Annotated in this window: 79 protein-coding genes and 4 pseudogenes (1 of these 83 running past the window's edge); 40 read left to right on the plus strand and 43 right to left on the minus strand. The window is 54.0% G+C overall.

From position 1 onward, the window contains the following. Nucleotides 1-474: 474 nt before the first annotated feature. From JN414_RS12235 to JN414_RS12260, 6 genes are read right to left on the minus strand one after another with little or no spacing between them, the layout of a single operon-like run. A complete protein-coding gene (locus JN414_RS12235; protein WP_202208129.1) occupies nt 475-1143 on the minus strand; it encodes a phosphoribosyltransferase in 669 nt (222 codons plus the stop codon). Next, nucleotides 1140-2399: an amidohydrolase gene (locus JN414_RS12240; protein WP_202208130.1), complete on the minus strand. Its 1260-nt coding sequence runs from the start codon at nt 2397-2399 to the stop codon at nt 1140-1142. The genes JN414_RS12235 and JN414_RS12240 overlap by 4 nt, the downstream gene beginning before the upstream one ends. After that, complete coding sequence (locus JN414_RS12245) at nt 2400-4175, minus strand: adenine deaminase (protein WP_202208131.1); 1776 nt, start codon at nt 4173-4175, stop codon at nt 2400-2402. Further along, the gene (locus JN414_RS12250; protein WP_237390032.1) at nt 4168-5277 is read right to left on the minus strand and encodes a nucleoside hydrolase; all 1110 of its coding nucleotides are present in this window, start codon (nt 5275-5277) and stop codon (nt 4168-4170) included. The genes JN414_RS12245 and JN414_RS12250 overlap by 8 nt, the downstream gene beginning before the upstream one ends. Then, nucleotides 5270-6622, minus strand: coding sequence for an NCS2 family permease (locus JN414_RS12255; protein ID WP_202208198.1), 1353 nt, complete (start codon nt 6620-6622; stop codon nt 5270-5272). Before JN414_RS12255 ends, JN414_RS12250 begins: the two co-directional genes overlap by 8 nt. A gap of 4 nt (nt 6623-6626) precedes the next feature. Further along, complete coding sequence (locus JN414_RS12260) at nt 6627-8978, minus strand: TonB-dependent receptor (protein ID WP_202208132.1); 2352 nt, start codon at nt 8976-8978, stop codon at nt 6627-6629. A gap of 181 nt (nt 8979-9159) precedes the next feature. Between JN414_RS12260 and JN414_RS12265 the strand changes: the two genes are divergently transcribed. Next, nucleotides 9160-9918: a GntR family transcriptional regulator gene (locus JN414_RS12265; protein WP_202208133.1), complete on the plus strand. Its 759-nt coding sequence runs from the start codon at nt 9160-9162 to the stop codon at nt 9916-9918. A 771-nt stretch (nt 9919-10689) separates the two neighbouring features. Here the strand turns inward: JN414_RS12265 and JN414_RS12270 are convergent. Then, nucleotides 10690-11586 (minus strand): oxidoreductase, encoded by an 897-nt coding sequence (locus JN414_RS12270; protein WP_202208134.1) that lies wholly within the window; start codon nt 11584-11586, stop codon nt 10690-10692. Nucleotides 11587-11682: 96 nt separating this feature from the next. Between JN414_RS12270 and JN414_RS12275 the strand changes: the two genes are divergently transcribed. From JN414_RS12275 to JN414_RS17210, 6 genes and pseudogenes are all read left to right on the plus strand, one after another. After that, nucleotides 11683-12567: a MurR/RpiR family transcriptional regulator gene (locus JN414_RS12275; RefSeq protein ID WP_202208135.1), complete on the plus strand. Its 885-nt coding sequence runs from the start codon at nt 11683-11685 to the stop codon at nt 12565-12567. Next, entirely contained in the window at nt 12567-13427 is an 861-nt protein-coding gene (locus JN414_RS12280) for a DMT family transporter (protein ID WP_202208136.1), read from the plus strand. The genes JN414_RS12275 and JN414_RS12280 overlap by 1 nt, the downstream gene beginning before the upstream one ends. Nucleotides 13428-13436: 9 nt before the next feature. Then, nucleotides 13437-13816, plus strand: a pseudogene (locus tag JN414_RS12285) (IS5/IS1182 family transposase); the annotation flags it as partial. Nucleotides 13817-14157: 341 nt separating this feature from the next. Beyond that, nucleotides 14158-14931, plus strand: a complete 774-nt coding sequence (locus tag JN414_RS12290; protein WP_202208137.1) for an AraC family transcriptional regulator — start codon at nt 14158-14160, stop codon at nt 14929-14931. An 83-nt stretch (nt 14932-15014) separates the two neighbouring features. Beyond that, on the plus strand, nt 15015-15656 hold the full coding sequence (locus tag JN414_RS12295; RefSeq protein ID WP_202208138.1) for a LysE family translocator: 642 nt from the start codon (nt 15015-15017) through the stop codon (nt 15654-15656). 272 nt (nt 15657-15928) lie between these two features. After that, a pseudogene (locus JN414_RS17210) lies at nt 15929-16120 on the plus strand (VapC toxin family PIN domain ribonuclease); the annotation flags it as partial. Between the two features lie 108 nt (nt 16121-16228). Here the strand turns inward: JN414_RS17210 and JN414_RS12300 are convergent. Then, the gene (locus tag JN414_RS12300; RefSeq protein WP_202208139.1) at nt 16229-17176 is read right to left on the minus strand and encodes an AraC family transcriptional regulator; all 948 of its coding nucleotides are present in this window, start codon (nt 17174-17176) and stop codon (nt 16229-16231) included. A 108-nt stretch (nt 17177-17284) separates the two neighbouring features. Here JN414_RS12300 and JN414_RS12305 point away from each other — a divergent pair, with 108 nt between their 5' ends. The 7 genes from JN414_RS12305 (at nt 17285) to JN414_RS12335 (ending at nt 27180) form a co-directional block, all read left to right on the plus strand. Then, nucleotides 17285-18517, plus strand: coding sequence for an MFS transporter (locus tag JN414_RS12305; protein ID WP_202208140.1), 1233 nt, complete (start codon nt 17285-17287; stop codon nt 18515-18517). A gap of 1164 nt (nt 18518-19681) precedes the next feature. Continuing rightward, nucleotides 19682-21373 carry an aspartate-alanine antiporter gene (gene aspT / locus JN414_RS12310; RefSeq protein ID WP_202208141.1) on the plus strand — a complete coding sequence of 564 codons (1692 nt, stop codon included), beginning with the start codon at nt 19682-19684 and terminating at the stop codon, nt 21371-21373. A 25-nt stretch (nt 21374-21398) separates the two neighbouring features. Continuing rightward, the gene (locus JN414_RS12315) at nt 21399-22988 is read left to right on the plus strand and encodes a bifunctional aspartate transaminase/aspartate 4-decarboxylase (protein WP_202208142.1); all 1590 of its coding nucleotides are present in this window, start codon (nt 21399-21401) and stop codon (nt 22986-22988) included. A gap of 98 nt (nt 22989-23086) precedes the next feature. After that, a complete protein-coding gene (locus JN414_RS12320; RefSeq protein ID WP_202208199.1) occupies nt 23087-24190 on the plus strand; it encodes an asparaginase in 1104 nt (367 codons plus the stop codon). A 30-nt stretch (nt 24191-24220) separates the two neighbouring features. Continuing rightward, nucleotides 24221-25210 (plus strand): transporter, encoded by a 990-nt coding sequence (locus JN414_RS12325; RefSeq protein WP_237390034.1) that lies wholly within the window; start codon nt 24221-24223, stop codon nt 25208-25210. Between the two features lie 370 nt (nt 25211-25580). After that, nucleotides 25581-25781 (plus strand): hypothetical protein, encoded by a 201-nt coding sequence (locus JN414_RS12330; RefSeq protein ID WP_237390035.1) that lies wholly within the window; start codon nt 25581-25583, stop codon nt 25779-25781. Nucleotides 25782-26022: 241 nt separating this feature from the next. Then, nucleotides 26023-27180, plus strand: a complete 1158-nt coding sequence (locus tag JN414_RS12335) for an aldo/keto reductase (RefSeq protein ID WP_202208143.1) — start codon at nt 26023-26025, stop codon at nt 27178-27180. A gap of 529 nt (nt 27181-27709) precedes the next feature. Here JN414_RS12335 and JN414_RS12340 read toward each other — a convergent pair. The 8 genes from JN414_RS12340 to JN414_RS12375 all read right to left on the minus strand — a co-directional run bounded on the left by JN414_RS12340 (nt 27710) and on the right by JN414_RS12375 (nt 39539). Beyond that, a complete protein-coding gene (locus tag JN414_RS12340) occupies nt 27710-29995 on the minus strand; it encodes a TonB-dependent receptor domain-containing protein (RefSeq protein ID WP_237390036.1) in 2286 nt (761 codons plus the stop codon). A 489-nt stretch (nt 29996-30484) separates the two neighbouring features. After that, entirely contained in the window at nt 30485-31426 is a 942-nt protein-coding gene (locus JN414_RS12345; protein WP_202208145.1) for an aliphatic sulfonate ABC transporter substrate-binding protein, read from the minus strand. After that, nucleotides 31423-32736, minus strand: a complete 1314-nt coding sequence (locus JN414_RS12350) for an LLM class flavin-dependent oxidoreductase (RefSeq protein ID WP_202208201.1) — start codon at nt 32734-32736, stop codon at nt 31423-31425. The genes JN414_RS12345 and JN414_RS12350 overlap by 4 nt, the downstream gene beginning before the upstream one ends. 99 nt (nt 32737-32835) lie before the next feature. Then, nucleotides 32836-34329, minus strand: a complete 1494-nt coding sequence (locus JN414_RS12355; RefSeq protein ID WP_202208146.1) for an MFS transporter — start codon at nt 34327-34329, stop codon at nt 32836-32838. Next, nucleotides 34326-35759, minus strand: coding sequence for an FAD/NAD(P)-binding protein (locus tag JN414_RS12360; protein WP_202208147.1), 1434 nt, complete (start codon nt 35757-35759; stop codon nt 34326-34328). Before JN414_RS12360 ends, JN414_RS12355 begins: the two co-directional genes overlap by 4 nt. Continuing rightward, nucleotides 35756-36937 (minus strand): FMNH2-dependent alkanesulfonate monooxygenase, encoded by a 1182-nt coding sequence (gene ssuD / locus JN414_RS12365; protein ID WP_202208148.1) that lies wholly within the window; start codon nt 36935-36937, stop codon nt 35756-35758. The genes JN414_RS12360 and ssuD overlap by 4 nt, the downstream gene beginning before the upstream one ends. Next, on the minus strand, nt 36934-38328 hold the full coding sequence (locus JN414_RS12370; RefSeq protein ID WP_237390038.1) for an NtaA/DmoA family FMN-dependent monooxygenase: 1395 nt from the start codon (nt 38326-38328) through the stop codon (nt 36934-36936). Before JN414_RS12370 ends, ssuD begins: the two co-directional genes overlap by 4 nt. Then, nucleotides 38325-39539, minus strand: a complete 1215-nt coding sequence (locus JN414_RS12375; protein ID WP_202208149.1) for an acyl-CoA dehydrogenase family protein — start codon at nt 39537-39539, stop codon at nt 38325-38327. The genes JN414_RS12370 and JN414_RS12375 overlap by 4 nt, the downstream gene beginning before the upstream one ends. A 311-nt stretch (nt 39540-39850) precedes the next feature. On the opposite strand from JN414_RS12375, the gene JN414_RS12380 reads away from it, so the two are divergent. The 5 genes from JN414_RS12380 to JN414_RS12400 all read left to right on the plus strand — a co-directional run bounded on the left by JN414_RS12380 (nt 39851) and on the right by JN414_RS12400 (nt 47263). Further along, a complete protein-coding gene (locus JN414_RS12380) occupies nt 39851-42112 on the plus strand; it encodes a TonB-dependent receptor domain-containing protein (protein ID WP_202208150.1) in 2262 nt (753 codons plus the stop codon). 127 nt (nt 42113-42239) lie between these two features. After that, nucleotides 42240-43847, plus strand: coding sequence for an ABC transporter substrate-binding protein (locus JN414_RS12385; RefSeq protein ID WP_237390039.1), 1608 nt, complete (start codon nt 42240-42242; stop codon nt 43845-43847). After that, on the plus strand, nt 43844-44806 hold the full coding sequence (locus JN414_RS12390) for an ABC transporter permease (protein WP_202208151.1): 963 nt from the start codon (nt 43844-43846) through the stop codon (nt 44804-44806). Before JN414_RS12385 ends, JN414_RS12390 begins: the two co-directional genes overlap by 4 nt. Continuing rightward, entirely contained in the window at nt 44803-45642 is an 840-nt protein-coding gene (locus JN414_RS12395) for an ABC transporter permease (protein WP_202208152.1), read from the plus strand. The genes JN414_RS12390 and JN414_RS12395 overlap by 4 nt, the downstream gene beginning before the upstream one ends. Before the next feature lie 10 nt (nt 45643-45652). Further along, nucleotides 45653-47263 (plus strand): ABC transporter ATP-binding protein, encoded by a 1611-nt coding sequence (locus JN414_RS12400; protein ID WP_202208153.1) that lies wholly within the window; start codon nt 45653-45655, stop codon nt 47261-47263. 189 nt (nt 47264-47452) lie between these two features. On the opposite strand, the gene JN414_RS12405 is transcribed toward JN414_RS12400, so the two are convergent. The 7 genes and pseudogenes from JN414_RS12405 to JN414_RS17245 form a co-directional block, all read right to left on the minus strand. Continuing rightward, nucleotides 47453-48874 (minus strand): carbohydrate porin, encoded by a 1422-nt coding sequence (locus JN414_RS12405; protein WP_237390041.1) that lies wholly within the window; start codon nt 48872-48874, stop codon nt 47453-47455. A 58-nt stretch (nt 48875-48932) separates the two neighbouring features. Then, nucleotides 48933-49865: a 2-hydroxyacid dehydrogenase gene (locus JN414_RS12410; protein ID WP_202208154.1), complete on the minus strand. Its 933-nt coding sequence runs from the start codon at nt 49863-49865 to the stop codon at nt 48933-48935. Between the two features lie 26 nt (nt 49866-49891). Continuing rightward, nucleotides 49892-50683, minus strand: coding sequence for a 2-keto-4-pentenoate hydratase (locus JN414_RS12415; protein WP_202208155.1), 792 nt, complete (start codon nt 50681-50683; stop codon nt 49892-49894). Nucleotides 50684-50793: 110 nt separating this feature from the next. Next, nucleotides 50794-52209, minus strand: a complete 1416-nt coding sequence (locus JN414_RS12420; protein WP_202208156.1) for an MFS transporter — start codon at nt 52207-52209, stop codon at nt 50794-50796. Continuing rightward, nucleotides 52206-53210, minus strand: a complete 1005-nt coding sequence (locus JN414_RS12425; RefSeq protein WP_202208157.1) for a Gfo/Idh/MocA family protein — start codon at nt 53208-53210, stop codon at nt 52206-52208. The genes JN414_RS12420 and JN414_RS12425 overlap by 4 nt, the downstream gene beginning before the upstream one ends. Nucleotides 53211-53410: 200 nt before the next feature. Beyond that, a complete protein-coding gene (locus JN414_RS12430; RefSeq protein ID WP_202208158.1) occupies nt 53411-54442 on the minus strand; it encodes a LacI family DNA-binding transcriptional regulator in 1032 nt (343 codons plus the stop codon). Between the two features lie 47 nt (nt 54443-54489). Beyond that, nucleotides 54490-54702: pseudogene (locus JN414_RS17245) on the minus strand (transposase); the annotation flags it as partial. A 521-nt stretch (nt 54703-55223) separates the two neighbouring features. On the opposite strand from JN414_RS17245, the pseudogene JN414_RS12440 reads away from it, so the two are divergent. Beyond that, nucleotides 55224-56033 (plus strand): annotated as a pseudogene (locus tag JN414_RS12440) (DDE-type integrase/transposase/recombinase); the annotation flags it as partial. Nucleotides 56034-56445: 412 nt separating this feature from the next. On the opposite strand, the gene JN414_RS12445 reads toward JN414_RS12440, so the two are convergent. Further along, nucleotides 56446-57138: a recombinase family protein gene (locus tag JN414_RS12445; RefSeq protein WP_237390042.1), complete on the minus strand. Its 693-nt coding sequence runs from the start codon at nt 57136-57138 to the stop codon at nt 56446-56448. Nucleotides 57139-57315: 177 nt separating this feature from the next. Between JN414_RS12445 and JN414_RS12450 the strand changes: the two genes are divergently transcribed. The 15 genes from JN414_RS12450 to JN414_RS12520 all read left to right on the plus strand — a co-directional run bounded on the left by JN414_RS12450 (nt 57316) and on the right by JN414_RS12520 (nt 77432). Next, entirely contained in the window at nt 57316-57558 is a 243-nt protein-coding gene (locus JN414_RS12450) for a hypothetical protein (RefSeq protein WP_237390043.1), read from the plus strand. Nucleotides 57559-57568: 10 nt separating this feature from the next. Then, a complete protein-coding gene (locus JN414_RS12455; protein WP_237390044.1) occupies nt 57569-57853 on the plus strand; it encodes a hypothetical protein in 285 nt (94 codons plus the stop codon). Between the two features lie 200 nt (nt 57854-58053). Next, nucleotides 58054-62616 (plus strand): UDP-forming cellulose synthase catalytic subunit, encoded by a 4563-nt coding sequence (gene bcsA, locus JN414_RS12460; protein WP_202208160.1) that lies wholly within the window; start codon nt 58054-58056, stop codon nt 62614-62616. After that, nucleotides 62613-66458, plus strand: coding sequence for a cellulose synthase subunit BcsC-related outer membrane protein (locus tag JN414_RS12465; RefSeq protein WP_202208161.1), 3846 nt, complete (start codon nt 62613-62615; stop codon nt 66456-66458). The genes bcsA and JN414_RS12465 overlap by 4 nt, the downstream gene beginning before the upstream one ends. Further along, entirely contained in the window at nt 66459-66890 is a 432-nt protein-coding gene (gene bcsD, locus JN414_RS12470) for a cellulose biosynthesis protein BcsD (protein ID WP_202208162.1), read from the plus strand. Between the two features lie 43 nt (nt 66891-66933). Beyond that, nucleotides 66934-67272 carry a hypothetical protein gene (locus JN414_RS12475; RefSeq protein ID WP_202208163.1) on the plus strand — a complete coding sequence of 113 codons (339 nt, stop codon included), beginning with the start codon at nt 66934-66936 and terminating at the stop codon, nt 67270-67272. Between the two features lie 49 nt (nt 67273-67321). After that, the gene (locus JN414_RS12480) at nt 67322-68380 is read left to right on the plus strand and encodes a glycosyl hydrolase family 8 (protein WP_237390051.1); all 1059 of its coding nucleotides are present in this window, start codon (nt 67322-67324) and stop codon (nt 68378-68380) included. Between the two features lie 107 nt (nt 68381-68487). Further along, the gene (locus JN414_RS12485) at nt 68488-69891 is read left to right on the plus strand and encodes a diguanylate cyclase (RefSeq protein ID WP_202208165.1); all 1404 of its coding nucleotides are present in this window, start codon (nt 68488-68490) and stop codon (nt 69889-69891) included. Between the two features lie 379 nt (nt 69892-70270). Next, nucleotides 70271-71308: an NAD(P)-dependent alcohol dehydrogenase gene (locus tag JN414_RS12490; protein WP_202208166.1), complete on the plus strand. Its 1038-nt coding sequence runs from the start codon at nt 70271-70273 to the stop codon at nt 71306-71308. Nucleotides 71309-71323: 15 nt separating this feature from the next. Beyond that, a complete protein-coding gene (locus tag JN414_RS12495; protein WP_202208167.1) occupies nt 71324-72337 on the plus strand; it encodes an AraC family transcriptional regulator in 1014 nt (337 codons plus the stop codon). A 20-nt stretch (nt 72338-72357) separates the two neighbouring features. Then, nucleotides 72358-73128: an SDR family NAD(P)-dependent oxidoreductase gene (locus JN414_RS12500; RefSeq protein WP_202208168.1), complete on the plus strand. Its 771-nt coding sequence runs from the start codon at nt 72358-72360 to the stop codon at nt 73126-73128. Between the two features lie 99 nt (nt 73129-73227). After that, nucleotides 73228-74148, plus strand: a complete 921-nt coding sequence (locus JN414_RS12505; protein ID WP_237390045.1) for a substrate-binding domain-containing protein — start codon at nt 73228-73230, stop codon at nt 74146-74148. Nucleotides 74149-74183: 35 nt separating this feature from the next. After that, nucleotides 74184-75731, plus strand: a complete 1548-nt coding sequence (locus JN414_RS12510) for a sugar ABC transporter ATP-binding protein (RefSeq protein ID WP_202208170.1) — start codon at nt 74184-74186, stop codon at nt 75729-75731. Then, nucleotides 75715-76680 (plus strand): ABC transporter permease, encoded by a 966-nt coding sequence (locus JN414_RS12515; protein ID WP_202208171.1) that lies wholly within the window; start codon nt 75715-75717, stop codon nt 76678-76680. The genes JN414_RS12510 and JN414_RS12515 overlap by 17 nt, the downstream gene beginning before the upstream one ends. Before the next feature lie 23 nt (nt 76681-76703). Further along, on the plus strand, nt 76704-77432 hold the full coding sequence (locus JN414_RS12520) for an SDR family oxidoreductase (RefSeq protein ID WP_202208172.1): 729 nt from the start codon (nt 76704-76706) through the stop codon (nt 77430-77432). Nucleotides 77433-77789: 357 nt separating this feature from the next. Here JN414_RS12520 and JN414_RS12525 read toward each other — a convergent pair whose 3' ends face one another. Together JN414_RS12525 and JN414_RS12530 are read right to left on the minus strand one after the other, a co-directional pair. After that, nucleotides 77790-79385: a cisplatin damage response ATP-dependent DNA ligase gene (locus tag JN414_RS12525; protein ID WP_202208173.1), complete on the minus strand. Its 1596-nt coding sequence runs from the start codon at nt 79383-79385 to the stop codon at nt 77790-77792. Continuing rightward, complete coding sequence (locus JN414_RS12530) at nt 79382-80404, minus strand: ligase-associated DNA damage response exonuclease (RefSeq protein ID WP_202208174.1); 1023 nt, start codon at nt 80402-80404, stop codon at nt 79382-79384. Before JN414_RS12530 ends, JN414_RS12525 begins: the two co-directional genes overlap by 4 nt. A gap of 70 nt (nt 80405-80474) precedes the next feature. Here JN414_RS12530 and JN414_RS12535 point away from each other — a divergent pair, with 70 nt between their 5' ends. Further along, nucleotides 80475-82892: a ligase-associated DNA damage response DEXH box helicase gene (locus tag JN414_RS12535; protein WP_202208175.1), complete on the plus strand. Its 2418-nt coding sequence runs from the start codon at nt 80475-80477 to the stop codon at nt 82890-82892. Beyond that, entirely contained in the window at nt 82889-83554 is a 666-nt protein-coding gene (pdeM, locus tag JN414_RS12540; RefSeq protein WP_202208176.1) for a ligase-associated DNA damage response endonuclease PdeM, read from the plus strand. The genes JN414_RS12535 and pdeM overlap by 4 nt, the downstream gene beginning before the upstream one ends. A 238-nt stretch (nt 83555-83792) precedes the next feature. Here the strand turns inward: pdeM and JN414_RS12545 are convergent, their stop codons facing one another. The 15 genes from JN414_RS12545 to JN414_RS12615 all read right to left on the minus strand — a co-directional run bounded on the left by JN414_RS12545 (nt 83793) and on the right by JN414_RS12615 (nt 107188). Further along, nucleotides 83793-84689 (minus strand): LysR family transcriptional regulator, encoded by an 897-nt coding sequence (locus JN414_RS12545; protein WP_202208177.1) that lies wholly within the window; start codon nt 84687-84689, stop codon nt 83793-83795. A 268-nt stretch (nt 84690-84957) separates the two neighbouring features. Continuing rightward, a complete protein-coding gene (locus JN414_RS12550) occupies nt 84958-85986 on the minus strand; it encodes a methionine synthase (RefSeq protein ID WP_202208178.1) in 1029 nt (342 codons plus the stop codon). Between the two features lie 27 nt (nt 85987-86013). Next, nucleotides 86014-86997, minus strand: coding sequence for a DUF1852 domain-containing protein (locus tag JN414_RS12555; protein ID WP_202208179.1), 984 nt, complete (start codon nt 86995-86997; stop codon nt 86014-86016). 883 nt (nt 86998-87880) lie between these two features. Continuing rightward, nucleotides 87881-88504, minus strand: coding sequence for a DUF3313 family protein (locus JN414_RS12560; RefSeq protein WP_237390046.1), 624 nt, complete (start codon nt 88502-88504; stop codon nt 87881-87883). A 306-nt stretch (nt 88505-88810) separates the two neighbouring features. Continuing rightward, nucleotides 88811-90190, minus strand: a complete 1380-nt coding sequence (locus JN414_RS12565) for an ATP-binding protein (protein WP_202208180.1) — start codon at nt 90188-90190, stop codon at nt 88811-88813. After that, nucleotides 90187-90909 (minus strand): response regulator, encoded by a 723-nt coding sequence (locus tag JN414_RS12570; protein ID WP_202208181.1) that lies wholly within the window; start codon nt 90907-90909, stop codon nt 90187-90189. Before JN414_RS12570 ends, JN414_RS12565 begins: the two co-directional genes overlap by 4 nt. A gap of 334 nt (nt 90910-91243) precedes the next feature. Beyond that, nucleotides 91244-92539, minus strand: coding sequence for an exo-beta-N-acetylmuramidase NamZ domain-containing protein (locus JN414_RS12575; protein WP_202208182.1), 1296 nt, complete (start codon nt 92537-92539; stop codon nt 91244-91246). A gap of 40 nt (nt 92540-92579) precedes the next feature. After that, complete coding sequence (gene dacB / locus JN414_RS12580) at nt 92580-94085, minus strand: D-alanyl-D-alanine carboxypeptidase/D-alanyl-D-alanine-endopeptidase (protein ID WP_202208183.1); 1506 nt, start codon at nt 94083-94085, stop codon at nt 92580-92582. 120 nt (nt 94086-94205) lie between these two features. After that, entirely contained in the window at nt 94206-97094 is a 2889-nt protein-coding gene (locus tag JN414_RS12585; RefSeq protein WP_202208184.1) for a TonB-dependent siderophore receptor, read from the minus strand. Between the two features lie 243 nt (nt 97095-97337). Then, nucleotides 97338-99410 (minus strand): prolyl oligopeptidase family serine peptidase, encoded by a 2073-nt coding sequence (locus tag JN414_RS12590; protein WP_202208185.1) that lies wholly within the window; start codon nt 99408-99410, stop codon nt 97338-97340. After that, complete coding sequence (locus JN414_RS12595) at nt 99407-100702, minus strand: serine hydrolase (protein WP_202208186.1); 1296 nt, start codon at nt 100700-100702, stop codon at nt 99407-99409. The genes JN414_RS12590 and JN414_RS12595 overlap by 4 nt, the downstream gene beginning before the upstream one ends. After that, nucleotides 100699-103086, minus strand: a complete 2388-nt coding sequence (locus JN414_RS12600; protein ID WP_237390047.1) for a penicillin acylase family protein — start codon at nt 103084-103086, stop codon at nt 100699-100701. The genes JN414_RS12595 and JN414_RS12600 overlap by 4 nt, the downstream gene beginning before the upstream one ends. Nucleotides 103087-103103: 17 nt before the next feature. Beyond that, the gene (locus JN414_RS12605; protein WP_202208187.1) at nt 103104-104324 is read right to left on the minus strand and encodes an FAD-dependent oxidoreductase; all 1221 of its coding nucleotides are present in this window, start codon (nt 104322-104324) and stop codon (nt 103104-103106) included. Nucleotides 104325-104558: 234 nt separating this feature from the next. Continuing rightward, nucleotides 104559-106157: a serine hydrolase gene (locus JN414_RS12610; RefSeq protein WP_202208188.1), complete on the minus strand. Its 1599-nt coding sequence runs from the start codon at nt 106155-106157 to the stop codon at nt 104559-104561. A gap of 140 nt (nt 106158-106297) precedes the next feature. After that, complete coding sequence (locus JN414_RS12615) at nt 106298-107188, minus strand: LysR family transcriptional regulator (protein WP_202208189.1); 891 nt, start codon at nt 107186-107188, stop codon at nt 106298-106300. A 512-nt stretch (nt 107189-107700) separates the two neighbouring features. Here JN414_RS12615 and JN414_RS12620 point away from each other — a divergent pair. From JN414_RS12620 to JN414_RS12630, 3 genes are all read left to right on the plus strand, one after another. Further along, nucleotides 107701-108873, plus strand: a complete 1173-nt coding sequence (locus JN414_RS12620) for an FAD-dependent oxidoreductase (protein ID WP_202208190.1) — start codon at nt 107701-107703, stop codon at nt 108871-108873. A gap of 708 nt (nt 108874-109581) precedes the next feature. Further along, nucleotides 109582-110706 (plus strand): major royal jelly family protein, encoded by a 1125-nt coding sequence (locus tag JN414_RS12625; RefSeq protein ID WP_237390048.1) that lies wholly within the window; start codon nt 109582-109584, stop codon nt 110704-110706. Nucleotides 110707-111034: 328 nt separating this feature from the next. Next, nucleotides 111035-112000, plus strand: a complete 966-nt coding sequence (locus JN414_RS12630) for a DMT family transporter (RefSeq protein ID WP_237390049.1) — start codon at nt 111035-111037, stop codon at nt 111998-112000. Nucleotides 112001-112838: 838 nt separating this feature from the next. Here the strand turns inward: JN414_RS12630 and JN414_RS12635 are convergent. Then, nucleotides 112839-114206, minus strand: coding sequence for a cytochrome c (locus JN414_RS12635; RefSeq protein ID WP_202208191.1), 1368 nt, complete (start codon nt 114204-114206; stop codon nt 112839-112841). Then, on the minus strand, nt 114199-115343 hold the 3' portion of the coding sequence (locus tag JN414_RS12640) for a GMC family oxidoreductase (protein ID WP_202208192.1). 493 nt of this gene lie beyond the right edge of the window; the window shows 1145 of its 1638 coding nt (coding positions 494-1638); the start codon falls outside the window, past its right edge; the stop codon is at nt 114199-114201. Before JN414_RS12640 ends, JN414_RS12635 begins: the two co-directional genes overlap by 8 nt.

The following is a 115343-nucleotide window of genomic DNA, read 5'->3' on the forward strand; positions in this document are numbered from 1 at the left end:
TTCCACATACCGCTGGACAGATGGCGATGCGACGTTGCCGCTGCAAAGCGGAAATAGCAGCAGGGAACCGGGTATTCTTTCCATTCAGGTCGTGTCCAGTGGACCCTATCTGATGGAGGATCGCTCTGCTCTGTCCGAACTCCGTCAGGTCGGATAACAGCCTCTGGGTACTGATGGGGAAGCTTCGGCTTCCCCACTGTGTCACAAATCACGATACAAATATTTCCAAATTGCTCTGTATCTGCCGTATTAAAACGCGTCATGCCAGATCCCCGAATGACTTCTTCTCGGCCATCTGTCTCGTTGCAACCGTCTTCTCTTGGTTATGAAGCCTGCGCTTAGAAGAAATGGTCTCCGGCAATCCCGGAGCGCTTTAGGTATAAAATTTTTCAGACTCAATAATACTGATAAACGCAGCGTATGTAGAATGCACTTCCATGTCGTCAGACCATTCCTGAATTTCTGAAGTGACTCTTACATACGACCATTAAGCCTATCCACAATCCAGGTTTTATCCTTCTTTATAAATAAAGGAGATGAAAAGCAGCTTTTAATAGGAAACGAGAACCGACTTCTCCAGCGCTCACTCTGAGTCATAACGCACAAAGCAGCGAAAGGAGAGTGGCCAATACTCTCCAGTATTTTAACTGCGGCAAAGAGCGATTGACCAGTGCTGACTACGTCGTCAACAAGCAAAATTCTTTTTGCGCTTCCCAGTAAAGGTAGAAGATTAGGATCAAAATAGAGGCGCTTCTTACTGTCCGGCGTGGTGATTGACGACAGTGGTAATGACAGTTGATCGTCATACCAGAATTTACGGGACGTACTCAGCGGAATAAAGCGTTCATGATTACACCCTTTGGCCACGGCTGCTGCTAGGCCAAGACCTAGCGTAGGCATTCCAACAATAAGATCGGGTGCAAGAAGCAGTGCCTGTCGGACAAGGTCCTGGCAGAGTACATCGAAAACTCTGAAAGACGTTTGATTGACGAGCAGGGAAGCAACTGCTGTTTTTCCATCAGGGAGGGGACGCAAGGGAAGATCCAGATGCTTCCCCTCGAAGCAGACACGATACCGGTCAGTATAAGGCGGAACCAAAAGCTCGTCAGGCGCGAAATCCTGCCAGAAGGAGAGTGTACTCATTGGGTCTTCTCCACAAAGGAGACCAGGATATCGACAGCTTTTTCCAGCGCGCTTTCATCGAAATCAAAGGCACTGGCATGATGTGGGGCAGTGAGATCCGCTCCAATCAGACAATACCCAGCCTGGCCACCGCGCTCCTGCACGCGCTGCATCATAAATGTGGCGTCATCGCCTCCGCCAATTGGCCAGGTTTGAATAACTTCTCCACCCTTGGCGGCCAGCACAGCATGATGAAGACGTTCCGTGATACTGGTGTCTGATATGGCGCTGATGGCCGTGCCGTATACGTCGATATTTACAGTTGCTCCTTGTGTGAGGGCCGCGCCTTCCAGAGTTCTTCTGGCTCCTGATGTCAGACGCTTCAAACCGTCATTGGTCGAAGCGCGCAGTTCCATTTCTAAGGTCGCTTCATCAGCGATCACGTTCCGGGTGCGGCCGGCATGTAGCAAGCCTACATTGATCCGTGTATCTGCCTGACCATCGCGGGGGAGGGCATACAGTGCAGGAATAGAAATTGCGGCCGCGAGGAGAGCGTTGCGACCTTCCTCGGGGCACATTGCTGCGTGGGCTGCGACACCTTTGAACGTCACATTCCATTTTTCTGCCCATAGGAAGCCGTCTGCGGCCAAGGCAATCGACCCACTGGGCAACTGACATCCGAGATGTGCAGCCAGAAAAATATCGACGTCATCCAGAAGCCCGTGATTGACGATGGGCTGTGCACCTCGGCCACCTTCTTCAGCGGGCTGAAAAATCAGGCGGAGCGTTCCCCTCCAGATCGTTTCAGGAGATGCCAGGCGGGCAGCAACAGCGAGGCCAATGGCTGTATGTCCGTCATGCCCGCATGCATGCATCCTTCCTTCACAAGATGAGGAAAAGCCCTTTAGGGAAGGCAGGTGCGTGTCGTCTTTGATCTCCTGAACAGGCAGCGCGTCCATATCAAATCGCAAAGCGATTACAGGCCCGTCACAGCGCTTGAGATCGCCGCACACAGCTGTCTGGCCGTTTGGCATGCGGGAAATCCATAGAGGACTTGCGCCAGCGGCACGTGCTGCCTCTTGTGCCTGTTGATGGCTTTCTTTCGATGGTAACCCACGCACACCGTCCATGGACATGACTTCCGGACCGACACGGACCGCATATCCGAGCTCAGCAAGGCGTTCTGCAACCAGAGCAGCTGTGCGATATTCGAGAAAGGCCGTTTCTGGAAAACTGTGAAAACTCCGGCGCATGCCAATGACGTCATGGGGGAGCATTCAGCAGGTCTCCAGCACCATGTCTGTCACAATTTCCCCAGTCATACCGTCCGTAATGCCCAGATCTGTCACATGTGGACCTGGATTGCAGGCCAGTGACGCTCCGGTGACCAGCTTGATCATGGACGTAGGCCCATCCCAGGTCGTGGCAGTCGCAGCGGCATCCCGAACGGAGGCAAACTGGCGGGCCACATTCTCCGGGGTCTCGGTTGAAAGAAGGCCACAGACGGGAAGAGGCAAGAGCGCGACAATACGGCCATCACGCGCCACAGCCATGCCGCCGCCGCTTTCAATCAACGTATTGGCAACAAGCGCCATATCTTCAGGGTTCCGCCCGAAGACAGCCAGATTGTGGCTGTCATGCAGAATGGTTGTGCCAATCGTCGCCGACCAGTCTCCCCATCCTTCCAGAATACCCAGACCGGGCGGGGTATTCTCACCATAACGGTTAAACACAGCCATCAGGGCTGTTTCATCAGGAAGCACGAGTGAACCGTTAAGAACATCCATTTCCCGTTCTGCCCACTGGGTGGTGCGAGGTGTGCGAACTGTACGGATAAGAGCCTTACGCGCATGCGGAACCGAGATGCGGAAATCATTTGGGGTAACTGGTGAGCGCCGAACGGTGTTCAACGGAAGTCCAGGCAGTTCTGCTGGCAGTGCCGCCAGCAGTGTTCCATTGGAGGCTACATGAATACCTGACGCAAAAACTTCCTGAGGCGTGAAGTCTGTCAGATTATTGAAGACGACCAGGTCTGCACGTCGTCCGGCTGCGACAAGGCCAAGATCCCTTCTTTCGATCCGCATGGCAGCGTTCAAAGTGGCACAACGGAGAGCATCCATGGGACACATCCCCAAAGACACCAACAACCGAAGATGATGGATCATGCCGCCCCGGCGCAGGAGATCGTCAGGGAAGATATCATCCGTGCAGAGTGTTACGGTCTGCGGAACGCAGGCAAGCTCTTTGAAGGCCTCAATGGCGTCCGGCAAAATATTTTCGTGGGAGACCCGCAATTCCAATGTCATGCCGGCGCGGAGCTTTTCCAGAATGTCTGCTTTACTGGTTAACTCATGGTCAGATTCAATACCCGCCGCCATGAAGGCTTGCAGGTGAGAGCCGCACAGATTGCGGGCATGACCACAAACGAGCTTCCCACTTGCGAGACCGGCGTTGACGATGCCTTCCATACGGTCAGACCCGGCCACGACGCCGCGCATGTCCATTACTTCGGCCACTCCAATAACTTCAGGCCAAGACAGCATTTCTTCCATCGCACCAGCATCGAAGACGGCTCCAGAGCGTTCGAGGCCGGGTGCTGACGGAACGCAGGAAGGTGCTTCGACCAGAATACGGAGCGGCAGACCCTTGGTTGCATTGATGGCCCATCGGACACCGTCCAGCCCGCTGACATTCCCGATTTCATGGGGGTCCCAGCACACGGTTGTTGTTCCTTGAGGAACAACAGTCTGTGCATAAATGCGGGGTGTCACCATGGAGCTCTCGATGTGCATATGCGCATCGATCAGTCCGGGGGTAATGATCTTGCCAGAAAGGTCTAGTATTGTCCCGGCATCTGCGCGTGTTCCGGGCGGATGCACGCTGGCAATGAATGCCCCAACAAGTCCTACGTCGGCCGGCCTGATTTCACCCGTGGCGACATCAGCAACTGAGCCATTGATTAACAGGATGTCAAACGGCAGGCGGCCGGCCGCTGCACTGACGGCGCGGCGGCGTAATTCAGGGTCGTTCAGGGGGCTGTTTACATCAATCATGGCTGTTCATCCTGTTCGCAGCCTCAATAAAGCCTTTGACAAACCGGTCTTTGTCCACGCCCGTTACGACAATGACGGGACGTTCACCAATATGGGGGCGGGTCGCTTCAGGCCACGCGTGAGCATAGCCGTAATTGGGCCCATGGGTCAGATCGACGTCCATATAGGCTGTCACGCTGGAGGTAATGAGGGAAGGGTCCAGAGCAATGGCGGCAGCAAGTTCGTCCCACATCGGCTGGGGACGGAAATAATGCTTCAGATAATCCGAGATGGCCCCCGGATTACGAGCTGCCTGATCCCGAATGTCTGGTGTCATACGGATCGGGTTAGCGACGGCCCCGATTGAGATGATTTCGGGGAAAGGTGCTTCGAGTGTAATACTCGCTGCCTCAGGATCGAACATGAGATTAAAGTCGGTATAATAGTCTGCACTATCCGTAACCTGACGCAGGTTACCGTCTACGATGGCTCCCATGAAAACCAGCTTTTTGCAAAGCGCGGCAAAGTCGGGATCCAGTTTGATGGCAAGTGCAATATTGGTCAGTGGCCCAGCCGCCAGAACAGTCACTTGATGTGGATGAGCATGGACCTGACGGATCAGGAAGAGAGCAGCTGTTTCCGTTGATATGGCCCGTAAGGAAGCACCTTCTTTAAGCGGTCCGACCGGAGGTTGCAGATCAGGGGCATTACCACGCCATGCGCCTTTCCATGGCATTTTCCCGTTAGACTGCTCCCATGCCAGCAGACGAGGGCGCGAGTTGACGAGGGGCTGTGTTGCACCGGGAACAACCGGTAGCGTGGCAGCAATGTCGGCAATATCCAGAAAGCGCGAAAGATGAGCGACAGCTTCGTTTTCCCATCCATCCCCAATCACCACAGTGAAGCCCAGGAAATCTGAAGTATCCTTGCGTCCGAGGATGGGAATAACAGACTGGATGTTCGTGCCGCCGGGGCCTGCAAAGTCATTGTCGAAGATCAGATAGCCTTTTGTGGGGGCAGCACCAGCGGGGAATATGGGCGTGATGCAAGATAGCGCTGCAAGGCCAAGGAGAAGGGCAGAAAAGCAGTTTTTCAAAAACATAAGATAGATCTTCTCACGCATGATGGCCGTGCAGGTTGGCCGATACGACAAAAAACAGAACAAAAATAACGCAAAGCCCCCAGACCACTGGCGTGATACTGCGCCTGCGGCCTGTGGCGAGCGCCATGATCACGTAAGAAAAAGTTCCGATTGCCATGCCGTTGATCAGATTGCCCGTCAGGAGGGCGAAAATAAATGTCAGGATCGCAGGAGCGCTTTCTTTGAGGTTGGACAAATCAAGATGACGCACGCCCTGAAACATCATCATGCCGACCATGAGCAGGGAAGGGGCTGTGGCCTGAGGGGGAATGATCATGAACAGCGGCCAGAAAAACAGTGCGGTCAAAAAGCCTCCGGCAATGACCAGAGCTGTCAGACCTGTCCGACCACCTGCGTGGACGCCAGTGATCGACTCTGAATAGACGGCGGCAATAGATGTTCCGAGCAACGGGCCTACGATGCTGGCAAGGGCATCGGTAATGAAAGCTTCTTTTGCTCGAGGGATACGTCCGCTTTCGGAGACCATCCCTGCAGCCGTGGTGACACCAAGCAGATTTGCCAAAGTCCCGAACAATTCCGTGCACAGGAAGAAGAACAACATGGGCAGCACATAGAAAAAATGGTGCACCAGATACATTGGATCGAGATGAAATGCGGTTTCGTGAGGCCATTGCGGCCAGGCAACAACCTGTTCTGGCCATCGTGTGATTGTGTGCCCTGTCCCGTCCGGTAAGAACAACCCAACAAAGGTGAGAGCGATGATGGACAGGATCAACGATCCGGGGACACGTCGGGCAATGAGAACTGGCGTTAAAATGAAACCTGCCAGTGTCAAAAGAACCTTTGGGCTGCCAACCGGACCCATCGTGACAAATGTTGAAGGATTAGCGACCACAAATCCTGAATTGCGCATGCCAATGAACATGATCACCAGACCAACGGCCACCTGAATACCGATGCGCAGCGTATCTGGAATATCGTGGGCGATCCGCTCCCGGATGCGTGTCAGACTCATCAACAGAAAAATAACGCCTGTCACGCAAGCAAGCGCTAGGGCGGCAGGCCAAGGGACATTCATCTGCTTTACGAGAATGATCGCAAAGACGACATTCGAGCCCATCGCTGCACCGACACCCAACGGCAGATTGGCCAACAGACCCATGACCGTCGTGCCAAAAATGGCCACGAGGCAAGTGGCTGTCAGCACACTTGCCCGGTCCAGGCCAGCTTCCTGCATAATCATGGGATTGACGGCCACGCAGTAAACCATGGCTGCAAATGTTGTGAGGCCAGCAATAACCTCACGTCCGATCGTTGTACCACTGGCGGTCAGGCCAAAAAAACGGTCCAGACGGGTCATCAGCATCCGATCAGAAATCGAGTTTGACTGTGGCAAGGGCTGCAAAGCTGCCCGCAACATAGTACGTCGGTGTTCCCTGAGATGCGATTGTGGTCCCATAAAGGCCTTTGCTGACCCGGGAGGACGCTGCAATACCAGAGACACCCGACAGGTATTTGTTGTTGCCCACGTTCATGAGATTGAGCCGGACTTCTGGATGTGTATTGAGAACCTTTGGCATACGGTAGCCAAAGTTCATATCAGCATTCACATAGCCCGGCATGGCCTGATCGTTCATGAAAGTAGAAAACTGGCGACCCACATATTTGACCGAGAAACCGGCGAAATACGTGCCGTCGTCATAGTCCAGCCCGACAGAGGCTTGAACACTGGGGCTGCGGACTGCCGTCTTTCCAGCTGTTTTCAGATAATCAGAGCCGACCTTGTAATTATTGTCGATCGTGGCGTGCAGATATTCAGCCGAGACATACGGGTGCAGGTGGTGCCACGGATGCAGCCCGATTTCGACATCCACACCGCGCGATGTCTGACCACCCGCGTTGATGTTCTGTGTGATCTGGGCGTTATTGATCGTGACCTGCGTTGCGACCTGACGGTTGGTAAAGTTGTAATTGAAAAATGTGATTGAGCCGTTCAGAATATTATCTTGATAACGGTATCCGATTTCTTCCGAGATAGAATACTCGGTTTTCTGCGTGGGATTTGCGAGCGTCGCAACCTTGCCTGTGGTTGCACTATAGGTGTTGTAGAGCGCGTTAAGCGTCGGTGTCCGAAAGTTCGTGGCCACGTCCGCAAAGATCTGGCTGTGATTATCTATTTTATAGCGCGCGCCCAGATTGGGTGTGGTCACGGCAGCGTTCATGCTGGTGCGATACTGGGCGCCGGGCAGATAGTTGTAACCAATACGTGTCACCATCGATTCTTTGACGCCTGCTTCAATGCGCAGTCTGTTGTGCAGCGCATTGAAGGTATCGCCAAAGAACAGGGAATTGACCCGTGTAATGGTCAGGTTGTCGTAGCTCGCCAGTCGCGTGCCATCTGAGAGCTTCACATTACCTAGGTAGCCCCAGACATTTGCCGGACCACCATTCGCGCCCACTTCGCTGTATGGGTTGAGCATTCGCTGACGCGACCAATCAAACCAGTAACCAAACACAAATGTATGATGGCCGATCGTATAGTGGACCTTTGAGACCATTCCCGGGCGATAGACGTATGGTGTCCCGAAAGGCGTGTACATCATGACCTTGTCATTGGTCGTGCCATTGCCATTCAGATCAACGCTGTATCGCTGGTTCCCTGAGTACACGGCATTTTCTGACATTAAAGATGCTGACGCGATCGTTCCGGAGTTCCAGTAGAAGTACGGCGTGAAATCAAAGCCGAGGTGGCTATTGACCACGATATTCTGCGGCGCACTGAGAATAAGAACTCGATAGGGGCTCTGGTGCAGTTTCCAGTACCGTGTGTCTGTGGGCGAGAAGTCCACGGAATAGTTGGCGTGTCGACCATACTGTTGCCAGGCAGAAAGGCTTGGATTGAGATAGGATACTTTCATGGAATCGTCGAAGGTCAAGGCAACTGAGCTTCTGCTTCCGTTCTCCCAGTCCTTTACCAGTTTGGCGTCGATGTGCTGTTTGTGATCATTACCCGCACCACGGAAATGAGGCTCTTCCAGATGCGACCACGCGACAAATGCGCGCATTCCGGTATTGCCAATGTCTCCCGTCTGAAGGCGCACATATTCCCGATGGGTGTTATAGGAACCGAAAGACCCGGCAACGGTTCCTCCCATCTTATGGGACGGATCGATCAGGTTCATTGTTACCAGACCACCGGAGGCACCAATCGTCGGGGAGTCCAGATTGGCTGACCCTTGTTGCATTGTCACTTCATTGAGGTTTTCTGAATCCACCCATTCCGTCGGGAATGCCATGTAGGACCCAATATCATTGAGTGGGGCACCTTCAACCGTAAATCCGATCTGATCGCTGTTCATGCCGCGGATCGTCATGTTTCCGCTGACCATGCCAAAGGGGTCTGCACTTGCAACATTGGCGCCGGGCATGTTTCCCAGAAGTTTGAACACGTTCGGCGTCGGGGCCTGTTTGGCAATATAGGCTTGAGTGATTTCGCTTCTTGATTTTGCCCCATTCTGGGCGACCATCCTGCCGCCGCCAGCCGCTGCACCAGCTACGCGGATAACTTCCGAGCGCTCCGCTGAGAGAGACGTTGCCTTGCGATGAGGGGCCGAATGGTGTTTGTCGATGCTGGATGGGTGGTCCGACAGGGTTGCCGCATGCGCGGGCAGACAGACTAGGCTGCCGAGAAACGTGGTACCTAGAAGGATTGAAGTACGCATGACTGATGAAGCTCCCGGCCAAACACGGAGACACGACGAAAACGGGCTCGTTCTGCCTCTCACCCGGGACTGTCAGGGAGTGAATCGGCAAAGACGTCTTAAGTTGTTATAAGACGTCCTGTTACTGATTTCCTCTAAGATTTCAATCCATAAATGCAACAATATAGGAAAAATCTTGCTTATGCCTGACGCTGTGTTTGTGGCTGCGCTGGATATGAATGGCGCAGAGCCGCTTTATCTTCAGGTGGCCCGACATATTTCCAGCCTCATTGGTAAAGACAGCCGCTTTGTGGATCGTCTGCCGTCTGAAGCTGAGCTATGCCGATTGTATGCCGTGAGCAGGATTACGATCAGACAGGCCCTTGCCTCCCTGGCAGAGCGGGACATTGTTGTGCGGCAACATGGGCGAGGGACCTTTGTGGGATCTCTCCATCGACCCGGTCGGCAGAAAACAATCCATTCCTTCTTCGATATCCTGTCGAGCAAGGGGCTAAGGCCGGAAATGATCATGCTGGATTACCAGATGCGTCTTCCCCCTCAGGAGGTAGCCAAGGCCTTTGAATCGGTGGAACAGGCTCTGTTTATCCGGCGTGGATATAGGAGCGAGCACACTCCTCTTGGCGTCACGGAAGTCTTTTATCCGGGGCATCTGGCGTCCGCCATTACGCGCGAGATGGCCTCTGCCCGGACCTCAACGGCCATTCTGCGAGAAGAGCTTGGACTTCGGGTCACGCATGCAGATATCTCGATCGGCCTTTCCCGAGCGTCGGAAGATGTTGCCCAGTGGATGAAGCTTCCTGAGCAGACTACCCTGATGCGGATTGAACGTATTACAACATGTGCAGAATTAGGAGTGTGCGAATACAGTAGGCTTCTTGTTAGTGAAGCAACGGCAGATTTTAGAATTGGATTAAATGGAGATATTATAAATAATTATTAAATAAAAATTATTTATTTTATAGATTCTATATTTATGCGCGTCTCAATCATGCTCCAGAACAGCGGCAGTACCCTACCTATCCCACAGCGTCATGAGATGATTGCCGCGAAGTTCATCAGGGTCAGAAGTCATTTAATATAGCTGGGGAGCCGTCGCGGGTGACCGGAACAAAGTAGGAGCTTGCTGTCCGAACAGGCACGCCATCAGCAACTAGATGCCATCGCGACATATTGGAAGTGGCCATTGAAGAAAGATCCGTATGGTGCTTGGTGCCGGGCATTCCACGAGCTTATAGCTCTTATTTAGTGTCCGCTATTGGGAAGACCTTCAATGGACCGGCATGTAGGCCTATGCCGCCTGTCTGTTCAACAGGGATAGAGCACCCAGACAGATCAGGAGGCGACTGGAAGATCCGGCTCTTGAATAAAGACTGGGAAACCCGGCATCAGGGCGAGCGCGTGGTTCCTGAGCGAGCCTGCTGACTGAACTAAAACTCGCTGGAGAAATACCCATATCGCTGGCACCCAAAAGACAGACGCACTTACTTATCCCCAAAATGTCTGTGGGATGAATGATTGTCGTCTAATTGTGCCATCCTCTTTCTTGCTCAAGAGGGTCCGCGTCGTCGAATAACCGTTTAAGGCAGAGCAACTCCCGCTCGATTTTAACGTAAGGCGAAAGTCATCACGCAGACCCAGTCGTCATCATCCATTGCCTTCAAAATTGGGTCGCAGGGATTTCAAAAATAATTTTGATCGTTTCAGCCGTGAATTAGCCTGGACCATCGCTTGCGGCCGCGAGGAGTGGCACAATGACATCGCTGATCGGCGTCGGGATGCCGTGGGCGCGACCTCGACGCCGGATGACGCCGTTGCGGATATCCCATTCAAGGGGGCGACGGGCTTCACGGTCCGTAAGAATGGACGTGCCCATGTCAGCAGGAAATGCCAGGAATTTGTCGAGGATGCTCTGAGGAACCTCATCACCAAGTTCAGCGCCCTCGGCGCGAGCCACGGCCAGGCATTCCCGCAGATAAGTGAGCGTCAGTTCGGCGATGTCCGACCGGCCAAACATGCCTGAGCGGCGCCGCGTGAGCACCATGAGGCCGGCTGCCGCGTTCTGCAGCAGTTTGCGCCAGGCCTGGGAAAGGAAGTCCTCCGCCAATTCTACGGAACAGCGGGAGCCCTGCAACGCCTCGACAACGATGTGTGAAGCCGACATGTCTGGCAGGGTAAGACGCACAGCCCCACGCAAGCGCACCGAGCCATCGGACTGCGCCTGAACAGGAAACCACACAACAGCAGGTATGACCTGCGCATGCGGACAGTGTGGCCCAACACGCTCCACCTGTTCTACCCCGTTTTGGAGCACGCACACGACGGTCCTCGGGCGACACAGTACTGACAGCCATTCCGCCGCCGCCTCGATTTGCGTGTCCTTGACCGCCAGGAAGACGAGGTCAGCCTTCCGATCTATTTGTCTGGGATCAGTCTTTACGGGTCCGGGAACGGTGATGAGACGACCATTATCCTGAAGAGTCAGATGCTCGCGTGGTGTGCGACCACATAGCACCGGAGTATGACCAGCTTCATACAGCGCCGTCGCGATCACGGTGCCGATTGCCCCGGGGCCTATGACAGCGACAGCGGTCCTCATATCCGTATTCATAAAAATGGCCTCCCTCGCGAAATCTTTGGCTCACATACAGCGCATATACGCACATGACGCTTGTGCGTTCGATGCGTGCTTTGTAATGTATTACATATGATGATAGATAAATGTAATGAAATTACAGATTCTGCAGGGCGACTGGGTCAATGGCTCGGCGGCATTCAGGCACGCACCGGCGACCTCGCTGCCAGCGAGGAGAAGGTGGTCGCACTCCTGCTCACCGATCCCTTGTTCGTCGGCACCAGCACGACTGCGCAGGTAGCCGCCCGCGCTGGCGTCTCAGCACCAAGCGTGATCCGCGCCGCACGTGCGGTCGGGTTCAGCGGCTTTACTGAACTCAAGATTGAGATCGCCCGTGCCCGCGGCACGGCCGAATTCTTCGCGCCTTCTGAAACACTCACGGCGGATGCGACGACCGCCACCGTGCTCGAAACATCTATTCGTGCCGGCACCGACGCTCTGACGGCGCTCGGCGGCGCCGTGGACACGACTGCGCTCGACAAGGCCGTTGCCTCTATCCAGAGTGCCCGCCAGGTGATCGCCTTCGGTGCAGGGCCGTCAGCAACGGTTGCTGCTGACGCCGTGTTCCGCCTGCGTGCACTTGGCGTGACGACCATCGGCATCCCGGATTATTTGTCGGCGATGATTGCCACGCGCCTGCTCGGGCCGGGCGACGTCGTTATCGCTGTCAGTTCGACGGGTCGCACGCCAACGACGCTCGGTGTCGCCGATGCAGCTGCCGCCGCAGGAGCATTGCTTATTGCGGTCACCAATCAGTACGGCACACCGTTGGCCACCCTTGCGGACATTGCACTGGTCGTTGGTGGAGCACCACTGCCAGCACAGATGGCCGCTGCTGGCAGCCGATTGGCCCAGCTCGTCGTCATCGACGCACTGGCCGCAGCACTTGCCTTACGCGACCCGGAGCGTAGCCGACGGGCAGAACGAGCCGGCATTGACCTGCCCGATCTTGCCTGATGAAGCCGGGCACGGTTGAAATAATTCTCGTTGCGGCGGTCGCCCATGCGATGTGGAACCTGGCTTCGAAATACAAGCGCGGTGATACCCTGCTGTTCGTCTGGGCCTATACCGGCATCTCGGCGTTGCTCTGTGTGCCAATCTGGGCCGCACTTGTAACCCCGGGGCAACAGGTGCTCGACTGGCGGCTTGCCTTGGGCGCGGCCGTCTCGGCGGTGCTCCATATCGCATACTCCCTGATCTTGCAGGTCGGATATGATCGCGCAGAGCTAGGCGTAGTCTATCCGGTAGCACGCGGCACGGGGCCATTGCTGACGATGCTTTTCGCGGTTCTCCTGCTGGGAGAACACCTTACGGCAGTCGCGATGCTTGGCGCTTTCCTGATCATAGCAGGAATCCTCGTTGTCACAGGAAATCCGTTTAGGCGCGCAACTTACCACCCGCTTCAGGGTGTGTTATGGGGCGCTGCGACAGGCGCCACCATTGCAGGCTACACTCTCTGGGACAGTTATTCAGTCACTTCACTGCATCTCGCACCAGTAAGTTACTATACTGGCACGCTGCTGCTACAGGGCATATTGCTAACCCCAAGCGCACTGCGTCGGCGTCATCGGATCCCGGCTGCTATCCGCGCAAACATCACGCCAATCCTTATTGTCGCCGTGCTTTCTCCTCTGGCCTATATCCTCGTACTCAGCGCCATGCAGACGGCACCAGTGGCGCTCGTTGCGCCTCTGCGTGAATCATCTATCGTTATAGGCTCTCTTCTCGCATGCATGCTCTTTCACGAGGGCCATCTCACGCGCCGGATCACGGGGGCTATCGTTGTACTGATCGGGATCATGGCAGTCAGTTTTTGATACCCCTTCACCGATGCCTCTGCCTGTGACGATGTCAGACTGGGGGAGGGATTGCTCGACCGCCGTAATACAGCATCGGATGTCTGGGCGGACACGGCCTATCGGTCAAAAGCCAATGAAGCTTACATGGAAAAGCGAGGTTTTGCCTCAGAGGTTCACAGGAAAAAGTCGCATCTCAAACCCATGCCCGTCATATCCAGCGGTCCAATCTTGGCAAATCCATCATTCGATCCCGTGTCGGGCATCTTTCGGCTGATCAGAAATTGCAGACATGACTGTCTGTCCGCACTGTGGGCATCGCCTGTGCCGCGATGAGGATCGGGCTGACCAAAATTGTCTACAATCTGCGCGACTTTCTATTTCTGGAACGGAGCAGCCTCGTCGCGTAGAAAACTAGGCTATAACGCTCTCCGCTCTGCTCCAGACGTAGGCAGAAAGTCTTCACTCCGAACCATCAATCCCTGCGCGTTGATCCGAAAATCAGGGCATGATGACTTCAATCAATGGCTCTTCGATCCCTCCAAATGCGAGTGGTAAGATTGCGTTGATTTCCGGTTCTTGTTCGGCAAGGTGCAGGCGGTTATGTCCTGCTTGGCGAGAGGCTAGCTGACCCGGTCTCAGAACAACAATATGCAAGGACTGTATGGGCGCTAATCTCGAAAAAATAACTAGCTGCCCGCCATGCGCAGACCCGCATAGCGATACCCAAGCATTCTGGCGGGATCCGGCCTTGCCTTTCGTCGAGAGCCGCCGCGCCTGCCAGAGCTGGGCCTGTTACAAGCCCCATCATCACCCGACCTTTTCAATTGGTGCCGTGGACGGCGGCACCAGTGTCTTCACAGGTGCTCCGAGTGGCCCAGTTCTCCTGTCTCCTGGCACGCTCGTCTTCATACCTGCATCGCGTGTTCATGCGTGCAACCCGGCTCCCAACACCGCTTGGAGCTATCAGATGCTGCATCTGGACGCCCCATGGCTCCAGGCTGTTCGGCGAGAGTACCTTCGCACTGAATTGATGGAAGATGAGCCGGTGCGTATTGTGACCGATCCGATGATCTATGCGCGCTTCTGTTTTCTCAATGCGTTGCTGTTCGGAGAAGCCGATCCTCTCGAAAAGGAGGCCGCTTTGATCGAGTTTGTCGTGGATTACGACAGCGAACAGGGGCTTTTTATTGAAAGACCACTCGTCCCTTTGAACCTGGCCGAGCAGATTCAACCAGCCCTAGACTATCTGTATACGTGGCCCACCGTCAGTACGACCTTGGACAAATTGGCTGTCCTGGCAGGCATGAGCCGCTATCAAGTCATTCGGGCGTTCCGCGCTGTCACAGGCATGACACCACACGCCTGGCAGCTCAATCAGCGCGTCAATCTTGCCAGGGAGTGGATTCAAAGCGAGGACAGCCTTGCAGACGTGGCCCACAACCTTGGCTTTGCGGATCAGGCCCACTTTCAGCGAGTGTTTAAGGCGCATGCTGGTGTGACGCCTGGAAGTTTCCGAGGCTGACGACGGCACGGCTGCAATTTTCTTCAATACAGTAGGTGCTTTGGTGAGCACACTGTGTGGAAAAAACGACGAGTGTATCCTGAATGCAGCCATTCCTGATGATCGCCGCAGCGCATTTCCTGGCGCTGCTTTCTCCCGGCCCCGATTTCTTCCTGATCGCCCGAAATTCGCTGTCTTCCGGTTGGCGGGTCGCCAGCGGTGCCTGTCTGGGTATTGCTGCCGCCAACGGCGTGTTCATCGTCGCCGCATTTGCGGGGCTTGCCGTGCTGAGCCGAGAAAGCACGTGGTTCGTGATCCTTCAGCTGACCGGTTGCGCTTATCTGCTCTATCTGGGCGTGCTGTTCATTCGCCATGCTGGTACCAGCGGCTTGGGAAGTGTACTGACACAGGGTAGTCATGTCGCACGATCCAGTCTTTGGTTCGGGGCATGGCGCCGCGCCGCCAGCATGGGCTTCCTGTCAGGGATACTTAATCCCAAGAATGCGCTATTTTATGCTAGTCTGGCGACAATGCTGACTGGGCCTTATGCCAGCACGGGCTGGAAAGCGTTCTATGGCATCTGGATGTTCAGCGTCGTGCTGCTATGGGACCTGCTGGTGGCGGTCATGATTGGCAATCAGGCCATCCTGCAGCGTTTCGCACGGGTGCTGCCGTGGCTAGAGCGCGTTTCCGGTGCCATGCTGATTCTGCTGGCTGTAGGTGTCATCATTTTCCTGATGCATTGAGACACATCGAAGTCTGTGCGGTAAGAAACCGTCTTCTACCGGCGTTGTTATCGATTGCAATGGCTCGACCACGCTAGTGTTCTATCCCGCAAATAGCTTCGCTGTGGTGATGCAAATCTGGACGAAAGCATCGATTTTCTCAATGAGATCCCAAGCACTGACGAAAGAAGCGTAGCGGATGTAGTGGGAACGCCCTACGGCTTTTGATGGGTTCTCTAGATTTCTTTTCTCATCTTGTAATGAGAGGGGATGGAGTGAAGCCGCCAGGTTTCTTTGATGATGATGTCGCTGCGTACACGGCAGAAATCAGGGCTGACCTGGAAGCTCGTGGTTGTGTCATCCGCCCTTACGATTTGATGATTTCTGACCATGCCCAGAGCAGGGGGCTTGTTGTTGTAACTGGGAATCTACAAGGATTTACCCGAGTAAACGGGCTGCGGTCCGAGGATTGGATGGCAGACTAACTCAGGCAGTAGAATGCGCGCGTTGAAATATCCAGCAGGCAATAAACGAACTACCGTTCAAGATCTTCAATTTCTTTGACAAATGCCGAGAAAACACTGGCTCCGAGACTATTTTCCCTGCACCCTACGGCTGTAGCCTGGTGATGTCCCTGTGATCCGCTTGTAAGCACGGCTGAAGGCGGCCTGAGATGTATAGCCGAGGCGATCGGCAACTCTCTCAATGGACATTCTGTCGTAAGCGAGCCAGGTCCGGGCGATGCGCATCCGCAGATCTCCTGCGTAGCGCAAAGGCGAAACGCCAATTGTTTCCTGAAATCGCTTTGCAAACACTGAGCGCGAAAGACCGCTTTCCGCCGCCAAATCCGCGACGGTCCAGTCGCGTCCGGGGTGACGATGCAGGGCAAGAATAGCGCGCGATAGTTTTGGCTCTCGCAGAGCGGTTACAAAGGCGGAACTGTTTCCACACCCACATTCAACCCAGCCTCTGACAATGACCGCCATCACAACATCGGCGAGACGGGCAAGAATACCGGCATCTCCCACGCGCCCGGTGCAGGCTTCCTGTTCCATGGCTGTCAAAATCGGCATGAGTTCAAGATAACGCTGGCTCGTAGCGTCAATCATCATGATCTCTGGCATCAGGGGGACAAGTCCCTGCAGGCCCCCGAGATCAAACTCCATGCAGCCACTAAAGAAAATCGTATGGGGTGTGCCGATGGAGCAAGCCTCGACCGCACACATGGTCTCGCTGAGGGGAACGACATCGCAATGGTCGATATCCTGAACTGGAGCCGTCGGGTCGGAGAGAATTTGATGTGCACTCCCTTGCGGAAGGAACACCGCATTTCCCGCCGAGAGCGTCTGAAGCGCGGCATCTTCAGTAAGTAGCTTTGCTGTTCCGGTCGCCAGAAAATGGAAATAGGCGCAACCGGGTTTTGCCTTGAAAGCAAAGCCAAAAGAGGACCCAGCATGAATGCGACGGTATTGAATGCCACGCAAACGCATCCCGAGAAGCAGTTCGCTCATGAGGTCAGAGGACGGAGCAATCTGGTCCAATGGCGGAATATCCCGGCGTTATAGTCAAAGAATACAGATGCACAGTCATAGATCGTCCTGAGTATGCCGCATAGCCTGTGTTGCAACAGCAACTCTAAGGACGTTTTCATGAGTGATATATTTTTGGAGCCAACCACCTCGGACATCGGCAGCATAGACGACACCGAGCCTACATCCCCTGCATGGATGGCGGTTTTCTCACTGGCCATGGGGGTTTTCGGACTTCTGACAGCGGAATATCTGCCTGCAAGCCTTCTGACACCCATGGCCGCCGGATTGGGCGTCTCAGAAGCCTTGGCGGGACAGGCGGTCACGGTAACGGCGGTAATTGCCATGTTTTCCGGCCTGCTGACGGCAAGCCTGACGCAACGGGTCGATCGCCGGATTGTGCTCCTTGCGTTCAGTCTACTGATGATCACGTCCAACCTGTTGGCTGCTCTGTCATCCAGCCTCATCGTACTTCTTGCTATGCGGGTCCTGCTGGGTATTGCTCTAGGAGGGTTCTGGAGCATGGCAGCTGCTGTGGCGATGCGCCTTGTTCCAGCGGCGCTCCTGCCACGTGCTTTGTCGATTATTTTTAGCGGCATTTCGGTAGCAACCGTCGTAGCCGTTCCGCTCGGCAGTTATCTGGGCGGCCTGTATGGGTGGAGAGCTGCCTTTTTTGCAGCGGCGGCGCTCGGCGTTCTCACTCTGGCCTTCCAGTTTTTCACACTTCCAGCTCTGAAGCCCCATAGTCCTGCCCGTTTGGGAACTATTCTGGATGTTTTGCGCAGGCCCGGGGTTGGCGTAGGGATGCTCTGCTGTACTCTTGTTCATACAGGTCAATATGCCTTGTTCACCTATATCCGCCCGGTACTGGAAAACGTGATGGTGATCAATGTCAGCGGTCTGGCGCTGGTATTACTGGCTTTCGGCGTCGCAAATTTCATTGGAACACTAGCTGCCGGATGGATACTTGAACGTAGCCTACGCGCTACGCTTGTCGTTATGCCGGTTTTGATTGGGATCGCAAGCTTGGGTCTGATCCTGTTACCTATGGGAATAACTGGTCAGGTGCTGCTGGTGATCCTATGGGGAATGGCTTTTGGTGGCGTTCCGGTGGCGTGGTCGAACTGGGTCGCGCATGCGGTTCCAGATCAGGCTGAAAGCGCGGGTGGAATGGTCGTGGTCTCCGTGCAGTCTGCCATCGCCGCAGGGGCAGCTGTAGGTGGTCTGATGTTCAGTATCGGCGGTGTGGTCGGTGTGTTTGGTGTCGCCAGCGCGATCATGCTTTTTTCCGCTCTGCTGATCGCGCTCCGAGTACGGACCAGCGCCCGTGAGATGAATGAACAAGCAGCCTAGGGACGCGAGCATGGGGTGATTTAAGCGTCTCAACGGCCGCCTACGATCGCATGTCAATAATACGGGTATCTGGAGAGTCCGCCTCTTAAGCTGAATGGCTTATACGAAGGAATTACTGACTGTCCGCTCATTTTCCGTGCTGGCAACAGGCGGCATGCAGAATTTCCGCTTCACGGTACGCGCGGCAAGAACCTCCCATCTCCGGCAGTCTCACAGCAACTCACCCTGAACCGCCGCGGGATTGACGAAGACCGGTATGGATAAATTACCCCACGTGTTGTCCCGGATCATGCCCCGTAAGCCAAGATTGCGTATCAGCCTGGCTACGGTAAAGTGAGCGGCCGTGAAATTTTCCCAACGAAGTTGACGCTAGACCTTGCGCACGATGTGACACCGAAATGTTCGATGAAGACCCGCACGCAGTATCTTCGGGCTTCAAATCTCTATCACGTTGCTATCGAGCTGATCTGCGGCTTGGTTCGCGTCGCTTTCGTAGCCGTTCATAGTAGGCTGACTGGGTAATCTGTAGCATCTTGCAAATCGGCTCGATCCCGTATGCTTTGCGATATCGACGAACCCCGTTATTTCCGAGAGGGGCGGTCAAGGTGCGCTTGGGAGAAATACACTGGTGCCCTGCGCAGAACTTCATTCATCTGATGCACTTCGCGGTTCTCGCGTACCAGCCTCTTGAGCCGACCGGCGGTTTCGGCTGGAACGTTTGCCTGTTTCGACCTTGGCCTTCTTGCCCATTCGTTCAGGGTGTGGGCTGAGCAGCTAATGATTGCCAGCAATCGGCATTATCGCTGTCTAGCTCGAGGGTGCTTGCTTTAGGGTGGTCTTCCTCGATCAAAGTCTCCTAGACAGATCCGGCGCTATCAGAAAAGACTGATTGCATCATGCTTCTCACAAGCAGCGATACAGTCTGTTCTGATATCCAAGCCTATAATGTTCTATAATATTTTAATTACTATGGTAAATAATAATCATATAAAATAAATGTCTTCACGGAGCCGCAATATAAATTATTTAATAATAAATTGCTACAATAACACAATGAGTGCGAATCAGATTAATTATTATTTATTGATTTCTATCAATTGGAATTATACAAATTTGTGTATATCGCAACTTATTGTGTCTGAATAAATACTGAGGAATATCTTTGTGTATGCATTGACGGCACTATTATCTGGCCTATTTGTTGCGTGCCCAGAGATAGCTTTGTTTCTCGCCCTGATTGTCGGTTGCTGGATTGGACGCTTTCGTTTTGGTTCGTTCCAACTCGGTAGTGTCGCGGGCTCTCTGCTGGCAGCTGTCCTGATTAGTCAGGTAGGTGTTCATATTGATTCGGGCATCAAGAGTGTTCTGTTTGCTCTTTTTATCTATGCCGTTGGTTACCAAAGTGGACCGCAGTTCTTTCGCTCCTTGGGGCGGCAATCTTTTAAAGAAATTTTGATGGCTGCTGTGCTTGCTATTACGGGGTTGCTCACCGTTGTAGCTGTCGCGCGTATTTTTCATCTCGATAAAGGGCTTGCTGCAGGACTTGCAGCAGGGGGCCTAACGCAATCAGCTATTATTGGAACAGCCGGTTCTTCGTTGGAAAAGATTGGTCTGCCTCTTGCGCAGGTGCAGCAGCTTCAGGGCAATGTCGCAGTTGGGTATGCTGTGACGTATATCTTCGGTTCCATCGGCCCAATTCTTTTATGCGTAAACCTGCTGCCGTGGTTCATGAAACGCGGCATCCGAGAAGATGCCATCCGTGCGGAAGCCGAACAGGCATGTGGCGTACATGTTATGGGGGAGGGAGAGGTTTCTGCTTTTCCCAATCTTGTTGGACGGGCCTATCGTTTAACGCATTCTGATCTTACTGTTGCGCGTGTTGAAAGCATGGCCGCAGCTATCACAGTAGAGCAGGTACTGCGTAATGGTAAGGCGGTGGGCGTAGCGTCTGACATGGCTTTAATGCCGGGTGACCAAGTTCTGCTGGTTGGGCAGCGCCAGGATGTTCTGGCTATAGGGCAGAACATCGGTCAGGAAATTGGAGAAATTCCTGGTTTGGATTTTTCCCTTATTCGCCGTGATGTCGTTTTGTCCCGTAAGGATTTTGCGGGAAAAACGGTTGGACAGTGTGCCGAGCTACTTTCGGCTGCTGTGCGTCATGGTGTTTATCTTGTTGCTCTTTCGCGCGCAGGTAAAGCTATTCCCGTTACCAGCACTGCGCTTGTGCAGAACGGGGATATTGTGACTTTGCTCGGTACATCAGTAGATGTGCAGCGAACTGCATCCCAAATTGGCTCTATTCTTCTTCCTAATATTAAAGCTGATCTTGTTTTTCATTCACTAGGTATAGCCTCCGGTTTATTGATCGGTCTGGGCGTGATGCACATTGGATCTGTTCCTCTCACTCTTGGAAGTGGTGGTGGGGCTCTCCTGTCTGGCCTGCTGTTTGGTTGGTATCAAAGCCGCCATCCCGTTGTGGGGAATATGCCTCAGGGCGCTTCAACCTTTCTGGTGGATTTCGGGCTGGCTGGTTTTGTGGCAGTCACAGGGTTGCAGACGGGTCAGCAGGCCATTGCGACCATCATGCAACATGGCATTACGCTCTTCCTCTTGGGCGTTATTGTAACATTGGTCCCGCTTATCCTTACCATGCTCTTCGGGCGCTATGTGTTGCGGTACAACAATACAGCTATTTTTGCAGGCGCTTTGGCTGGAGCGCGCAGTGCCAACCCAGCCTTTGGTGAAGTGCTGAACCAAGCGGGTAACGCCGTTCCCACTCCCGCTTTTGCCATTACTTACGCCGTTGCAAACGTTCTTCTGACATTGCTGGGGCCGCTTGTGGTCGCATTTTCCTAAATACTGAAAATAAGGAAACTTAATAATGACGATCGATTATTCGAAATTTCGTGATCTCAGTCCATTTGAACTTAAAGATACACTTATAAGCTTGGCTTCGTCGAAGGCAGACCGCGTTATGCTTAATGCAGGTCGTGGCAATCCCAACTTTCTAGCTACACTCCCGCGCGCGGCCTTTTTCCTGCTTGGGCAATATGCATTGTCGGAAGCACGTCTTTCTCTGTCCTATCTGTCACCAGGGCTTGGAGGCACAGTGCGGATCGAAGGAATAGAAGGGCGTTTTGACCGCTTTATTGAAAGCAACGCAGATAAAGAAGAAGCAGCTCTTTTAGGACATGCCCTCAGCTACGTGAGGGATCAGATGGGGCTCCCTCCTGCTACATTCCTTGTCGAAATGGTGGAAGGTATTCTGGGGTGTTACTACCCGACCCCGCCACGCATGCTGACCCTGAGCGAAAAAATTGTTGCGCAATACGTGCTGCGTGAAATGGTGGGTGGAAGTGTCGCACTGGATTCCACAGATTTTTTTGCGACCGAGGGGGGCACGGCGGCCATGGCCTACGTGTTCAATTCCCTCAAGCAGAACAGTCTCATCAAAAAGGGAGACAAGGTGGCTATCGGCATGCCCATCTTTTCTCCCTATATCGAAATTCCACAGCTTAAAGAATATGGCCTTGAAGTTGTCCCAGTGCAGGCCGATCCAGCTCTGAATTGGCAATATCCGGAAAGTGAACTGGAAAAGCTGCGCGATCCGGCGGTAAAAATCTTCTTCTGCGTGAACCCCAGCAATCCCCCATCTGTCAAGATGAACGATGCGTCGCTGGAGAAGATTGCATCCATTGTTAAAGAGCGTCCGGATCTAATGATCTTGACCGATGACGTTTATGGCACGTTTGCTGATGGCTTCCGGTCGCTTTACGCAATTTGTCCGCGGAATACGATCCTAGTTTACTCTTTCTCGAAATACTTCGGAGCAACAGGTTGGCGTCTGGGGGTAATCGGCATGCATAAGGAGAATGCTATTGATGCGCGATTGGCACAGCTTCCGGAAGAGGCAAAAAATGCACTGGTAAAACGCTATTCCAGCCTAACAACAGATACCGCAAGCTTGAAGTTTATTGATCGACTAGTGGCGGATAGCCGTGCTGTGGCACTAAACCATACGGCTGGCCTTTCGACCCCGCAGCAAGTTCAGATGGTACTTTTCTCATTGTTTGCGCTGATGGATCATGAAGGTCGTTATAAAGCGACGCTCAAGAGCGTCATCCGCCGTCGGGAAGCCGCGCTTTATCAGGAATTGGGGGTAGCGCCAGCAGAGGACGCGAATGCAGTAGATTACTATACCCTGATTGATCTGGAAGACGTCTGTCGCACCCTGTACGGCGACAACTTTGCCCAGTGGATGCTCAAACGTTCCAGCACAGGTGAGATCCTGTTCCGGATTGCGGATGAGACAGGCATTGTTCTGCTGCCAGGCACCGGGTTTGGCGCTACACGTCCATCGGCACGCGCCTCTCTCGCAAATCTCAATGAATTCCAGTACGCGGCGATTGGTCGTTCATTGCGACAGATGGTTGAGGAATATCACGGCGAATTCGTGAAAACTCAGGAATAATCAAAACTACAGGGCTCCCTTCAAGGATGCTGATGCTGTTTTTAATCACGGGAAGAGAGGGCAGCCCTTTCTCTTCCCGTGCCGGAAAAGTATTCCCTGTGTTTTCTAGGCGTGCCCTGCCTCTTTTTGCTGCAACTCTGGGAGTAGCTTCGATTATGCCTGCTTTTTCTCACACAGAAGCCTCAAGCGCTCCTCATGAGATGATTCATCAACAGATAGCGTTGCCGCGCGTGCTCGTATTGGCGACTGGTGGCACGATATCCGGAAAGGCTGTCCCTCGGTCCGCCATTGGATACGACGCAGGCGCCGTAACGGGAGAGCAGTTGATTGCTGGTGTGCCGGGGGTCGAAAAACTAGCGCACTTGCAGGTAGAGCAGATCTCCAACATTGCATCCCAGAACATGAACAGCCAAGTCTGGTTCAAAATTGCCGAGCGTATTCAGAAGGCGTTCTCTAATAACGAAGCCGATGCTGTTGTGATCACTCATGGTACTGACACAATGGAAGAGACTGCTTTTTTTCTGGGGACCGTGATTGGAGATGCGCGGCCCGTTATTTTGACCGGGGCTATGAGGCCCAGCACAGCTATTAGTGCTGATGGCCCTGCAAATATGTATGAAGCTGTGAAAGTAGCGGTCGATCCGCAGGCCCGCGGGCGGGGTGTGATAGTCGTTTTGAATGACGAAGTGCAGTCGGCACGTGGTGTGAGCAAAATGCATACGACGTCTCTTCAGACATTTCGTTCGCCTAATCTTGGTCTTGTTGGATATGTTGATCCGGCAAGCGTGCGTTTTATTGCTCCGGTAAAGCCTGAGCATCATCTTGCTCTTCCGAGAGATCACAAATTGCCTCCCGTACAGATTGTATATGCCCATGCAGATATGGATGCGCAGCAGATCGACGATGCCGTCAGGCATGGCGCACGCGGTATCGTGATTGCAGGGATGGGGGACGGCAATGCTTCGAGTGATGCCCTGGCTGGCATGGAACGAGCTACGAAGGCCGGCGTAGTTGTCGTGCGCTCTACCCGTGTTGGCAGTGGTTTTGTAAACCGTAATGTAGAAGTTGACGATGACCGCTACGGTTTTGTGGCTTCTATGGATCTGAACCCACAAAAGGCGCGAATACTTCTTCAGCTGCTTCTGGCGAATGGAAAAAACACATCAGAAGATATTCAACCCATCTTCAACGCCGGGCTTTGAGTACGGAAATTTTGTATAACGAGTAATTAAATGAGGGCACGCCTTAAGAATTTATTGCGTGTGGATAAAGAATTGTCTGTTAAAAAAGCAGTTTTTTGCTTTCTGGTATTTGCAGGTGGTTTTTCATCTGCACATGCCGGTCAATGGTATACAGGTTCACTTGTTTCCCCGTCTGGCACAACACGCGAAGGAGTTTTGAATGTCGAACCTTACTTTTCTTACAGTCAGCCTCTAGGCAGCTTTGGTCCACACGGACGAACGCTACCAGCATCTCACCCCTTACAGCGCATGTTTTCAAACTCCACTCTCTGGAAATACGGAATCTCTCAAGACTTCAGTATTCAGATTCATACAATCGTTGATTACGGGTGGAAACATGCTGACGGCCATTCTCATGGCCCCAAAACAGGTGATGTCCCTGTTGATCTGATCTATCGTTTGGTAAGGCCCGACCCAAGACGTTACATTCCTGCCCTTAACCTCTTTGCAGGAATGATTTTTCCTACAGGTGACTACAAAAAACTACACGATATTCAGGATGGGGTAGGGAGTGGCGCTTATGTTTTTCGCTTCGCCTTAACTGCGCAGTCTACTTATACGCTGCCGGGTCATCATGAATTACGTGTACGAGCATGGAACTGGTTTCGGCGGGCAGTTACTTCGGCCACACTGACCGATGAAACAAGTTATGGCACGGCCTATGGTTTCCGGGGGCGTGGCAGGCCGGGAATGAGTGGACAAAGCGGGTTTTCGTTGGAGTATGGCTTGACCCAGAAGTGGGTCTTGGTCATGGATCTTGCGCGAGATTGGTCGAATGGTTCAGTCTTGCGTGGGCACGATAGTAACGGAACTTATGTCAGTAAAATGGGATCTGCTAACACAGATTGGCAAATTGCTCCGGCTTTTGAATACAACTGGAATGCAAACTGGGGCATAATTGCGGGGGCAGTGTCTTATTTTTCTGGTCACAATAAAAATATCCAAGTCTCCCCGCAATTTGCACTTAACGCCATGTTCTAGCTCAAGTTGACAAAAGATCTATACAATATTCCGATACCTGATTCACTTTCTGCTTGTGTTATATAAGGACAAAGAGAGCAGGTATGACACGAGGTAATCTGATAGATCTGGAATGGTTGATGATTGAGCCTTTTCTGCCTCCGGGCGCCAAGGTAGGGGGCGTCCAAGCGGAGATAACTGCCTGTTTTCAACGGTATGCTGCGTGTCGTGCACACAAACTGTCTGGGAGGAGGCGTGCATGAGTCCCACGGCAAGTGGAATTCGGTTTATGTTCGGTTTCCGGTGGGTTGAGCAGAGCGTCTGGGATGCCCTCTCGGCTTTACCCTCACAGGGGCGGTAGGTCTCAGACTACAAAGGCATATGTGCCCGGATGGAACTGCCGGTTTCAAATTCCGGGGCCATGCTGGCTGATTGGGTGTATGATAGCGACAGTTTCCGTCAGGATCTGCCGCAGCATGGTATCGTGCCGGACATTCCATCACGCAAAGGCCAAAGTGCGCCGCAGAAAATAGACTGGCGGCGTTACCGAGATCGCAACGGCATCGAACGGATATTCAATTATCGCTGCTAGGCTTTTTGGGGATCAGGTCTTTTGTCAACGTGAACTAAGGAGCGGGGCGCAGACCGTAGAACTCTCCGTACAAAGTGGATAGGGAAATGCTCTCTTTGGCACGGCGGGATTGCGGTTTCTTGAGAAGTAAGTTGAAGGGGGATGACACAATGACGTGACCTTCCTTCAGTAGCTCCGGAAAGTTTCGAACTTCAACGGATTACAGGCATTAAAAGCCACATCCATCTCATGTGAGGACGCGATGACAGCCACCCGCCGCAATCTTCTCGCCCTTTCGGCTTTGGGAGGCGCAGCCGCGCTGATGCCCCGAAGCGGACAGACCCAGGACGCACAGCATGCTGGAGATGTTACCCCGACTATCGGTGACATTGTGCGTGATACGCTCCCAGTGAATGTAATGCAGACGGGCCAGCGGTTTCGTCCTCCGACGCGCATTGGACTTGGTGGGGTCCCGATTGGAAATGGCTTTGCCGCTGGTACGGATGAAGATGCTGAAGCCACGTTGGAAGCAGCCTGGGCTTTAGGGATACGCTATTTTGATACGTCGCCTTGGTATGGTCTGGGCTTGAGTGAGCGTCGGTTTGGCCATTTTTTGCACACGCGGCCACGGGATGAATTTGTTCTGTCCACCAAGGTTGGCCGATTGCTAACCGCCGCTCCACAGCCGTCTAGTGGCACAATGTGGCATGATCCGTCTCCTTTCGCCTACCGCTATGACTACACGGCAGATGGCGTTCGACGGTCAATCGAGGACAGCCTTCAGAGACTGGGAATTTCCCGGCTTGATATCGTCTACATTCATGACCTTTCTCCAGAAAACAAGGATATGGGACAGCGTTGGACGGCTTATTTCGATCAAGCCGCTAAAGGCGCCATTCCGGCGCTGACCAGGATGCGGGAGGAAGGTCTCATCAAGGGGTGGGGGCTCGGGGTTAATACGCCTCAGGCTGTCCTGCGAACCCTTGAGATCGGGGACCCGGATATTGTCCTTCTGGCAACGCAATATTCCATTCTACGGCATGACGAAGCTCTGACGCATACTTTGCCTGCGCTTGCCCCTCGTGGCATTTCGGCCGTTATCGGCGCGCCTTTGAATGCAGGTTATGCTGCCGGACGCAATCGCTATGATTATGGCGGCACTATTCCATCCGGGATGGGGCGTAAGCGGGCGGCAATGGAAGTTATAGCCAAGAAGCACGGAATTGACCTTCGTACGACAGCACTTCAGTTCGCAGCCGCTCATCCGACAGTCGCAGCCGTCATTCCGGGTGCGCGTAATGCTGCCCAGATGCAGGCTAATGCGAAATCCATGGAAGTCTCGATTCCGACGGCATTTTGGGATGAACTCAGGAAGAACAATCTAATTGCGCAGACTGCACCTGTTCCTGCTCCAGTGTAACTACAAACTGGGCAGGTAGAGCGTTTGGTATCGCTTTTTTCTAAGGCATGGAAAGAGGTTTAGATCTTTTCCTGAGGAGAATATCATTTATTTTGGAAATGGTCGGAAGAGTAGGCACCAAGAGCGACTTGGAATTTGTTGAAACTCTTTATTGCTCACGCTATGGTTATTTTTTTTGATAATAGTATATAGTTTCCCATGCTAGTGTGGAATAACACACAATAAATACGAATAATCGGTCAGAGAAACATTATCTATAATACTTCAAGGTCTGCGTACTACTTGAAGAGACAATGCATTTCCTGTTTGCTGGGGCGCAGGTTGTCATCTTAGAAAAGCAATATCTGAAATACTTCTAGTATCCCTCCCTGCAAGACAGATTTGCGCTGGATGCAACCGAGGGGCGATTATGCTTTTTTTTATCAACAACCGCTGGATCCTGTTTGCCCCATGTTTGGAATGTAGGAGCAAAAAGGGGCCAGCGGTATGTCTCACTTGTGGTTATTGAGATGGGCTCTGAGAAGCATCTTTAGTCGTTTAGTCCGATCGAAATTCCCGCGAATATACCAAACCCGTCTCCCGGCTGCATGACTGAGAGCTGTCGGCCTCCTGCGATATATCCAGGTACCACAATGGAGGCATAATGTTTGTTGGTCAGATTGTTAAAAGACAGGAAGACTTGCCGGTGTTTCCCGGGCCATTCATAGCCAATGTTGGCATTATAGATATGATAAGAAGGCGCGAAATAAGTGTCGTCGTAAGACCCTGAAACCTTTGACGAAACCTGCGTATTGAACCCGGCATAAAAGCCATTTTTCAGGTCAAAACGGACTTCTCCCTGATAGAAATGAGCAGGAATTCCCGGAAGCTTGTTCCGCCCGAAAACGGCATCATTTTTGAAGTGAAAATCCTGGTAGGTATAGGATTGACGTAAGCCTAGTGTTCCGCCGGACCATTTATACAGATCTGTCTCCAGAGACGCTTCCACACCCTGATGCACGGTTGGGGACGCGTTTGAATAGGTCGCATTCCCATAAAGTTGTGACAATGGGGTCATGACAGACAGAAGTTCATTCCTCACAGAGGAATAGTAGTATGTGAGGCTCCATTTATTGTGTAGCCAGTTGCCCGTCGTACCAATTTCATACGTTGTTGCTGTCTGGTTTTCGAGGCTGGCTCCCGTTGCAGTCAAGCCTGCTGCAGGACCGGTTGTGTAGTTTGCGCCAGACAGAAGTTGCCAGTCATTAGGTGGCTGAAAACTGCGACTGACGTTTCCATAAACCGAGACATGCGGACTGATGACATACCGAAATCCCCCACGCGGGGTAAAGCCCACGGCCGAGGTGCCGAGAGAGCTTTGCGTAGGGTACGTCACAGCGGTAGAGCGCTGCACAAAGTCCAGTGCTCCAGCGGCGGTCAGCCAGAAATTATGAAAGAGTTCAAAGTTGTCTCTGATGTGGAAATAGTTGTCTGTTCCGCCGTAAGTAGCGTGTCGAAGCTTTGTTCCAAGCGGAATACCAGCATAAGTGCCGGTATACGTTCTGGTCCGCGTAGTTTGCCAGGCGTCCAGATCGCTATAGGTGTCAATGCCGAACAGCATATCATTGCTACGGCCCCACAGCTTGTCTTTCCGGCTGTATCGGATTACGCCCGCAATCGTCTTGTATCCCCAGATGCCCGCAGTTGTGCCATTCTCAATATCAATCGGAGCATCCTGATAATCAATTCCCAGCTCCAGTTTGGAATGATCGTCAATCCGGATGGTTGTCATGTTGCCATACCATTTTGAGCCCGGCTGAATGCGCTTGGAATGAAGCGCAACATAAGTCGATTGTGCCTGTTTCGGATTATCAATGATCTGATCTCGCGTCAGAAATCCTGGATATCCGTTTTGCGTCTGTCGATACCGGAAGAAGAACCGCGTAGAGACTTTATCATTGAAGCGGTATCCGTAGTTTGCGTTAACACCAAAACTGCTGGCCGCTGTCTGCTGCTGGTAGCCGCCTCGATAGGACTTGGTGATACTGACATAGTAGTCAGACTTCCCAATGACTTTTCCGGAACTGATCTGCTGCTTGTTATAGTTGAAGCTGCCTGCTTCTGCCCGAACCTGGAATAAGTCCGCATCATAACCCGTCGGGGTGACGTAGTTGATAGCGCCACCAAGTTGTACGCCGCCATAGTCAAACGCATTGGCGCCACGAAGTACTTCTGTATAACGCACGCCGAGTGTTTCAAATAATTCGTAAGGCGTGCCTGCCGGCGTCGTTACGGGGAGGCCGTCAAACATCATCAGAATGCCTGAACGAAAATAGTTTGTACCTGTTTGAATTCCGGAACCACGGATAGACAGACGCAAGCCATCACCTCCACCCGAACTCTGGGCAAAAACACCTGGCTGGAACGCAAGAACGTCAGCGTTAGTAAAGTTTCGGCCTTTCAAAACCTCGTGCGCGTCAATCACACTGACGCCACCGGGAATAGTGCTTAATGCTGCCTTCGATTGATCGACCACAGAGCGTCGACGGGTGGAAACCTTGATTGTTTCACTTGTCGGGGCGACGAAAGGTTTGGGCGCAGCAGAGCGATGAACCGCCTCAGAAGACTGTGTCCCACTAACGGCAGAGGGGGGTGTTACGAGTTTTTTACTCGAAGTGCCTGTACGGTGATGAGTTGGATGAGTTTTGTATTCTGCCGCTTCGCTCATGAGTGGCGTCATTGCGACCGCGCTTAACAAGAGGGAAGACAGGCGGCCGTGGGACACACCAAGGCGAAAACCTGTATGGGAATGCACCTGATTTTTCTTGCTCTTCATTTTCAAGCTCATTCTGAGGCGCAATTTTGCCCCATGTTTATTGATGCTCTGGCTCACATTTGGAGCTCTGAATTTTTAGGTGTGAATTCTGTAGCCGCACCTGCAACGGAGACTAATGCGGTATCTCTGGTCTCTTTCGTTTAATCGAAAGATAGAGAACACAGCATTGTTGCTTTGAGTGGGCGTGACGCAACTTCACAACAAGGCTTCTTGCCTTTTAGGCATCACCGCGCTTACATCGCATCCAAGTATTCCTTACCTAAAGACATATCACCAAATACGATGGTTAAAAAACTATATTACTTTTTTAGTTAGATTTATACAGGCGCATATATGATTATTAATCAGGTCTTATATGAAAATCTCTGAGTGATAAGGGCGGTGAGGGAATTCCGTCTTAAAAAGCGAAACGGCTAACGCAGCCTGAACCGTTCCTTTCAATGGCTCTTTTGGCGCGATCATTAGTGAAATTTTTTACGCTTCTGATGATCATTTCCAGACTGCTGAAGCGATATCGATGCGTGAAGGTAAAAGTCCTTCTTTTAAAAAACCGTCAGCAACCTGTTGCTGCTCCTGAATAATATCCGCGCTCATAGGCGCATAACCAAAATCACGTGTCTTGATTGCAGAATATACCGTATCGTACGGCAGTCCTGTTTGTGTTGCGAGAAGATGGGAAACTTCGGGCTTATGGATTTGTGCCCAGACATCCGTTTGAGCGATCTGATGAAGTGCTTCCCGAAGAAGATCAGGCTGACTTTCTGAAAATCCACGGCGAGCCAGGAAAAACTCTCGATTGGCGACCATATCCTGTGCGGTTGTCAGAATGCGTGGCCCACTGGACAGCGCTCCGGACAGATAGGGGTCCCATATTGCCCATGCATCGATCTGGCCGCTTTCAAAGGCTGAGCGAGCAGAGGGGGGCGTGAGATAGGCGGGTTTGATATCATGAAAAGATAGCCCGGCTTTATGCAGGGCCTGAAGAAGAAACCAGTGGACGTTGGACGCGCGATTGAGAGCGATCCGCTTGCCCTTTAGATCCGCGACGGTGCGGATCGAACTGTCTTTGGGGACAAGAATGGCTTCGGCTAGTGGGGCAGGAGGCTCATGTCCGACATAGACAAGTGCACCGGGGCTTGCGGCGGCTGCAAACACTGGCGGAGCATCGCCGGTCTGTCCCAAATCAAGTGCTCCCGTGACAAGTGCCTGCAGGAGTTGGGGGCCAGCCACGAATTCTGACCACACAACATTCGCGCGGCCAGCCAATGCCTTTTCCAAGGCGCCAGATGCTTTGAGTATAACCAGGGTGCTGTAGCGCTGATAGCCGATGCGGATAACCGGTGTTGCTGCGCGAGCTGGCGAGGCAAGGGTGAGTGCAAGAGTGCCAAAAAGTAAGTGGCGACGCTTGATAATGGCGCGTGTATCAGTCATGGAGCCGCCGTGTTGTATTGTGGTTCAGATGTTCCGAAGAGCTTTTCCCGTAGAGTTCCGGGTTGATATTCTGTCTTGTAACGGCCACGCTTTTGAAGCTCTGGCACGATATAAGTCACGAAGTCCTCGAAGCTTCCTGGGGTGATGGCGTAAGCGAGATTGAGACCGTCAATACCTGTGTCTTCAATCCATTTTTCAATCTGATCCGCGACTTTCTGCGGACCACCAACGAACGTTACGCCCATCCCCCCGATTGCCGCATGTTCTGCGAGTTCCCTTACGGTCCACACCCGTTTGGGATCTACAACGGTCAAGGCATCGATGGCGGAGTGAATGGCGTCATTACGAATATGACGGACAGGATCATCGAGATCGAAGGTCGAAAAATCGATCCCGGTCCATCCTGACATGAGCGTCAGAGCACCTTCGTGACTGACATACTTTCTGTATTCCGCCCATTTTTCTAAAGCGGCCTCATCGTTTTCGGCCGTTACGATGGTTACGAGAGAGAAAATCTTGAGTGATTTTCGTGACCGTCCTGTGCGCTGGAGCTCTGCTTCCAGCCCTGAAACGGCATGTTTCGCCACTTCTTTGGATGGGCCAGCAATAAAGACGCATTCAGCGTAATCTCCGGCAAAAGCCCGCCCTTTACTGGAAGTTCCGGCTTGATAGAGGACGGGTGTTCGCTGAGGTGAGGGTTCACAGAGATGAATTGCATCTACCTCAAAGTATTTTCCTTTATGCTGAAGGCGATGAACCTTTGTGGGATCCGTAAAGATCCCACTTTTTCTGTCCCGACGGACGGCGCCGTCCTCCCAGCTTTTTTCCCACAGACCTCGAAGAACCTGCATATAATCACGCGTGACATCGTAACGCTCATCATGAGATGTCTGTTGTTGCTGACCAACGCCTTTTGCGGCGCTGTTCAGATAACCCGTTACAATGTTCCACCCCATCCGCCCGTTGGTAAGGTGATCCAAGGTGCTGATGCGACGAGCAAAGGGGTAGGGATGTTCGAAAGAGAGAGTTGCCGTCAGCCCAAAGCCCAGATTTTCAGTGACCGCGGCCATGGCGGAAATCAGCATGGCCGGATCATTGACGGGAACCTGAGACGCATTGCGCAATGCCGCTTCCGGGCCGCCTCCATATACATCGTAGATGCCAAGAACATCTGCGATGAAAAGGCCGTCGAACAGTCCATGTTCAAGCGTTTTCGCCAGGTTCGTCCAGTATCCGATGGTGTTGTAATGCCATGACTGATCGTCCGGATGCCGCCATAGGCCGCTTGCCTGATGAGAGACGCAATTCATATCAAATGCGTTTACGGGGATAAAAGACACATGCGCTCCTTAACAACGATCACGGTAGGACGGCGGGGTGTTGCGACGTGAAAATGCGGCTCAGTTCACTCAGCCCTGATTGAAGAGGGCTGAATGCTGAAGAGATGTGTCTTGTCGGGCGGCTGGCCTTAGGACGCCCTTCAATGTGTCGTCGCCATCCGGGTCATAATTGAAGACATCCCAACGGATCACCTGATGCAATGTCAGACCGATCAGAGGGGCGCTCAAAATGAACCAGAAAAGGTTCGTTCCGAAATTTGCGTAGAGGCTGGGTAGAGCCCACATGGCCATCGTAGCGCCCAGGCCAGAAATCAGCCTGTTCATGCCAATGCCCACGCCCCGGATTTCGGTCGGGTAGGTGAGAGTGGCGTAGATCATCTGTTGGCAGCCGGGTCCGAAGCCTTGACCGAAGAGATACCCAGCGAAGCCACCGAGAACCGCTATGACACCTGCCGTGGAGTGTGGTGTGCCGACAATCGCCAGCGTTCCTATGGAAACAGCCTGAAGAATATATCCAACGATATTGACCTTGCGCGACGACACGTACCGCGCCAGACGAACCCCGATCAAACCGCCCGTAAATGCAAAGACAAGGTTCAGGATGATTGATGTAATCAGAACCTGCTTACGGTCGAGGTGCAGCATTCCTGCGAGCAAACTCGGCGCCCCAAACGCGATTGCCGCGTACGAATAAGCACTGACAATGGAAATGGTACTGACAAGAATTCCACGTTTGAGCAGGGGCTGACGGAAGAGCGGGGCAATCCCATGAGGTTGTGGCCGGATAGGCGGAGCTTCAATCTGAAGAACGGGATCAATGCCATGAGACGCCCGTAAAATCTCCGCTGCTTTCTCCAGATCGCCGTTCCGGGCGATCCAGATAGGGGATTCACTCATGTATCGGTTACGGACGAGGATGATCAGAAGCGCAGGAAGCGCCCCGAAGGCCAGTGAAGCGCGCCATAGCCAATCCGGGTGGGCGGTAGGAACGACCGCGTCTAGGGCAAAAACGAGGAAAAAGCACAGTGAAGAGGCGGCATACCACGTTGGGCACCATGCTGCAGCTCGGCTCGCTTTGCTTCCTTTTCCACTCAGCTTTGAAAACTCTGACAGGAACGCCATGGCCACAGGCAGGTCCATTCCGACACCAAAACCCATAGCGAAACGGGCAAGGATCAGGATGGTGGCAGTGGGGGCCATGCCTGCCACGAGGGCCGCGATGACAAAGCAGATCATATCCGCCATGAAAACGGCGTATCGCCCAATCCGGTCAGTCAGCCATCCGCCTGCAATGCTCCCGACAATCGTCCCGGCACTCATCGCTGCTGCAACCATGCCGGTGGCAGATGTCGTGAGACCAAAGTGCTTTTGTACGTCACCAATGCCGTAGGACAGCGTCGTCAGGTCATAGGCGTCAAGAAAGACACCGCCGAGAGCAAGGGCAACAATGATGTTTGCGTGACCGCCGCCCTGAGGTCCTGCGTTGACGATGGCAGAAACATCATCTGCATGACGGATTACGGGGCGGGGCGTTCCGGATGCGGCAGTTTGAGCAGACGTCATAAGTGCACCTGTTCAGAGTATATCGAGATCTGAAGAATATCGGCCAGCCTGGAGGCTACAGACTGGGAGTTGGCCGTTACCTCCGGGAAGCCCATCAGCTCACCGAAAGTCCCGCGGGAAAGCGGGCCAGCGACAAGGAGGCCCGACACTGGCAGGCCGTCGACAAGTGCTGAGTGATCTTTGTCGGTCCAAAGCCCGAGACCAACAGGATCTCTCTGCACAAAGCCATCCTGAGCCAGACGGGAAAGAAAACCAGGCTTGGTTAGAATGCCTGCATGGTCAGGGCCGGTGGTATTGATCAGGATGTCTGCATGGACCGTGCGGCTTCGTTCCCCACGCTCCCGAAGGTGTAGAGTAAGGCCATCAGGGGCGGCTTCTGCGCTCTCAACCCGAGCAGCAAGCACTGTGAGTAACCCTGTTTCTGATCTCAGGTTTAAAGCGCGTTCGACCTGTGGCGCGATCCGAAAACGATGGACATCCCAGAATGGTCGAAGATGGCGGACAAGACGACGCTGTTCCACGACCGGCAGAGCCGTCCAGATGGTCTTCCCTTGGCGACGTACAGCATCAAGCGTGTCTTGCCATGGCCTTTCAGAGGCAGAAGCAAGGGTCTTGCGAATACGTCTGAGCAGACCCCGCGCCGTCTGTTCGGGGTTGGTGGAAAAATCCCCAAATAGACTGGCAGGCCCATGTGAATGCCCTCGGGAGCGCAGACCACGGCGAGAGACCGCAGTGATAGGGCCAAGATGCCCCTGTGCTGCGAGAGTTGCCACAACATCTGCCATCGTGAGCCCGGTACCTATAATGGCAATCCGTGCCCGAGGGTCTATGGTCTTGAAGACATCTTTTGCCCACGGATCAGAGATTACTCGCGGATCGTGCGCGATCCCTTTGAGTGGGGTCGGCAGCGCTGGGGCAGGATGCGAAGTCGCAATGACAACATAGGCAGCAGTATAAATCGCGCCGTGGGCGGTCCGGATCTGCCAGTACTTGCCGGTATGATGTACAGACACCACAGTGTCCTGAACATGCTGAAGTGTCTCATTGACGAGAAATGGCGTTATTCTCTCAAAAAGATAACGACCAAACTCTGCACGCGTCGGATAAACGTCTCCAGAGGGCAAGAATGCTTCCGGATCACAGGTTTTATGACTGTGCCATTTGAACCAGTCCGCAAAGTCGTCAGGTCTTTCTGTATCGATGCTCATCCGCGAAGCGGGCACATTGATTCGATGTTGCGGGTCCTTGCTGCCATAGGCGACGCCTGCGCCCAACCGGGGGCGAGGCTCGAAGATCACAACGCTACCAGCACCCAGATCTCGGCGTTTACGAAGAAGATGGTACGCAATCATCGTGCCGGTCGCTCCGCCACCGATAATTGCTACAGGGGCAGAAACAGGCAGACGGCTGAGCTGGACTTCCGCGTTCATGAAGAGGCTTGGGCCGGGCGATAGGAGTTGGCAATCGTCTCGCCAAACGGCCCCATATTGTTCAGACCGCCGGCTGCCCGTGTCGGATGGGCCGTCGGAAGTAGCGGAAGGACCAGTTCGCCAAAGCTGTAAGCTTCTTCCAGATGAGGGTATCCAGAGAGAATGAAGCTGTCGCAACCAGCGCGTCTGTATTCATCAATCCGCTCGGCAATGGTGGCCGGATCACCGACAAGAGCCGTGCCAGCTCCACCTCTGACCAGCCCGACGCCAGCCCAGAGGTTGGGACTGACTTCCAGCTTGTCCCGTCGTCCGCCATGCAGGGCGCTCATGCGGGACTGCCCTACAGAGTCTAGCCTTGAGAATACAGACTGGGCCTGCGCGATGGTCGCATCATCAAGGCGGGAGATCAGACGGTTTGCCGCAGCCCAGGCCTCTTCAGTTGTCTCACGAGCGATGACATGAAACCTGATCCCGAAACTGACTTCGCGTCCTTCACGAGCTGCGGCCTCGCGAACACGGGAAATTTTTTCCTTAACAAGTTCCGGTGGCTCTCCCCACGTCAAATACTTGTCGATCCGCTTGGCCGCGACCTGAATTCCTGCCTCAGAAGAACCGCCGAAATACAGAGGTGGGCCGCCAGCCTGATGTGGCGGATAAAGGATCTGGCCGCCCGCAATATGAAAGTGCTTACCCTCGTGATTGACGGTGTCACCCTTGAGAAGGCGAGAGTAGATCGACAGGAATTCGTCAGTAATTTCGTAGCGGGTGGCATGGTCGAAAAAGAGACCATCTCCCTCGTTCTCTTTCGGATCTCCGCCGGTCACAACGTTGATTAGCAAGCGCCCTCCGGATAACCGATCAAGGGTTGCCGTCATACGTGCCGCGAAGGTTGGAGACTGTAACCCAGGGCGCACGGCCACCAGAAATTTCAGCCGTTCAGTGGACGTAATAAGGGAGGACGCAACGATCCAGGAGTCTTCGCAACTCCGACCTGTGGGGAGGAGGACGCCGTAATATCCCAAACTGTCCGCAGCCCGTGCGACCTGTTGGAGGTAAGGCAGGTCAACGCTGCGGCCACCTTCCTGCGTTCCCAGATATCGGCTGTCTCCATGAGTTGGAAGGAACCAAAGAACGTTGATTTTCTCGGGGACACCCCCGATGGCGGCATTTGTGATCATGAGAAACTCGCTGTCTGGGCGTGAACGGGTAGGGGGAGCTGATGGGCCGGATGACTTGTCGGAAGGCGATCAAAACCGAACAGGCGATGACGCAGTGTCTCTGGATGGGTATTGCGCTCTGGCAGGCGACCACGCTTGCGAAGCTCAGGAGCGATCAATTCTCCAAAGTCTCTGGCCGTCTCGAACGTGTGGTATTGGCGGAGATTAATTCCGTCGATGCCATCTTCGTCGAGCCAGTCTTCGACGGCATCCGCGATCTGGGACGGTGTGCCGGCGACGAAAAAACGGCCCTGTTCAAAGCTGGCAATCTGGTCCAGCGCGCTGCCAACTGTCTGATCAGAGCCAAATCGGCGTCCCATGTTTCCAAACGGACGCCCCGATTGCTCAAGCGCCTCACCAATGGTCAGGGAGCGGTCAAAATTCCGCAAATCAATCTCGGCCTGCGCGTGGACATGAGCAGCCTCAACGCTATAGCGCTCACGGTAGCGGTTCAGCTTCTCCTGAGCCTCGACTTCTGTATTCCCAGCGATGAGCCCAGCCATGACGTAGAATTTCAGGTCGTTGGGGTCTCGTCCGTTCAGGGCCGCCTGCTCGCGTGTCTGTGCAATGTTGTGGCGAATTTCCTCGCGCGTACGGCCACCAATGAAAACGGCCTCCGCGTGGCGAGCTGCAAATTCCAAGCCACGCTTGGAGCCGGTCGCTTGGAATAAAACGGGCGTGCGCTGGCGTGTGGGCTGCACAAGATGTGGACCCTCCACCTGATGATGCCGACCCTTGTGATTGATGTAATGAACACGATCCGGGTGTGTGAAAACGTCCTTCTCACGATCAATGACCAGGGCGTCTTCGTCCCAGCTCTGTTCCCAGAGCTTGTAGAGAACCTCAAGATATTCCTCAGCCCGCTCGTAGCGCTCGTCGTGCTCGATTTCGTCTGCAAGGCCAAAGTTTCTGGCGGCGTTTGGAAGGTAGGAAGTCACGATGTTCCAGCCAACTCGCCCTTCTGTCAGAAGATCGAGTGTGCTCATGCGTCGGGCAAAGGCAAACGGCGGCTCATAAGTCGTTGAAAATGTTGCGGCAAACCCTAGACGCGTGGTGACAGCGGCCATAGCCGGGATCAGGGAGAGCGGATCGAGGTTCGGGATTTGCACGCCGAGCCGAAGGGCAGGGTCAAGTCCGTTAAAACGGTCATAAACCCCGATGACATCGGCAAGAAAAATTGCGTCGAAGCCTGCGTCTTCCGCGAGGCGCGCCTGTTCCAGCCAGAATGCCATTTCTCCAAAACGGTGGCGATTGTTGTCAGGCGCCGTCCACATTCCGTGGACGATGTGACTTACGCAAGCCATCTCAAACAGATTGACTCTTAACTGCTTAAGGGCCGATGCCTTACTCATGCCGGCTCCTTGGAGAGACTTTTCTTCAGACCTTCACGGTACGGCGTCCAAAGAGGGGTATCATTTAAGGCCAGATCCCCGAGTTCCCGACGGCGCTGGGCCGCAGGGTTATGTGAGGACAGAACGCGAGCATTGCGCCAATGGCGATCCAGATTTCTGGTCTGACTGGTGGCCGATGCGCCGCCAACTTCAAAAAGTAAATTTGCGGCTTCAAGCGTCTGGTCAATCACGATCTGCTGCGCTTTGAAGGCGGCTTCTTCTGCCTCACTAAACGTAACGCTTTCGGTATCGCCCCTTAGCCACGCGGGCTCAGCCTCCGTCAAAGCGTCCGAAACGCGATCGACCAGAGCAGACGTTGAGAAGGCAAGAGCAGACAGTCGCCCAACGACGCTCTGAACAACGGAATCTTCCCGTTGGATAACTTTGCCGGGAACACCGAAGGTTCGCGTTCGGGGCCGCACAAAGTCAATCGCATCGCGCAGTACGGCGGCTGAAATTCCTGCCAGAGCTGCAAGATGAAATTGCTGATAGTAAGCGGCGAGATAAGAATGCGCAGGAATATTTCCGGGCTCGGAGCGGTCCAGAATTTGTGTCGGAGCAATTAAAACGTTGTCGAAAACAGTTGTCCCGCTGCCGGTCAGGCGCTGACCAAAACCATCCCAGTCGTCAATTCGTGTGACACCTGAGGCCTCTGAAGGGACCAGAACATGCGCGCGCTGTTCTCCCTCTGCGGCCCAGACAATGATCCAGTCAGCATAGAGGGTGCCAGTCGAATAGTACTTTATACCATTCAGGCGATACTCCTGTCCGTCGGAACTCAGTTGCGTCGATACGCCCGTTTCGTCTGAGCGTTCCGCCATCGCCGCGCCAAAAAGAGCGCCATCACGGATGCGGTCAAACCATTCGGCAGATTTGTGTGAATGGCGGAGCCTGCCTTCAATAAAGGCAAAATGAGCACGGAAAATCTGTGGAAGGTTAGAGTCTGCTGTCGCTAGCTCTTTCAGTAGGGTGAAGCTCTGTTTCAAAGAAGCTCCATACCCGCCCAATTTACTTGGAAGGCGGACGCGTCCCAGTCCCGCAGTTTTCAGATCCTGCACAATGCTTCTCACAAGCGCGGGGTCGTGCTCGAACTCCCGTGATGCACGCGTTATCGTTTCTATGATCGGCTGAAAGCGTTCTCTGGCAGAGACGAAATTGGCGGAAGAGGACATATAACGACACCTAACGAATATAAGGCGGAATTAACTAGTTTTCGTAGTTTATGATGCGCACCAAACCGGGATAAGCGTAATTTTTAATTCGTCATCTCTCCCATTAATTATTTCAATAGGAACTCAGAGAACGGCTCTTTCCCTAGGTTTTATGGGGAAAATTGTGCCTTTTAAATACAACATTAAAAATACGTTGTTATTAACGTTCATACATTTGGATATGTGAATAAAGGAATCGTCGGTAGGAAATGCGCCTCCGGACGGTCGATTTTTATGTTCCGAGATATCACCCAAATGTTGAGAAACGAGTCATGAAAGCCTTCTACGAGCGGCACACACGCATTCTCCTCCTTGGCATGACCGTCCTTTCAACATGCACCATGATTCCCACGGCTATTGCCCAAGATGCTGAAAGGAACAAACGCTCTGGTCCGCGAGCCCTTCATGTCGGACCGGCGGTCAGTCGTCCCAACACTCCGGTTGCTCCGAAGCGCTTAAAAGGCGACGCAATTTCTCCTCATTCAAAGAGCGAGGATATCAGTGTCACTGGGTCGAATAGCGTCCGCACAGCCGCAAAGCGCATGAGAAAGGTGCCGGGAAATTTCACGGTTATCAGCAGCAAGGAAGTTGAGAAAGGGAGGTCAGCCACGCTTGAGGACACTTTGGCGTTTCAGCCTGGTATTTTCGCGCAAGCAACCAGTGGAAGCACCGGAAACAAGATCTCCATAAGAGGATCGGGCGCAGGGGTATTCTATGGAGGTTACAGCCTCGGAATGAAATACCTGATTGATGGATTGACTGTCAGCGGTGTGGGAGGATTTCAGGAAGATCGCCTCAACAATACCGGATATCAGCGCACAGAAGTCCTTTATGGTGCCAACGCGTTCGACTACGCTGCGACCGCTCTTGGTGGCGGCATCAATTTCGTAACACATACCGGGGTCTCTGCGCCCGGGTTCATGGCCCGTTTCGAAGCTGGCAGCTACGGCACACTGAAAGAACAGGTCAGTCAGGGGGGGACGTTCAGCAATAAGAAAGGCGATTATTACGTCACTGTAGCGCGAACCAACCGACAGGGCTTCCAAAGCTATACGGCGATGCATCGTACCGATGTTGTCGCAAATCTAGGCTACCGCTTCACCGACAAACTGTCTGCACGACTTATTTTTAAATGGGACGAGGGGTTCGGCCATTATGGTGGCCTGCTGACACTGGCCCAACTTCGCAAAAGCCCCAGCATTAATCCAAACGACTGGGGAGGGCGCCCGACCAGAAGCACTATGCTGGGATTTAAAACCAATTACATTTTCGATGATGATTCCAGGTTGGAATACGGCATAACGTGGAACGATTATCCGCTCTTTAACGGGACAAATACGCAGCAGTTTAACCTGTGGCGTTCCACGGACATTAACAATTCTGTCAAATATAACCGGAGTGATCGTCTTCTCGGGCGGAAGATTGAAAGCAATTTTATTCTGAGTGATGTGCATATGGTGTCGGGAGACTCTCGATATTATACATCGTCCGTCCCATCCACGACTTATAATAGAGAAGACTGGACGCTGCACCAGCGGGTCAAATACGGCGGATCACATGATCTGGTTTTTGCGGCCGGGAATAATTTCAATATTTTCAATCGGCTTTGGCTGACTAGCGGCTTTTCAGTCATCTGGGTTGATCGCAATATTCGCGTTGTTGACCGCTTGATACCGAACTCAGCGCTTCAGAGCCGTGAGCACTATAATAATGTCTTCATTACGCCGCGCGTCGGTTTACGGTATGAAATTAATCCGGACATTGACGTCTTCGCCAACTTCAGTCGCTTGATCGACCCTCCGGTGACCTGGAACTACCATGATGTCAAAGGGGGCAGCCCGTATAATGACACGGGAACTGTAGGGCCATTGAAAGCCCAGCGGGCTAACTCGGCGGAAATTGGTATCCGAGGTCATGTCGGCATATTCGACGGAAATCTAACCCTTTATCGGAGTTGGGTTAAAGACGAACTGCTGTCCGTCGTCGTTACACGCGCGACAAATACAACAGCCGAGATTACCAGAACGTCTAACGCAAGTCCGACAATTCATCAGGGCATTGAAGCCGGACTCTCAACGAAACTCTTTAATCTGCATCAATATGGCGCCTTGTCCTTCCGTCAGGCTCTTACGGTCAATGACTTTTATTACAGGCATGACTCCCTTCTTGGGCAAAACAAGCTGCCGTCGATCCCGACATGGCAATATCAAGCCGAACTCCAGTATAATAATCCTCTGGGGTTCTATGCGAACTTCGATTTCAGGTCGTCCTCAAGCTATTATGTCGATTACGCCAATACACTGAAGGCACCCAGATATGGGATATTCGGCCTGAAGCTTGGTTATGAGGCAAAAAGCAAAATCTGGAGCACTTTTCTTGATTTCCGCAATCTCGGAAACAAGCATTACGCCACGGCAGCTTATACTGCCTACAATCTGAACCATACTGATTCCGCAATGTTTTACCCGGGTGACGGATTCAGTGTGTTTGGCGGCGTGACTGTACACCTCACTGACTTGGGAAGGCACTTCTGATGAGGCATTGGTTTTTTCCCAAGACAGTTCATTGGTCAGATATTCGCTCATACGTGCCGATTCTAAGAGTATGACCAGATTTCATAATCGTAGGCCGGTTCTGATACTTATTCCGGTGGTAGCGTGCGTGGCTGTCCTGTTCTATCGGCATGATACCGACAGTAAAACGCGGCATCCGAACACGCATCAGGGATCAGCACCCCACAAAGGCGGTATTCTCGTCTTAGCGACGGAGCGCGAGCCTCTGTGCCTGGATCCCCATGTGTATGGAGATATGCCGCAGGTCTATATCGCCGAGCAGTATCTTGACCGGCTCGTATCGATGGACGAGCAGGGCACCATTCATCCCTGGCTTGCAACGTCATGGGAAATAGCGGACGGCGGACTAACGTATGTCTTTCATCTCCGGCATGACGTGACCTTCACCGATGGGACAAAGTTCGATGCAGCGGCTGTAAAACGCAATCTGGACCATATGGTGGATCCCGCCACACAGTCAGGTACTGCGGGCGGTTATATCCGCCAATATACCCGGACCGACATTCTCGATCCTTATACGGCAGCGGTTCACCTGTCCTCGCCGTATTCAGCTTTTTTGAATGTTCTGGCTCAAGGCTTTCTGGGTATTGAGTCTCCCGCAGCTTTAGGCCGCCCTCGCGATGTGAACTGTCAGAGCCCCGTGGGGTCTGGCCCGTTCATTATTGCCCACTGGGATCATCAGAGTGAGGTCGTCCTCAGGAGAAACCCAGCTTATGCATGGGCGCCTCCCACAGCGCAGCACCAAGGGCCTGCCTGGCTTGACGGAATTATCTGGCGCTTCGTTGCTGAGCCGTCAGTCCGTTTTGCCATGCTTCAGGCGGGCGAGGTGGGCGTCATTGATAGTGTGCCGCCTGAGGGCGAAACTCCGGCAAAGTCCAACCCGGATGTGTCATTGCTGATGGCCGATCGACCGGGAAATCCTACGAACGGGACCCTGAACACGCTTCGGCCGCCGTTTAATGACATCCGTGTCCGTGAAGCGTTCATTCGATCCGCAGATATTGATGGTGCGTTAGGAAGCATATTTTTCCACCATTATGCGCGCGCTGGAGGCCCTTTGAGCCCCTCCACACCAGATTACAGCCCGGATTTTGAGCATACCAAGGATTATGATCCGAAGTGTGCCAACGAACTTTTGGAGAAAGCTGGCTGGAAAGACCGGGATTCTAAGGGATATCGCCTCCGTGACGGCAAAAGATTAACTGTGCACATCCCGATCTCCACGGTTCTGGCACCCGCCGATCGTACCCTTTGGGAGCAGGTACAAGCCACTGCGCGTCAAACCGGCTTTGATGTCCGGCTGGAGCCCCTAAGCGAGACTGCCAACATCGCGCGGAGTGATGCCTGGGATTACGATGTGCGGATTGGATATTGGAACACGAATACTCCAGATGTCCTTCGCATCGTATTCGGTTCTGCATTCACCAACCATTTTCAGCACGGTATTCACCAGAACGCTTCCGGCTATAGCAGCCCGATCTTCGACGAGGTGGTGGAACAGGCATTGGCCACGCAGGACCCGCAGCAGCGAAAGGCGCTTTACCAGCGAGCGCAAGAGATCATCGCTAAGGCACATCTTCAAATCACGACGTATTCGCAGACCACGCGTCTGGGAGTGTTCAGCAATGTTCATGGTGTACGCATTGAGCCCTCGTTACGCGTCATCAATTTTCATGATGCCTGGATGACACCATGACGAAACGCTTGGCTTCCCAGCGCTTGATCAGCCGGATTGGCTTGAGTCTCGGCATGCTCTTCGCATCTGCAACACTAACATTTCTCGCTGTGCGCATGATGCCCGGTGATCCGGCAACGATCATCCTCGGTGGGGCCATGGCCAACCCTACACCCGGTGCTGTCGCGGCGATCACCAGGGAGTACGGCCTCGATCGTCCTCTTATCGTGCAATATGGTTTCTATATATGGCGGCTCCTCCATGGAGATTTAGGGGCTTCCTTCAGTCAGCACCTGCGTGTTGCGGAGGTTTTGCGCCAGCAGATGCTGCCTACGCTGGCACTCGCATCGTTCTCGCTCTTCCTTGCCTGGGCTCTCGCACTGATTTCAGTATTCTGCACAGTCCGCCGCGGGAGAGTACTCTCGAGCCTTGGAGCCTCTCTCGACATCTCTGCCGCAGCGCTCCCGCCGTTCTGGCTTGGAATTGTGCTGCTCTGGATATTTGCGTTCAGATTGCACCTGCTGCCGCCTGCGGGGAGTTCTTCGCTGGCCTCCCTCATTATGCCAGCACTTTCCCTTGCCATTCCTCTGGGAGGATTTCTGGCTCAGGTCACGCGTGAGTCTTTGGAGATTGCCCTCGATCAACCGTTCATCCTGAGTGCGAGAATGCGAGGTCTAAGCATGGGGCAGGTCTTGCGGCGCCATGCCCTGCGTCACGCGCTTCTTCCCGGTATTGCGCTCTCAGCGTGGGCTCTTGGCGCGCTTCTCGGTGAAACAGCAGTCATTGAAGCCATTTTTTCGCGAAAAGGACTTGGACGCACGCTCGTTTATGCCGTTTCCGCACAGGACATGCCCCTAACAACCGGCATCGTTCTGTTCGTCACAGTTGCATACATACTTGCCAGCCTGATGATCGAACTCATCCACGAACTGGTTGATCCGCGTCTTGCGACATCTCGGGAGCAAAGAGCATCCTTATGATTATAGCCCCGAAAAAGCTCATCGCGTGGAGGCAGCTTCCCATTGCAATCCTTCCCGCATCCGGCTTTCTGGTTTTTCTTCTGGTCTCAGCCATCATTCCAAACGCGATCAGCGCAAATGATCCCTATGCTATTGCACCACGGCACGCTTTCTTATCCCCAGACTGGAACCACCCCTTCGGAACAGACCAGTCTGGTCGCGACATTCTGACGCGCGTTATTCATGGCGCACGGCAGTCACTTCTGGTTGGGGCAGGGGCCGTCGCAATCAGTTTTTCTGGTGGGATCATCCTTGGACTGGCAGGCGGGCTGGGTCCTCAGTGGCTTCAGAAAGGCATCGGCGCCGTTATAGATGTGCTGTTTTCGTTTCCGGCATTGATACTGGCGCTTCTTTTTTCCGCCAGTCTTGGGACAGGGGCAGGACCACTGGCCTTGGCGATCGGGATCGCCGCTACGCCGGGCTACGGCAAGATGGTCTTCAGTCAGGTGCTGTCGGTAAGGCACTCAGGATATGTGGAAGCTGCCTGTGCCCTTGGCCACACGCCATTTTCCATCATTCGACGACATGTTCTACCCAATGCGCTCCGTCCGCTCGTTGTAACCGCAACCATGGGGGTTGGCCAGACGATTGTCTGGGCGGCAGGACTGTCTTTTCTGGGGCTTGGCGCACCACCCCCCACGCCAGAATGGGGAACCATGATGTCCATGGGGCGCGATTTCATTGCTGATGCCTGGTGGCTGACTCTCTTTCCAGGCCTTTTCATCGTGCTGACTGTGCTGTCCACAACAATTTTAGGGCGCTTCCTACAACGTCGCCTCGAAGGCAGACCCTCATGAGGTACATGCTATGATCGGACAGGAACTGACGGTCGAAAAACTCTCCATATCGTTTGAGGGAAAGCAGGTCGTACATGATCTCTCTTTTCAGATAAAACCCGGCACAATTCTGGCCATGGTTGGTGAATCTGGCTCAGGAAAAAGCGTGACCGCGCGCAGTCTTGTTGGGCTGGCGGGTGATCGAGCCCAGATTACAGCACAGAGCTTGCGTCTCGGCGATCTTGATCTCCTGGGCCTGGGTGAGGAGGGCTGGAGCGAACTTCGCGGAAAAGAGATAGGTTTTGTGCTTCAGGACGCGTTGACGTCGCTCGACCCGTTGCGAACTATTGGGCAGGAAATAGAAGAAGCTCTGACGGTTCACGGCCAGTTGCGGGGTTGGCGTCATCGCAGGGCGCGGCGGGAGCGAGTTCTGGAACTGCTCAGAAATAGCGCGGTGTCTGACCCTGAAACGCGCTTGCAGGAGCGCGCGAATGAACTGTCTGGAGGGCTGCGTCAAAGGGCTCTCATTGCCTCTGCGATAGCCCTAAACCCCGGGATCATCATTGTAGATGAGCCAACCACGGCGTTGGACGCCAGCACCGTTTCGCATGTTCTGGAACTATTCCGTGACTTACGGGATGCAGGGCACGGGATTTTACTGATCAGCCATGACATTGAAGCCGTGTCTCAGGTTGCAGACACAATTATCGTGGTCAAAGAAGGCCGACTAATAGAGCAGGGAGAGGCGGCCCAAATTCTAAAGAGCCCCACTCAGGAGTATACGCGTTTGCTACTGAGTTCGATCCCAGGGCAACAGCACAAACCGCAGCGTTCCTCAGTTCAGCAAACGGAAGATGACCCCCCTCTGCTCGTCGTGAAAGACATCCTCAAGCATTACCCTAAGTCACGAGGGTCATCGCGGACCGCGGTAGATCATGTCAGCTTTACCCTTCGGAGAGGGGAAACGCTCGGTATTTTAGGTGAATCTGGTTCTGGGAAGACAACAACTGCAAGAATTGTAACCGGGTTTCTGGCGCCTGATGCAGGGAATGTATGGTTTGATGGAAAAGTTTGGAACGGGATATGTGCTGATACTCACCGGAGCGTAGATGAACGAGAGCGTCGGCCGCATCGGCATGAAATGGGGATTGTCTATCAAGATCCCCTGAGTTCTTTTGATCCACGCTGGACTGTTCAGCGTATTCTTGCTGATGCGCTTGAAGCCAACAACATCCCACAGACGGAGTTTCCGGAACGGATTACGGCACTTCTGGCGCTGGTACGCCTAACACCGGACGTTTCTCGCCGTCACCCTCTCCAGCTTTCGGGGGGGCAACGCCAACGTATTGCCATCGCGCGGGCTATCGCGGGCAAACCTAAATTGATTGTTTGTGACGAGCCTGTTTCAGCGTTGGATGTTTCTGTGCAAGCACAAGTATTGGAATTGTTAAAGGAGCTCCAGGAGCGTCTGAAAATCGCTTATTTATTTATCTCTCATGATCTGGGCGTTATAAAAGAGATGAGCGACAATGTTGTTGTAATGCAGGATGGTAAAATTGTAGACCACGGGGAAACAAATCATATCTTCAAAAATCCCAGTCATGAATTTACAAAAAGCCTTCTCAGATCCAGGGTGATTTAGACCTCGTTGATAAAAGAGCTTTTCACGTTGCAGCGGATGTGGCTCAAAGCTGTTCTTTATAGAGATGTGTGAATGCTTGACCATCTGACGGTTCAGGAACTTCTTCGATCTCGCCGCCGCAAAATTCTGGATCAGATCTTTTTGTCAACGTGCCCGGGAAAGTTTCGATATTAACACGGGACTCAATGTCTAAAGAACAGCATGGATCTTCAGGCCAAGCGCATCAACCTCTGGCTTGTTTTTCTGAAGATTGGTTCTCCAGATATGCTGATAGTCCGGCTGGATCGAAAGGCCACGGAAAACGTGAATATTGTAAGTCGCTTCAAACGTCGTGAGGTGACTCTGCGGATAATCTGCATTTCCGGGCAGAGATAAACCTTGTCGATACCGGATCCATTGTGATGCTACCAGTTGCGAGCTCGCAAATGTTTCTGACCATTCCACACCCATTGTATCCTGCGGACGGCTAGGGATGAGGCCTCTGTCTACAAACCCGGCATAAACCTGATACGTATAGGGGCTGTTGTTGCCCTGACTTTTCGTGAAGCCGGCAATTGCATAAAGGCCGTGCAGCGGACCATTCCCATTACGGATTAACATCTGGTCTGCCTGAAGCCATATCTGTGTTTTTCCGTTGGTCCAACGATAGGGCATGCCCGTTCTGGCTGCTGGCTGTAACGCCGTATCGTAATAGACATCCCTGTAATTCGAAGAATCATACGCAACGCCGAACTTGTAATGGCCCACCAGATTGTTCTTTCCAAAAGACGGTATGAGGCCAATTTCAACGGGAATATAGATGCCGGTATAAAGCTCTGTATCCATCCTGAAACCAGTACGGTCGTATCTGTTGGTATTCAGATATGGATTGACACCATACAGGCCAGCCTGGGTGTAAACCCCATGTAATGGCCAGTAACGCACTCTCGTTCCCCATGTTGATCCTGGATATGTCGCATACCCTGCCGCTCCACGGGTGAGGGACTTTGGAATGCCGCAGTTCGATTTGTTCATGAACGTGCAGAACAAGGGCGAATTAGCAAAGTCGATATTGACCGGCATCTTGCCCAAGGCAATCTGAACCCGGTTCTTGTAAAGGTCCTGCGTTCCATAAACGTATACCAGATGAACGCCGACATTGCCGCCACCACCGTAAATTTCCTGAAAGCCATTAAGGGATCTTTCTCCCATATCAGATGCTAAATTATGGCCCGCGCGGTTGACGAAAACGGCATGGGTTTTGAGGCCTTTCCACCCAATGAGCCTTTCCCAGTCCAGATCCAGTTCCACCCCGATCTGATGCGCATATCCGGCATCACCCCCATGACCGGCATTCAGCGCGATGGCACTTTCGCTCGTGTAATCCACGACGATCCCAACCCCCATTTTATTGAGGCGTTTAACCAGTCTTCCCCACGGAAGGACCATGTTTTCCACGGGGGGTGTAAAAGGCGTATTGGCGTAGGACGTTGGAGTGTCCAGCGCGAAGAGAGGGGCCGTTTCGGAGATCGGACCACGATACTGAGGATGGGCTGGATGGGCGCACAGCCATCCAGCCGAGAGAACACCAAGGGCAATAAGCCTCCGGCGAAAAGACAGGGAATACATCATGGTATTACCTCGGAGCGAAGCATTGTTCTGAGCGGAACAGCGCCTGTCCTTGACCCAATCAGATTGACTGCACAGGCGTCAGGAGAGGCACACCCGCAAAATGAGCACCCAGATTGGCGACAACCAACTGGCCCATCTGAAGGCGTGTTTCCACCGTAGCGCTGGCGCGGTGCGGCTGTAGAACGACGTTTTTCATCTTGAGAAGGGCTTCTGGAACCGTCGGCTCGCTTTCGAACACGTCCAGCGCAGCCTTTCCGAGCTTTCCTTGCTGGAGTAGCTCTACCAAGGCCTGCTCATCCACAACACTGCCTCGGGAAACATTTACGAGCAGACCGCACGGACCGAGGGCTTCCATGACATCACGACTGATGAGATGCCGGGACTGTGCTCCGCCAGAAGCTGCGACGACCAGAATATCGCTCTGTTCAGCGAGCGCTCGCAGGTCAGGAACAAACGGTGCGTCTGGCAACGCCAGGTCACGGCGGGAATAATAGGAAACGGGCATATCAAAACCACGCGCACGCTTGGCAATAGCCTGTCCGACCTGTCCCATGCCGACAATTCCAAGTTTCCGTCCCGTGACCTTATGAGCGAGCGGAAGCTGACCAACGCCCCATTGATGGTTCCGTACGAACTGGTCTCCTGAAACCAGATCGCGCATTGCCGACAGCATGAGCGCCATGGCGAGATCCGCCACATCATCCGTCAGGACGTTCAAGGTTGTAGTTACGCCAATGCCGCGTCGTGCCGCTTCTTTCAGGTCAACGGCATCCGTTCCCACCCCATTGATGGCAATGACTTCAAGGTTCGACAGAGTTCTCATCAGCGCTGCTGGCACACCGGTGCCGCCGCCTGTAGCAATCCCCCGAATGCGCGTGGCAACATTAGAGGGAATGGCTGATCCGTCATAACGATGAACGGTATAAGCCGCATCGAGAAGAGCCTCTATTTCAGGCATCATGGGTTCAACAAGAAGTAGTTCCGGCTTCATGACCGAAAACCTTTCATCAGTTCTTTTCAAGGGAGCGTGACGGAAACTGCCGCTAATGGGCCGATCTGGACTTCTGCGACCGTGCCTGCAGGAACGAATTCAGTTCCAGTCATGGATCCCGTCGTTACGACAGTTCCCGCCTGTATGGGCAAACCTCTCTTGGCAGCATGATTGGCGAGCCAGACGAGAAGGCGCATCGGATCACCAGCAGAATTTCCACCTGTATGATCAATGACCGTTTTACCGTTCAAAATGAGACGGACTGGTTCATCAACGGGTACAAGGCGTTGCCAGTCATCCAGAGGAGTTCCGTAAATCAGAGATCCATGGTTTCCCTGATCCGCAAGATGGGTCAGGCCCGACTGGGATCCGGGTTTGCAGAAGCGGGTATCGAAAATCTCAATCGCTGCGTGTGCGCTGACAATGGCTTTACGGACGTCCTGTTCTGTCCACGGCGTGGAGCGCAGCGGCAGAGACACTCCGAAAACATAAACGATTTCAGCTTCAACACCGTAGAGACGGCATAAACCCACGGGGAGTTTGGTATCTCCCGAGAAAATCGTGTTCTGGTGCAAAGGGGCGCAGAATGGCTCGCTGTCTGGCGTAGGGGCGCCAACTTTCCACCCTTGGATCGATCCAAGAGATGAGATCAGACCACGTGCCACCCGATCCTGTACCGCATATGCGTCTTCTGCATTTTGAGGGGCAGAAGAAGCCGGGATCTGTTGAAGGCAATGGCCATTTTTGCGCGCACCCAGAAGCAGGTCTGCATACTGTGCCAATGCATCCGATAAGGGAGAGAAAACATCAGATTTCATGTTAACCTCAGACATAAATGGAGCATGATGCGTCCGGAAGGTTCGGTTGCATTTCAGGTGGAAATCAAAAAGGAAGGATTAGGAATAGTTCTGGATCAGGGGAGGACTTTTTAGAACACGTCGTCCTGAGACATCAGGTCTCTTCCTCTAGTTTCAGGAATGAAGAACGTTGCCAGCACGGCCAATCCCGCCAGAAAGATCACATAGGTTGCGAGTGGTATCCATGCGAACTTCCCGCTTGCGACACCACCGATATTGAAACGCGCGAACATCGTGATCAGGAACTGCCCGACCATGGGGGAAACACCTCCTGCAATTACGGATGAAAATTCACGCGTAAACGAAACGGCCGTGTAACGGTGCCGCACCCCGAACATCTCAGGCAGGAAGGCGCCTTGTGTACCGAACATTCCCCAGGTTGCGACGCCCAGAGCCAGGGACAGCGCAATCATCGAAAGAACCGGGTTTCCTTGGCTGAAGACATACCAGACAGGAATAGCGGTGACAGCCTGCAAGATGGCAAATGCACGATATACTCGGACACGTCCGTAGCGATCACTTAGCCATCCAGCTCCCGGAATGGTAACGGCACCCACGAATGCAGCGCCGATCAGGGCGAGGGTGCCCCATTTGCTACTCATCCCGACCGTATGCACCAGGTAGCTAATCGACAGCACCTGATAGATGGATGAGCCGCCATTTTCGGCCATGCGTAGGCCAAGACCGGCCGTGATGGGGCGCCACGATGTGGTCAGGACCTGCCGGATGGGCATGACCTCTTCATGCTCTTCCTCTTCCTTCAGCTTTGCGAAAGCTGGGGATTCCTTCAGTTTCAGCCGCATATAGAGAGCAATGACGAGAAGAAATGCACTCCCGAGAAATGGCGCGCGCCAGATCCAGGTCTCTGCAATATTTGGTACACCTGTAAGCATACCAAAATAGATCAAGCCAGCCGCGACCGTTCCCATCTGAATCCCGAGAAAGGGAAGGGCAGCGAAGTATCCACGGCGCTCTCTTGGGGCAGATTCCGTCATCATGACGGCCGCACCGGCCTGTTCAGCACCCGCGCCAAATCCTTGTAAAATGCGCATTAAGACAAGCAAAATAGGGGCTGCAATGCCAATTGTGGCATAAGACGGAATGAGGCCGATGGCAGCACTTGCCAACCCCATGAGCGTTACGGTCAGGAGCAGGACTTTTTTGCGTCCGTGACGGTCCCCCAGTCGACCGAAAAATACGCCGCCAATCGGTCGGACCGCAAACCCAATGAAATAGGTTGCGAAACTTGCAACCAGTCCCATGCCAGGAATGGTGCTTGGGAAGAAAAGGGGCCCGAACACCAGAGCAGAGGCCAGACTGTAGAGCGCGAAATCGTAATATTCCATGGCGCTCCCGACAGAGCATGTCCAGGCAGCACGGCGTAGTTCTTCGGGCGCCATTTCAGGACGCTGTGACAAGGCTTCAGTCATAGCTAGGGGCCGCTCCTGATCAAGGGGAAGAGACGTCGTCATCGTTGTTGCGCTCATGATGGGATGACCTTTATTTCTCGTCCTGTCCGAGCGGATTCTTTGAGGGCCAGTGCAATCCTGAGAGATGCCACCCCATCCTCACCTGTTGCGGCAGGTGTTCCTTTGCCATCGATAGCGGCAAGAAAACGAGCGACGCTGTAGCGGTAAAGATTATGGTGAGTGAGGGACATTGGATGTTCACCCTCTGCGTTCCGCAGAGAAAGACTTCCTACTGGTTTCTGGGACATGCAATCCCGTGCGATAAGAGCTCCCTCGTCCCCATAAAGCTCTACGCCCCCCGGAGCGTAGGGAACAGCGTAAGACCCGTGGATCTGCACGAGGACATCTCCGGGGAAGCGCATGACGGCCATAAGGCCATCTTCAATGCCAGAGACACTTTTCCGTCCGCTCTGCGTCATGGCGAACACCGACAGAGGATCAGCTCCTAGCAAGAAGCGTAGCGTGTCAATGTCATGAATAGTACTATCGAGGATCAGCCCACCCCCGGCATCATTCAAGCGCCATCCATCCATCGCTTTGGCAAGATAATTGGCATGGAAAACGCGAGCGGCGTTTAATTTCCCGATTGTTCCAGTACGCAATTGCTCTCTGAGGGCGATATGTACGGCGGAACACCGCAAATGATGGTTAGTACCAAGAACGACACCCATCTCATGACAGACACGGACAATGTCTTCAGCATCGTTCAGCGATAAAGCTAGTGGTTTCTCGCAGAGAACGTGCTTGCCAGCACGCGCGGCAGCAAGGGCCTGGTCTTTATGGAACTCATTTCGGGAGCTGATATAGACTGCCTGAATTTCCGGATCTTGCAGAATATCCTCAAGCACCGTTGTATTGCAGGGAATACCATTGGCCTGCGCGTAGGTTTTTCCTCTGTCCGCATTCTGACCGAAAACAGTGCAGATTATACTTTCCTTCTGCGAGCGAATGGCATCAATCATCCACTCCTGTGCTACATTACTGGCCCCAATCAGAGCCCATTTCATGGGTGTTGTCATAAGCCCTCCTTGAATTTCATCTATGGCGACGAAACAGAACTTTTAATTAGATCGATCTAAAAGACCGTAGTTCACACAAGGAACGCTAATTTTGAGAGAAAGTCACATAAATAACGTTAGCCAAACGTCACTCTTGTGTGATTATATGATTTTGTATCACGTTTTTTGTGATCGTATCGTCGTTTAGGTGGGGAAAGACATCACCTTAGGTGAGCATTTTCGCCACAACTGTCACGGATGATTAGCTGGGGAGAGAGAATAATATGTTCCCTTGAACGCTCGGGGTTCTCAAGTCGAGCCTGAAGAAGATTCGCAGCGGCTCGACCGATATCGCGGGGACCGGTGGCGATGGTCGTTAAAGCGGGATATGACGCCGATGCTTGAGGCAAATCATCCATCCCGATAACTGCAAACTCTTTACCCACGGCAATACCATGCGCCTGAAGACGGTTCATGACATTTAAGGCCATGATATCATTGTAACAGATAGCTGAGTCGGGAGGATCGGAGGACTTTAGCAGCGTATCAAACACTGCTTCGTCATAGGTGTTTTCTGCTCCACCCGGGACAATCAGGGTTTGGGGGAGGTGATGCAATGCCATCGCACGCATGAATCCTTCACAACGAGCCTGGGCGGCAGAATGAACGTTCATATTGCCAACGAACATGATTCGTCTACGACCAGTCCGAACGAGATGCGTTACTGCTTTCTCAATACCGACAGCGTAATCGGCCGCCACATAGTCACTCTCATCTGAAGAAACTTGCCGGAGAGCCTGCACGAAAGGCAGCTTTAACCGCTCAAGATCGTCAAGAAGCGTCTGGCAACTTCCCACAGCAGGGCAGATGATGACCCCATCAACGTTGTGCTCTCGCAGCCGTTGTAACTGGCGAGCCTGGCGATCAGCTGATTCATTGCTATTGGCGATGAAGCAGACAACGTCATTGGTATCATTGATCTCATCAACTCCCGCTGTCAGCTCACTGAAAAAGGGGTTCGCAATATTGGGAAGGACGAGACCAATTGTATGAGTCCGGTTCTGTCTGAGGTTTGCTGCACCCCGATTGTAAATATACCCAAGACGTTTCATGACCTCCTGAACACGCTCGCGCGTTTCGGTCGCAACCAGAGGACTTTCGCGCAGGACCAACGAGGCTGTCGCTCTGGACACGCCAGCTTCACGAGCAACTGCAAGGAGGCTGACAGGTTGTAAAGAACCAGGTTTTTTCATGAAACCGCAATGACGTTTTGATCAAAGGAATTCTGAGAAGGAAGAGTTCAACGCAGATACAGGTAACGTCTGATCATAGCTACTCCCCGGCTCCAAAGATACTCCTGTAACTTGTGTGAGGCGTAACCACGATCGCAGACGACATAGATCGGTGGGTATGGCAGATTATCGAGTAGGGCGTAGGCACACGGTAATTCGTGCGCCTGTCCGGGCGAAAGCGTAAAGGACAATGCCCTGCCATGTCCGTCTGCAGCTACGCAAACCTGTGTGCCATCGAGAAAAACCGTGCCGAGGGCCTAGTCCCTGTTTTGACCTTTTCAAGAGGCGCTGCCATACACCGAGTTTCGAGCATCAAATGAACAGTTGTGCCGCGATCCACTAGGGACCAAACTCAGGCGGAAGGGCGCGCCATTTCGCGCCGTTCTAATGGCGCCAGAAAATCGCGGATATCGTCCGTCGAAGGTTCTTCGGTGGGATTTTGTCCTTCGGACGGACTTCCTCGATCAAGGTCTCCCAGACGGACTATGGGGTATCAGAAAAGACAGACTGCATCATGCTCATAATAAACAGTTATGCAGCCAAAATTGTCATTCAAAGCCTAACAGGTCTTAGTTTCGGAATTGATCAGAATCAATATTTAATGATGATCATGGTGCGATATTATGAAAATTGATGACAATAGAAGCTCTCTTTTTTGAATGATTGAGAAAAATAAGTATTCAGAAATTTTTAGGATAGCTAATTTTTGTTAGGCTAAGGGTTCATAGCCAGAACATGACAGATGCGTCATGGCAGCGCCAAGACCACGGCCGCCGTGCGAGCAGCACTACAGCGATCGCAGGCTTTGCTCGCGGCGCTGATCGAGGAGCTTGGGATCAACCCTCCAGTTAAATGGTGGAAGCGTCAGACTGTCGAGGACCAGAAGACGGGACCAAAAGAGCCCCGATCAACGGTCCTTTCCGAGACGGACCAAGCGATGATCGTGGCATTTCGCCGGCATACGTTGCTATCGCTGGATGACTATCTTGATGCCCGATAGGCCAGCATTCCCCATCTGACACGCTCGGCCCTGCATCGCTGCTTTCAACGTCAAGAGATATCCCGACTTCCGGATATGGAGGGAGACAAGCCCAAACGACAGCGTTTCAAACGCCATCCTATCGGCTTTTTTCACATCGATATTGCCGAGGTCCAGACTGTTGAAGGCAAGCTGTATCTCTTCGTTGTCATTGACCGGACAAGCACATTCGCTGTCACACATCTGGTCGAGAAAGCCGACCGAAGAACGCCTGGGAATTCCTCGAGCATCTCCTAAGCGTCATTCCTTACCGGGGGCATACCATTCTGACCGATAATGGGATCCAGTTCGCTCACCAACCCCGTAATCGCAATGCGGCCTGGTCGCGTCCCATGCGCTTCGACATGATCTGAAGCGCATGGGATCTAATATCGTCTGATGAAACCAAATCACTCATGGACCAATGGTCAGGTTAAACGGATGAGCTGAACAATCAAAAAGGCAACCGTCAAGCGCTTCCATTACGACAGCCATGAGGAGCTGAGGACACATCTCAGCGACTTCATGGCAGCAATCCACACCATCAAACCACGGGAGTAAACAGTTAGGCAAACGGAGCCATCATTCGGGGCCGCGCGATCTGGATTTTTGCGAAAAGTGCGGCCGGTATCGACCGAGTGCTTGTCCTGATTAAGGCCTTCAAGGCGGTTACGAAAGAGCGCATGCTTTTGCGGCCAACTACTCCCAGGCTCGACATCGCGGTTATCGCGAAAGAGGCAATGCTGTCGTCCGCAACGGTTTAAAAAACGAATGGAGTTTGCTTACGACTTTACAATCCGTTCCACGAAAAGGCGCAATCCAGCTGAAATTACCGCAAGCGAACCGTATGCCGAGATAGAAGTTATTTTCCTCCCAATCGTTCAGTTTTTTTTATTCCATGTTGTGCGTCCCGTAGTTCCAGATTGATCGGCCTGTTTCCTGCAAGTTATTGAGATAAAGAGGTATCATGGAGCGGGGAGATTTGAAGGGGTGTCCTTTTACGAATTTTTGCGGTTGTGAGGCGCCGCGAAAGTGTCCTGGAGGATACGTTTAGAGAACGGGCAATGTCGGTCAGGCCTTCGGTCCCGTCTTCCAGGCGAGATAACGCGATATCCAGATCCTGTTCGGAAAGTAGACGAGGACGGCCCAACGTCTTACCTCGCACGCGTGCTGCGGCAAGGCCAGCTCGGGTTCTTTCAGCAATGATGGATCGTTCGAATTCGGCTAATGCAGCCATCATATGGAACATTAGCCGGCCGCCGGAGGATGCAGTATCAATGTGTTCTGTTATCGAACGAAAATGTATTCCCTTCTTGCTTAACCGTTCCATGAGTTGGACTAACCCAAACAAAGAGCGTCCAAGTCGGTCAAGTCGCCAGACAACCAGGGTGCAGCCTTCATGAAGATGTTGCATTGCTGCGTCCAAACCTGAGCGGGAAAATTTACTACCTGATTCTCCTTGATCGGTGAAAATTCGACTACAACCAGCAGCCCGGAGTGCTTGGATCTGTAGATCCAGTTTTTGCTCTTCTGTAGAAACCCGAGCGTAGCCGATGATCATATAAACCACTCCAAATACATCAAATAAATGACCTTCCAAACTGGATCGTTGGTTGAAGATCTTTGCAATTACCTTCATGAATTTTGAAGGGACGAGGTTGACAAAAACGGTCGATTTGTTCCGGCCTGATTTGAGACAGTTTTCTGCGCAGACGAAGTTAGAAAATCGGCCATTTTCTGGGAATCCCTAATTGAGTTTCGGGTATTTTCGAACCTTTGCCCGAAATGACCATTTTTGGCATCTTGGGAATTTTTGTTGCAAAAAGTTTCTTCACAAGACGGGAGTGGCGGACAAATTGGTCCGTCAGTAAGGGGATCTCTAACAGAAGAACATGATCGTTTGGTGGGTGTTTCAGGGGGAATGTCTTTCCTTTTCAATGGACAGGATTTGACCGATGATGCCCTGACATATGAAGTGGTTGATCGGCACGTGGCAGACGATTTAGTCATCGAATTTGGCCGACTGATTTGTGCAAAAAAAACTGCCTTCCAGAGATGATTGTTAAAAAATGAAAATGATTTTCTCTGAAAAGGCTCAGTCAGTCGAGTGGTGTGTAAGAAGCTTCGACATGGCACGGGCTGAATGTGAAGGCTGGTTCATAGAATACGATTGCGGCACAGGTGGCCGACTACGCGGAAGTGGGGGGAAAAGCGATCTGGATGCGTGGTGGCAGGTCGCTCAAGCGGCCGCTCGTGGGTCTGCATATCATTGTGCAGCTTTAGCAGAGCTTGCTCCTGATGAACGTCTGGCGCTCGAGGTTTATTGTGGTCCAACAGGGACCCCGCTGCTGTGAAGTATCTAAGAAATTGCAATGGTGCTGAATGCGCCCAAATCGCTGAGAGCGTAACGCCATTGCTGCGTCTCTCTTAAAATTGGGTTTTGAAATCCCATCTCCGTCGTTCTTAACTCCCGTATTCTGGTCATATAACAGGTTATTGCGGAAAGGATCCGGGTAATCGAAATTTTTCAGTTCAGTTCGGATCTTGATGCGAAATGGTAGTATCCTCTCTTGCCACGTGGCGTTCTATAAGAGCGCGCCACCTTGTCTTTGCCACGCTGGGCGGAACGCTTCTTTTTGGCGGGGCTGCAACAATTCCTCTTTCAGTGGAAAATCAAGCTGTTCTTGCTGTTGCAGGTATTGTAGCGTTTTTTATCGTAGATAGGGTGCGTAATGACAATGCGGCGATTATTCTTAAGCTGCTGTCGCTATTTGTTTCTCTGAGATATTTTGTCTGGCGTCTTACTGAGACGGTTGAATTTGAAGATTTTACTCAGGCCGCCTTAAGCGTAGCCCTTATATTTGCCGAATTTTTCGCGGGGATAATGCTTGTTCTGAGCTATTTTCAGACATTGCATACCCTGCAACGCACGCCGATGGCATTGCCAGATAAAGTTGAAGAATGGCCATCTGTCGACGTCTATATCCCCACTTATAATGAAGACCTTCAAATAGTCCGTATGGTTGTTCTAGCCTGTATGGGGTTGGACTGGCCCGCAGATCGGTTAAATATTTATATTCTGGATGATGGGCATCGAAGTGAATTTTTCGAATTCGCTCAAGCCTGTGGTGCTGGTTATATCGCGCGTCCTGATAATTCTCACGCAAAAGCTGGCAATCTAAACCACGCGCTTGCTCTCACATCAGGTGAGTACATCGCGATTTTCGATTGCGATCATATTCCTGTACGAGCGTTTCTTCAGTCCACGATGGGATGGATGATTGCTGATCGCCGTATTGGCCTCATTCAGACACCTCATTATTTTTATTCTCCTGATCCATTTGAGCGAAATCTTTCAGAAGGGCTTTCCGTCCCTCCAGAGGGTAATCTGTTTTATGGATTGCTTCAGCCGGGAAATGATTTCTGGAATAGCGCATTTTTCTGCGGTTCGTGTGCAGTATTGAGGCGAACGGCGCTGGAGGAGATAGGAGGGGTTGCGACCGATACAGTGACAGAAGACTGTCACACGGCGCTCAGGATGCAGAGAGCAGGGTGGTCTAGTGCTTACTTGCGCCTCCCTCTGGCTGCCGGTTTGGCAACGGAACGTCTTATCCTTCATATCGGTCAGCGTGCGCGCTGGGCGCGAGGAATGACGCAAATTTTTCGTGTCGATAATCCGCTGTTCGGACCGGGTCTGACATTTGCCCAGCGGCTTTGTTATCTGTCTGCAACGATGAGTTTTCTCTTCGCGATCCCTCGTCTCATTTTTCTTCTTGCGCCTCTCGCGTATCTCTTCTTTGGGGAAACGCTGATAGCAGCATCTCCTATGGCACTCGCCGTCTATGTGCTGCCGCACTTTTTCCATTCGGTTGCAACAGCTTCTCACGTCCAGAGAAACTGGCGATATTCATTCTGGAGCGAAGTTTACGACATCGCGCTTGCGCCATTCATCGCTCCAATTACGTTCATGACGTTGCTCTTCCCACGCCGTGGGCGCTTTAACGTGACCGACAAAGGCGGTCTGGTTAAACAGGAATATACGGATATCCGCGCCATTTGGCCGCAGATTGTTATTCTGATCCTGCTCTGCATCGCTGTTCTTTCAGGGCTGTGGAGAATTTTTTTCAGACAGCATGACGTCATGGTTCTGAATGCGTTATGGACGACCTGCTTCTGGGCTGCGCTGAATGCCCTCCTGGTTTTTGGTGCCATCCTGGTTGGGCGTGAGACACGTCAGATAAGGCATAGCCCGAGACTTGCTGCGATATTTCCGCTGACGGTCGATCTGCAGAACGGTAGCCTCGTCGAAGGCGTTACGATCGATGTCTCACGAGGCGGTTGCAGGCTTCACGTTCCGCCTGAAGACGCAAGCATGATCCGCCCGGATATGGCAGTCCGTCTTCGTCTGCAGTCAGGTGAGACCGGTGTGCTTGCTAGAATTGTTCTTGTCGAAGAGGACGAGGTCAGCCTGCGCTGGACGCCTGCTTCGCCACGAGAAGAAGCGGTGATTGTACGGTTCATGTTTGGTCGGGCAGATGCATGGCTTGGCTGGGATAACTATGCGCCAGATCGTCCGCTCCGGAGTGCGTGGCTACTTCTGCGCTGTTTCGGAGCACTGTTTAAACGAACTGATCCTGATTCTTATGCTGAGCGCGACAAGCGCATTCTGAATGCTGAACAGCAGGCAAAGGATTTTGCCGCCGCCCGCAAGAAAAAACGCGAGAGAATAGTGCTTCGTCCCATGAAACAAGGTTCGACTGCTTCCCTCCTGATCATCGGTCTGATGACAAGCATCGCGATGAGTGGGCAGGCCTCTGCTCAGGCTCTCCCATCTCCGATTTCCGATGCAGGAGACAATATTCCTCTGCCCGATATAGGAACCACTACGAATGTGCCGGGGCCTGTCATGCCTCCGCTTGCAGGGGCAACGCCGCAAACCTTTTCTCTCATGCATTTTGGAACGCCCTCTGTTCTACGGATGTTGCCTTGGGCTTCCATTCAGGGGGTCAACCTTTCAGTTCCATCTTCCCGTCTTGTCACAGGGGCGCGCCTTGTCCTGAGTGGAGCGTTTTCACCGCAACTTGCCGCGACAGGCGGGGCCATCACGATACGTCTCAATGATCAGTATGTTGGAACGATCACTTTGGATCGCTCTCGCGCTTCTTTTGACGCCCTTAGTTTTGATCTTGATCCCGTACTTTTCACGAAAAAGAACACACTGACCTTTTCTTTGGGAAGTACGTCTTCGGATCACGAAACGCCTGCGCTGCCCCAAAAAACGACTGACATATGGGCCGAAATCAGAGGTATGTCCTCTCTGACGCTGACCACCGTACCCTTGCCGCCCCAGCGTCATCTCAACCGTCTTCCCACACCTCTGCTGGACATTCAGGCGAGCGATCCTGTCGTGCTGCCTTTTGTCCTTCCTGACAACCAGTCTCCGGGGGACCTACGGGGCGCTGCGATCATGGCAGGTTGGTTTGGAAAGATTACCGACGTCCGACGTATCTCGTTTCCTGTCAGCAGACATCTTCCTTTGAGCGGTAATGCGGTGGCCATCGCTCCAGCAGGTCTTTTGCCAGTCGGACTGCTGCTTCCAGCCTCTGTCAAAGGGCCCTTTGTAGCTGAAGTTGCCAACCCCAAAGATAGTAATGGAACCGTACTGGTTATTACTGGTCGCACCGTGGAAGAGGTTCAGGAAGCTGCGCGTGCCGTTGCATTTCTACCGGAAGCACTTTCTGAAAATGCGTCACAGAGTGTTAGCGCACCGGAAACCATGCCCAGAAATCCGTATGATGCACCAGCATTTATACCGACAAGCCGGGTAGTCCGGTTTGGCGAGTTGGTGAGTGATGCTGCTCTCACGGGCCACGGGTATATTCCTGGCACACTGAGTATTCCGTTCCGTATCTTGCCTGATCTCTACACGTGGCGGGACAAGCCATTTCTCGCCGAGGTTGGCATCAATGGTCCCTTGGAAGCAATTGTTGACCTGGACCGGTCTCATGTTGATGTGAGCCTCAATAACCTTTACCTGCGGAGCTACTCCTGGAGAGTTCCGACGCTTCTACCATTATGGATTTCACGTTACTTCCCGTCGGTTTCTGCCCTACAGCAGGATCGGATCAAACTTCCAGTTTGGGGGGTGTATGCGCAGAATCAGCTTGATTTCTATTTTAGCGGTCGCCCAGCTGCGAATACACAAATTGCCGCATCAGGTCAGGATATCACGATCAGCATTGATCCTGATTCCACGCTTGATTTCAGGCGGGCGTACCATTTTGCCGTACTTCCCAATCTCGCAATGTTCGCAAATAGCGCCTTTCCCTTTACGCGCCTTGCAGACCTTTCCGAAACGGTAATCTGCCTTCCTGATCATCCGGATACAGCAGTAACGACTGCCTTTCTGGACCTAATGGGCACCATTGGCTCCTATACGTGGTATCCCGCAGACAAAATGACTTTGATTGGCGAGAGCGTCCTAGCCTCGGACAAGACGTTTCCCGATCAGGACGTGCTGGTGATGGGAACGCTTGGCTCGGACAGGTCATATGCTTCTCTGTTGGCAGCAACACCTTATACTCTTGAAAATGGCAAGCTTCATTTCCGGCAGAGAACAATGCTGGATGGGGTGCGATATTTCTTTGCCGATCTTGCAGGAAATGCCGTTTCTGACACAGGTACAGTAAAGCTTCAGGGGGCGCTCAGTCTGCAGAGTGGGGGAGCTTTTATGGCAGCGCGCTCTCCGTATGCATCGCATCGCTCGCTTGTCATGATGCTATCCGGGACACCACAGGGATTGGATGAACTGGTTCATGCCATGCGTGATCCAGAAAAACAGCGGGGAATTCAGGGGGATCTGACTGTCGTTAATGGCAGCCATGTTGTCGCGTCTCGCAATGGCATCTCCTATACCGTCGGTAGTCTGCCTTTCTGGGTGAATATCGAGCGTATCTTCCGTGAGCACCCATTCCGCATCATTGCTGCTGCTGCTGCTGCTGTTGCCATCTTTCTGATCGGACGCAGTCTGCATAAAGCTGTCATGTATCAGGCAATGCTGCGCAAACGTGTCATGGATGAGGTGCAACTCTCCGATCAGGGCGTTCAGGCGCAATGAAAGCTCGTTTCCTGCCGTCGCTACCAACGTCCGCCCTGCTTCTTTCTGGTCTATCCCAAGGTGTATTTTTCTGGTTGCCGGAAGATGCGCAGGCTCAACAGGCAGTTACTCTTTCGGCGATCCCGGCGGATCAGGCGGAGGTCGTCCAGCTTCTGTTAAAACAGACGAGGTACTGGCTTGGTCGCAGTCAGTATGATCGTGCGGCAGAAACACTGGCTCAGGCGCGGCAGGTTGCTCCTCAAAACCCAGGCGTTCTGGAAATCGAGGGAGAGTGGGCTGCTCAGAAAGGTGACATTGAAGCTTCGGAAAGAGTTCTAAAGACGCTTCAGAAAATCAATCCGAAAGCGGCACAAAATCTGGATTCCGTTATGAGGGGAAGCCTTGTTTCTGGCCCACTTTTGGAGGAGGCCCGGACCCTCGCTCGTTCAGGGAAGGCGACAGAAGCAGTGCGCGTTTATGAGCGTCTGTTTCCGAATGGTCCGCCAGGAGGGTATGCACTGGAATATTATCAGGTGATGGCTGCGTCTAAGCCATTGCGAAACGAGGCTATTGCCGGGTTGCGATCACTGATCCGCACTGATCATAACAATATTGCGGCTCAGATTGGATATGCTGAAGCTCTGACCTGGAACGAGGACACCCGTCTGGATGGAATGAAACGGTTGCAAGGTCTGGCGGGTGTTACGGCTCTTTCAAGAGAGCAGCGAACCTCTGTCATGAGAGCTTGGCGAACAGCACTTTACTGGGTTCCTCCGACCTCTCGAAGCATCCCACTTTATGATGCTTTTCTATCGGTCTTGCCGCAAGATCATGATGTGCTGGAACGTCGACATCAGGCAGAGCATGCCCCGAGTGAAGAATTGGCCCAGACCCGCACTGAAGGTTTTCAGGCTTTGGACCGTGGCAATCTTCAGCAGGCGGAAAGTGACTTCAATGGAGTGCTGCAGACCCATCCGGATGATGCGGACGCGGTCGGAGGGCTCGGACTTGTGCGTCTGCGGCAGGGGCGTTCGGACGAAGCTACGGAACTTCTGAACCGGGCATCGCAACTGAACCCTGCCGAGGCCGCGCGTTGGACGAAAGCTTTGGCAGGTTCGAAGCTGGCGGGCACCTATCACAGGATAGACAGTCTGATCGCTACGGGGCGTTATAACGAAGCACGACAACTCGCTGTTGACACGTTGCAGGTGGCGCCCGACCAAGCGGCTCTTAAAGTCAAACTTGCAGACATGGATCGTAGGCAGGGGCGAACGGCTGAAGCCGAGCGAGGCTATCGTAGTGTTCTTGCTTCAGAGCCCGGGAATATCGCAGCGCTTCAGGGGTTGAGTGGAATTCTGGCTTCGGATGGAAGGGTGAGTGAGGCTCAGGCACTCGCCCGACGTATTCCGGGTATGGGCAACCGTTTCCTGCAGGATATGCGTGCGGCCGATTTACAGGCCGAAGCTGACCGGGCGGATAACGCCGGGGAAAAGGTAACCCTGTTGACTTCAGCTCTAGCGGAAAAACCAGACGACCCGTGGATCAGGCTTCATCTGGCTCAGGCGCTTCTGAAGTCTTCGCGCCAGCAGGAAGCACGGGAAGTCATGGAGCCTATCCTGTCGACAGATCGCCATCTGACGGCTGAACAGCTACAGGCTGCAGTGTTTTTTAGCAGTCAGGTCAATGATTTCGACAGAATCAGACAGCTTCTTCGAACATTGCCTGCACAGGCACGGACGCAATCCATCAGACAGGTTGAGATGCGTCTTGAAGATCACGACCGCATCGCCACTCTGCCGGCGGATGAGACCGATGCCCGCTTTTATGTCCGCAGACTTGCCGACACTATGAGCGATCCTACCGGGATAAGGGGCGCAGGCGTTGCCAGCCAACTGGTTGGTGCAGGCAAGCCTGCTCTCGCTGTCTTTTTTCTCCGGAGCCTCTTGTCTTCTACCCCCCATCTGACGGCACAGCAGCGACTGGCATATGCGGGGAGCTTCCTGGGGGTTCGCAAAACAGAAGAAGCACGACATCTGATGGAAGGCCTTGCAGGTGCGCAGTTGACTCCCGAAGAGGAACGTGAGCGCCACGATATTACAACAGGGCTGGCTGTAACGCGGTCGGATCAGCTGAATGCGAAGGGTGATCAGGCGGAAGCCTATGAAGCCCTCAGGCCCGTTCTGGCGGATAATCCGTCTGACACGTCAGCCCGTATGGCGCTCGTTAGACTGTATGAAGCCCGGCAAGAAAATGCCAAGGCGGATGAAATTGTACGTGCGGTTGTCAATCGTGACCCTGATGATCTGGAAGCCAGACTAGCATTGGTCAAGCTCGAAGCTCAGGCTGGCCAAAAAGACGAAGCCAGAGTTAATGCCGAAGCTCTCAAGGAGCGTGCGCCCACCGATCCGCGTGCGTGGATTGCGGCAGCCCGTGTGGCCGAGATGGATGGTAACTGGCGCGAAAGTCTTGAAGATCTTGCTCGGGCCAGAGAATTCCGTGCCGCTCAGGTTCGACGGACGGATGGAGGCCTTGTTGAGGACGTTAATCCATTCCGGCAGCAGGATCACGGCAAATCCGAGGCGGAGCAGGACCCAATGCTGAGTGGCATTCAGGAAGATGAAAGCCGCGTCAGTCAGACTTATGCGCCGACCGTGGATATTACTCCCGGCTTTCTCGGACGTTCCGGGACCGGCTTGACCAAGCTTTCCCGTGCTGATTTGAAGATGGAAGGAGCCATGACGGTGGGTTCGGGACGATTGGGTATCGTTCTGGATCCCACCGTACTCGCCTCCGGCACGGGGACTATGGATTATCGGGAAGGGCTGTGGAAAACTGGGACGACAGCGGTGACTTGTGCGCCTCAAGACGTCCAGACAACTTCTGCCTGCTACAGTGACGTGATACGTCGCCGCTCGGCTTATGGCGTAGGTACGAATCTTTATTATGCTCTTGATTGGTTCAGGGCGGATATCGGCACGTCGCCTTTGGGCTTTTCTGTGACCAACATTCTGGGTGGGATTGAATTAACCCCTCAGATTGCGCCTCATCTTATACTGCATACGACATTCGAACGACGTGCCATCGCAGATAGCGTCCTCTCTTATGCAGGTCTGCGTGAGACGGAGACAGTGGGCGATGTAACCCAGCACAGGACCTGGGGCGGGGTAACCAAAAATAGAGCTCATGCACAGTTCGAATACGGAGATGATGCCTTTTCTCTGTATGCAGGTGGGGGCGGTGCTTACATCTATGGTCGTAACACGCAGTCCAATGTTAATTATGAAGCCGGTGTGGGAGGCAGTTTCCGTATCTACGACGATGGTATGAACAAAGTTCATATCGGTGCGGATGCCGACTGGTTCAGGTATAATAACAACCAGTTTCTTTATACCCCCGGGAATGGCGGTTATTTTTCGCCACAGTCCTTTTTCTCTCTGACTATCCCGGTGCGGTATGCAGGACATAAGGGGGCGTGGGATTGGGCGGCTTCCGGTTTTGGAGGCTTCCAGGCGTATCGTCAGCGCAGCACACTGCTTTTTCCTCGAGACAGTCGCTACCAGACACAGGCAAGAGCGAATTACGATGCTGCACAGGACTGTGTACAACAGCAAGCACTCGCTGCCGCAAACGGATCAACAATCACACCCTGCGGTGGTGTTTCTACAAGTGTGCTGAGCCAGTACAACTATCGTGATCCCGCGAAATCTTCGTCTGGAATTTCAGGCGGTATAGATGCGCTTTTCTATTACCACATTACGCCTGATCTGAAGGTTAGTGGTCGTTTTCTCTACCAGAAGTCGGGTCCCTGGAATCAGACAGATGTGAATCTGTCCGTTCACTACGACTTTTCCGGAATACGTTGAATGGCCATTGATTTTACACTGCTTCTTACAGAGCTGGCTCGGGAATTCGATCAGCAGGCCGGGGCGGACGCGCGGGACAGTTTTCTTCGGAAGGTCGGGTATCGGATTGCGTGCCGCGTGACATTGCCGCCATGTGAAACGCTGCTCAACCTCGAGTTGGAAATGAACGTCCAGCTTGCCACGCTTGGGTGGGGGCAAACGAGCCTTTCTCTGGCAGAAACCCAGGCACGCCTTCGTTTGACCCATGATGGTCTGCCATCACTGGGAAGTACGGGTACTCCGCCAGGAAGCTGGCTGACGGCATGTCTGGCGGGCCTCTATGAGCAATGGCTTATGGATCAGCCCAATGCCGCGGAAGGCTGCCGAATAACATGGGACCCTCAGACGCCGGCCAACTCCATTGGAAGTCTACTGTTCGAGTACGGACAATGAACAGAACCGCGACCGGTCGCTTCATGAGCCAGGACGATTAAGCATGCCCCAGTTTTCATCCGACGTTCCTTCACTCTGCAAAGCAATGGGAAAGCCGGATTTCAGATACCGTTCGTTCGATAACATCGCTTTCATTCCACAGACACCTTACGTGAAGGCGCCTGTGGAGGAAGCCGAACACGTTGAAGCGTCGAAGCCTCTCCCTGCACCTGAAGTGACTTTGCGTCCTCAGGACGGCAGCACGGAGAGTACTGCCCTGCCGATTGAAAATTTCCTCACGGATGCCCGTAGCATTCCACTCTCCAAGGTGTTTTCGATGCTGGAGAAAAACAGGATCACAAGCGGCATGCCCGCAAAGGGACTTAACGAGATTTTTCGTTGAGTAATCTTCAAGCGCGACAGTACCAGACAGGATATATTCAGTGAAGAACATGATGCGTGATCCCACCATGGCAATAGAGTCCTTCAACCGGCGGATGGTCATGAAAGGAGTTTTCTGTACTTCATTTCTGGCGGCGACCGGATCGTATGCTTCTGCTGCGACTGCAGATGATCTGTGGGAAGATTACAAGAAACGCTTTATGACCTCTGACGGGCGCATCATCGACGCTCATGATGGTGTCGCCTCCCATAGTGAAGGGCAGGGATATGGGATGCTCTTCTCCGTTGCGTTCGATGATCAAACGTCTTTTGACAGGCTCTGGAGTTGGACCGCCACGACGCTCCGCAGGCCACAGGATGCGCTCTTTTCCTGGCGGTATATCAATAATTCTATCCCGCATGTGCCTGACCATAACAACGCGACGGATGGTGATCTTTTGATCGCCTTTGCCCTGACAAGCGCTGCAAGGAAATGGCAGCGGCCACATCTTTTGACGCAGGCAAAGCAGATCTATTCAAGTATTCGGAAGAAACTTCTCGTAAATTTCAACGGTTGCCTTGTCCTTCTTCCGGGTATTTCGGGTTTTCTGTCACCCGGAAAAGCTACACTGAACATGTCCTATTACGTTATTCCATCCATGCAGGCCGCACAGGAGTTCGACGATACCGGAATATGGGCGCAAGCTATTCATGACGGAATGGATCTGCTCCGGCAGGCTCGTTTTGGCAGATGGGGCTTGCCACCTGACTGGCTCACGCTTGGAAAGGATCGGGACGTGCCGGAAATCGCTTCGGGTTGGCCACCCCGGTTTTCGTATGATGCGATCCGGGTTCCTTTATATCTTCAATGGGGCGGCATGCTGGATCGGGATATTGCAAACCCGTTTGTGCGTTACTGGCATGCCTACACGTCAGGCGGGCTGCCTGCCTGGATCGACCTGAAGACAGATGAAACAGCGCCTTATGCGGCCCCCCAGGGATTTCATGCCATTGGCGCAGCCTGTGGGTTTGAGAATGGCTTTAGCCCGGTGTTGAGCAGAAGCATTGATTATTACTCTGCTTCACTTGTCCTTCTCTCGAACATCGTTGCGGCACAAAGTTTGCGCTAAGGCGGGGAAATGACGAGACAGAACTGCTTTTGTGTTTAAAGATCATGGGGTGCTGCTGTGCAGTTCCTTTCGAAAAATTGCCCCAGAACTGTACGGAAAATTATTTGATGACTACTGATGCCTCTGAAGTACAAGAGCCTTCTATCGCCGAGCAAGAGTGGCAGGGACTGATCTCCCAGACGCCCGCCCCTGTGCAGGAAATTGTAGCAGGGGTGATAGACCAGCACGCGGTGGACTGCGTGCAAAGGTTTTATGAAGTGCTTCTGAACAACGCTGATGCAGCCCCGTTTCTTTCGAATGAAATTGTTGATACGCGCCTTCGTGCAGCACTGGGGCGTTGGCTGGCAGAGCTTTTCTCTCACGACGCGCCGGACGCCAGTATTCTTGTGCAGACTCAGCAGAAGATTGGCGCCGCGCATGCGCGTATTCAGATCCCGATTCATGTGGTGATGCATGGTGCCCGTCTCCTGAAAAGGAAACTGCGCGTGTTCATTCAGGCACTGGGATTGGACGGACCGCAATATTCCGCGGCCATCGCATATGCGGAAGATATGATCGATATTGCGATCGAGGTCATGAGCCTGGCTTTTGTACAGGGAACGCGAAAGGAAGTTGAGGTCAATGAGGCGTTCCGGCTCATGTCACTGGGCAAAGACATAAGTCTTGAACGAGAGACGCAACGGGCCGCTTTGCTGGAGTGGGGACAGTCTTTTCTTCTCGACATCTGTTATGGGGGAGACTCCGCCAATACTCTTTCAGACTCTGCGTTTGGGCTCTGGTTAAGGCACAAGGGAAGTGTTCTGTTTCAAGGCGCGTCAGAAATTGACGTTGTATCGAAGGCCGTAGAACACGTTGATAATGCGCTTGTTCCGAAGCTGGTCTCCGCGCGGCCTGTGCCCCCACAGGCAATCAAAGCCCTTCAAGGCGCGCTGGAAGAAATCCATTACATGATGGACCAGCTTTTTAAAACGGCGGAAGCCGTTGAGAATGGCCGTGATCCATTGACCAAAACACTGAGCCGACGTTTCTTGCCTACCATTCTTGGTAGAGAAGTCTCCCTTTCTCTACGGCGACATATTCCCTTCAGTATTCTGATGGTGGATATCGATCACTTCAAGTCCGTCAACGATAAACTCGGGCATGTTGTGGGTGATTCCGTGCTGCGATACGTCGCTAAAATACTGGTTGCACAGTGCAGGATGAGTGATTTTATTTTTCGATATGGAGGAGAGGAGTTTCTTGTTCTCCTGACCGAAACTCAGGAAGAACAAGCGATCCAAATCGCGGAACGTATTCGCACAGCGATTGAGCAAAACACTGCTTTGACAGTCAACGAAATCGATATTCGCGTGACCGCATCGTTTGGCATCGCCACATTTGCTGGCCATCCGGATTATCGTCATCTCATCGAGGATGCAGATCGAGCCCTTTATCTTGCCAAGGCGGCAGGTAGAAACCGCTGGCATGTAAGCAAAGGCAGACACGTTCATTCGGATGGCTTGGCAGAGTAAGTGTGCTGTGTCCGATGGATGTTTAGTAGCCTGGAATAGTTTCGCCGTATCTCCACACGCTGTGGCTGCTGCCTTTCATCGATAGAATCTGGAGCTTTCCAAGCAGTCCAGACCTCATATTTGTGTTATCTATAACATGGAAAATTTCAGGCTTCAGGAAAATACATTCTTCTTCAGGAGAGAGTATAATCAATAATATCTATTTTAATCAATATGTTGAATTCACGTCTGCCGATAAAAAATTGGATATCTGAAATCGCATCACTCAAAAAAGTATCATTTTTTAGGAAAAAACACTCTATACGCTGTGATATATAACATATAATCAGTTCTCTTGATCACATCTGATGTTAGAACGTGTGACAGGAGACGGTTGGATATGGCACAGGCTCTGGTGCTTGAGAAAAAGGGCGAACTTTCCCTGCGGGAAATTGCTCTGCCAACGGGGATCGGCCCCGATGATGTTCGAATTGCCATCCATACCGTTGGAATCTGTGGTAGCGATGTGCACTACTACACGCACGGTGCCATTGGTCCTTTCGTGGTCCGGCAACCCATGGTTCTGGGTCATGAAGCCTCGGGTACGGTTACGGAAGTGGGGCAGAATGTCCGGTCTTTCAAGGTGGGAGACCGGGTGTGCATGGAGCCTGGAATTCCTGACCCGCAATCCCGATCCAGCCTCTTAGGGCAGTATAATGTTGATCCAGCCGTGCGTTTTTGGGCAACTCCACCTGTTCACGGATGTCTGACCCCGTCGGTTGTCCATCCGGCTGCCTTCACCTTTAAGCTGCCAGACAATGTGAGTTTCGCAGAAGGCGCCATGGTCGAGCCTCTGGCGGTCGGTGTTCATGCGGCCGTCAAGGCGGCACTCAAGCCCGGCGATGTGTGTCTCGTCACGGGCTGTGGTCCGATCGGAATTATGACAGCTCTGGCAGCTCTTGCCTCAGGGGCGGGCCAGGTTTTCATCACGGATATTGCTCCCGCCAAACTTGCCATTGCCGGGCAGTATGACGGTGTCACGCCTGTCAATGTGCGGGAGACGAAGGTGCGCGACGTCATCGATACAGCCTGCGGTGCGGACTGGGGTGTAGATGTTGTCTTCGAAGCCAGCGGCTTTGCTGGCGCTTATGATGACGCTTTGGTCTGCGTCCGGCCAGGCGGCACAATCGTGTTCGTCGGGATGCCGGTTCAGAAAGTTCCATTTGATATCGTGGCTGCGCAGGCCAAGGAAATCCGGATGGAAACTGTCTTCCGCTACGCAAATGTCTATGAGCGAGCCATCCGCCTTATCAGTGCGGGCAAGATCGACCTCAAACCTCTCGTCTCGGAAACCTTCTCTTTCGATCAGGGTATTTCAGCTTTCGAGCGTGCTGCGGAAGCACGACCGGATGACGTGAAGCTCCAGATCGTTCTCTGAAAGGACAGTATTTTCATGTCCGTAACGCAGAAATCTCAGACGCAGGGTGCATTCTCTCCCATTGCTAACAGGGCCTCGGCCCTCGGTACGCTCCGCTCGCTTCAAGCCAAGGCGCCCGTCAGTGGCAATGCGACGCGTCCTGTTTATGAGGCCATTCATGCAGAACCGAACACAAGTTTCCGATGGCATCAGCACGATTATCCAGCGCCTGTCGCACGTTGGAATCATCACCTCGAATATGAACTGCATCTCATCACGAAGGGGGAGGGGCGAGCCATTATCGGGGATCACATCGGCAGTTTTGGTCCGCGGCAACTGGTACTTGTTGGGCCGGATCTTCCGCATGGCTGGTTCAGCCCGCTCAAGCCCGGAGAAGTACTAACCGGGCGTGATGTGGTGCTTCAGTTTAGCGCTCAATGGATTGAAACTCTGACGACGCTGTGCCCTGAACTGGCAGGGCTGCGCAATCTTTTGCAGGCTTCCACCCTTGGGATCGAATTTACTGGTCCAGAAGCACTTCAGATGGGTGAAAAGCTGGTCGCCATTGGTACTGTGCAGGGCGCTGCGAAGCTGGCAGCGTGTCTGGGGCTTCTGGCAGATCTGACTTCTGCGCCTTTCCGGACATTGTCTCTCAAAGGTGAAAACCCGGCTCTGAACAGCCCGGAAATGCAGCGGATGAGTAATGTCATCACGTCCCTGATGGCTATGGACCCGTCCGAAATTCGGCATGACCATCTGGCGCAGGATCTGGGGCTTTGCGCCTCAACATTTTCCCGTCAGTTCCGGGCGGCGACGGGCGACACGTTCATGTCGTTCCTGCATCGGCTGCGGGTGTGTCACGCATGTCATCTGCTGGCGAGTTCTCCCCTTTCGATCACGGAAATCGGTGCGGCTTCCGGCTTCAACAACCTCTCCAATTTTAACCGCATCTTTCTGCGCCTGCGTGGCTGCACGCCACGGGAATATCGCCGTCATGCTCGCGAAATGACGGCCCTTTCGCCAGCAGACGCCACAGAGTTCCTGAACTGATCGATAAGGGAAAACAGATCATGTCAACACTTCCACAACGCTTTTCCCTCGACGGTCGTAAAGCTCTTGTAACGGGTGCATCCCGCGGGCTTGGTGTTACGATCTGCGACGTGCTGAGTGCTGCCGGGGCCGATATTGTCGCTGTTGCGCGTTCGGAAGCCGATATGGCCGAAACGTGCCGGATTGTGGAAAGCCATGGCCGTCAATGCCTCACGGTTGTTGCAGATCTTAATGATTCCACGGCTCCAGACGCTGTCGCCCAGACCGTGACGGCTGCGTGGGGGGGCGTCGATATTGTCGTCAATAATGCTGGCGTCAGTTTCCCTCGCCCTCTGGTGGAGCAGACCGTTGAGGAGTGGGACACCGTACAGGCCATCAACCTGCGTGCCCCATGGCTTCTCGCCCGTGCTTTCGCGCCGGGCATGATCGAACGTAAGCGCGGTAAAATCGTCAACATCAGTTCCCAGGCCAGCTCTGTCGCGCTGATTGACCATGGTGCTTACGTCGCCTCCAAAGCCGGCTTGAACGGTCTTACCAAGGTCATGACGGCGGAGTGGGCGGCTCATAACATTCAGGCCAATGCTATCTGCCCCACGGTCGTCTGGACGCCCATGGGCGAACGCGTCTGGAGCGTTGGTAACAAGCTGGAAAAGCTGCTGGAAAAAATCCCCGCAGGTCGTGTCGCAACACCGGAAGATGTCGCGGATACAGTTCTGTATCTCGCTTCCGATGCATCGAACATGGTCAACGGACAGGAAATATTTGTCGACGGCGGATACACGGCCCTTTAGGCCGCCGCATCTTCAAATAGAGACAGGTAATTTTACGGTTTTGACAAGGCCATGTGCAGGAAATGACCTGCACAGTGCATGCAGATCAACAGGTGTAACATGAAGATCAAGACGCTTCCGCTGGCCCTTCTGTCTCTCGCTCTTGGCGGGACGGCCCTGTCACACCCGGCTGCCGCAGCCGGAACACCGCTGAAAATTGGCGTTTCCTTTCAGGAAATGAACAATCCGTATTTCGTCACCATGAAGGACGCGTTGCAGGAGGCCGCTGCCACAATCGGCGCCAATGTCATCATCAGCGATGCGCACCATGACGTTTCCAAGCAGGTGAGCGACATTGAGGACATGATCCAGCAGGGCGCGCAGATCATCATCATCAACCCGACCGATACCGTGGGCGTCACGTCCGTCGTGAAGACCGTTCATGACAAGAACATCCCGATTGTCTCGGTAGATGCTCAGGCTGGCGGCCCGCTGGATGCGTTTGTCGGTTCCAAGAACTACGATGCCGGTTTCAAGGCCTGCGAGTACCTCGCCACGACGATCAAGAGCGGCAATATCGGGATCATCGACGGTATCCCGGTTGTGCCGATTCTTGAGCGTGTCAAAGGCTGCAAGGACGCCATTGCCAAGCATTCCGACATCAAGATTGTCAGCGTTCAGAACGGCAAGCAGGAGCGTGATCAGGCTCTGACGGTGGCGGAGAACATGCTTCAGGCCAACCCGGATCTGAAGGGCATTTTCAGCGTCAATGATAACGGATCGCTCGGTGTTCTTTCAGCCATTGAGTCCAATGGCTCTGACGTGAAGCTGGTCAGCGTGGATGGCAATCCGGAAGCTGTGAAGGCCATCAGCAAGCCGGGCTCTCATTTCATCGCCACGGCAGCCCAGTTCCCCCGGCAGGAAATCCGTCTGGCACTCGCGCTGGCCCTCGCCAAGAAATGGGGCGCAGAAGTCCCGAAAGTTCTGCCAGTCGATGTCGAGCTGATCGACGCGACGAAAGCCAAGACGTTTAGCTGGTAAATTCCAAGAACGCCCCGGATTCCGGAGGGAACATCATGACAGAAACCAGTCAGACATCCCCAGAACCGCTTCTGGCGCTTAAGGGAATCTCCAAGAGCTTTCCGGGAGTCCGGGCGTTGCGGAATGTCAGTCTCAGCCTGGAGCGTGGAGAAATCCATGCTCTTCTGGGGGAGAACGGTGCTGGAAAATCCACGATCATCAAGATCATGGGAGGTATCCAGTCTCAGGATGAAGGGCAGATCTTTCTCAACGGAAAAGAATGCCACTTCTCCAGCTACAAGGATGCCATCAGCGCGGGCATCGGGATTGTTTTTCAGGAATTCAGCCTGATTCCTGAGCTCGACGCTGTGGATAATATTTTCCTCGGGCGAGAGATGCGGAACGCTCTCGGCTTTTCCCGCAAAAGCGAAATGACGCGCATTGCGCAGGGAATTTTCGAGCGGCTGGGGGTAAAAACGCGGTTTGACGTTCCTGTCGCGCGTCTCAGTGTCGCGGAACAACAGTTCGTGGAAATCGCAAAGGCTCTGTCACTGGATGTGCAGGTTCTCATCCTCGACGAACCAACCGCGACCCTGACCCCGACGGAAGCCGAACTGCTTTTCAACGTCATGCGGCAGCTCCGGGACCAGGGCATCGGCATTTTCTTCGTGTCGCATCACCTCGAAGAGATTTTTGAAATTTGTGACCGGATTACGGTGCTTCGCGATGGGGCTTATGTAGGCGTCCTGAAAACGGCCGAGTGCACGATGGATCATCTGGTTGAGCGGATGGTCGGCCGGAAAATTGAAAATACGTTCCCGCCCAAACCCGTTCTCCATACTGCCGAGCGCATTCTGGAAGCTGAAAATATTCGCTTTTCCAGTAACGGGCATCCCAACAGTTTCTACCTGCGGAAAGGTGAAATCCTTGGTTTCGCTGGGCTGGTTGGCTCTGGCCGAACGGAAACGGCTCTGGCGTTGATCGGCGCACTGCCATGTCCAGGAAAAACGGTGCGGATTGAGGGCAGAGACGTGTCTATGGGGAATCCGGCACAGGCTCTGCGTCACGGTATCGGAATTCTGCCCGAAAGCCGAAAAACCGAAGGATTGATCCTTGGCTTCAGTATCCGGGACAACATCTCCATTAACAACCTGCCGCAATATACCCGCCCGATCGGCACGATCGACACCGCGCGGGAGAAGTGGAAGACACAGGAGTTGATGTCCGCCGTCCGTATCAAAGCCCCTTCGGACGAGACGACCGTGGTGAGTCTTAGTGGCGGAAATCAGCAGAAGGTTGTGATTGCGCGCTGGCTGAACCGCCGGAGCAAGATCCTGATCTTCGATGAGCCTACCCGCGGCATCGACGTCGGGGCTAAGGCGGAAATCTACACACTCATGCGGAACCTCACGGCAGAGGGATACGCCATCATCATGATCTCATCCGAGCTTCCGGAGGTCGTCGGAATGTGTGACCGCGTGGCCGTGTTCAGCCATGGCGTCATCACGGCGGTTCTGGAGGGGGATGCCATCAGTTCGGAAGAGGTAATGCGTCATGCAACAGCAAGCGTTAAAAAGTCCGCAGTCGATGCACTCTCTGCTTGAGCGTTACAGATCGTCGAAATTCGCGCGGTCAACGGCATTTCTCCCAGCGGTCGGACTGTTCGTGGTCGTAGTCTGCATGATCGCGCTTAACAGTCGCTTCCTGTCCTTCGGCAACCTCGAAAACGTCGCCAGACAGGTCTCAATTAACGCCATCATCTCCGTGGGCATGACCTTTGCCATTCTCACAGGCGGCATTGATCTTTCTGTGGGCGCGGTCATGGCGCTGGCCGGAACCATTACGGCGGGTCTGCTGGTTTCCGGCCTGAACGCCGGGCTGGCCATTCTCGCCGGGCTGGGTGTCGGGGCGCTCTTCGGAGCCGGAAACGGATTATGCATTGCCCGTCTCGGAATGCCGCCGATCATTGTGACGCTGGCATCCATGAGTATCGCCCGTGGACTGGGGCTGATCTACACGAACGGCTATCCCATCTCGGGCCTTCCGGACTGGTTCGCGTTTATCGGTCGCGGAAAGGTTCTGGGAATCCAGACGCCAATTCTCATCATGCTAGTTGTCTATGCGCTGGCCTATCTGCTGCTCCAGCGCATGCCGATTGGCCGGTACATTTACGCCATCGGTGGCAATGAAGAGGCTGTCCGCCTCTCCGGCATCGATTCCCGTAAATACAAGATCACCGTTTACCTGATTGGCGGATTTACGGCCGCGCTGGCAGGCGTTGTTCTGTCTTCGCGTCTCATGAGCGGCCAGCCCAACGCAGGTGTCGGCTTTGAACTCGATGCCATCGCCGCCGTGGTGCTGGGTGGCACCTCAATTTCCGGCGGTCGTGGCTCCATCATCGGCACCCTCATCGGTGCCATGCTGCTGGGTGTCCTGAACAACGGGCTGAACCTGCTTGAGGTCTCCCCTTACGTTCAGAATGTCATCAAGGGCGCGATCATCCTTCTCGCAATTTTCATCAGTCGTCAGCGCGGCACAGCGTCCGCACGCTGAGACAGCATCACAGGATAGTGCATATGACACAGTCTCTTCAGGGCAAGATCGCCGCCATCACGGGCGCGGCTTCGGGTATCGGTCTCGAATGTGCCCGCTATCTCATCGAAGCGGGGGCCGTGGTCTATCTTCTGGACCGTGATGCCAAAACGCTCGAAAACAAGACGGCAGAGCTCGGTAGCCAGGCTCATGCGATCATTGTCGATCTCTTCGACTATAAAACCGTAGATGCTGCCGTTGCGCAGATCGTTCAGGAACAGGGCCGGATCGATATCTTCCATGCCAATGCCGGGGCGTATGTTGGCGGCAATGTTTGGGAAGGCGATCCTGATAGCTGGGATGCGATGCTGCACCTGAACATCAATGCTGCCTTCCGCTCGGTCCGCGCCGTGCTGCCGCAGATGATGAAGCAGGAGAGTGGCGATATCGTCATGACCAGTTCAATTGCCGGCATGATCCCCATCATGGCCGAGCCCATCTACACAGCCTCGAAACATGCTGTGCAGGCCTTTGTGCATACAGTGCGCCGGCAGGTCGCGAAGTACGGTATTCGGGTGGGCGCAATCCAGCCCGGGCCTGTGGTCACGCCGTTGCTGAAAGACTGGGATCAGGCACGGCTTGAAGCCAATATCAAGGCTGGTGCTCTGATGGAAGCCAACGAAGTGGCTGAAGCCCTGATCTTCATCCTGACACGTTCAAAGGGCGTGATGGTGCGGGATCTGGTCGTTCTGCCGCATAACTTTGATGCCTGATACAAAGGTTTTTCTGGTTTTTCCATAAGAGGGCGCGGCCTAACCTGCTTGGGCTTATTAAACATCGGCTCGATACGGTTGCGCCCTCTGTGAAAACGGAAATTATAGAGAATATTCTCTGTTTGATTTGAATGTGGTGGGATGACGGGAGGATCGCCTCGAAAGATCAGGTTCTCCAGCATCCCGTCGCGATCATATCCTTTGCCTGCTACGAGCGTGCGAAGAGGTGCGACTGGCGCCCCATCAGAACATCAGCGGGGGATTAATTAAAATTTTTCCGCGTCTGTTCTTCCCCTGGAGCCATCGTTGTCCGCGAGAGGGGGAGTGCGGTGTGTCGAAACGGATGAGGTACTTCCTCTATAGAAAAGCTCTAATGAACTCATCGAGCGTGTCCGCATCCTCTACAGGTTTGTCACGGCGAATACGTGAAACGCGCGGAAAACGAAGGGCTACGCCGCTTTTATGGCGCTTGGAATACTGAGCAGCATCAAAGGCAATTTCCAGAACAAGACCATGCGCCACTTCCCGGACTGGACCAAAACGCTTGGTGGTGTGATCGCGGATCCACTTGTCCAGAAATTTCAGTTCTTCGTCCGTAAAGCCTGAGTAAGCTTTACCAATCGGAACAAGTTCACGTTCTCCGTCCACGGTGCGCCATAAGCCGAACGTGTAGTCGGAATAGAAGCTGCTGCGTTTGCCGTGCCCGCGTTGTGCATACATGACAACGGCATCGACGCTGAGTGGCTCACGTTTCCATTTCCACCACGGCCCCCGTGGTCGACCCGGAACATACGGACTGTCAGCCTTTTTCAGCATTAGCCCTTCAATGCCTTCGCTCCGTGCATTCTCGCGAAGCTTGGCTAGGTCTTCAAAGTTCTGGAACGCAATGAGATCAGACAAGACCATTCTGGGCGGATTCAAGCGTGCGAACCAGCTTTCCAATCGCTGTCGTCTGGTATCGAATGGTAGGGAGCGCAGGTCGTCTCCGTCTTCAAACAGGATATCGTACAGTCGGATACCGGCTGGCATGTCTCTAAGCATGGAAGCCGTAGGCGATTTTCGGTTCAATCGCTGTTGGAGATCCGCAAACGGGGCGACAACACCGTCCTGAACGACCAGAAGCTCACCATCCAGAACGACCCTGCTGCCTAGATCCTGCATCGTGGCCAGCACGTCCGGAAAGGCCTTTCCAATATCTTCCGCCCTACGCGTGTAGACACGCTCCCCTTGAGGTGTGGAAACAAGCTGAACTCGGATACCGTCCCATTTCCATTCTGCTCGCCATTCCGCTGGATCGAATGCTGTCAGGTCAACGTTTTCCAAGGGCTGGGCCAGCATAGGCGGCCGGAAAACCGGAGCATCCTTCGCATCGGGTTTCGGCCCTTTTCCCTCCACCCATGCGAAGAGGGGCCCATAAGGCGCTTCAAGGCCGTGCCACACTTCCTCAATGTCATCCGCAGCCACAGACGCTATTTCTGCAAGGGCTGTTTTTGCCAGCCGGGCTGACGCGCCAACGCGCAACGAGCCAGTAATGAGCTTGAGGAGGGCGTAGCGGGAGGAGGCATCGCATACGTCCAGCCATCCCCTTACAACATCCGGGACATCTGCCTTTGGAAGGCGCTCGAGGGTATGAACGACCTCCGCCAGACCCGGTGCAGTTGGCGTAACATGATCACTGGTTTCCGGCCGCCAGATCAGTGCGACTGTTTCCGCAAGGTCTCCAACGTAATCATAAGACCACGCAAAGAGTTCCGGGTCGATCCGTTCCATGGCCAGAGCCCGAAGCATGGCAGGTTTAGCAGTAGCAAAGGACAGACTTCCTGCCATCGCAGCCAGCGCGTATCCCCGGTCAGGATCGGGCGCCATCGAAAAATACTCTTTGAGAAGTGCAAGCTTCATATTTCGTGAAGGGGTGAAGGCCAGGCGTTCCAGCAGGGTCGCAAATTCGATCATGTCAAAGCGCCCTGTTCCGCCTGTTCATCCTCTTCCTCGTACCCCAAAAGCCGCAGCGCGCGGCCGCGGATCTGCATCTTGCCCAACGCATAAATCAGAGCATCCTCGCGCCCATGCGTGACCCAGATTTCCTTTGCCCCGGTTGCCTGACATGTCTCCAGAAGAGCATCCCAGTCGGCATGGTCGCTGATAATGACAGGGAGTTCGACCCCACGCGCTTTTGCTCGCTGGCGAACATGCATCCAGCCTGATGCCAGACAGACGACCGGGTCTGGAAGCCGACGTGCCCAACGGTCTGCAATGGCCGATGGAGGCGCGAGGACAATGCCCCCGCGCATCTCACCTTTCTTTGCTGCCGTTGCAGAACGCAGTTCCCCCAAGGGGACACCAAAACCTTCGTACAGCTTACACATCGGTAGAAGAGCACCATGGAGCCAGAGAGGGTCATGGTAGCCACCCTCACGAAGCAGAGCGATCAGACGCTGGCATTTACCAAGGGCGTAACAGCCAACAACATGCGTGCGCTCTGGAAACAGGCGTACGTCATGCAGCAGTTTGGCAATCTCATGAGCGGGATCAGGTAAGCGAAAGACTGGCAGCCCAAACGTGGCTTCAGTTACGAAAAGATCACAGGGCACAACCTCAAAAGGAACGCATGTTGGATCAGGCGCGCGCTTGTAATCCCCACTGACGACGGCGCGCTGCCCACGGTACTCCATGACAACCTGTGCACTTCCCAGAACATGCCCGGCAGGCGCGAGCCAGACCTGCACGTCCCCAATGGAAATGACTTCTCCATAAGCAAGTGCCTGCTGGGCTTGACCGGCGCGGCCTTCACCCATTCTCAGGCGCATGATCGCCAGAGTTTCGGGCGTCCCGGTGACAAGCTCGTGGCCGGGTCGGGCGTGATCAGAATGACCATGCGTAATGACGGCGTGGGCCACTGGTTGGAGAGGGTCAATATAGAACGCGCCGGGTGCACAGAAGAGCCCTTCCGGTTTCAACTCAAGCCAGTCCACCCAGTCTTCTCCGCCAGTCGTGCAAGAACAGGGAAAGAACCCGCGAAACGCGTGTGCGTTTCTTCAGCTAATGAGCAAACATCTTCCCGAACCTTTTCAGACCTGGTTTTTCCAACAGGGCTGGTCTCCCCGATCTCATCAACTCGCTATGCTTCAGGCAGCGGAAGATGGAGTGTCTGCGCTTCTTATCGCGCCAACCGGCGGAGGAAAGACACTGTCGGGCTTTCTGCCCAGCCTCATCGAATTGGCAGACGGTTCATATTCAGGACTGCATACGCTCTATGTCAGTCCCCTGAAGGCTCTCTCGACCAATATCGCAGAAAGCCTCTCCCGACCTATTATGGACATGGATCTTCCGGTTCGTGTTGAGGTCCGCAGTGGAGATACGTCCGGAGCACGCCGGAAACGGCAACAGAAGAACCCGCCGCATGTTCTCCTGACAACACCGGAAAGCCTAGCGCTGTTGCTGTCATACCCAGATGCTGCCGCGTACTTTTCCACGCTCAGAGTTCTGATTATCGACGAAGTTCATGCGCTTGCTGGCACCAAGCGGGGAGACCAGCTTGCCCTCTGTGCCAGCCGCCTGCGAACGTTTTCGTCATCACTCCGGATCAATGGCTTATCCGCAACCGTAGCGCACCCTTCCGCCATGGCGGCCTGGGTTTCCCCGACGGGCAAAGCCTCTGGCGTCCGTCTTGTCAAAGCGGAAGACGGGGTGCGGCCGGACGTTCATGTGCTTTTGCCTGACGAGCGGGGGTATCTTCCGTGGGCCGGTCGTACAGGGTTGGGAAGCGCTACTGCAATCCTGAATGAAATTGCCCGTGCTCGCCTCACCATCGTGTTCGTCAACAGTAGGGCGCAGGCAGAACTACTGTTCCAGGCTCTGTGGAAAGACAACGGAGACAATCTGCCTATTGGGCTTCATCATGGCAGTCTGGATGCGGTGCGTCGGGCCAAGGTTGAAGAGGCCATGGCTCGAGGCGATCTGAGGGCAGTGGTGGCTACGTCGTCGCTGGATCTGGGGCTGGATTGGGGCGCAGTGGATCAGATCATTCAGGTGGGGGCACCAAAACAGATCTCCCGCCTGACACAGCGGATCGGCCGGGCTAATCACCGGATGGACGAACCATCGCGTGCGCTTCTTGCTCCAGCCAACCGATTTGAAGTGCTGGAATGTGAAGCTGCCAAAGACGCTGTTCTGCGGCATGAACTCGACGGTGATCCGCCGCGCGCCGGGGCACTGGACGTTCTGGCTCAGCATGTGCTGGTCACAGCGTGTGCTGGACCGTTCTTTCCCGATGCTCTGTATGAAGAAGTTCGCCAGACTGCGCCTTACAGCCAGATTGCACGCACGGATTTCGATGAGGTCGTTCGATTTGTCGAAGACGGTGGCTATGCTTTAAAGGCCTATGAACGCCATCAGCGTCTTTTCCGGGACTCATTGGGGCAACTCTGGGTTCGCAATGAGCAGATCATCCGGCAGTTCCGGATGAATATTGGCACCATCGTCGATACTCCGATGCTTCGCGTCAAATCCCGACGCGGAAAAGCTTTTGGGGAGATTGACGAGTATTTCGCCTCAACGCTCGTTCCGGGCGATACATTCCTGCTGGGCGGAGAACTGCTGGAGTTTCTGGGGCTGCAAGATACGACCGTTCAGGCGGCGCGGGGTAGAGGCAAGGATCCGCGCGTACCGGTTTACGGGGGCAACCAGCTTTCCATTTCACCCGGTCTGGCCAGACACGTCCGTGAAATGCTGCATACGCCATCCTTGTGGACCGTGCTTCCGAAGGCTGTGCAGGACTGGCTTACCCTTCAGACAAAGCGCTCACATATGCCTGGACCGGACAATTTTCTTGTTGAGACTTTTCCACACAAAGGATGGCACTACATTGTGGCGTATCCCTTTGAAGGGCGGAATGCGCATCAAACTCTGGGGCTTCTCCTGACAAAAAAGCTGGAGGAGACTGGAAAGGGGCCTCTGGGCTTCGTGGCTAACGATTATATGGTTGCCTGCTGGTGCGTCCATCCCGCTGGCTCCATGGCGGACCTGTTCAGCCAAGATCTGCTTGAAGGCAATCTGGCAGACTGGCTCGCGGAAAGTGCCATGCTCCGCCGCACTTTCCGGGACGTTGCCATTATTGCCGGATTGGTAGAGCGCAATTATCCGGGGCGTGAGAAAAACCGGCGTCAGATGACGATCAGCAGTGACCTGCTTTACGATGTCCTTCGAAAATATGATCCCGATCACATCCTCCTACGTGCGACGCGGCTTCAGGCGGAGCAAGGTCTGACTGATCTGCGGCGTCTTTCCGGTATGCTGGATCGCATTCAAGGGCATATCGAGCATGTTAGTCTTTCCCATGTTTCGCCGCTTGCGGTACCTGTTCTTCTTGAGCAGGGACGTGAAAAAATCCGGGGAGGAGAGGGCGAAGACTATCTTCTGGCCGAGGCTGACAAGCTTTATGCACTGGCAGAGAAAGCGTGAGTTTTCGTGAGGTAACGCTGGCAGGTGAGCGGATATGGCTCCTGCCCGGAGGGGCTGTTTTCCTGCCTAAAACGCAGATGCTCGTGGTGGCTGACTTGCATCTGGGTAAGGGGACGTCTGCTCGGGCACGTGGGGTACTGTTTCCGCCAGGAGATACGATGTCGACGCTTGAGAACGTGCTCCAGCTTGTCGAGGCTCATTCCCCCCGGGTTCTGGTCGCGCTCGGAGACAGCTTTCATGACTGTCAGGCGGGAGAGCGCCTTCTTGATGCAGAACGAACATTGCTGGATACCATAACCACAAAAGCAGCGACTTTGTGGATCACAGGTAATCACGATGCGCTCCCGATTTCGGGTATTGGGGGCAAGTGGGTTGAAGAATACCGGGTCGGCAATCTGATCCTCAGGCATATACCATCTGCGACAATTCCTTCTGGCAGTGCGGAACTGGCAGGCCATCTTCATCCGAAGATCAAAATACGGATCAGGGGGCATGTTATGAGCCGCGCCTGCTTCCTCACGGGAGAAGAACGCCTTATTCTGCCAGCACTGGGATCATATACCGGCGGACTGGACATCTCCCATCAAGCGTTCGCAGGACTGTTTCTCCACGGATATGCGGCTTATGTCTGGGAAGCTGATCAAATTAATCGGGTTGTCTAGTGGGCAGCTCTAAGCCCACGGTGGAGAGGCGCGCAATCGAGACCGTCGTAATTGGTAGAATTCTTGAGTGGTTCCCAAGAATTTATGCTGATCCACAAATATTTCAAATCTAAAAGCCCGGAAATTTCTTCGAGGAAACGGATGCTTTTCAATATTGAGAAATCCCGGCTGTTTGATGCTCTCTATCCCATCACGACGTGATAGAGGAGCACAGAAAGCCGCTTAAAAGAAAGGATCTTCAGAACTCTTCAGGTCGGGCAGCAAAGTCTATGAAATCGGTGAGATATTGAATGTCATCATCTGTTTCGCGACGCCCGAGAAAGATCTGCTTTGCAATCCCTTTCTCGCCAAGTCTTATCGCATGCAGACCGTAGCGTGAGGCATGTTCTTCTACCAGCCAGCGAGGTAGGGCTGTGACACCGCGCCCATGCGCCACCATAACCAGCATGATATCTGTCGTTTCGATTTGCTTCTGCTGACGCGGTGCGATGCCGGCTGGCTGCAGAAACTGTGTATAAATATCCAAACGTTCAGAAGGTACGGGATAAGTAATGAGCGTTTCCCCGGCAAGTTGCTCAGGCGTGATGGATGTTTCGCCGCACAGTCTGTGACCAGTCCCTACAACAAGAACAAGTTCGTAATCGAACACCGGTGTGAAGTTAAGGCCCGGTTTGTAAAGTGGGTCGGGTGTGACGAGAATATCAATTTCGTTGCTTAGCAAGGCTCCGATGCCACCAAACTGAAATTTCTGCCGAACGTCGACATCTACTTTTGGCCATCGTTCGAGATAGGGTGAGACAATGTTAAGGAGCCATTGGTAGCAGGGATGGCACTCCATCCCGATCCTCAAAATGCCACGTTCGCCATTGGCGAATTGTTCCAGCCTCTCTTCGGCGAGTGAAAACTGGGGTAGCAAACGATTTGCCAGAGCGAGTAGCCATTGCCCTGCCTGAGTCAGGACCAGAGAGCGTCCCTCGCGTCGCCATATCTTTACACCGAGTTGTATCTCGATCTTACGAACGGCATGACTGAGAGCAGGTTGGGTCAGGTTTAATCGGATACCCGCTGCTGTTAGCGACCCTTCCTGTGCGACTGCCTGAATGATCATCAGATGGTTGCGTTCCAGGATAGCCATACTTCCCAATCCATGCGTGTCTTTTATGAAAGAACTAAATTATATCATTTTTATCTATCGTTAAAAACATTTCTCCAGACAGTTGCCCGTCTCTCTTCAAGTCTTTTTGTTTTTGTATCTGCCTTCGGCAATTCAGGAGCGCTGGGGCTCTGGAACGCGGTGGTCAAATTGTTGGGCCGTTCTGGAGTTATGACTGAGTGGAGACAGTAAAAAGTCTCCGCTCAGCTATCCGTTATTTTTGACAATCAGGCGCTGAAGACTGCACTTGTTATGCCGAAAGTTCTTCCCGCAGAATGTTGGCCCCGGCGGCAAGAGCGTTCAGCTTTTCCCGTGCGACACGACGGGACAAAGGCACCATACCACAGTTGGTAGAAGGGTAAAGTTTATCTGCATCCACAAACTGGAGGGCTTTTCGGAGCGTATCAGCCACATCTTCTGGCGTCTCAACCGTGTTAGTGGCCACATCAATGGCTCCGACCATTACTTTTTTACCACGAATAAGTTCAATGAGATCCATCGGAACACGGGAATTCTGGCATTCCAAAGAGATCAGATCGATACTGGAACTCTGCAGTTTTGGAAAAATTCCTTCATATTGTCTCCACTCTGCACCGAGACTGTTTTTCCAATCGATATTGGCTTTGATACCATACCCATAGCAAATATGGACTGCGGTTTCACACGTGAGCCCCTCAACTGCTCTTTCTAGGACCGCAACCCCCCAGTCGTTAACTTCATCGAAGAAAACATTGAAGGCTGGCTCATCGAACTGGATAATATCAACGCCAGAAGCTTCCAGTTCCTTCGCCTCCTGATTGAGGATCTTGGCGAATTCCCAAGCCAACTTTTCACGGCTTTTGTAGTGGCTATCATGGAGTGTATCGACCATGGTCATGGGGCCTGGGAGTGTCCACTTGATTGGCTTTTTTGTCAGCGTTCTTAAAAATTTTGCATCTTCGACAAAGACAGGTTTCTCACGTGTTACATTGCCAATAACGGACGGCACGCTCGCATCATACCGGTTACGGATCTTGACGGTCTGGCGGTTTTTAAAGTCAACGCCGCTCAGGTGTTCAATGAATGTCGTGACGAAGTGCTGCCGCGTTTGTTCACCGTCGCTCACGATATCAATTCCGGCACGATCCTGATCGTCGAGTGTCAGACGTAAAGCATCCTGTTTGCCCTCAATCAATTCCTCGCCCTGCAGTTTCCATGGGGACCAGAGGGTTTCAGTTTTTGCAAGCCACGACGGTTTAGGCAGGCTGCCAACTGTTGAAGTCGGAAGTAATTTTGTCATGGTCAAAGGCCTTGTACGGTTTAGGGTTCAAACTGAAAAATGAGCAGACCACTGCTCAAGAGCCGTCCGGTGGGGAATGATAAAATTTTCCTCGGTGAACTTTCCCTGTTCAATCGCCAGCTTGTTCCGTTCTTCTCGGTCATAGAAAATCTGAGTTGTCGAATAGTCCTGATGGGTCAGGCTGGGCTGGTAGCATCCGGCTGCCGGGGAGTTCGCATTATAGATTTCTGGTCGATAGACTTTCTGAAAACATTCCATCGTACTAATTGTGCTAATGAGTTCCAAATTGGAATAGTCTGTCAGAAGATCTCCGAAAAAATAAAATGCTAGAGGTGCTGAACTATGGGGAGGCATGAAATATCTAACTTTCATACCCATTTTTTCAAAGTATTGATCAGTAAGAGAATACTCTCTCTGTTCATACTCAAAGCCAAGGACAGGGTGATAATTCTCAGTCCTATGGTACGTTCTGTTACTTGAAATGCTCAGGCAAATGACCGGCATTTTTCCGAAGTTATTCTTGTATTCGTCAGAGCCGAGAAAAGATCTGAACATCTTACCATGAAGATCACCAAAGCGCTCGGGAATGCCAAATTCTGAACGGTTCTGATTATAATTTCGAAGGAGGATGCTGAAATCATAGTCGCGGACATAGGAGGAAAAATTATTCCCGACGATGCCCGTAATACGTTCGTTGTTGATAATATCAATAATAGAAGTGTTCAGGATTTCGATTAAGGGAAATAACTGATGTTCACCATTACAACTCATAGTCGTTTCGACAGAGATGATATCAATTTCGACGGAGTAGCGATCTGCCTTTGAGTTGTCCCAATGGGCTAACGCATTAAAACGGTTATCAATCATTTGCAGGACATTCTGCAAGTTCTGTTGACGATGGTTTCCTCTGGCGAGGTTGGCAAAATTGGTGGTTAGACGCGTATCGTTTGAGGGACAATAGTCCTCGTCAAACCGCGTTTTTTTCAGATTAAAAGTAAATTCTATGGACATATGCGGTTCGACCTTGCGAGTTGAAAATTCCTCATATTTTCACTTGAGGATTTATTCGGATTTACATTGCCCGGGCAGAAAGCTTCACGCCGTGCATTGTGAGTGGTGCTGGTGAACGGTATGCCCAAGATGTTGAGTGAACAAAAATGATTTTATTTCATTGATTCATGAAAATCGTTCATACCATAACTGTAGGAGAAAAAAGGTTAGAATACCCGCCAGCATCTGACACTAATTTGTAGTTTTTAGTTGGACGGGATGAGGACAATCGCTTCGAGAAGCGAACGATGCATGAATGTCTGATGCTGGAAGCTTTGGAGCAGGCAATTCAAATTCCCTGTAACAGGAATATTAATGGCTTAGGCTTCTGAGTTGCGTGCGGAATTACTGAAACATAGTTCCGATAATAAAATACGGCGTATAGGCGCAATTGATGTCAGGGTAGAAGTCTGTTTCAGGCGCCTGTGAAGAGATTGAGGATGAGCGGTCGATATTAGGTTAAAGGACGACTAAATGGATCGTCTCTGCTTTGTTTCCAGAGAGGCGCGACAGGCTGCAAATTGCTGCGTGCCATGTCTGATCGGTACCATAGAGGCACCAAAGTGCAATGTATTTTGTAGGTGCCAAACATCCAGAAAAACCGTCAATTACTGTCAGTTGTACCTGAAATCAGGTCGCAAGGGCATAATCCACGGTTCTTTCATAATGAATAAAGAATGACATAGTTTCCATCAAGAAAGTGACTATGTTTTACGGTGAGTGCGAGTGACGACAAGATGAATTGTGAGAGGTATATAAAACTCGAGAATATTCAGAAGAGAGCGGTTTACGACCAAACCAAGAAGAGGCCAGTTTTTACGGATTTTCATTCTTAACGGGCTCATTATCCGCTTCTCCTGCTTTCATGTGAGTTACGAAGGGTTCCGGTAGGCAACTGCGTGCTCCCGTTCTTCTTGATCCTGTGAAACTCTTCATCCATGAGTTCGGACGCCAGACGGAAGGCTCTTTTTGCATGTGCATATGGAAGCCACTGTCCCATCATGTTCCATGGCATTCCATTGTTATAAGTCGAGATGGCAAGCAGGGTTTCCCCTGTGGTTGCGTCCGTGGCGACGAGTTCTTCACTGGCGCCCCCCGGAAATGGGGGAGGGATCGGCGGCATGCCACCTCCCGCTGCGCCGGCTGCAAATCCGGCAACGATCGGAAGGGCATTATAATACCACTTACTGCGGCGGATATTGGTAATAGCCGCGCGGACCCGGATTGTGTTGGGGCAAGTCGGGTCACATTGTTCGGGTGCGAGGACCTGAAAATCATGCGCAAGGGCTTTGACAAGTGCGTCGTGGAAAGCCTTGGTCATGCGTGCTTCGACCGCAGGTTTAAGTTTTGGAGCCTTTGCTACCGGATGCCAGGTAACAGGTTCGATGACAAGGAAATGATACTTCGAAGCATCTATCGTGGGGGAGACATAAACCAGATCATCCGTATGGTTTTTTTGATGAACCATCTGTCCATACGTATCCCGAGGAATGAAACCCGTCTGGGTGTTTTTTTGGCCTGCACATCCTGTTAGGGAGAATATGAAGGCACAGGAAATCAGTACCGAAGGCACTGGAGGAAAGCGTGATGGTTTGTACGATTGCGCGCGCGGTGAATGAGACGTCATGCTGGTGGCTCGTTTCCGAAAAGAAGGTGGGTCCGGAAGGTGCAGCGCCTTTGATTTGTATAAGGCGCTGCGTGGTAAAGCCATTCTTAAAGCTCGTCTTTTTCCAGCGTGTGTCTCAAATATTGCAGCTGTGAAATATGGTCATTATTAGCAGATTTTCGGCAGGTAAATCAGGACTTCCAGGCCACCCTCAGAACGGTTGGCCATTGTGATTTCACCTCCATTGGAGCGGACTATCGTTTGTGCCGACGTCAGCCCCAGACCGACGCCGCCTGTCTGACGGTTACGAGACTTATCGAGGCGAAAGTAGGGCTCAAAAACTTCGGAAAGGGAGGCTTCAGGAATACCCGGACCATTATCACGGATATAAATCATGTAGCTGCCGTCCTGCTGTGTCTCCAGGGTGAGGGTGGGAGGCGTTGCGTATTTGATGGCGTTTTCGACGAGATTGGAGAATACGCGCTTCATGGCATAGAGCTGGCCAACGTAACCCGCCTTGGCTGGGCCGTAATATTCTACACTGAAGCCTTGGTCACAGTAGTCGTTTGCAATGGTCTGCAGGAGGCCGGGCAAGTCGAACATGATGCTTTCTTCGCGGGAGGCATCGTTACGAAAGAAGGATAAGGCACCATCGATCATGGTTTGCATTTCGTCCACATCCCGGAAAAGATGTTTCTGCTGTTCGGGGCAATCAATGAATTCGCCGCGGAGGCGGATGCGGGTCAGGGGCGTGCGAAGGTCGTGCGAAATGGCAGCCAGCATTGTAGTGCGGTATTCAATGAACTGCTGGATCTGAGCCTGCATGCCATTGATCGTTTCTGCGACCAGCCGGATTTCACGGGGGCCATCTTCATCCAGGCGCGCGGAGCGTGGCTGAAGACCAAGGCTGCGCACACCACCTGAAAGGTGCTCGATAGGCCGTGATAGCTGGCGTGAAGCAATCATGGAAACCGTGACAACCCACACTGCAAGGAACAGGAGTTGAAGGGTGAAACGTTGAAAGGCGTACAGCCCCCAAAACCGGGTAAGGGCAACACACAGGAGCCAGCTGCCATCGTCGAGGCGAATGCCTGCAAAATAGGCGTCGTGGAAGCGCGATCTGTCATAAGGGAGGCCAGTTGCCTGGGAGACGGGGTTGTTTTCCCGAAAAACGATCAAGCGGTTTGGGCGGTGTCGGAGATAGGGCTTAAGGAACCGCCAGCTCTGGGAAATTTCGTCGCTACGGTACTGACCATTCTCTAGCGCCTGTGCCAGTGGAGTGTGGGCTGCATACCAGGCGAAATGGACGTCATCGGTGCTGGCTGCCTGTGCCAGTCCTTCACGGTCTGATGCAGGCGCTGAGCTGACGATGCGAATGACTGAACCCACCTGACTTACAACGCCTGTTTCCTGAATATCCGGTTTGGCCCACGTGCCTCCAAAGACAAAAAACAGTTCCAGAAGCGCAAGTGTGACGACTGCGGCCAGTGTAACCGTAATGATAAGACGCCTTGCGATAGTATCTTCCATAAAAGTAAGGCGCTTCATGTGCGTGCTACTGTCGTTGAGAAGATATAACCGCCGTTTCTTACAGTTCGGATGAGGGTAGGGTTTTTAGGGTCTTCCTCCAGTTTGTGGCGAAGGCGGCTGACTTGCACATCGATGCTTCGGTCGAAAGCCGCATGGTCGGGGCCGCGTGCCATGTCCATCAACTGGTCGCGGGTCAGAACACGTTGGGGATGCTCAACGAAGGACAGAAGTAAATCGAATTCGCCGCTGGACAGCAGAACGAGAGAGCCACTGGCCGAACGAAGTTCGCGGCGGGCCACGTCGAGCTTCCAACTCCCGAATTTGAGGATGGGGCGTGTCGGAATGCGAGCTGTTGTGGGGGCGAATTCTGTTGTGCGTCTCAGGACGGCCTTGACGCGGGCCAGAAGTTCCCTTTGGTCGAAGGGTTTCGTCAAGTAATCGTCAGCACCGATTTCCAGTCCGACCACCCGGTCAGTATGGTCGGCCATGGCAGACAGCATGATGACCGGAATTTTCGAAGAAGTCCGGAGGCGCTGACAGAGGCTGAAACCGTCTTCCTTGCGTAGCATGATGTCTAGAATGACAAGGTCAATGGTCTGCGTTCGCAGGATTTCAAACATCGCCTCGCCGTCTTCAGCGACGGAAACGCAATAGTTGTGTCTCTGCAGGAAACTGGTCAGGAGCGTCAGGATGTCCTGATCATCATCAACAATGAGGAGATGAGGCATGGGTGTCATCTCTTACCTTTAACATGAAAGGTCTGCGGGATGATGTCTGGGTGGGACACGATGTTTCAACCTGGACACATATGAACAGGTCAGGAATTTCGCATATCACACTGCAAAAGAAATGCCGCACTCAGAGTTCTTTTTTTGTTTCTGGACGAGGAGGGGCAGTAGCATCGTGCTGTCCGGATGCATATTCTCGATCAAAGAAAATCCCCGACAGACTGTCTCGTGCACATCACAAACATCTAGGCATTCCGCCCAGATATTCTAGGTCAAATAGCCATTGGGCCTGGTGCAAGGGGGACGCTAAATTTGTTGAGCAATAGTCAAACCTGTTGTTGTGTCAGTACATCAGGAAGGGGTGGCGTTGCATATTGAACGTTGCTTCATCCGCTTTCCAGGTTGCTACAATATCAGGTGCTGACATGCCCTGTGAAAGCTGTCTTCGTATTATGCTACTCCCAGCCAGAATGTCGAAGGTCGACCCGGATTTCCTCCATATTGGGCTATTCGATATCTTTATGACTGTCTGGAGCATCGCAACGCTGGTCAGCAGAGGGTCAAAAGCCTTCCGGTCCGTGATGGCAATCTGAAGCCCGTGGCATAACTGCTCCTTTGCAGTGTCCGATCCGGGCGTGAACCAGTCTTCCCTGAACAGACAGCCTGGCAGGTTTGCGTTGTTCAGGCTCTCTACCCATCGGGTTGCCTGGAGGTTAGGGGCGCCAATCGTGAGAAAAGGGGATGCCGTACCGCGACCAACTGAAAAGGTTGTCCCCTCGAAGAGACATGTCCCCGGATAGGCGAGGGCTGTCGTCACGTTGGGCATGTTCGGGCTCGGCGGCACCCAGACCAGATCGGTTTCGTCCTGATAGCAGTCCCGACGCCAGCCAGTCATGGGAATGACATGCAATTCGGCGGCGTGGCCTGCATGTTGTGGGACATACTGGCTGTTGAAGAGGCGTGCCAGTTCGCCAATAGTCATGCCATGCCGCAGAAGAAGGGGGACCCTGCCCACGAATGATGAAAATGCCGGGTCGAGGGTAGGGCCGCTGGCGGGTAGGCCTGTAATGGGATTGGGTCTGTCCAGAACCATGAACGCGACGCCGCAGCGTGCACAGGCTGCAAGTGCGTCGAACATGGACCAGATATAGGTGTAGAACCGGGCGCCAATATCCTGAATATCGAAAACGAGAAGATCAATGTCCGCAGCTCTTAGGAGCGCATCCAGCTTCGGGCCGGAGAGCGTGTACATGTCGTAAACGGGGATGCCCGTGCGGGGATCAATGCTTTTGGCTTCAGAATGGCCAGCCTGCGCCGAGCCGCGAAACCCGTGTTCAGGCCCGAAGATGGCCTTCAGGTTTACTCCCGGTGCAGCATGCAGCCTGTCTGCGATATGGCGCAGGTGGCGGTCCACGCTTGTGGGGTTGGCGATCAGACCGACTTTTCTCCCTTTAAGAGCCTGATAGCCATCAGCTTCGAGACTGTCATAGCCGGTTCGGATCGCGACAGGGGACAGACACTCACGTGGCATCCCCGAAGCGTTTGCCCAGGATAATGCAGCTGTTCCTGCGCAAAGGCCCATAAAGGAGCGGCGGCCGAGGGACGTTTTTCGGGCTGGGACCCCAGAAAGCTCATGCATGAATTAAGACATTATCCTTCAAAATGTACTCTTCAGGCGATTATTCGGCCATGGCGATAGCAGTCACCAGATCGTCCATGATTTTCGTCGGATGTGGCAGGCTGTCCGGCACGTCGTTTGTGAATACGGCAATCAAAAGGGTCTGACCCCGCACTGTCTGGAGATAACCCGATAAGGAATGGGTTGCTGCGAGCGTACCTGTTTTTGCATGCAGGTGACCAGCGACGGCCGTGCCAATAAAACGGTGCGCAAGTGTTCCGTCTGATGCTGCCAGCGGAAGGTCGTCCCGCCATTCAGCGCCCCAAGGTTGTTGGTCAGCGAGGAGAAGGAGTTGGATCACAGTTTGAGGCGTAACGCGGTTGTAGGGAGACATTCCTGAGCCGTCGTAAAGAGAGAAGCCCACAGGCGCCAACCCCAGAGCAGTCAGAACCCGGCGGCGTTCGGCTAGTCCGTCTTCGACAGAACCATTCCCATGGACAAGAGCTAAACGGCGGAGGAGGAGTTCGGCATGAAGGTTCTGACTGGTCTTTAGGAGATAACGGATGTCCTCTTTCAGATCTGGTGCTGGGAGGGTGGCAAGGACTTGAGCATCTGGCGCAATGATTTCGGCTGGACTGTTCGCCAGGCGATGACGAGCTTTCACAGTCTGAACCTTGATGCGCGCGTCGTGAAGCAGCGACCTGAAATGGTGTGCCGTCAGGAGTGCTGGATCGTCGATCCCGATTTTTAATGTCTGGACTGCTGCTCCTACAGGTAGCGTGCCTGTCAGGACAAGACGGTTTTCACCGGGCTTCTTTCCAAAACTCAGCTCAGGTTTTCCATCCTGTACGGTAAGAGCCTGATTGATTACCGTCAGTTCCTCGGCTGGGGATGACCAGCGAAACAACGGGCGTTCGCCAGGGTGTGCGCCGGGCTGTACGTCCAGTTCAGAGATATTGTCGTTCAGTGTAAGTGCCGAAACGGCCGTGCCCCATTGTGTTTGCAGGTTATTCCAGCTCCATCCATCACCCCAGCGCTCATCCGCGAACAACTGGTCATCAGCAATAATGGCATGAACGCGTCTGAGCTTTTTGGCGAAGACAGCATCGGCCAGCGTTTTCAGGCAGTCGGTTTTGCATGCAGCGTCATCGGAGAGGAAAGGATCTCCTGAGCCTTGGAGAATGAGATCTGGCGCGCCGTGAGCGTGGGGCGCCAGCAGAAGGGCAGTGGGATGTGTGGCTTCATCGCGCTCCAATTCGGCAAGATCAGCCATTGCGGCGGCTGTCGTGAAGAGTTTGGCATTTGACGCTGGGGTGAAGCGCCCGGTGGCATTTCGGGAAAAAAGAATTTTTCCATCCCTCGTGGCAATGACAACTCCCCAGCGTACGCCCTGTTCTTGGGAGGTCCGGAGGATGGGCGAAAGTCGCTCAGCGAGGGCATGCGTTCCAAGAGGGGCAGAGGAACTGTGGAAAGCACAGGCGCTCAGGATTATGGGAAGACCGGCTGTCCCGAAGGAAAGGAAAACCCGGCGAAAACCTTTCAGAGTAAAGCTGGAGATCTGACGCATACGACCTTGGCTGACTGGGAATTACAAAGTTCATCCTGACGCTGAAACAATAAGAGGCTGCCTGTGCTTGGTGTGCAGGCAGCCTCAGTGCGGGGATGATCTGGAGTGGAAAAACCGCCCTTAGAATTCCATGCGAATACCGCCGCGATAAGTCCGCCCGAGCAGGTTGCTATAGGTTTCGTCGGCCTCAAGTCCGCCTTCCGGCAGAAGGATCGGAGAGGTGTTTGCGAGGTTGGTTACGGTCAGGAAAAGCTGCATCTTGCCGATTTTTTCAACTGGCAGATTGTAGGTCGCGTTCATGTCGAAGTAGAAAATGCCCGTGACACGGTTATTGTTGATCGTGGGATAATTGGCGTTATACGCTGGGCAGGTCCCCGAGCACTGAACATAGCTGTTGGAATAATTGCCTGCACTGATGCCCCGGGCGATGGCCGTGACGCTGTATCGTGATGTGCTGTAGGTGGCCGAGAAGCGGTAGATCCAGCGCGGCGGGCCGGACGAAATGTCGCCTGATGTGTCGACGGTATAGCCCACACCGGAATTAGAAACATATTTCAGGTAGTTCGTGGCCTGACCATGGAGGGTGAACTTGCCATCGGCGTCGCGTAGCAGGCGGCGGAGCGGAAAGCTGTAAGAGGCGTCGATATCGATGCCACTGGTTTCAAGATTGGCAAAGTTGAACGGAGAGGCGCTGATGAGAAGATCACGCGTCCCACTCGGATCGGGACGGACCGCCGAACAGAAGGTCGTGTATCCTGCATAGCACTCGTTAATGATGGACTGCGGATAGAACTGTTCGATCGCACCTTTGATCTTGGTGTGGAACCAGTCAACCGAAACCGCCAGGCCCGAAACATATCGCGGAGTGATGACGGCGCCGACGACGGTTGTGTTAGCCGTCTCGGGACGCAGTTTCGTATTGCCTGTCGTCGTGGAGAGAACGGTAGCCGTCTGACCCGTGACCGGGTCGAGCACGCTCGTCGTCTGGGATGTCCCTGCATTGTAAAGTTCGTTGATGTTTGGTGCACGGATGTCGTGCGACTGGGTGGCGCGGAACAGAACATCCCTGACAGGCTGCCACGTTCCGCCAACTTTCCATGTCGTGACATAGCCCGAGGTCGAGTAGTCCGTTCCGCGGACGGCACCATTAAAGGACAGACCTTTTGCCAGCGGCACGGCCGTCTCCAGGTAAGCTTCCTTGACGTTGTAGTGCCCAAAGGTTGGCCGGTAATTGCCGACCGACCAGCCCGACTGGTATTCTGCCGGAACGTAACCCGAGGCACGCTCGTCACGATATTCGCCACCGACGGCGACGTTCACATCTCCGGCCCATGTTGCAAAGGGGATCGTGGAGAGGTTGACGCCCGAGACGACTTCCTGAAACCGCTGATTCCGCCATGGTGCGCCAAGAGCGTAATCAATGGCCGATGACGACATGACGCCCGTTCCCAGCCAGTCGATCGGGGAGCAGCCATCGCCGGGATTGGTCAGGGAAGAGCGGCAGACGGTCTGCCCGGCCGAGTTTCGCACGGCATCGGTCGCATTGGCGATCTTTGCCGTGTTCATGACGTTGTAGATCTGCTCGTGTGTGTGGGTGACGCCATACTGGGCGTAGGCGTTCCATGAGGCGCGTTTGCCGAACATCTCGAAGTTGCCTTCGCCACCGAACGTATAACGCTGGACGTTGCGGAGATTGTCAGTCCGGCGGTAGGGCATGTCGAGCGCAGTCGTCCCGACAGTGACGTTCGAGACATTCTGAAGTGCGTCAGCGCCAAGAGCATCCACGAGATAGGGGTTGGTCCCTTTCAGCGAGATTGAGCTGAGATACTGTGGCCCGGCGTTGTAGACGTATTCGCTCTCATTGTAGGCGCCCTCGGCATACAGGGTCATCCACGGCGCGACATCGTAGCTCAGGCGCCCGAAGAGATTTTTACGGTCGCTCTGAGGTTCCAGGCCAATATTTTTGTTATTGTTGGCCAGGTTCTGATCACCGCCGACCGAGACGCTGGAGGTCGACAGAGAGCCGTAATTGTAGTGATTGACACTTCCGCCCGGACCAAAATAGATCCCACGCAGCGAATTGGTCACGCCTCCCTTGGAGGCATTAATGATCCCTCCGGGCATGACGTTGTTGGTTCCTGCATTACCAACGCGGATGTAATAGGGCTGACCGTTTCCCGCTGCATAGTCGGGATTGGCGATAATGCGGTCGCCGTTTCTGTTCCAGCTGCGGTTTACACTGAAAATGCCGTCCTGATGGGCAATGTCGCCACTAAGAAGAACGTGCCCCTTCCCATGTGCGAAGCCAAAGCCACCGGCTATGGCGGCATGCTGGTTCTCTCCGTCCCCATAGTCCGAGATGCCGGAATCCGCAGTCACCTTCAGGCCTGTGTAGGTCTTGTCAAGTACGAAGTTCGTGACCCCTGCGACAGCATCGGAGCCGTACTGCGCGGAGGCTCCTCCCGTCACTACATCCACACGTTTGACCAGCTGCTGTGGGATTGTGTTGATGTCGACAATCCCGGTGATGGCGGATGGCGTGATCCGTCGTCCATCCAGAAGCACGAGTGACCGGACTGCACCAAGATTACGGAGGTTGAGTGCGTTGATGCCAGCGAGGCCATCACTTAGGGAATAGGCGGAATTCTGAGGTGTCTGGCTTCCCGCGAATTGCGGCATCTGGTTGATCAGGTCAGCAATATTGTTGCTTGGAGCCTGATTCAGGATTTCCTGCTGGTTAAGGGAGCTGATGGGGGTCGGAGACTTGATATGCGCGTTCGCAATGTGACTGCCCGTAACCGTAATGACTTCCCGGCTGGCCTTAACCGGTTTTTGAGTTTTTTTGTGCTCCGCGGAGGATTTTGTAGAGTGAGATGATGTGTCCTTGGCATCGGCAGGGCTGGACACTGTTGCGGCAGCATAAGCCTGCTGCGGCACGAGGTACGCTGCGCCCGACGACAGAGCTGCAAAGGACAGGAGATAAGACTTCAGGGGCAGTCTGGCCGTCATACCCTGGTTCCCTCATAAACGCCGATGGGCGATGATGTTGCGATATCGAACTAATATTGCATGCCTGCAACGCAACCGTCGATTTCGAAACTGCGCGCGCTATATAACCAAAAGTTAAGTGCGCGACATCCCCTTACGTTTCATGAAGGCAACATTTTGTTGGTGACGGGGAAGGATAGGCCTCGGTTCCCGTCCGGATTTGCCTTTTGGAAATGTTTGTCCCGCACGCAGATCCGGCAGGAGTCAGTTTGGCTGTACGGCTGGTAACTTTGTGTCAAAGAAATGCAGCGTCCACAGATAGGCGTTCAGCCAGTCCTGTGTTCGCAGGAAGGCGTGGCGTTCACCGGGGAAGACGTGATCTTCGAACGGAATATTCCGTTCCACGAGCATACGGGCCAGCAGGACGGATTGTTCGAATTCGACGTTGAAGTCGTCATCCCCGTGGATCAGCAGGACTGGTGAGCGCCAGTGCGCGATGTCGGCAATTGGGGAGGAGCGCCACTCGCTCTCCTTTTCCCGTTGCTTCTCTTCGGGAGAGAGGCCTGAATGATCTGGTTCCGTCATGTCATGGACACCATGAAAGTCCGCGCCAGCGACAAACAGGTCGCTGTTGCGGGCCAAGGCCAGAGCCGTCAGATAACCACCCCAGCTTCCACCCCAGATGCCGATCTTGCTGGGGGCCACGTCGGAGCGGCTGCGGAGGAACAGTCCGGCTGCGTGAACGTCCTTGTATTCACTGGCGCCCGCGCGGCCGATGCCGGGGGCGGTTCGGAAGTCCACGCCGTAGCCGGTGCCGCTACGGTAATTGACGGCCAGCACCACATATCCGCGCGATGCCAGAAACTGGTTCATGGCGTAGGCATTGGAATAATAACCCATCAGATTGAAGGCCGGGAGCATCTGCCGGTGCGGGCCGCCATGGACGAAGACCAACGCGGGATGCGGACCGGGTGTTCCAGCGGGAGGCAGGAAGATCTGTCCGTGAATGTCGCGGCCGTCATCGCTGCGGAAATGCACGATCTGAGGGGGCGTGAATGTGAAGCCGTTCGGGACAGTGGGGATTACGGGCAGGTGCCGGACAGTGTTCTGAAGCACGACCGGGTGGGCGGGCTGGTCTGTGCCTGTAGCCATCATGGCAATGGCCGGTCCCGCCAGTGTGAGGTCCATGACCTGTTCATTGGGCGCGCTCAGGGCCACGGGCTGGCTGTTATCAAGGGGCTGGGACCAGGCGCGCCAGTGATCCGGATCACCGATATTGGCCGTGTAGATCAGACGGGTTTCATCCGCTGACAGACGGTAGGACGCGATTTCGGCTTGATCCGGCGTCAGGCAGCGTGGTGTTGCGGCAGGGGCGGTGACGCTGAGGGCGCAGAGGCGCAGCCAGCCGCTGCCTTCCCACGGGAACAGGAGCTGTCCGTTGCGGGTCCATGTCAGGTCCATGCCTTCGGGCGCCCAGAAGCGGTTCCCGGCACCTTTCGGTGCAGTCCAGAGCGTGTGCTCCGCGCCAGATGCGGTGTCATAGACCTGAAGGGACCAGAAATGTCCCTTGCCGCGTTCGGCCGTCATCAGGGGGTGATAGGCCCGGACGAAGGCAATGGAGCGGCCGTCTGGCGAGAAGGTCGCTTCCTGATCGTGGCCCAGTGCGGCGGGCAGGAACACGGGTGCGGCGCTGCTGTTTCGGGCGTTCCAGAGCGCGATCAGACTGTGGGAGCCACGGTCGATTTCGAGCGCGAGACGGCTGCTGTCCGCGGACCAGTGCAGGGCGGTGATTTCGCCCGGCGTGGTCATGACCACACGCGGCGTCTGGCCCGGCTGTCCGACCAGAAGGGCACCGCCGCGCATGAAGGCCAGCAGGCGTCCGTCCGGGGAAAAGACGGGACTGTGTCCTTCTCCGGCGGTGGTCGTCCGGCCGTCGGGCAGGAGGACCCGCACGGTTTCCTTGCCCGGGATGGCCGCGTTGCCGGGATTGGGGGCGTGATCGTTGGGATATTCGGCATCGCCGCCTTCGACGAAGGCCAGTGTCCGCCCGTCCGGGCTGAGGGCGAGGCCCCACAGATCGGTTCCGTCATCCTGCATATAGGCGGTGACCTTGCGGGGGACCGCGCCTCCGTCGGAAATCAGGATGTTACGGATGCCGTTCCGACGTTCCACCCAGGCTAGACGCGCTGTTTTTGCGGCTCCTGTCAGCCCGTTGGCATAGGGCATGGCCAGCAGGGCGCCCAGCTGGGTTGCGTCCTGCGTGGAGGCCGCGATTGCGCCGGAACAGGTGGCCGCGAGCAGCGCTGAGGCGGCGAGAAGGGACAGTCGAACAGTCATGGGGCTGATTTCCCGGCTCCGGCGAGGGCGGTGAAGATCTCTTCCTCGATACTGGTGAATGATGAATAGACACCCGGGCGTTCCTGCCCGGCATCGGGGAAGCCGTCCGCTGCAAACAGGAAGCCATCGCCGGTTGCGGGGTCGTACCAGAAGCCCGAATGCAGCGAATAGGCATCGCCGAGGTGACCCGCCAGATCGCCGGAATAGCCTTTATAGGGCCGGGTTTCGCGGCCCGAAGAATCCCGCGCTCCGGTCAGGCGCGCCATGCTCAGACCATAGCTGGCGATCGGGTAGGGGCAGTCGCCATTCTGTCCGTCATACTGCCAGGTGGGGGTCTGCATCAGGGCGATGCTGTGGGCCGAAAGCAGCGTTCTGCCGTCCAGGGTGCCGTGGCCGAGCATGAAGCGGGCAAGACGGGTCAGCCCTTCCATGGAGATGCGCAGGCCGCCCTGAGGGGCGAACAGCGTGCCGTTCGTACCCGGCGTGTAGGTGGCGAGGGATGCGGCGCTCCAGCTGGGAGTGAGGGGCTGGGTGTCGGTTTCTGCCTCCCATCCTTTGGGCCGGTGGCTGTAGAGCGTGGCCAGACGGTCGGGATGGGCGAGGGACATACGGTTATAGCCGCCGTCTATCCCGAGCGGATCCAGCACATGTGTCTGCTGGTAGTGGTCGAAGCGCTCACCGCTGACACGCTCCATGATCGTGCCGACGAGGCCGTAGCAGAGATTGCAGTATTCAAACCATGTGCCCGGCGCGTGTACGTCACCATGCGCGAAGTGGTAGCCGAGCTCACCGGGTTTGCGGGTTGTATCAAAGAACTCGCTGATCTTATGGTCCGGTGGGAGGATGTAGCCGTCGGCATCCCGGATGCTGGAGGTGTGGTTGAGCAGCATTCGCACGGTGATGGGTATCCGGAGGAAATCCGGGTTGCGGAGCCGGAAGCCCAGATAGTCCGAGGCATCGTGATCGAGGTCGATCTTGCCCTGCTCGACCAGTCCCATCAGCCCGATGGTCGTAACGACTTTCGAGATTGAGGCGATGCGAAAGAGGGTCTGTGGTCCGACGGGAACCGTTCCGCCCGAGGTGCGTCGTGCAAATCCGCCGTAATAGTTGTAGGCGACGCGACCGTGCCGCAGGCGGACGGCAGCGATGGCGGCCAGCGGGCGGACTTCGCCCTGTGTCAGGACGCGATCCAGCGCGTGGGTGGTTTCGGTGGCGGACTGTGTGTGTGTCTGGGCGTGTGCTGCGGATGACAGGACGGCGATGGCGGCGAGTGTGAGGCTCCGGATGATCATGGTTGAGTCTCAGGCAACAGGGTGATGCGCCGGACCGCGGCGGTATCGACACTGTGGGTGCTGAAGGACAGCGGCTGCATGGCGCCACGCAGCCAGACGGGCAGGAAATCGGCGTAATGCGGAGATTTCGGATCGGCGGACTGTCCGGGAAAGTTGAGATACAGCGAGCGGTCCCAGTGCCCGACGTCACACACCATCAGATAGCTGGCGCCTCCCGTCGTGGCATAGGCGTCGGGACCGCCGGTCTGGGGGCTGTACCAGCGTGCCATGACGGTATAGGGGTCCCCGCCGCTCTGGGCCGAAAGGCCGCCGACCGTGGGGAAAGCCGTTGCGATGGCCGGGACGGAAGCGAGCGGATGACGCAGCGTGATGGTATGGAGTGCCCCCCAGCGCCATGCGGCGGGAAGCGGGCCGAGGCGCTTCCGCAACTCCTGAACGGCTTCCCGGAACTGTTCGACGAGCATCCTGTTCCGCGCGCTCACTGGATCTTTGCCAAAGCGGGCATCGGGGGACTGGAACAGGGAGAGCTGAACCGTGGCGTTCACAGGGCCCGGCAGTAGGTCGTGAAGAGTGGCCGGGATGATGAGCGCGTGAAGGGCGCGTTCGAGCCGGGTCCACCAGACTTCATACAGCGCTGCTGCCGCACTTGAAGCATCGACGCGGCCGTTCCATGCTTTGAGCACTGCAGCCTCTGCGGCAAGGTCGGGCGGGACGTCGGGCAGGAGCCGGACCATTTGCAGGGCCAGCACGGAGAATGTGTCGTGTTGCAGGGCCACGCTGTCGCCAAGGGTCGCATGCGGTGTGGCATCCAGCATTTGGGCCACGCGCTCGTGTCGGAAGCCGTCACGCCATTCGAAACTGACGCGCCGTTCCTCGACCGGATAGCCGGGGGGCAGGTTCATTTCGTTGGATGTTCCGAACCAGCCGCGTGCGGGGTTGAAGCTGCTGGGCAGGGCTTCGAGCGGCTGAAGGCCCTGCCAGTCATACCGCCCGTCTCCCGGTGCGGGCATCAGCCCGTCATGTCCCGGTGCACGACGGGGCAGACCGCCTGCGGCCTGCCAGCCGATATTGCCGCTGGTGTCGGCATAGGTGAAATTGGTCGGGCTGGTATGGACGCGCAGGGCTTCGCGAAAGCTGGTCCAGTCATGGGCCAGATTGATCCCGATATTGGCCAGAAGCCCGTTCGCGCCGGGGGCAAGCCAGGTGGCGGAGACCGCCGTGGCGCGGTTGCGTGCCGGATCACGCGAGACGACCGGCCCGTGCACGGAATAGAACAGGCTCACCATGCGCTCGGCCTCGCCACGGACTGCGATCCGCGTCTCGACCTGTTCCATGCGTTTCCAGCCGCCCTGATGGGCATAAAGCAGCGGGTCGGCGGGGTTGGTGCGCAGGATGAACAGGTCTTCCTGATCGATATGGAAATTCGTCCGTCCGAAGGCGATCGTCGCGTTATGGCCTTGCATGACGCCGGGCATGCCCGCGCCACCGCCGCCGATCACATCCAGTCCCGGCGCCGTCAGATGGATGACGTGACGGGGGCCGGGCACGCCGAAGGACAGATGCGGGTCGTTGGCCAGAATGGGACGGCCGGTCGCGGTGCGGGAGGGGGCGATGACCCAAGAATTGCTGCCCTCATTCCGTCGTCGCGTCTCGTCCTCGGCGGCTGCATGGAGGTCGTGCCGTGGTAGGGGGGCCTGAAGCACACCGAACAGTCCGAGGTCGTCTTCGCAGATGGCGGCGGTGTCCAGCCCTTCTGGGACCCGCAGGTCGTGGACGGGTTCCAGCGGCGTGATGAGGGCGTCGTAGGCCAGTGCTCCGCGTGCGGCCAGTCGGGCGCGGCGGACTTCAGTGCGGGTGTTGCCCGTGACTTCGGCGCGGACGCGGATCAGGTCCAGCACGTCCCAGTGCAGCGGTGTGGCAGCGAAAATGCCGAATTCCGGCGGCAGGAGCGAGGGCGTGACGGTGACTTCCGCGATGCGCGCGTTGATCCCGGCGACATAGGCGCGTGCGCAGTCCTGCGTCAGGGAGGGGAGGGCGGCGAGTTCGCGTTCGGCGTCTCCGCGGAACAGCACCAGCCGGTTGGCCGTGTCGGAGGGCACGAAGGCCGGGCCGAAGACTTCCGCCAGTCGGCCCAGAGACTGACGATGGCCGAAATCCAGCTCCCATAGCCTGTCGCGCGCGACCAGATAGCCGTCGGCAAAGAAGGCGTCGGGGATGGTCTGCGCGCGGACATGGGGGACGCCCCAGCGGTCTTCGAGAACTTCGACCGGCTGGCTCAGGCCCAGCAAGCTCTGAAGGGGAGAGGCGGCGCGTGCGCTACGTCCTGGCATGGACAGGGCGGCGGCGACGCCGCCAAGAAGAACCGTGCGGCGGGTGGCCTGCATAGAAACCTGTTCCTTTCTCAGCTGACGGCGCGGGTGTCGAACCCGGCCACGATCTCTTTCAGTCTCAGGCCCGAGCCGACCGAGAGTGTGAAGCCAAGGGCACCATGCCCCACATTGAGCAGAAGATTGTCATACCTGGTGCGGGCGATGATCGGAACGCCGGTCGGGGTGGCGGGCCGCAGTCCGGCCCACGGCGTATCGTCGCCCTGACCCAGTGCGCCGGGAAGCGTCTCCGCCACAAGCGCGCGCAGTTCTCCGAGGCGTTTTGGGTTCAGATCGGTATTTTCCGAACCGATATCGACCATTGCGGCGACCCGCAGGCGATCGCCTAGACCGGCATAGACCACGCGGTTGTCGTAATCCGTCACGCTGACTGAGGGCACGAGGCCGGGACGCGGACGCGTGGTCAGGCTGTAGCCTTTCAGGCCGTAAAGCGGCAGGTCAATCCCGAGCGGGCGTGCCAGTTTCCGGGAGCCGATCCCGGCTGAGAGAGCCACAAGATCAGTCTCAAAGGGCTTGCCATCCAGCTGGACTTCGCATCGGTTTTTCGGGCCTGTTGTGAGCGTGGCGTCGCCTTGTATAAAACGAAAGTTCGGAGAAGCTGCGAGGGCTTCGCGCAGAGCCTTGCAGAACAGGAAGCAGTCCCCGACCTCGTCCTCAGGCGAGAAAATCCCGCCTGCAATCTGCCCGCGCAGACCCGCGAAGGCGGGTTCAACATCAGCACATTCGGAAGGCGAGAGCGTGCGCTGGAGCTGCGGATCGCTGACGGATTTTGCGGCTTTACGGAAGGTAGTGGCGTTCCTGTACAAGACGAGTTTTCCCGGACGACGCCACAGGAAATCGCCCAGACCTTCCTCGCGATAGTTCTGAAGCTCGGCCTGTCCGCTGAGAGCCAGATCAAGCAGGACTGCGGCGTTGCGGCGGTTTGTTTGCCGGTTGCAGGCGAACAGGAACGCAAGCAGCCAGCGCCACTGATGCGGATCGGCTTTCAGTCGCAGCGAGATCGGAGAATTCGGGCGGAACAGCCAGCCCAAGGCGTCCTGCGCGATACCGGCGTCGGCCAGCGGGCTGACATAGCGGTAGCTGAGCTGGCCGCCATTTGCGAAGCTGGCGTCCTGTCCGACGTCCTCGCGGCGTTCGATCAGGGTGACGTCATGTCCGTCTCGAACGAGGGCGTAGGCGGCTGTCAGGCCGATAACGCCTCCGCCGATGATGGTGATGGTCCGTTTTCCGGCCATAAAAATCCTGAGCGTTCAGAGGCTGGGCGTGGTGGAGACGCTGCGATCTCCTGCGCCGTTATCATGCCCAAAACCTACAGCCTCCAACTCAGTCGGGCTAATGCAAAGAGGCCATCTTTCCATAACCTGTGGTTAAGGTTTTGTTTTACCATGAAAACAAGGTATCAGGGCTTGGAGGGTTTTGTTGCAGAATTGACTTTCTGCGGGTGCAGGTCTTGCGCATCAAAGCTGAAATCAGAGCCGATGACCTGCATTTTCATGCTGCGGGTGCAGGTCTTGCGCATCAAAGCTGAAATCAGAGCCGATGACCTGCATTTTCATGCCACTCACCTGACCCGAGATGCCGCGTTCGAACTGCACATAGGAATCATCGTCCGCATCCTGCCCACGGTCATCCCAGTGGACAATGAACAGATCATGCGGCAGGGCGGAGAGCGTTCCGGTCAGGCCGTCAGCATGGCTGAAGGACATCCGCAGATCTTTTCCACGAAGGCTGATTGTGATCGGGCCACGCCAGTCATCGTGATAGGTCCCAACATAGTCCTGCTGCGCATCGTGTGAGAGCGTGATGAAAGGTCGCGCGGGGGAGCCAGGGCCACTCTCGGCGGCCTTTTTCGCGTTTGCAGCCTGCTTGGCGTTTTTCTCGTTCTGGAAATGCGTGACCCAGTCTGAACTTGCGCCGGTTGCGACATAGGAGCTGAGTGTTGTCGCAATCGCGTAAGTCGCCGCGTGATCGTCATGGTTGGTCAGAATGACAATGCCTGATCGGCGTTCGGGCAGGAAGGTTACGTAGCTGACCATTCCGCTGATGGTGCCGGTGTGCCAGACGCGCTTGAGGCCAAAGAAATCCTCCATGAACCAACCGTAGCCATAGGCGCGGAAATGCGTCTTTGTAGCCTCCGCCGTCTCGGCCAGGGGCAGGAGTCCGTGCGGCGCCCAGAGGGTATCGCGGCTGGTCTGGCTGAAAATCTGCTGGCCGTTCGGCGCGCGGCCGCCATTGAGATAGGTCTGGGCCCATCGCGCCACGCCATCGGCGCTGCACCAGATGCCGCCTGCCGGTGCGACACCCGGCAGGCGCAGGGCGCTCCGCTCAGGCAGAGCTGTGCTTTCACCTTCGCCGATTGCCACATTCGTCTGGCCTTTGACGGGCGGTGTGCTCTGACAGGCCGGAAGGCCCGCCGCATCGATCAGGCGTTTCTGGACCACATCTTCCCAGCTCTGTCCTGTAAGGCGCTCCACCAGCGCGCCTGCGACGACATACAGAAGATTGTTATAGGCGTACTCGCTGCGGAATGGGGCTGTGAACGGCATGAAAGGCAAGCCTGCCAAAATCTCCGGACGCGTGAACGTGCTGTGTGAAAACAGCATCAGGTCTCCGGCGCCCTGTCCCATGCCGCTGTGATGCGTCAGCAGATCCGAGATGCGGAAATCCCGCGTAATGGCCGGATCGGCCACGCGGAAGTCCGGCATATGATCAATTACCCGGTCGTTCCATTTCAGCTTGCCCTGATCGACCAGTTGGGCCAGCGCCGTCGTGGTGAATTCCTTGGTGTTGGAGCCGATAGCGAACACTGTGCGGGCGTCAACCGGTGCGCTCGCGCTGTCCTGGGTGCGTCGTCCATAGCCGCGGCTGAACACGACTTCGCCATCCTGCACCACGGCAACCGCAACTCCTGGCACGTCGAAGGCCGATCGCGCACGTTCCACCGTCGCGGTGATGTCCTGCTCGGTTAGTCCGCGTGGCAGCGTCGCGGCATGGGTGATGCATGTTGTGGAAAGGAAGAGGGCCGTCGAGACGGCAAGCATGAGTGACTGTCTAAAAGGCTGGATCATGAACGGCTCTGAATACGAATTTCCGGCTCCGGAGCAGGAGGAGACCGTGAAGAAAGAAAGATGATTCAGAGCACGAAATGTTCTGCCTGTCCTGTCTTAAAGATGGAGTGAACCCTTAACCTTGGGTTAAAATACGCCGTTCATTCTTTCAAGGCGAGGAGATCGACGTCCAGTTCACTTCGCAGGAGGGCAAGGATATTCTGTGAAATATGCGACAGGGCATGGTCTGCCCGGAACAGAACTGTGCAGCTCACGCTTAAGGGTGGTGAGAGAGGGCGGGGGCGAGACAGACCCGGATGATGCAGGGCTGTCACAGCATCCACGATTGCACATCCGCCACCGAGGCGAACGAGTTCAGCTGCCATGAAATGAGTTCGTACTCGCACATGGGCCTTGATGGGAATTCCAGCCTCTTCCAGCACCATATCCAGCATGCGGGCCGTGGGATCGTTTTCGGTTAACCCGATATAGCGTTCAGGATCGATCCCGGTAACGCTGACTGGTCCTTCTCCCGCTTCTCCGTCGATCATCATCAGCGGAATGTCTGCAATATGGAGTGCTGTCAGTCCATCGTATGTGTAATCGCCGAAAACAATTCCCAGATCGAGGTCATGATTCATGATGCGAGATACGATTTCAGTCCCGTGCATCGCATCGATCGTCAGTTCCATTCCCGGATGATCGGCACGGTATCGCTGCACCACACGAGGCACCAGGCTTAACCCCAGGCTTGGTACGCATCCGATACTGATTGAATGTCCATCCCGCGCGTAGCGTAAATTGTCGGTCAGGCGCTTGAGATCGGATAGTTTCTCGAAGATCGCGTTGACATGCGGGAGCATGATACGGGCCTCACGTGTCGGCACCAGCCGGCCGCCCGTCCGTTCAAACAGCGCAAAACCCAACGATTGTTCGGCGTAGCGCAGAACCTTGCTTGCTGCTGGCTGCGAGACGTGAAGTAACTCGGCAGCACGTCGGAGCGAACCCGTCGTCATGATCGCATAAAAAACTTCGATCTGGCGCAGGCGCATTGGGGGTCCTTACTTTGAAAGAGAGGTTTCTGAACTGTTCACAGGAGGGGAGGCAAGAGGGGTAACATCTACGCGCGAATGAAACGTCTTTTATCACCCTTTTGCAAAAGCCGATGCCAAAGACATGGCATGGGTTATGCTGACTTCAGAATGGAAATTCAATCTGAAACAAGAACGAACCACGCTTGTATGGAAAATAGGCTGCTTGCGGAAATTTCTTAACCTGGAGTTATGCTTTGCAAGCTTTTTGAGAATTTCATTCTGGCCGAGTTTCCGTAATGATTGATAAGACTTCAAAATGAATATGGTAGTTTCCTGAATGGTTTTGATTGGCAGTTCGGCTTGAGAATACCATCGCGGCATAGCAAAATTTATATGCAAAACCATTTACACCCTGATGCTTGCCTGTCGAAGAAAGTCGATGCCAGCGTTCTGAAGTTAGGCGGTCCAACCTAATCTGGCACCTGTATGTAGATCACTCTTTTCCCTTTCGTAGCTGGAAGTTTTTCTCAATGCTCCTTCTCTCGCGCCGCCATGCCCTGACAAGAGGAGCATCTCTTGTAGGGCTTTCCAGCCTCTCCGGATGCGCGTCCGGAACTCTTATCAACCCCGACCTGGATGCGGACGTACGTTCCATACCTGTCATCCGGGCACGAACTGACAGAGTTGACCGGATTACAGTCTGTCTACGTCCTTTCCGGGCTGCTGGACCGCGCTTGGAGGTGGAGCAGGTGGGCCGAAAGACAGTCGTGCATAATTATGGGCATGGCGGTAGCGGCTGGTCGCTCTCATGGGGCAGCGCAAAGCTGGCGGTAGAGCGGGCGTTACCAGTCAGTTCCCGGAATATCGGGGTCATTGGATGCGGTGCGATTGGCCTCACGACGGCAATTGTTGCTCAGCAGGCTGGCGCTCAGGTCACGATCTATGCTGAGGCTCTTCCACCATTCGTCCGTTCTGCACGGGCCTCCGGAAGCTGGACACCGTCTTCTCGTATTGCCCAGAAAGACGCTGTGACGCCGGAGTTTGCCGCGCGATGGGAAAGCATGGCCCGGCATTCCTTCTCCTGTTATCAAGGCCTTCAGGGGCTGCCAGGAAATCCGGTAGAATGGGATACTTTTTATGGTATGCGTTCCCGGGAGCCCTCGGTGCCTCATGCAGATCCCATTGGTTTTGCCAAACTTGATGAGCGTATTCAGGACATCGAACCTCAGGGAAACCTGATCAGGATAGACGACACTCGATTTCCATATTCGGAAGTTCACAAGAAACCGAACCTGATTTTCAACGTCACAAGCTATTCGGATTATCTTTTGCGGCAGTTTTTGGAGCGTGGCGGCAAGATAAAAATCTTGACCCTTCATCATCCTTCAGAACTGACAACTCTCCCAGAACCTGTTTTTATTAATTGTACCGGGTATGGCGCCAGAGCCCTATGGCATGATGACAGCATTGTTCCCATACGGGGGCAGATCGCATGGCTAATTCCTCAGCCCGAGGCGCTGTGCAGCATGAGTTTTGAGAACGTATATGTCGTTTCACGAAGAGATGGCATCGTTGTCCAGTGGATGGGCCATGATATGGGGTTTGGATATAACAACACAGACGAAATGCCTGATCTAGTAGAAGCTAACCACAGTGTTTCGATAATAAACAAACTATACAGGCGGATCGGGTATAAGATTTAGAACGATTTTTAATCGGGAATAATTATTCAGATAAATCGTGTGGGATATCAATTGTTTGAGGCGCTTAGAGGTGTGAACAGCATGGCTTTGGCTTTCCTCGACCATAAATGCAGGCCGCACCATCATGGCGGAGTTGCCTCCTAGGTACTCTGCGAATAAGGCGGTCATTTAGGGCACCTATCTCATAATTGTCTTTGATAGTTCGGTTGTCCTGAGGGGTTTAGCCAAATTTAGTAACCACTCAGATTTTCAGATGTCAGTCTGGCTTGTGCCCAGAGTTCTTACGGCCCGACATTTTGTGATTTCCTTCTAATTGCCGCAGGAACTGGGGTACTTTTGGCAGCAGAAACGGATGTTCGAGGTCGGGCTTGGAAGTTTCGCGATCGCCTCGTTTGCGATTAAAGTTTTTTCGCTGTGGCTCTTGGGGTGGCGAGCAATTCAGAGAGCAGGTGTTGCTGTTTACCCTACGACCGCTGAAACGCAGGAACTTGATGACCACATGATCGGCTTTCCGATGCATCGTGTATCTCTGCCGACGGATGCGCTTACGCCTGTAAGGTGGCAAGTAGGCGATTGATATTTCGTGAGAAAGTCCACTTTCTGAAGTGACAGAGTATCCTTATCCGTGGACTACTGAGCGTCACGAAAATCAGTGCGACCTGAAAGAGAGAACGTCTCTCCTTTGGGTCCATCAGTGGAGAATAGTTCTTGAAGGCCAACCTTTCCCTCGTAGCCGTTTTCGCGGCTGGTTTTTTCGCGATGGCTGCCGGTGGTCCGGCTCTCGCCAAAGATAGTGTAGATAAGGGCTCCATCAGTTCAGGCAATGTCCGGGTTGTTGCCCGCTTCCCTCATGTTCAGCCATCCGGCATTGCGTTTCTTCCCGATAACCGGATGGTCGTAAGCTTTCCGCGGAGTGCTCATGAACACACAGGGGCGCGGCTTGGGGTGTATGCCCAGGGAAAGATTATTCCGTTTCCTGATGCGGCATCGCAGGAGCAGTTTGTCTCGCCGCTTGGCATGATTGTTGATGCACAAGGCAAGCTCTGGGTTCTGGACGAAGGTATGGTCGAAGGGCAGGGCACCGTTGCCGGTGCTCAGAAGCTCTTTGAAGTCGATCCTGTGACAAATCAGATCGTCAAGGTGTACCCGGTTACGGCGCCTGCGCTCTTGCCGGACAGCCACCTGAATGACGTCCGGATTGACTTGACACACGGTACTGCTGGTACGGCCTTTATCACCGACACCTCAACAGGAGTTCATCCAGGTCTTGTTGTCATTGATCTTGCGACCGGAAAGCAGCGGCGTATTCTCGCTGATGCCAAGGTCGTCTCAGCCGAACCTGGCTTCGTCGGCATGATTGATGGTGTGGTAGGGCGCTATGATCCGGATCATGCAGTCATTCCGCAGGGCGGAGTAGATGGAATTGATCTAAGCGCTGACCAGAAAACGCTTTACTGGCAGTCTCTGAGCAGCCGAAAGCTATACTCTGCCCCTACCGCACTCCTATCGGATACAAAGACGACAGAGGCGCAGATTGAAGCCGCTGTGACATATGAAGGAGAGACCACAATGGGAGACGGGATGGCAACCGGCCCGGATGGCTCTTTGTACATCTCGGATGTAGAGCGTCACGGCATTCTTCGGCGCACGGTCGATGGTCAAGTTATGATGGTTGCGCGTGATGCCCGCCTTATAGAGCCGGACGGCCTCGCATATCATGACGGTTCAGTGTATAGTGTAATTGGACAATGGGCACGACTTCCTGTGTTTCATGATGGTAAAAGTCTTGAAGAGATGCCATTTATTATCGTTAGAATTCCACTGAATAAATAATTATATTCGGGATCAATTCTTTTTATTATTTTATTGATCCCGGCTTTAATTTTAATTTCTATAATTCTACTTAATAAATTAATTATATTTTATTATAACAATAACCTCATGCTTGTTATAAATCATTTATATCGTGTTATATTCAATGCGTGCTGTAAAAATTCATAATATCGCAGAAAATAGGTTTGAATTTCTGTAATTACTCTTCTAAGAAGCCTACCGAAATTACAGGTGGATAGATCAGCTCTGTACATTTGCGTTTTCTTCGGGCGCACTTGAGTAATTTTCAGCACGGCCCTCTCTTTTTTCAATCGAATCCCAGAGTCTTATGGACACCAAAACCCTCTTCTCCGGAATGGCCTTGGCCTTCGGAGCGTATGCTGCGTTTGCCGTTAGTGATGCCTTTTCCAAACTGCTGGACGGAAGTCTGAACCCGTTTGAGGTTGCGTTTTTTGGAGGTGTTTTCGGTTTTCTTATTCTTCCTTTCATTCGTAAACCCCAGGAATCCTATCTAGACATCGTACGGCCTCAGCTTCGTGGAATGTGGCTGCTGAGGGCTTTCTGTGTCTTCGTGGCGACAGCTGCCAGCGTTAAAGCTTTTATGCTTCTTTCGATGCCAGAAGCTCTGTCGATCACGTTTCTGATGCCGCTTTTTGTAACCATTCTATCGGTTCTTCTTCTTAAAGAAAAAGTAACATTCTGGGCATGGTTGGCTGTTGCGCTTGGTTTTGCGGGGGTTCTCATAGTTCTGAGGCCCGGAATGCGTCCGCTTAATTTAGGGCATCTCTGTGCGCTTTTAGCCGCTTGTGCGAATGCAGGAAGTGTCATTGCCTATCGCATCGCCAGTAAGGAAACAGTGAGGCTGTCGCTGTTTGGGTCCAGTCTCATGGGGCCGCTGGTTGGAAACGGCATCCTGATGATTGCCCATGCCACTTGGCCTTCCCATGTCGAGACTTGGATTTACCTATTTGGGTATGGCTTTCTGACTGCATTGGGGCAGTTGTGCATGATGCTTGCAACCGCTCGGGCACCCGCGAACCGCGTTGCGTTGCCGCAGTATAGTCAGATGGCGTGGGGAGTTGCGCTGAGCTATCTCGTCTTTCGTCAACCCCTCGACCGCTGGACTTTCGTTGGTATCGCCGTCCTGACAGCTTCCGGCATGTTGAACTGGATCCGTCAGCGGATACGTTACGAGAAAATGGCAATGAAAGAGCGCCTTGAACGCCGTAAGGCTCGAAAAATTGCCAAGGACTCTCTGAAAGCAACCAGGAAAACCGCTCTCCCTACTATGTAATGAGGCAGGGCAGAGTGGAAGATTGAGCTAGTTCCGAAAGGAACTGGGATTTCCCGCTATTTTCCTGTCGAAGGCAAGGGAAGGCATCCACTAAAAGGATGCCTTCCCCTATGTGAAATGAGAACCTACAAGTTTTAGGTCAGCTTTATGTCCAACTAAGGTGACCAGATTGCCAGTCTCGGCCTCCAGGGGCCTATTTTCCTCGCGCGAAATTGCGGTAAACTGAAACGTTCATGAAAGAGCAAGCGATATAGCTTACGCTTAGCAATTGCTTTTAGGGATATCTCCCAGAGACAGAATATTCGGCTTGTTCAGAAACGTTTTTTCGCAGCACATTATCACTAAATAAGTGACCACAGTGCCGCGTTCCCCGTTTTCAATGTTGAGCCCAAGGGGCTGGCTAAAGTTGCGCTCACGACTGCCGGCAAGCCAGAAGATGTCTCCAGAGACCGTTGATCCGGGCAGGCAAGGCGCTCCAGTGGGCTGCTACATTACCCATGAATACCTCGTCGTGTGCGACAGTGAGGTATAAGTTATGGCGCATCATTTACTGCTAGTTCTTGCTTTGGCGCTCGAACAGATGGCGACTGTCATACAATGAAGAAGCCTAAGATTTGCCCATCTCTTCCGTGGGAAAGCGCGAAAAAAATATTTCCCAAGAATGACGAGACTTAGATGTTTTTCTTGGGGAAAGCATTTTCTCTGTAAATTAAGAGATGAAAATACCAAGGAAATGGATGTTAATTCCCATAGAGTAGTCAGTGCTAAGCTCAGAATAGAGGAAGCGTCAGAAGGGAAAAATGCTCCCTTCTGACGCTTCCACTCCACCTAACAAACGTTATGGCGTGCTGTTACCCGTCGTGGTTTTGACCATGACATGGGAAACTGCTGTTTCAAGATGATCTGTTCTGGTCTTGGCGACCAGTTCTGCTGTGACATGATGATCACCGCTGCCAAACGTCGCGGTTACGTAGTTGACCAGTCGAGCGATTTCTTCGTCGCTCAGGCGCTGAACGTCAGAATTGTAACCAAATCCTGGCATGCTGGCATGGCCGCCTGCAGGCGTTTTCCTGTCCACACCGTAGACGATGGCCATAATGAGGTTGTCAACACGCTCGGAACCGACGACTGAATTAGCATACAGTGACGGGGCATACTGATCTGCCGTGCCTGCACCATCCTGCCCGTGGCAGGCGGCACAATTGCCGGTGTAGATTTCTGCGCCAGACTTTTCGTGCAGATTGTCAATGCGGGTGAGTTCGCCAGAGCGAAGGTCCGGATTGTAAGCCGCTTTGCCCAGACTGTCGCGGGCCTGATGATCCTTGTCATCATCATGAGGCTGGATCTGCTTGATGAAGGCCGCAAGCGCGTGCAGATCCTCATCCGTCAGATGGCTGGTGCTATGCTCGACGGCTTCAGCCATGGGGCCTGCAGCCTGGCTGCGGTTCTTGGCACGGCCGGTCTTGAGATAGGCTACGAGGTCATCCTCGCTCCAGTCTCCGATCCCTCCTGTCGCACTTGGCGTGATGTTTGGTGCATACCAGCCGGCAAGCGGTGCACCGCCCAGATACTGGCTCTGCTTTTCGATCAGCATCCTGTTACGCGGTGTGTGACAGGTTCCGCAGTGTTCAAGAGCGGTTGCGAGATAGTGTCCGCGACGTAGCTTGTCATACTGGGAGGAATCCCCGGTCTCCTGCTTCTCTCTGCCCGCAAGCAGATTCCAGGCCATCATCGACATGCGGATGTTGCCAGGAAAGCTGAGATGCGTCTCGGTGGGCTTCTCTGCAACAGGGCGAATGCCATGCATGAACCACGTATAGAGCGCATGCACGTCCTGGTCCGTCATGCCCGCATAGGAGACGTACGGCATGACCGGGTAAAGGTAAGCACCATCCTTGCGGACACCGTGACGCAGCGCCTTTTCGAAGTCAGCCTCCGTATAGGCGCCGATCCCGTGTTCCGCATCAGGTGTGATGTTGGTAGAAATAACGTCACCCTGCGGGGTCGCAATTTTCAGGCCCCCGGCAAACGGCTTGCCGCCTGGGCGGGTGTGACAGGCAATACAGTCTGCTGCAGTCGCCAGATACGCACCACGGGACATAACGTCCTGTCCCACGTCAGTTGCACGGGCAGTAGAATATCCCATTCCACCCAGAACGGCGCCACTGATCAGAAAAGACGCAAAAACTTTCTTGAAATCAGGCATGAAGCAGTTCTTTTTTCAGCGTATCAGCAACACGGAGCGCAAGGGCTGCGACGGTGAGGGTGATGTTCCCGGTTCCAACCGTGGAAAACACGGACGAACTTGCGATGAACAGGTTGTCATGGTCATGCGTTCGGCAATGGCCATCCACCACGGAGTTCTTTGGGTCCGTTCCCATAATGGTGCTGCCGGAGGGGTGATCCTGCGGGAAGTAGCCCGGTGTCCATTCCTCATCGGTCCCATGCATCAGGCCGATAAGCTGCTTGAAGACGCCTCGCGTGTGCTCACAACTGCGAACTGTGTATTCCGGAAGCTTGTAATAGACTTCCGGATGCGGGATCCCCAGCGCGTCCTTGTTCGTCTTGCTCAATGTCAGACGGTTGTCCGGATCGGGCAGGGCCTCATTGTGGCTGAAGAGACGGACGGTGTGCGACGCCAGATAGCGGATCTGCTCTTCCAGATCCTTGCCGACATATCCCTTTGAAATTGCAAGCTGTGTTGCGAAATCCACCTGGTTGTCATCCACCATGTGGACGAGATATGCGCCATGCTCACCGCGCCAGTCGCCATCGCGGAAATTGTCGATGACATTGGTTTCCAGAGGTCCGCGGCCCGGCCAGAGAGATTTGTCGCCGCTGATGAACGTCACCTGAACGCCGGTATGATCCATCATGTTGCGGCCGACCTGATCGGAGCTGTTGGCAACCCCGGTCGGGCTTTTCTCATCGGCGGAGACCAGAAGCAGCTTGGCTGTTTCGATGCAGTGTGCCGCAATGACGAAATACTTGCCGGTCACGCGGTGCGATCCCTTGTCCGGATCGTAATAGTGAACAGCCGTGACCTTCTTGTTCGCTTCGTCGCGCTCAATCTTGTACACGACGGCATTGGTTACGAACTTCGCGCCGGCGGCTTCCGCGTGGTAGACGGAATAGCTGCCATTATACATGGCACCGATTGGGCAGATCGGCATGCAGTTGTTATGCCCTTCACAGGTCGGGCGCCCATCATACGGGCGCGTATTGCGGGCCTGAGGTTCATGGACAACGCGCCATGGTGTCTGTTCTGCAATGAGCTGGCGGAACTGCTGCGCGGCATACGAGAGCGGTAGTGCGTCCATCGGGTAAGGTTGCGCACGCGGAG

It is taken from the genome of Gluconobacter sp. Gdi (assembly GCF_014132155.1).
Classification (GTDB): domain Bacteria; phylum Pseudomonadota; class Alphaproteobacteria; order Acetobacterales; family Acetobacteraceae; genus Gluconobacter.

What these genes read in the sequence shown, in the direction of transcription:
- JN414_RS12425 (WP_202208157.1), bottom strand. Translation starts at nt 53,210, where the DNA reads ATGACAACACCCATGAAATGGGCTCTGATTGGGGCCAGTAATGTAGCA.
- JN414_RS12255 (WP_202208198.1), bottom strand. Translation starts at nt 6,622, where the DNA reads ATGCTGATGACCCGTCTGGACCGTTTTTTTGGCCTGACCGCCAGTGGT.
- JN414_RS12335 (WP_202208143.1), top strand. Translation starts at nt 26,023, where the DNA reads ATGACAGCCACCCGCCGCAATCTTCTCGCCCTTTCGGCTTTGGGAGGC.
- JN414_RS12630 (WP_237390049.1), top strand. Translation starts at nt 111,035, where the DNA reads ATGGACACCAAAACCCTCTTCTCCGGAATGGCCTTGGCCTTCGGAGCG.
- JN414_RS12340 (WP_237390036.1), bottom strand. Translation starts at nt 29,995, where the DNA reads ATGAAGAGCAAGAAAAATCAGGTGCATTCCCATACAGGTTTTCGCCTT.
- bcsA (WP_202208160.1), top strand. Translation starts at nt 58,054, where the DNA reads ATGGTAGTATCCTCTCTTGCCACGTGGCGTTCTATAAGAGCGCGCCAC.
- JN414_RS12590 (WP_202208185.1), bottom strand. Translation starts at nt 99,410, where the DNA reads ATGACTGTTCGACTGTCCCTTCTCGCCGCCTCAGCGCTGCTCGCGGCC.
- JN414_RS12240 (WP_202208130.1), bottom strand. Translation starts at nt 2,399, where the DNA reads ATGCTCCCCCATGACGTCATTGGCATGCGCCGGAGTTTTCACAGTTTT.
- JN414_RS12585 (WP_202208184.1), bottom strand. Translation starts at nt 97,094, where the DNA reads ATGACGGCCAGACTGCCCCTGAAGTCTTATCTCCTGTCCTTTGCAGCT.
- JN414_RS12550 (WP_202208178.1), bottom strand. Translation starts at nt 85,986, where the DNA reads ATGACAAAATTACTTCCGACTTCAACAGTTGGCAGCCTGCCTAAACCG.
- JN414_RS12565 (WP_202208180.1), bottom strand. Translation starts at nt 90,190, where the DNA reads ATGAAGCGCCTTACTTTTATGGAAGATACTATCGCAAGGCGTCTTATC.
- JN414_RS12510 (WP_202208170.1), top strand. Translation starts at nt 74,184, where the DNA reads ATGACAGAAACCAGTCAGACATCCCCAGAACCGCTTCTGGCGCTTAAG.
- JN414_RS12520 (WP_202208172.1), top strand. Translation starts at nt 76,704, where the DNA reads ATGACACAGTCTCTTCAGGGCAAGATCGCCGCCATCACGGGCGCGGCT.
- JN414_RS12615 (WP_202208189.1), bottom strand. Translation starts at nt 107,188, where the DNA reads ATGCGCCTGCGCCAGATCGAAGTTTTTTATGCGATCATGACGACGGGT.
- JN414_RS12275 (WP_202208135.1), top strand. Translation starts at nt 11,683, where the DNA reads ATGATGATAGATAAATGTAATGAAATTACAGATTCTGCAGGGCGACTG.
- JN414_RS12465 (WP_202208161.1), top strand. Translation starts at nt 62,613, where the DNA reads ATGAAAGCTCGTTTCCTGCCGTCGCTACCAACGTCCGCCCTGCTTCTT.
- JN414_RS12430 (WP_202208158.1), bottom strand. Translation starts at nt 54,442, where the DNA reads ATGAAAAAACCTGGTTCTTTACAACCTGTCAGCCTCCTTGCAGTTGCT.
- JN414_RS12620 (WP_202208190.1), top strand. Translation starts at nt 107,701, where the DNA reads ATGCTCCTTCTCTCGCGCCGCCATGCCCTGACAAGAGGAGCATCTCTT.
- JN414_RS12405 (WP_237390041.1), bottom strand. Translation starts at nt 48,874, where the DNA reads ATGATGTATTCCCTGTCTTTTCGCCGGAGGCTTATTGCCCTTGGTGTT.
- JN414_RS12500 (WP_202208168.1), top strand. Translation starts at nt 72,358, where the DNA reads ATGTCAACACTTCCACAACGCTTTTCCCTCGACGGTCGTAAAGCTCTT.
- JN414_RS12635 (WP_202208191.1), bottom strand. Translation starts at nt 114,206, where the DNA reads ATGCCTGATTTCAAGAAAGTTTTTGCGTCTTTTCTGATCAGTGGCGCC.
- JN414_RS12415 (WP_202208155.1), bottom strand. Translation starts at nt 50,683, where the DNA reads ATGAAATCTGATGTTTTCTCTCCCTTATCGGATGCATTGGCACAGTAT.
- JN414_RS12525 (WP_202208173.1), bottom strand. Translation starts at nt 79,385, where the DNA reads ATGATCGAATTTGCGACCCTGCTGGAACGCCTGGCCTTCACCCCTTCA.
- JN414_RS12605 (WP_202208187.1), bottom strand. Translation starts at nt 104,324, where the DNA reads ATGGCCGGAAAACGGACCATCACCATCATCGGCGGAGGCGTTATCGGC.
- JN414_RS12495 (WP_202208167.1), top strand. Translation starts at nt 71,324, where the DNA reads ATGTCCGTAACGCAGAAATCTCAGACGCAGGGTGCATTCTCTCCCATT.
- JN414_RS12555 (WP_202208179.1), bottom strand. Translation starts at nt 86,997, where the DNA reads ATGTCCATAGAATTTACTTTTAATCTGAAAAAAACGCGGTTTGACGAG.
- JN414_RS12490 (WP_202208166.1), top strand. Translation starts at nt 70,271, where the DNA reads ATGGCACAGGCTCTGGTGCTTGAGAAAAAGGGCGAACTTTCCCTGCGG.
- ssuD (WP_202208148.1), bottom strand. Translation starts at nt 36,937, where the DNA reads ATGATCACAAATGCCGCCATCGGGGGTGTCCCCGAGAAAATCAACGTT.
- bcsD (WP_202208162.1), top strand. Translation starts at nt 66,459, where the DNA reads ATGGCCATTGATTTTACACTGCTTCTTACAGAGCTGGCTCGGGAATTC.
- JN414_RS12360 (WP_202208147.1), bottom strand. Translation starts at nt 35,759, where the DNA reads ATGAACGCGGAAGTCCAGCTCAGCCGTCTGCCTGTTTCTGCCCCTGTA.
- JN414_RS12270 (WP_202208134.1), bottom strand. Translation starts at nt 11,586, where the DNA reads ATGAATACGGATATGAGGACCGCTGTCGCTGTCATAGGCCCCGGGGCA.
- JN414_RS12370 (WP_237390038.1), bottom strand. Translation starts at nt 38,328, where the DNA reads ATGAGTAAGGCATCGGCCCTTAAGCAGTTAAGAGTCAATCTGTTTGAG.
- JN414_RS12560 (WP_237390046.1), bottom strand. Translation starts at nt 88,504, where the DNA reads ATGGTTCATCAAAAAAACCATACGGATGATCTGGTTTATGTCTCCCCC.
- JN414_RS12545 (WP_202208177.1), bottom strand. Translation starts at nt 84,689, where the DNA reads ATGGCTATCCTGGAACGCAACCATCTGATGATCATTCAGGCAGTCGCA.
- JN414_RS12315 (WP_202208142.1), top strand. Translation starts at nt 21,399, where the DNA reads ATGACGATCGATTATTCGAAATTTCGTGATCTCAGTCCATTTGAACTT.
- JN414_RS12485 (WP_202208165.1), top strand. Translation starts at nt 68,488, where the DNA reads ATGACTACTGATGCCTCTGAAGTACAAGAGCCTTCTATCGCCGAGCAA.
- JN414_RS12475 (WP_202208163.1), top strand. Translation starts at nt 66,934, where the DNA reads ATGCCCCAGTTTTCATCCGACGTTCCTTCACTCTGCAAAGCAATGGGA.
- JN414_RS12610 (WP_202208188.1), bottom strand. Translation starts at nt 106,157, where the DNA reads ATGATCCAGCCTTTTAGACAGTCACTCATGCTTGCCGTCTCGACGGCC.
- JN414_RS12355 (WP_202208146.1), bottom strand. Translation starts at nt 34,329, where the DNA reads ATGACGTCTGCTCAAACTGCCGCATCCGGAACGCCCCGCCCCGTAATC.
- JN414_RS12445 (WP_237390042.1), bottom strand. Translation starts at nt 57,138, where the DNA reads ATGAAGGTAATTGCAAAGATCTTCAACCAACGATCCAGTTTGGAAGGT.
- JN414_RS12245 (WP_202208131.1), bottom strand. Translation starts at nt 4,175, where the DNA reads ATGATTGATGTAAACAGCCCCCTGAACGACCCTGAATTACGCCGCCGC.
- JN414_RS12600 (WP_237390047.1), bottom strand. Translation starts at nt 103,086, where the DNA reads ATGCAGGCCACCCGCCGCACGGTTCTTCTTGGCGGCGTCGCCGCCGCC.
- JN414_RS12515 (WP_202208171.1), top strand. Translation starts at nt 75,715, where the DNA reads ATGCACTCTCTGCTTGAGCGTTACAGATCGTCGAAATTCGCGCGGTCA.
- JN414_RS12325 (WP_237390034.1), top strand. Translation starts at nt 24,221, where the DNA reads ATGAGGGCACGCCTTAAGAATTTATTGCGTGTGGATAAAGAATTGTCT.
- JN414_RS12380 (WP_202208150.1), top strand. Translation starts at nt 39,851, where the DNA reads ATGAAAGCCTTCTACGAGCGGCACACACGCATTCTCCTCCTTGGCATG.
- JN414_RS12535 (WP_202208175.1), top strand. Translation starts at nt 80,475, where the DNA reads ATGAGCAAACATCTTCCCGAACCTTTTCAGACCTGGTTTTTCCAACAG.
- JN414_RS12305 (WP_202208140.1), top strand. Translation starts at nt 17,285, where the DNA reads ATGAGTGATATATTTTTGGAGCCAACCACCTCGGACATCGGCAGCATA.
- JN414_RS12235 (WP_202208129.1), bottom strand. Translation starts at nt 1,143, where the DNA reads ATGAGTACACTCTCCTTCTGGCAGGATTTCGCGCCTGACGAGCTTTTG.
- JN414_RS12505 (WP_237390045.1), top strand. Translation starts at nt 73,228, where the DNA reads ATGAAGATCAAGACGCTTCCGCTGGCCCTTCTGTCTCTCGCTCTTGGC.
- JN414_RS12595 (WP_202208186.1), bottom strand. Translation starts at nt 100,702, where the DNA reads ATGATCATCCGGAGCCTCACACTCGCCGCCATCGCCGTCCTGTCATCC.
- JN414_RS12375 (WP_202208149.1), bottom strand. Translation starts at nt 39,539, where the DNA reads ATGTCCTCTTCCGCCAATTTCGTCTCTGCCAGAGAACGCTTTCAGCCG.
- JN414_RS12295 (WP_202208138.1), top strand. Translation starts at nt 15,015, where the DNA reads ATGCAGCCATTCCTGATGATCGCCGCAGCGCATTTCCTGGCGCTGCTT.
- JN414_RS12420 (WP_202208156.1), bottom strand. Translation starts at nt 52,209, where the DNA reads ATGAGCGCAACAACGATGACGACGTCTCTTCCCCTTGATCAGGAGCGG.
- JN414_RS12265 (WP_202208133.1), top strand. Translation starts at nt 9,160, where the DNA reads ATGCCTGACGCTGTGTTTGTGGCTGCGCTGGATATGAATGGCGCAGAG.
- JN414_RS12400 (WP_202208153.1), top strand. Translation starts at nt 45,653, where the DNA reads ATGATCGGACAGGAACTGACGGTCGAAAAACTCTCCATATCGTTTGAG.
- JN414_RS12455 (WP_237390044.1), top strand. Translation starts at nt 57,569, where the DNA reads ATGAAAATGATTTTCTCTGAAAAGGCTCAGTCAGTCGAGTGGTGTGTA.
- JN414_RS12570 (WP_202208181.1), bottom strand. Translation starts at nt 90,909, where the DNA reads ATGACACCCATGCCTCATCTCCTCATTGTTGATGATGATCAGGACATC.
- JN414_RS12350 (WP_202208201.1), bottom strand. Translation starts at nt 32,736, where the DNA reads ATGAATTGCGTCTCTCATCAGGCAAGCGGCCTATGGCGGCATCCGGAC.
- JN414_RS12390 (WP_202208151.1), top strand. Translation starts at nt 43,844, where the DNA reads ATGACGAAACGCTTGGCTTCCCAGCGCTTGATCAGCCGGATTGGCTTG.
- JN414_RS12250 (WP_237390032.1), bottom strand. Translation starts at nt 5,277, where the DNA reads ATGCGTGAGAAGATCTATCTTATGTTTTTGAAAAACTGCTTTTCTGCC.
- JN414_RS12345 (WP_202208145.1), bottom strand. Translation starts at nt 31,426, where the DNA reads ATGACTGATACACGCGCCATTATCAAGCGTCGCCACTTACTTTTTGGC.
- JN414_RS12330 (WP_237390035.1), top strand. Translation starts at nt 25,581, where the DNA reads ATGGAACTGCCGGTTTCAAATTCCGGGGCCATGCTGGCTGATTGGGTG.
- JN414_RS12575 (WP_202208182.1), bottom strand. Translation starts at nt 92,539, where the DNA reads ATGCATGAGCTTTCTGGGGTCCCAGCCCGAAAAACGTCCCTCGGCCGC.
- JN414_RS12280 (WP_202208136.1), top strand. Translation starts at nt 12,567, where the DNA reads ATGAAGCCGGGCACGGTTGAAATAATTCTCGTTGCGGCGGTCGCCCAT.
- JN414_RS12480 (WP_237390051.1), top strand. Translation starts at nt 67,322, where the DNA reads ATGATGCGTGATCCCACCATGGCAATAGAGTCCTTCAACCGGCGGATG.
- JN414_RS12260 (WP_202208132.1), bottom strand. Translation starts at nt 8,978, where the DNA reads ATGCGTACTTCAATCCTTCTAGGTACCACGTTTCTCGGCAGCCTAGTC.
- JN414_RS12395 (WP_202208152.1), top strand. Translation starts at nt 44,803, where the DNA reads ATGATTATAGCCCCGAAAAAGCTCATCGCGTGGAGGCAGCTTCCCATT.
- dacB (WP_202208183.1), bottom strand. Translation starts at nt 94,085, where the DNA reads ATGCGTCAGATCTCCAGCTTTACTCTGAAAGGTTTTCGCCGGGTTTTC.
- JN414_RS12410 (WP_202208154.1), bottom strand. Translation starts at nt 49,865, where the DNA reads ATGAAGCCGGAACTACTTCTTGTTGAACCCATGATGCCTGAAATAGAG.